General features: G+C 41.9%; 87 protein-coding genes, 1 tRNA gene and 4 pseudogenes (2 of these 92 cut by a window edge). 40 read left to right on the top strand and 52 right to left on the bottom strand.

Going from position 1 to position 115,343, the window contains the following annotated elements; genetic code table 11:
- The 5 genes from rarD to EL144_RS08805 all read left to right on the top strand — a co-directional run.
- Nucleotides 1-387 carry the 3' end of an EamA family transporter RarD gene (rarD, locus tag EL144_RS08825; protein WP_050332831.1) on the top strand. 519 nt of this gene lie to the left of the window's left edge, so the window shows 387 of its 906 coding nt (coding positions 520-906); its start codon lies off the left edge, out of view; it ends in the stop codon at nt 385-387.
- A 95-nt stretch (nt 388-482) separates the two neighbouring features.
- Nucleotides 483-1,310: a dihydropteroate synthase gene (gene folP / locus EL144_RS08820; protein ID WP_032995234.1), complete on the top strand. Its 828-nt coding sequence runs from the start codon at nt 483-485 to the stop codon at nt 1,308-1,310.
- Between the two features lie 44 nt (nt 1,311-1,354).
- A complete protein-coding gene (glmM, locus tag EL144_RS08815) occupies nt 1,355-2,692 on the top strand; it encodes a phosphoglucosamine mutase (protein WP_005704133.1) in 1,338 nt (445 codons plus the stop codon).
- A gap of 12 nt (nt 2,693-2,704) precedes the next feature.
- Nucleotides 2,705-3,172 (top strand): phosphohistidine phosphatase SixA, encoded by a 468-nt coding sequence (sixA, locus tag EL144_RS08810; protein WP_005704134.1) that lies wholly within the window; start codon nt 2,705-2,707, stop codon nt 3,170-3,172.
- Between the two features lie 230 nt (nt 3,173-3,402).
- On the top strand, nt 3,403-3,741 hold the full coding sequence (locus EL144_RS08805) for a hypothetical protein (protein WP_005704136.1): 339 nt from the start codon (nt 3,403-3,405) through the stop codon (nt 3,739-3,741).
- 19 nt (nt 3,742-3,760) lie between these two features.
- Here EL144_RS08805 and minC read toward each other — a convergent pair whose 3' ends face one another.
- Nucleotides 3,761-4,423, bottom strand: coding sequence for a septum site-determining protein MinC (gene minC, locus EL144_RS08800; RefSeq protein WP_065336499.1), 663 nt, complete (start codon nt 4,421-4,423; stop codon nt 3,761-3,763).
- An 86-nt stretch (nt 4,424-4,509) separates the two neighbouring features.
- On the opposite strand from minC, the gene EL144_RS08795 reads away from it, so the two are divergent.
- The 7 genes from EL144_RS08795 to truB all read left to right on the top strand — a co-directional run bounded on the left by EL144_RS08795 (nt 4,510) and on the right by truB (nt 11,117).
- Nucleotides 4,510-4,761 (top strand): YcgL domain-containing protein, encoded by a 252-nt coding sequence (locus EL144_RS08795; RefSeq protein ID WP_005704138.1) that lies wholly within the window; start codon nt 4,510-4,512, stop codon nt 4,759-4,761.
- A gap of 178 nt (nt 4,762-4,939) precedes the next feature.
- Nucleotides 4,940-5,016 (top strand) — tRNA-Met (locus EL144_RS08790).
- A 154-nt stretch (nt 5,017-5,170) separates the two neighbouring features.
- The gene (gene rimP, locus EL144_RS08780; RefSeq protein WP_050332833.1) at nt 5,171-5,626 is read left to right on the top strand and encodes a ribosome maturation factor RimP; all 456 of its coding nucleotides are present in this window, start codon (nt 5,171-5,173) and stop codon (nt 5,624-5,626) included.
- 24 nt (nt 5,627-5,650) lie between these two features.
- Complete coding sequence (nusA, locus tag EL144_RS08775) at nt 5,651-7,147, top strand: transcription termination factor NusA (protein WP_005704143.1); 1,497 nt, start codon at nt 5,651-5,653, stop codon at nt 7,145-7,147.
- A gap of 15 nt (nt 7,148-7,162) precedes the next feature.
- Nucleotides 7,163-9,640, top strand: coding sequence for a translation initiation factor IF-2 (gene infB, locus EL144_RS08770; RefSeq protein ID WP_050332835.1), 2,478 nt, complete (start codon nt 7,163-7,165; stop codon nt 9,638-9,640).
- A gap of 170 nt (nt 9,641-9,810) precedes the next feature.
- The gene (gene rbfA / locus EL144_RS08765; RefSeq protein WP_005704146.1) at nt 9,811-10,197 is read left to right on the top strand and encodes a 30S ribosome-binding factor RbfA; all 387 of its coding nucleotides are present in this window, start codon (nt 9,811-9,813) and stop codon (nt 10,195-10,197) included.
- Nucleotides 10,197-11,117 (top strand): tRNA pseudouridine(55) synthase TruB, encoded by a 921-nt coding sequence (gene truB / locus EL144_RS08760; protein WP_005704147.1) that lies wholly within the window; start codon nt 10,197-10,199, stop codon nt 11,115-11,117. The genes rbfA and truB overlap by 1 nt, the downstream gene beginning before the upstream one ends.
- 35 nt (nt 11,118-11,152) lie before the next feature.
- Here truB and EL144_RS08755 read toward each other — a convergent pair whose 3' ends face one another.
- From EL144_RS08755 to sfsA, 5 genes are all read right to left on the bottom strand, one after another.
- Nucleotides 11,153-11,779, bottom strand: a complete 627-nt coding sequence (locus tag EL144_RS08755; protein ID WP_005704148.1) for a fused DSP-PTPase phosphatase/NAD kinase-like protein — start codon at nt 11,777-11,779, stop codon at nt 11,153-11,155.
- Between the two features lie 12 nt (nt 11,780-11,791).
- On the bottom strand, nt 11,792-13,246 hold the full coding sequence (locus tag EL144_RS08750) for a glycoside hydrolase family 32 protein (protein WP_005704149.1): 1,455 nt from the start codon (nt 13,244-13,246) through the stop codon (nt 11,792-11,794).
- A 73-nt stretch (nt 13,247-13,319) separates the two neighbouring features.
- Nucleotides 13,320-14,246, bottom strand: a complete 927-nt coding sequence (locus EL144_RS08745) for an aminoimidazole riboside kinase (RefSeq protein WP_005704150.1) — start codon at nt 14,244-14,246, stop codon at nt 13,320-13,322.
- A 100-nt stretch (nt 14,247-14,346) separates the two neighbouring features.
- Nucleotides 14,347-15,534, bottom strand: coding sequence for a tyrosine--tRNA ligase (gene tyrS, locus EL144_RS08740; RefSeq protein WP_032995236.1), 1,188 nt, complete (start codon nt 15,532-15,534; stop codon nt 14,347-14,349).
- A gap of 305 nt (nt 15,535-15,839) precedes the next feature.
- Nucleotides 15,840-16,562, bottom strand: coding sequence for a DNA/RNA nuclease SfsA (sfsA, locus tag EL144_RS08735; protein WP_005704153.1), 723 nt, complete (start codon nt 16,560-16,562; stop codon nt 15,840-15,842).
- A 379-nt stretch (nt 16,563-16,941) separates the two neighbouring features.
- Here sfsA and pntA point away from each other — a divergent pair, with 379 nt between their 5' ends.
- From pntA to EL144_RS08700, 7 genes are all read left to right on the top strand, one after another.
- Nucleotides 16,942-18,474: a Re/Si-specific NAD(P)(+) transhydrogenase subunit alpha gene (pntA, locus tag EL144_RS08730; RefSeq protein ID WP_005704154.1), complete on the top strand. Its 1,533-nt coding sequence runs from the start codon at nt 16,942-16,944 to the stop codon at nt 18,472-18,474.
- Nucleotides 18,475-18,484: 10 nt separating this feature from the next.
- Entirely contained in the window at nt 18,485-19,909 is a 1,425-nt protein-coding gene (gene pntB, locus EL144_RS08725; protein ID WP_005704155.1) for a Re/Si-specific NAD(P)(+) transhydrogenase subunit beta, read from the top strand.
- 143 nt (nt 19,910-20,052) lie between these two features.
- Nucleotides 20,053-21,135 (top strand): selenide, water dikinase SelD, encoded by a 1,083-nt coding sequence (gene selD / locus EL144_RS08720; protein WP_080987870.1) that lies wholly within the window; start codon nt 20,053-20,055, stop codon nt 21,133-21,135.
- Nucleotides 21,136-21,342: 207 nt separating this feature from the next.
- Nucleotides 21,343-22,413: an ABC transporter ATP-binding protein gene (locus EL144_RS08715; protein WP_005704157.1), complete on the top strand. Its 1,071-nt coding sequence runs from the start codon at nt 21,343-21,345 to the stop codon at nt 22,411-22,413.
- The gene (locus EL144_RS08710; RefSeq protein ID WP_005704159.1) at nt 22,410-23,279 is read left to right on the top strand and encodes an ABC transporter permease; all 870 of its coding nucleotides are present in this window, start codon (nt 22,410-22,412) and stop codon (nt 23,277-23,279) included. The genes EL144_RS08715 and EL144_RS08710 overlap by 4 nt, the downstream gene beginning before the upstream one ends.
- Nucleotides 23,276-24,127: an ABC transporter permease gene (locus tag EL144_RS08705; protein ID WP_005704160.1), complete on the top strand. Its 852-nt coding sequence runs from the start codon at nt 23,276-23,278 to the stop codon at nt 24,125-24,127. The genes EL144_RS08710 and EL144_RS08705 overlap by 4 nt, the downstream gene beginning before the upstream one ends.
- Before the next feature lie 19 nt (nt 24,128-24,146).
- The gene (locus EL144_RS08700; protein WP_005704161.1) at nt 24,147-25,238 is read left to right on the top strand and encodes an extracellular solute-binding protein; all 1,092 of its coding nucleotides are present in this window, start codon (nt 24,147-24,149) and stop codon (nt 25,236-25,238) included.
- 239 nt (nt 25,239-25,477) lie between these two features.
- On the opposite strand, the gene EL144_RS08695 is transcribed toward EL144_RS08700, so the two are convergent.
- Nucleotides 25,478-28,516 carry a glycoside hydrolase family 2 TIM barrel-domain containing protein gene (locus EL144_RS08695; RefSeq protein WP_005704162.1) on the bottom strand — a complete coding sequence of 1,013 codons (3,039 nt, stop codon included), beginning with the start codon at nt 28,514-28,516 and terminating at the stop codon, nt 25,478-25,480.
- Nucleotides 28,517-28,534: 18 nt separating this feature from the next.
- A complete protein-coding gene (locus EL144_RS08690) occupies nt 28,535-29,791 on the bottom strand; it encodes an MFS transporter (protein ID WP_005704163.1) in 1,257 nt (418 codons plus the stop codon).
- Nucleotides 29,792-30,008: 217 nt separating this feature from the next.
- Between EL144_RS08690 and EL144_RS08685 the strand changes: the two genes are divergently transcribed.
- Entirely contained in the window at nt 30,009-31,004 is a 996-nt protein-coding gene (locus EL144_RS08685; RefSeq protein ID WP_005704164.1) for a LacI family DNA-binding transcriptional regulator, read from the top strand.
- A gap of 387 nt (nt 31,005-31,391) precedes the next feature.
- On the opposite strand, the gene EL144_RS08680 is transcribed toward EL144_RS08685, so the two are convergent.
- From EL144_RS08680 to EL144_RS08650, 7 genes are all read right to left on the bottom strand, one after another.
- Complete coding sequence (locus EL144_RS08680) at nt 31,392-32,660, bottom strand: NRAMP family divalent metal transporter (protein ID WP_005704165.1); 1,269 nt, start codon at nt 32,658-32,660, stop codon at nt 31,392-31,394.
- A gap of 425 nt (nt 32,661-33,085) precedes the next feature.
- Nucleotides 33,086-34,915, bottom strand: a complete 1,830-nt coding sequence (uvrC, locus tag EL144_RS08675; protein ID WP_044055312.1) for an excinuclease ABC subunit UvrC — start codon at nt 34,913-34,915, stop codon at nt 33,086-33,088.
- Nucleotides 34,916-35,136: 221 nt separating this feature from the next.
- Nucleotides 35,137-35,910, bottom strand: coding sequence for a 3-deoxy-manno-octulosonate cytidylyltransferase (gene kdsB, locus EL144_RS08670; RefSeq protein WP_005704168.1), 774 nt, complete (start codon nt 35,908-35,910; stop codon nt 35,137-35,139).
- Nucleotide 35,911: 1 nt separating this feature from the next.
- The gene (locus EL144_RS08665; RefSeq protein ID WP_032995260.1) at nt 35,912-36,091 is read right to left on the bottom strand and encodes a Trm112 family protein; all 180 of its coding nucleotides are present in this window, start codon (nt 36,089-36,091) and stop codon (nt 35,912-35,914) included.
- A 98-nt stretch (nt 36,092-36,189) separates the two neighbouring features.
- Nucleotides 36,190-37,167 (bottom strand): tetraacyldisaccharide 4'-kinase, encoded by a 978-nt coding sequence (gene lpxK / locus EL144_RS08660; protein WP_005704170.1) that lies wholly within the window; start codon nt 37,165-37,167, stop codon nt 36,190-36,192.
- Nucleotides 37,168-37,185: 18 nt separating this feature from the next.
- On the bottom strand, nt 37,186-38,934 hold the full coding sequence (gene msbA, locus EL144_RS08655; RefSeq protein WP_005704171.1) for a lipid A ABC transporter ATP-binding protein/permease MsbA: 1,749 nt from the start codon (nt 38,932-38,934) through the stop codon (nt 37,186-37,188).
- A gap of 44 nt (nt 38,935-38,978) precedes the next feature.
- A complete protein-coding gene (locus EL144_RS08650; protein WP_005704172.1) occupies nt 38,979-41,408 on the bottom strand; it encodes a DNA internalization-related competence protein ComEC/Rec2 in 2,430 nt (809 codons plus the stop codon).
- 293 nt (nt 41,409-41,701) lie between these two features.
- On the opposite strand from EL144_RS08650, the gene dksA reads away from it, so the two are divergent.
- The 3 genes from dksA to folK all read left to right on the top strand — a co-directional run bounded on the left by dksA (nt 41,702) and on the right by folK (nt 44,210).
- Nucleotides 41,702-42,139, top strand: coding sequence for an RNA polymerase-binding protein DksA (gene dksA, locus EL144_RS08645; RefSeq protein ID WP_005556693.1), 438 nt, complete (start codon nt 41,702-41,704; stop codon nt 42,137-42,139).
- Between the two features lie 273 nt (nt 42,140-42,412).
- Entirely contained in the window at nt 42,413-43,711 is a 1,299-nt protein-coding gene (gene pcnB / locus EL144_RS08640) for a polynucleotide adenylyltransferase PcnB (RefSeq protein WP_407923678.1), read from the top strand.
- The gene (gene folK / locus EL144_RS08635) at nt 43,704-44,210 is read left to right on the top strand and encodes a 2-amino-4-hydroxy-6-hydroxymethyldihydropteridine diphosphokinase (protein ID WP_005704177.1); all 507 of its coding nucleotides are present in this window, start codon (nt 43,704-43,706) and stop codon (nt 44,208-44,210) included. Before pcnB ends, folK begins: the two co-directional genes overlap by 8 nt.
- Nucleotides 44,211-44,667: 457 nt before the next feature.
- Here folK and EL144_RS08630 read toward each other — a convergent pair whose 3' ends face one another.
- From EL144_RS08630 to EL144_RS08615, 4 genes are all read right to left on the bottom strand, one after another.
- Nucleotides 44,668-46,026 (bottom strand): MFS transporter, encoded by a 1,359-nt coding sequence (locus EL144_RS08630; RefSeq protein ID WP_005700660.1) that lies wholly within the window; start codon nt 46,024-46,026, stop codon nt 44,668-44,670.
- 254 nt (nt 46,027-46,280) lie between these two features.
- Entirely contained in the window at nt 46,281-47,003 is a 723-nt protein-coding gene (locus EL144_RS08625) for a M15 family metallopeptidase (protein ID WP_232010617.1), read from the bottom strand.
- Between the two features lie 63 nt (nt 47,004-47,066).
- On the bottom strand, nt 47,067-49,202 hold the full coding sequence (gene pta, locus EL144_RS08620; protein ID WP_005704181.1) for a phosphate acetyltransferase: 2,136 nt from the start codon (nt 49,200-49,202) through the stop codon (nt 47,067-47,069).
- Between the two features lie 71 nt (nt 49,203-49,273).
- On the bottom strand, nt 49,274-50,476 hold the full coding sequence (locus tag EL144_RS08615) for an acetate kinase (protein WP_032995243.1): 1,203 nt from the start codon (nt 50,474-50,476) through the stop codon (nt 49,274-49,276).
- 289 nt (nt 50,477-50,765) lie between these two features.
- Here EL144_RS08615 and yfbV point away from each other — a divergent pair, with 289 nt between their 5' ends.
- The 4 genes from yfbV to EL144_RS08595 all read left to right on the top strand — a co-directional run bounded on the left by yfbV (nt 50,766) and on the right by EL144_RS08595 (nt 54,052).
- On the top strand, nt 50,766-51,209 hold the full coding sequence (yfbV, locus tag EL144_RS08610) for a terminus macrodomain insulation protein YfbV (protein ID WP_005700656.1): 444 nt from the start codon (nt 50,766-50,768) through the stop codon (nt 51,207-51,209).
- 187 nt (nt 51,210-51,396) lie between these two features.
- Nucleotides 51,397-51,954 (top strand): CvpA family protein, encoded by a 558-nt coding sequence (locus EL144_RS08605; RefSeq protein ID WP_005700655.1) that lies wholly within the window; start codon nt 51,397-51,399, stop codon nt 51,952-51,954.
- Between the two features lie 15 nt (nt 51,955-51,969).
- Nucleotides 51,970-53,481: an amidophosphoribosyltransferase gene (gene purF, locus EL144_RS08600; protein WP_005704187.1), complete on the top strand. Its 1,512-nt coding sequence runs from the start codon at nt 51,970-51,972 to the stop codon at nt 53,479-53,481.
- Complete coding sequence (locus EL144_RS08595) at nt 53,471-54,052, top strand: UbiX family flavin prenyltransferase (RefSeq protein ID WP_005704188.1); 582 nt, start codon at nt 53,471-53,473, stop codon at nt 54,050-54,052. Before purF ends, EL144_RS08595 begins: the two co-directional genes overlap by 11 nt.
- Before the next feature lie 64 nt (nt 54,053-54,116).
- On the opposite strand, the gene EL144_RS08590 is transcribed toward EL144_RS08595, so the two are convergent.
- The 3 genes from EL144_RS08590 to malP all read right to left on the bottom strand — a co-directional run bounded on the left by EL144_RS08590 (nt 54,117) and on the right by malP (nt 60,541).
- Nucleotides 54,117-55,880: a glycoside hydrolase family 13 protein gene (locus tag EL144_RS08590; RefSeq protein ID WP_005704189.1), complete on the bottom strand. Its 1,764-nt coding sequence runs from the start codon at nt 55,878-55,880 to the stop codon at nt 54,117-54,119.
- Between the two features lie 55 nt (nt 55,881-55,935).
- Entirely contained in the window at nt 55,936-58,011 is a 2,076-nt protein-coding gene (gene malQ, locus EL144_RS08585) for a 4-alpha-glucanotransferase (RefSeq protein ID WP_005704190.1), read from the bottom strand.
- Between the two features lie 139 nt (nt 58,012-58,150).
- Nucleotides 58,151-60,541, bottom strand: a complete 2,391-nt coding sequence (gene malP, locus EL144_RS08580; protein ID WP_005704191.1) for a maltodextrin phosphorylase — start codon at nt 60,539-60,541, stop codon at nt 58,151-58,153.
- 180 nt (nt 60,542-60,721) lie between these two features.
- Here malP and malT point away from each other — a divergent pair, with 180 nt between their 5' ends.
- Nucleotides 60,722-63,439, top strand: coding sequence for an HTH-type transcriptional regulator MalT (malT, locus tag EL144_RS08575; RefSeq protein ID WP_005704192.1), 2,718 nt, complete (start codon nt 60,722-60,724; stop codon nt 63,437-63,439).
- Between the two features lie 88 nt (nt 63,440-63,527).
- Here malT and EL144_RS08570 read toward each other — a convergent pair whose 3' ends face one another.
- The 13 genes from EL144_RS08570 to malE (EL144_RS08505) form a co-directional block, all read right to left on the bottom strand.
- Nucleotides 63,528-64,559: a hypothetical protein gene (locus tag EL144_RS08570; RefSeq protein WP_032995246.1), complete on the bottom strand. Its 1,032-nt coding sequence runs from the start codon at nt 64,557-64,559 to the stop codon at nt 63,528-63,530.
- A gap of 286 nt (nt 64,560-64,845) precedes the next feature.
- Nucleotides 64,846-65,829 carry an HMG-box domain-containing protein gene (locus EL144_RS08565; protein WP_005704195.1) on the bottom strand — a complete coding sequence of 328 codons (984 nt, stop codon included), beginning with the start codon at nt 65,827-65,829 and terminating at the stop codon, nt 64,846-64,848.
- A gap of 7 nt (nt 65,830-65,836) precedes the next feature.
- A complete protein-coding gene (locus tag EL144_RS11405; protein WP_005704196.1) occupies nt 65,837-68,905 on the bottom strand; it encodes a toxin VasX in 3,069 nt (1,022 codons plus the stop codon).
- 18 nt (nt 68,906-68,923) lie between these two features.
- Nucleotides 68,924-70,297 carry a DUF4123 domain-containing protein gene (locus EL144_RS08550; RefSeq protein WP_065336497.1) on the bottom strand — a complete coding sequence of 458 codons (1,374 nt, stop codon included), beginning with the start codon at nt 70,295-70,297 and terminating at the stop codon, nt 68,924-68,926.
- 150 nt (nt 70,298-70,447) lie between these two features.
- On the bottom strand, nt 70,448-71,494 hold the full coding sequence (locus EL144_RS08545; protein ID WP_032995413.1) for a hypothetical protein: 1,047 nt from the start codon (nt 71,492-71,494) through the stop codon (nt 70,448-70,450).
- Nucleotides 71,495-71,587: 93 nt separating this feature from the next.
- The gene (locus EL144_RS08540; protein ID WP_005704921.1) at nt 71,588-72,625 is read right to left on the bottom strand and encodes a hypothetical protein; all 1,038 of its coding nucleotides are present in this window, start codon (nt 72,623-72,625) and stop codon (nt 71,588-71,590) included.
- Between the two features lie 8 nt (nt 72,626-72,633).
- Complete coding sequence (locus tag EL144_RS08535; protein WP_005704920.1) at nt 72,634-75,618, bottom strand: toxin VasX; 2,985 nt, start codon at nt 75,616-75,618, stop codon at nt 72,634-72,636.
- Entirely contained in the window at nt 75,608-76,996 is a 1,389-nt protein-coding gene (locus tag EL144_RS08530; RefSeq protein WP_065336496.1) for a DUF4123 domain-containing protein, read from the bottom strand. Before EL144_RS08530 ends, EL144_RS08535 begins: the two co-directional genes overlap by 11 nt.
- Before the next feature lie 151 nt (nt 76,997-77,147).
- Nucleotides 77,148-79,199 carry an alpha-amylase gene (locus tag EL144_RS08525; RefSeq protein WP_005703313.1) on the bottom strand — a complete coding sequence of 684 codons (2,052 nt, stop codon included), beginning with the start codon at nt 79,197-79,199 and terminating at the stop codon, nt 77,148-77,150.
- A 176-nt stretch (nt 79,200-79,375) separates the two neighbouring features.
- The gene (gene malG / locus EL144_RS08520) at nt 79,376-80,266 is read right to left on the bottom strand and encodes a maltose ABC transporter permease MalG (protein ID WP_005703312.1); all 891 of its coding nucleotides are present in this window, start codon (nt 80,264-80,266) and stop codon (nt 79,376-79,378) included.
- A gap of 15 nt (nt 80,267-80,281) precedes the next feature.
- A complete protein-coding gene (malF, locus tag EL144_RS08515; protein ID WP_005703311.1) occupies nt 80,282-81,829 on the bottom strand; it encodes a maltose ABC transporter permease MalF in 1,548 nt (515 codons plus the stop codon).
- Between the two features lie 106 nt (nt 81,830-81,935).
- Nucleotides 81,936-83,126, bottom strand: a complete 1,191-nt coding sequence (gene malE, locus EL144_RS08510; RefSeq protein WP_005703309.1) for a maltose/maltodextrin ABC transporter substrate-binding protein MalE — start codon at nt 83,124-83,126, stop codon at nt 81,936-81,938.
- An 18-nt stretch (nt 83,127-83,144) separates the two neighbouring features.
- Nucleotides 83,145-84,350: a maltose/maltodextrin ABC transporter substrate-binding protein MalE gene (gene malE, locus EL144_RS08505; RefSeq protein WP_005703307.1), complete on the bottom strand. Its 1,206-nt coding sequence runs from the start codon at nt 84,348-84,350 to the stop codon at nt 83,145-83,147.
- A gap of 368 nt (nt 84,351-84,718) precedes the next feature.
- Here malE (EL144_RS08505) and malK point away from each other — a divergent pair, with 368 nt between their 5' ends.
- The 4 genes from malK (at nt 84,719) to malM (ending at nt 89,460) form a co-directional block, all read left to right on the top strand.
- Nucleotides 84,719-85,837 carry a maltose/maltodextrin ABC transporter ATP-binding protein MalK gene (gene malK, locus EL144_RS08500; RefSeq protein WP_005703306.1) on the top strand — a complete coding sequence of 373 codons (1,119 nt, stop codon included), beginning with the start codon at nt 84,719-84,721 and terminating at the stop codon, nt 85,835-85,837.
- A gap of 10 nt (nt 85,838-85,847) precedes the next feature.
- Nucleotides 85,848-87,158, top strand: coding sequence for an alpha-amylase family glycosyl hydrolase (locus EL144_RS08495; RefSeq protein WP_005703305.1), 1,311 nt, complete (start codon nt 85,848-85,850; stop codon nt 87,156-87,158).
- 34 nt (nt 87,159-87,192) lie between these two features.
- Nucleotides 87,193-88,476 (top strand): maltoporin, encoded by a 1,284-nt coding sequence (locus EL144_RS08490; protein WP_005703304.1) that lies wholly within the window; start codon nt 87,193-87,195, stop codon nt 88,474-88,476.
- Between the two features lie 90 nt (nt 88,477-88,566).
- Nucleotides 88,567-89,460: a maltose operon protein MalM gene (gene malM / locus EL144_RS08485; RefSeq protein WP_005703303.1), complete on the top strand. Its 894-nt coding sequence runs from the start codon at nt 88,567-88,569 to the stop codon at nt 89,458-89,460.
- A gap of 361 nt (nt 89,461-89,821) precedes the next feature.
- Here malM and moeB read toward each other — a convergent pair whose 3' ends face one another.
- Together moeB and moeA are read right to left on the bottom strand one after the other, a co-directional pair.
- Complete coding sequence (gene moeB / locus EL144_RS08480; protein WP_005703301.1) at nt 89,822-90,553, bottom strand: molybdopterin-synthase adenylyltransferase MoeB; 732 nt, start codon at nt 90,551-90,553, stop codon at nt 89,822-89,824.
- Between the two features lie 15 nt (nt 90,554-90,568).
- Nucleotides 90,569-91,783 carry a molybdopterin molybdotransferase MoeA gene (gene moeA / locus EL144_RS08475; protein WP_005703300.1) on the bottom strand — a complete coding sequence of 405 codons (1,215 nt, stop codon included), beginning with the start codon at nt 91,781-91,783 and terminating at the stop codon, nt 90,569-90,571.
- 143 nt (nt 91,784-91,926) lie between these two features.
- Between moeA and folE the strand changes: the two genes are divergently transcribed.
- Nucleotides 91,927-92,583, top strand: a complete 657-nt coding sequence (gene folE, locus EL144_RS08470; RefSeq protein ID WP_005703299.1) for a GTP cyclohydrolase I FolE — start codon at nt 91,927-91,929, stop codon at nt 92,581-92,583.
- A gap of 356 nt (nt 92,584-92,939) precedes the next feature.
- On the opposite strand, the gene EL144_RS08465 is transcribed toward folE, so the two are convergent.
- The 6 genes and pseudogenes from EL144_RS08465 to dacB all read right to left on the bottom strand — a co-directional run bounded on the left by EL144_RS08465 (nt 92,940) and on the right by dacB (nt 97,481).
- The gene (locus tag EL144_RS08465; RefSeq protein WP_005700770.1) at nt 92,940-93,653 is read right to left on the bottom strand and encodes an HvfC family RiPP maturation protein; all 714 of its coding nucleotides are present in this window, start codon (nt 93,651-93,653) and stop codon (nt 92,940-92,942) included.
- Nucleotides 93,643-94,563, bottom strand: coding sequence for an HvfB family MNIO-type RiPP peptide maturase (locus EL144_RS08460; RefSeq protein WP_005703298.1), 921 nt, complete (start codon nt 94,561-94,563; stop codon nt 93,643-93,645). Before EL144_RS08460 ends, EL144_RS08465 begins: the two co-directional genes overlap by 11 nt.
- Before the next feature lie 77 nt (nt 94,564-94,640).
- Nucleotides 94,641-94,928 (bottom strand): oxazolone/thioamide-modified RiPP metallophore HvfA, encoded by a 288-nt coding sequence (gene hvfA, locus EL144_RS08455; protein ID WP_005696509.1) that lies wholly within the window; start codon nt 94,926-94,928, stop codon nt 94,641-94,643.
- A gap of 34 nt (nt 94,929-94,962) precedes the next feature.
- Nucleotides 94,963-95,403 carry an HvfX family Cu-binding RiPP maturation protein gene (locus EL144_RS08450; RefSeq protein WP_005699852.1) on the bottom strand — a complete coding sequence of 147 codons (441 nt, stop codon included), beginning with the start codon at nt 95,401-95,403 and terminating at the stop codon, nt 94,963-94,965.
- A 235-nt stretch (nt 95,404-95,638) separates the two neighbouring features.
- Nucleotides 95,639-95,875, bottom strand: a pseudogene (locus EL144_RS08445) (integrase core domain-containing protein); the annotation flags it as partial.
- A 163-nt stretch (nt 95,876-96,038) separates the two neighbouring features.
- Complete coding sequence (gene dacB, locus EL144_RS08440; RefSeq protein WP_005703296.1) at nt 96,039-97,481, bottom strand: serine-type D-Ala-D-Ala carboxypeptidase; 1,443 nt, start codon at nt 97,479-97,481, stop codon at nt 96,039-96,041.
- Nucleotides 97,482-97,633: 152 nt separating this feature from the next.
- Between dacB and greA the strand changes: the two genes are divergently transcribed.
- Nucleotides 97,634-98,110 (top strand): transcription elongation factor GreA, encoded by a 477-nt coding sequence (gene greA, locus EL144_RS08435; protein ID WP_005703295.1) that lies wholly within the window; start codon nt 97,634-97,636, stop codon nt 98,108-98,110.
- 63 nt (nt 98,111-98,173) lie between these two features.
- Here the strand turns inward: greA and yhbY are convergent, their stop codons facing one another.
- On the bottom strand, nt 98,174-98,476 hold the full coding sequence (gene yhbY / locus EL144_RS08430) for a ribosome assembly RNA-binding protein YhbY (RefSeq protein WP_005703293.1): 303 nt from the start codon (nt 98,474-98,476) through the stop codon (nt 98,174-98,176).
- Between the two features lie 100 nt (nt 98,477-98,576).
- Nucleotides 98,577-99,191 (bottom strand): riboflavin synthase, encoded by a 615-nt coding sequence (locus tag EL144_RS08425; RefSeq protein ID WP_005703292.1) that lies wholly within the window; start codon nt 99,189-99,191, stop codon nt 98,577-98,579.
- A 24-nt stretch (nt 99,192-99,215) separates the two neighbouring features.
- On the opposite strand from EL144_RS08425, the gene EL144_RS08420 reads away from it, so the two are divergent.
- The 3 genes from EL144_RS08420 to EL144_RS08410 all read left to right on the top strand — a co-directional run bounded on the left by EL144_RS08420 (nt 99,216) and on the right by EL144_RS08410 (nt 104,744).
- Nucleotides 99,216-100,613, top strand: a complete 1,398-nt coding sequence (locus tag EL144_RS08420; RefSeq protein WP_005703291.1) for an MATE family efflux transporter — start codon at nt 99,216-99,218, stop codon at nt 100,611-100,613.
- A 158-nt stretch (nt 100,614-100,771) separates the two neighbouring features.
- Nucleotides 100,772-102,943, top strand: coding sequence for a TonB-dependent siderophore receptor (locus tag EL144_RS08415; protein WP_005703290.1), 2,172 nt, complete (start codon nt 100,772-100,774; stop codon nt 102,941-102,943).
- Between the two features lie 55 nt (nt 102,944-102,998).
- Nucleotides 102,999-104,744 carry an ABC transporter ATP-binding protein/permease gene (locus EL144_RS08410; protein WP_050332694.1) on the top strand — a complete coding sequence of 582 codons (1,746 nt, stop codon included), beginning with the start codon at nt 102,999-103,001 and terminating at the stop codon, nt 104,742-104,744.
- 110 nt (nt 104,745-104,854) lie between these two features.
- On the opposite strand, the gene EL144_RS08405 is transcribed toward EL144_RS08410, so the two are convergent.
- The 4 genes from EL144_RS08405 to metX all read right to left on the bottom strand — a co-directional run bounded on the left by EL144_RS08405 (nt 104,855) and on the right by metX (nt 110,630).
- Complete coding sequence (locus EL144_RS08405; protein ID WP_005703287.1) at nt 104,855-105,175, bottom strand: HI1450 family dsDNA-mimic protein; 321 nt, start codon at nt 105,173-105,175, stop codon at nt 104,855-104,857.
- Between the two features lie 102 nt (nt 105,176-105,277).
- Nucleotides 105,278-107,917 carry a phosphoenolpyruvate carboxylase gene (gene ppc, locus EL144_RS08400; RefSeq protein ID WP_005703286.1) on the bottom strand — a complete coding sequence of 880 codons (2,640 nt, stop codon included), beginning with the start codon at nt 107,915-107,917 and terminating at the stop codon, nt 105,278-105,280.
- A gap of 284 nt (nt 107,918-108,201) precedes the next feature.
- On the bottom strand, nt 108,202-109,200 hold the full coding sequence (gene purR / locus EL144_RS08395; protein ID WP_032994854.1) for an HTH-type transcriptional repressor PurR: 999 nt from the start codon (nt 109,198-109,200) through the stop codon (nt 108,202-108,204).
- Nucleotides 109,201-109,526: 326 nt separating this feature from the next.
- Complete coding sequence (gene metX, locus EL144_RS08390; protein ID WP_032994904.1) at nt 109,527-110,630, bottom strand: homoserine O-acetyltransferase MetX; 1,104 nt, start codon at nt 110,628-110,630, stop codon at nt 109,527-109,529.
- A 180-nt stretch (nt 110,631-110,810) separates the two neighbouring features.
- Here metX and EL144_RS08385 point away from each other — a divergent pair, with 180 nt between their 5' ends.
- On the top strand, nt 110,811-111,524 hold the full coding sequence (locus tag EL144_RS08385) for a SanA/YdcF family protein (protein ID WP_005703283.1): 714 nt from the start codon (nt 110,811-110,813) through the stop codon (nt 111,522-111,524).
- On the opposite strand, the gene cra is transcribed toward EL144_RS08385, so the two are convergent.
- The gene (cra, locus tag EL144_RS08380; protein ID WP_005703282.1) at nt 111,502-112,494 is read right to left on the bottom strand and encodes a catabolite repressor/activator; all 993 of its coding nucleotides are present in this window, start codon (nt 112,492-112,494) and stop codon (nt 111,502-111,504) included. The two genes, EL144_RS08385 and cra, sit on opposite strands and share 23 nt — an antisense overlap.
- 600 nt (nt 112,495-113,094) lie before the next feature.
- Here cra and EL144_RS08375 point away from each other — a divergent pair.
- Nucleotides 113,095-113,586 (top strand): hypothetical protein, encoded by a 492-nt coding sequence (locus EL144_RS08375; protein ID WP_225791887.1) that lies wholly within the window; start codon nt 113,095-113,097, stop codon nt 113,584-113,586.
- Between the two features lie 556 nt (nt 113,587-114,142).
- A pseudogene (locus tag EL144_RS08370) lies at nt 114,143-114,817 on the top strand (ATP-binding protein); the annotation flags it as partial.
- Nucleotides 114,818-114,958: 141 nt separating this feature from the next.
- On the opposite strand, the pseudogene ilvN reads toward EL144_RS08370, so the two are convergent.
- Nucleotides 114,959-115,146 (bottom strand): annotated as a pseudogene (gene ilvN / locus EL144_RS11290) (acetolactate synthase small subunit); the annotation flags it as partial.
- Between the two features lie 10 nt (nt 115,147-115,156).
- A pseudogene (locus EL144_RS11400) lies at nt 115,157-115,343 on the bottom strand (acetolactate synthase 3 large subunit); its annotated part runs 1,456 nt beyond the window's last position; the annotation flags it as partial.

Genomic DNA, 115,343 nt, shown 5'->3' with positions numbered 1-115,343 from the left:
ATGAAAACGCCTGCGTTACAAGGATTGACGCTAGATATTATTTTTATTTCGATTCCCTGCTTTATTTATTTGGCGTTTCAGCCGAATGTGACGGATATCATTGTCAGTGATTCGCGCTATTGGTTGTTGGTGCCATTATTGGGCTTGATTAGCGCCGTTTCTGTAACCGCGAATTTAAAATCGGCTTTATTATTGCCGGTAAGTTTATTTTCAATGATGAGCTATCTTGAACCGAGCCTGCTTTTTTTGTTTGCCATTTGGTTTTTGCATACGCCGGTGAACGAATCCGCCTATTTGACCTATTTTTTCATTTGGAGCGGATTACTGTTGTTAATGTTAAATAGCGCTTATGCTTGGCGTGCAAATCAGCGATTGCGTCATGCCTAGGACTAAGGGGATTTTTTGGTAAGTGCAAAAAAATTCGCTTATAATGTACCGCACTTTTGGGCCTCATTGGCTTACGGATGCGAAACAAATATCTTATGAAATTAACAGCAAAGACTAAAACTCTAGACCTTTCCTCTCCCCAAATTATGGGGATTCTTAATTTTACCCCCGATTCCTTTTCCGATAGTGGTCAATTTTTTCAGTTAGATAAGGCCTTGGTGCAAGTGGAAACCATGTTGCAACAAGGAGCATCTATTATTGATATTGGTGGAGAGTCCGCCCGCCCGATGGCGGAGGAAGTAACGCTTGAACAAGAACTTGAGCGGGTCATTCCCTTGGTAGAGGCGGTGCGTCAACGGTTTGACTGTTGGATTTCGGTGGATACTTCAAAAGCACTGGTAATGCAGGAAGCAGCAAATGCAGGCATGGATTTGATTAATGATATTCGTGCCTTGCGGGAGCCGAACGCATTGCAAACTGCAGTGCAATTAGGTTTGCCTGTGTGTATTATGCATATGCAGGGGCAACCGCGTACTATGCAACTGAATCCACATTATGATGACGTGGTGGCTAATGTTTTAAAATTTATGCAACAGAGAACGGAACAATGTTTAGCTTCTGGAATCAAAAAAGAGAATCTGATTTGGGATCCTGGCTTTGGATTTGGCAAAAGTGTACAACATAACTATCGTTTGTTGCAGCAATTGTCTGTTTTTTGTGAACAAGGCTATCCTGTTTTGGCGGGAATTTCCCGTAAATCTATGATTGGCGCGGTATTGGATAAAACGGTGGAACAACGCACGGTGGGCAGTGTTGTCGCTGCATTAATTGCCGCAATGAAGGGCGCCTGTATTCTGCGTGTACATGATGTAGGCGAAACCGCCGACGCGTTGAAAATTTGGCAGGCAACAATGAATGCATAATTGCGCATTACACAATATAAAATATTTTTTAGAAGGAATGAAACATGGCTGAACGTAAGTATTTTGGCACCGATGGGGTACGAGGCAAAGTAGGAACCAATCCGATTACACCGGATTTTGTGTTAAAACTCGGTTGGGCGGCAGGTAAAGTATTGGCTACACAAGGTTCCCGCGTAGTCTTGATCGGTAAGGATACGCGTATTTCCGGCTATATGTTGGAATCCGCCCTTGAGGCAGGGTTGGCGGCAGCCGGTTTGTCTGCAGCTTTTACCGGACCGATGCCGACGCCGGCAGTGGCTTATTTAACCCGCACTTTCCGCGCTGAAGCGGGAATCGTTATTTCCGCCTCACATAATCCGTATTATGACAACGGTATTAAATTTTTCTCCACTCAAGGTACCAAATTGCCGGATGAGGTAGAGGAAGCAATTGAAGCTATGTTGGAACAACCGATGGACTGTGTGGAATCTGCCGAGTTAGGGCGTGCAAGTCGAATTAAAGATGCAGCAGGACGTTATATTGAATTTTGTAAAAGCACCTTCCCGGCGCATTTAAGTTTAGAAAATTACAAAATCGTTGTGGATTGTGCCAACGGCGCTACTTATCACATCGCGCCTAATGTCATGCGTGAATTGGGTGCAGAAGTGATCGAAATTGGAACGCATCCGAACGGTATGAATATTAATGAAAAATGTGGTGCTACCGATATTAAAGCGTTACAGGAAAAAGTGTTGGAAGTTAAAGCCGATGTGGGCTTAGCTTATGATGGTGATGGTGACCGTTTAATTATGGTAGATCATCTCGGTAATAAAGTCGATGGTGACCAAGTCTTATTTATTATCGCTCGAGAAGCCTTGCGTGAAGGACGTTTACACGGCGGTGTTGTGGGGACGTTAATGAGTAATATGAGTTTGGAATTAGCCTTAAAACAATTAGCCATTCCATTTGTACGCGCTAATGTAGGTGATCGTTATGTGTTGGAACAAATGCAGGAGCGCGGTTGGGGCTTAGGCGGTGAAAATTCGGGTCATATTATCATTGCCGATCGTAATACCACCGGTGACGGTATTATCGCCTCATTAGCCGTGTTAACGGCCATGGCGAAACATCGTTTATCTTTAAATGAATTGGCCGATGCGGTGAAGTTATTCCCGCAAGTGTTAATCAACGTGCGTTTTGCCGGTGGAGATAATCCGTTAGAAAGCGATACCGTGAAGGCTGTGGCGGCAGATGTAGAAAAACGTTTGGCAGGCAAGGGCCGTATTTTATTACGTAAATCCGGTACAGAACCGTTAATTCGCGTGATGGTGGAATGTGAAGACGGTGTCTTGGCACAAAAATGTGCGGAAGAAATTGCCGATGCGGTGAAAGCGAACAGATAGGTTGACGTGGTTATGCGCTTATTCGTTATGCGTCATGGGGAGGCAGAATTGATGGCGAACTCCGATAAGGAGCGCCATCTGAATGCCAACGGCAAAGAACAAGCATTAATGCAAGGAACATGGCTAAAATCTACCGCACTTTCATTTGATAAAGTGCTCGTTAGCCCTTATGCCCGTGCGTTAGAGACATTCGCTCAGGTGAACTCCGTTTACGATCAAACACTTTCCGATAAGCTGGATATTTGGGATGCTATTACGCCTTATGGTGATTCGGGAGTCGTGGGGAATTATCTTTCCGTGTTGGTGGAAGACGGGCTGCAAAATGTGTTGCTTATTTCCCATTTGCCCTTAGTGGGCGATATTGTGAAAGAATTGTGCGGTCGAAATCCGGCGAATTTTTATCCTGCAACCATTGTGGAAATTCATCTGGATGATGAGTACGCAGAGGTAAAAGGAATAAAATATTTGAGTAAATTTTAACCAATATTCAATGTAATGTAAATTTTCGATGTTTTTTTATGTTTATTGTGGGCTAAAATAATTTTATTTAATTTTAATGAGTTAGGTGGTGATTGGCGCTGTTTTAGCGTCAATCTTTACAAAAATAAGCAAAAAATCATTTCCTTTTGTAAATTTTTGTTACATAGTAGGGGTGTCTTACAGAACAAATTTGTAAGGCGTTTATTTTTAATTGTTAATTAGGAGTAACGATGAAAAAATCAGTATTAGCCGCATTAGTGTTAGGCGTAACTTTATGTGTAACCGGTTGTGACGATGGTAAAACATCTCCACAAGCCGAACAGGCGAAAGCAAGTGTCTCCGATGCTAAAGATGCTGTCGTAAACGCCACAAAAGATGTGAAAGATGCTACAGTTGAAGCTACTAAAGAAGCGAAAGACTCTGCATCTGAAAAAATGGATGCCATGGTGACGAAAGCCGGCGAAATGAAAGATGCGGCGGCAGAGAAAGTCGGCCAAGCCGCTGATGCTGTATCCGAGAAAGCTGCTGAAGTGAAAGATGCTGTAAAAAGCGAAACTGAAAGCAAATAAAAGCAGATAAAACTGCTTTTTAGAACGGGGTAAAAATCAATTTATCCTTTTCCGCAAAAATCCTGACTGAGCGGTATAGAAATTCAGTCGGGATTTTTTCTTTATATAAAAAACGGCTATTTACTGCCACAAATTCGGCATCTAGATATTGTGTATAAATTGAACCTGAACTACTGTTTACGCCTGCCATTGCGCGGCCTAATAATTCGCCGTAAATATGAATGTTACCATCAGCAGCCACTTCAGCTCCATGTTCCACATCACCATGAATAATCAAATCACTGTTCTTAGCGTAAATTACCTGTTTGTCGATCACATTATGCGGCACAATTTTGGTGGGTAAATAGCGTGGCTCTGGGAGTATTTCGGAGACATTATCAATTTTGCCTAGAATCGGTAAATTGGCTGCAAGGATAAGTTCCCTTTGCAAATTATTTTGCCAATCGGCAACACCGATAAGGTGAATGTTGTGTTCTGCCAATAAATCTTTTAATGCAATCAGATTGACTTTTTCTAACATAGGATTGAACTGCAAAATCACCTCAATATTGTGAAATAACGAGGGGGTGTTTTTGGTTTTTTTTGTCAATGCTCGTTTTATCGCAGTTAAACTAGAACTGTTTATGCTGATAAAAACGGCTGAAAATTGGCCTGTGCGTAGTTCAATAATATCCTGAGCCATAAGTGAAATTCCGATGAAAATAGTTGCTTAATGATAATGAATTATTGCAAAATCGGCAACTTGAACGTTATTGAGGACGAATATTTATGCTATGTGCCATTTATAAAAGCCCAAAAGAAGCGGGCATGTATTTATATATTGAAAAACGTGATCAATTTGCTGCCGTGCCGGAGACGTTGCTTAAAGTATTTGGTAAACCGACATTTGTAATGTTGTTTAATTTAGCCAGTAATAAGTCCTTAGTGAACGCGGATAAACTGGATGTGCTACGGCAAATTCAGGAGCGGGGTTTTTATTTGCAAACACCGAAGAAAGACGATTGGTTGTTTAGTCTATAAAAGTGCGGTCAAAAAAATAAATATTTTTTTCAATGTTGGCAAAGTTAATGGTTCCGGTGAATAAATTACATAAGTGATTTATGAAGAATTTTTGATAGCGTTTTTCCCTGTGGGCTTTTGTGTAATTAAATCTTGCCATTTTGATAGCAAGCGGCTATAATGCGCCACATATTTCGGACGCGGGGTGGAGCAGCTTGGTAGCTCGTCGGGCTCATAACCCGAAGGCCGTCGGTTCAAATCCGGCCCCCGCAACCAATTACAAGTTCAGTAAAAAGAACCCCAATTTTGGGGTTTTTTTATACGATAAATTTGCTGTTTTAATATCAGATAGGGACATTGAATTATTTGATATTTATTGAAAACTGGGCTGTATGCCCTTTTTTTACGTCTATCGTTTGAGGAGGTTGTTTTGGCAACTTTGGAACAAAAATTGCAAGAATTAGTGCAAGGCTCGGTAGAAGATCTTGGCTGTGAGCTTTGGGGCATTGAATGTCAACGTGTTGGTCGTTATCTTACCGTGCGTTTGTTTATTGATAAAGAGGGCGGAATCACCGTAGAAGATTGTGCCGATGTGAGCCGTCAGGTAAGTGCGGTGTTGGATGTTGAAGATCCGATTGCCGATAAATATAACTTAGAAGTGTCTTCACCAGGGTTAGATCGTCCGTTATTTACCTTGAATCAATTTGAACGCTATCTCGGACAAGAAATTTTATTACATTTGCGCATTCCGGTGGCAGATCGTCGTAAATGGCAAGGGCAATTGGCGAAAATTGAAAATGACATGATAACGCTGATTGTGGATGGAAAAGAACAAGTGTTGGCGTTTGGAAATATTCAAAAGGCTAACGTCGTACCGAAATTTTAAATTTAGAGAAGGATTAAAGCAGACATGAGTAAAGAGATTCTATTAGCGGCCGAAGCCGTATCCAATGAAAAATTATTACCACGTGAGAAAATTTTTGAAGCCTTAGAAAGTGCTATTGCGCTTTCTACTAAGAAAAAATACGAATATGAAGTTGATGTGCGAGTAACGATTAATCCGAAAACCGGAGAGTTTGATACATTCCGTCGTTGGGCTGTGGTGGAAAATGTAATGAGCCCAACCAAAGAAATCACCTTAGAAGCCGCGCGTTTTGAAAACCCGGATATCCAGTTAGGTGATTATGTCGAAGATCAAATCGAATCGATCGCCTTTGATCGTATTGCCATGCAAACTGCACGTCAGGTCATCAGTACCAAAATTCGTGAAGCGGAACGTAGCAAAATTGTAGACCAATTCCGTGTTAAAGAAGGTCAAATCGTGACCGCGACCGTGAAGAAAAGCAACCGTGATAGCATTATTTTAGATGTAAACGGCGAAGACGGTAATAAAGCAGAAGCAGTCATGTTACGTGAAGATATGCTGCCGCGTGAAAACTTCCGTCCCGGCGACCGTGTTCGTGGGGTGTTATACAAAGTCAGTCCGGAAAGCAAAGGCACCCAACTATTCGTTACCCGTGCCAAACCTGAAATGCTGATTGAATTGTTCCGTTTGGAAGTGCCTGAAATCGGCGAAGAATTAATCGAAATTAAAAGTGCAGCCCGCGATCCGGGTTCTCGTGCAAAAATTGCCGTGAAAAGCAATGATAAACGCATTGACCCAGTGGGTGCGTGTGTCGGTATGCGTGGTGCACGCGTGCAGGCGATTACCAACGAATTGGGCGGTGAACGAGTGGACATCGTGCTTTGGGATGATAATCCGGCACAATTCGTGATTAACGCTATGGCACCGGCTGATGTGAGTTCTATTGTGGTAGATGAAGATAAACACGCTATGGATATTGCTGTGGAAGAAGCCAATTTAGCGCAAGCTATCGGGCGTAACGGTCAAAACGTACGTTTGGCAACTCAACTAACCGGTTGGACATTAAATGTGATGACCACCGAAGAGTTAAGCGAAAAGCATCAAGCGGAAGATAATAAAGTCTTAAATTTATTTATTGACGCGTTAGAAATTGATGAAGAATTCGCTCAGCTATTAATTGATGAAGGTTTCTCAACATTAGAAGAATTGGCTTATGTGCCTGTTCGTGAGTTAACAGCTATCGACGGTTTGGAAGATGAGGATTTGGTAGAAGAGTTACAAACTCGTGCGAAAAATGCCATTACAGCGAAAGCATTGGCGGAAGAAGAAGCCTTGAAAAAAGCACAGATCGAAGACCGTTTATTAAACCTTGAAGGCATGAATCGCCACATTGCATTTAAATTGGTGGAAAAACAAATTACCACATTGGAAGAATTGGCCGAGCAAGGCGTTGATGATTTAACCGATATTGAAGAACTCAGTGCAGAGCAGGCTGCAGATTTAATTATGGCGGCCAGAAATATTTGCTGGTTTACTGAGTAATAAGGGAGTGAAAAGATGACTGAAGAATTAAAAACGAATGCACCCAAGAAACTGAGTTTAAAACCACGTACGAAAACCACTGTGAGCAGTACCAGTGCTTCAGGTAAAAGCAAAGAAGTTCAGGTTGAAGTGCGTAAAAAACGTACTGTTCCAACTGAGGCAGCCCTAAAAGCGGAAGAAGCAGCAAAATTAAAGGCACAGCAAGAAGCCGTGCGAAAAGCTGCGGAAGAAAGAGCACAAAAGGAGAAGGCTGCAAAAGAAAAAGAAGCTGCCGAAAAAGCAAAACAGGCACAAAGTGCGGTCAATAATCCGGTTAAATCTGTGGATCCAGAAAAAGAGAAACGCAAAGCAGAAGAAGCGAAATTACGCCGTAAAGCGGAAGAGTTAGCTCGTCAAAAAGCGGAAGAACAAGCCCGTAAAGCAGCAGAAGAAGCCAAACGCTATGTTGAACATTCCGATGATGAATCACACAGCAATGCTGATGATTATTCCGATTACAATTTAACTTCAAGTTATGCGCTTGAAGCAGAAGATGAAGAAGAACGTCGTAACGAAAATCGTGGCCGCGGTAAAAATAAAGTCGCTAAAGCGAAAAAAGGCGGCCGTGATGATGAAAGTAATAAAAATGAGCGTGAGTCTAACCGTCGCAATCAAAAAGATGTGAAAGGCGGCAAAGGTAAACAAGCGAAGAAAGGCAGCGTATTGCAACAAGCTTTCACTAAACCGACTCAAGCAGTAAACCGTGATGTCGTGATCGGTGAAACCATCACTGTTGCCGAACTTGCCAGCAAAATGGCAGTGAAAGCGACTGAAGTGATTAAAACCATGATGAAAATGGGCGCGATGGCAACCATTAACCAAGTGATCGATCAAGAAACCGCGCAATTAGTAGCGGAAGAAATGGGACACAAGGTTATTGTGCGTAAGGAAAACGAGTTAGAAGAAGCGGTGATGAGCGATCGTGATGTGGACGCGGAATTAGTTACTCGTGCGCCGGTGGTGACCATAATGGGTCACGTTGACCATGGTAAAACCTCTTTACTTGATTATATTCGTAAAGCCAAAGTAGCCTCCGGTGAAGCTGGCGGGATTACGCAACATATTGGTGCGTACCATGTTGAAACCGAAGATGGCAAAATGATCACCTTCTTAGATACTCCGGGACACGCAGCGTTTACATCTATGCGTGCTCGTGGTGCAAAAGCGACAGACATCGTGGTGTTGGTGGTAGCAGCGGATGATGGTGTAATGCCACAAACTATCGAAGCGATCCAACACGCCAAAGCGGCAGGTGTGCCAATTGTCGTTGCGGTGAACAAAATTGATAAACCGGAAGCTAATCCGGAACACGTTGAGCAAGAATTATTGCAGTATGACGTTATCGCTGAAAAATTCGGTGGTGATGTACAATTCGTCTATGTTTCTGCGAAAAAAGGAACCGGCGTTGACGAATTGCTTGAAGCTATCTTATTGCAATCGGAAGTGCTTGAACTCACCGCTGTGAAAAACGCTATGGCGACCGGCGTGGTGATCGAGTCCTATTTGGATAAAGGTCGCGGTCCGGTAGCAACCATTTTGGTGCAATCCGGTACCTTGAATAAAGGCGATATTTTGCTTTGTGGTTTTGAATACGGTCGTGTGCGTGCAATGCGCGATGAAAACGGTAAAGAAGTCGATGAAGCCGGTCCGGCTATTCCTGTGGAAGTTTTAGGCCTTTCCGGTGTACCGGCTGCCGGTGATGAAGCTACAGTTGTGCGTGATGAGAAAAAAGCGCGTGAAGTAGCGTTATATCGCCAAGGCAAATTCCGTGAAGTAAAACTTGCTCGTCAACAAAAAGCCAAATTGGAAAATATGTTCAGTAACATGGAGGAAGGCGATGTAGCTGAACTCAATGTGATTGTGAAAGCGGACGTACAAGGTTCCGTGGAAGCCATCGTTCAATCCTTAATGGAACTTTCAACTGACGAAGTGAAAGTGAAAGTGGTGGGCTCCGGCGTAGGCGGTATTACTGAAACCGATGCAACTTTGGCTGCGGCTTCTAACGCGATTATTGTTGGCTTTAACGTGCGTGCAGACGGCTCTGCCCGCCGCATTATCGAAACCGAAAACATTGATTTACGTTACTATTCCATTATTTACGAATTGCTCAACGAAATCAAAGCGGCAATGAGCGGTATGTTACAACCTGAATTCAAACAAGAAATCATCGGTTTGGCTGAAGTACGTGATGTATTCCGTCATCCGAAATTCGGTGCTATTGCTGGTTGTATGGTGACTGAAGGTGTTGTGAAACGTAACAATCCAATCCGCGTATTACGCGACAACGTGGTGATCTTTGAAGGGGAATTAGAATCCCTTCGCCGCTTCAAAGACGACGTATCTGAAGTACGTAACGGTATGGAATGTGGTATTGGCGTGAAGAACTACAATGACGTAAAAGTCGGCGACCAGATTGAGGTATTCGAAGTGGTTGAGATTAAACGCTCGATCTAATCTTGAAATAAAGTGCGGTCAAATTTGACCGCACTTTTTGCCTAAGGTAACGTGTTACTCTAGGTTACATATAGTTTGCCCTTTAGGGCAGCATACAAACTTCCCCAAACGGGAATAATTATGCTTAACCGCGGGTATATTTACCCACGGACAAATAAAAGAGAAATAAAATGGCTCGAGAATTCAAACGTAGCGACCGTGTCGCACAAGAAATCCAAAAAGAAATCGCGGTGATTTTACAACGCGAAGTGAAAGATCCGCGTATCGGTATGGCGACGGTGTCCGACGTGGAAATGTCCAGTGATTTGGCTTATGCAAAAGTTTTCGTTACCTTCTTATTTGATCACGATGAACAGGCGATTGCGCAGGGCATGAAAGGCTTGGAAAAAGCCGCGCCTTATATTCGCACGCTGTTAGGCAAAGCCATGCGTCTGCGTATCGTGCCGGAGATTCGTTTTATTTACGATCAATCCTTAGTGGAAGGTATGCGCATGTCTAACTTGGTGACAAATGTTGTGCGCGAAGATGAGAAGAAACACGTTGAGGACAAAAACTAATGTCCAAACCGCGTAAACGTGGGCGTGATATTCACGGCGTGTTGTTGTTGGATAAGCCGCAAGGTATGTCTTCCAATGACATCATGCAAAAAGTGAAACGCATTTTTCAGGCTAACAAAGCGGGGCATACCGGTGCGTTAGATCCGCTGGCTACCGGAATGTTGCCTATTTGTTTGGGCGAAGCCACCAAGTTTTCGCAGTTTTTGTTGGATGCCGATAAGCGTTATTTAGTGACGGCAAAACTGGGAGAACGCACCGATACATCGGATGCGGAAGGACAGATTGTCGAAACCCGTGATGTGAAGGTTAAAACACCTGAAATTTTGACCGCACTTGAGCAATTCCGTGGGGATATTTTGCAAGTGCCGACGATGTTTTCGGCGTTGAAACACAATGGTAAACCGCTTTATGAATATGCTCGTCAAGGCATTACGGTGGAGCGGGAAGCGCGCCCCATTACAATCTTTGAATTGAACTTTATTGAATACAACGCGCCGTATTTAACCCTAGAAGTGCATTGTTCCAAAGGTACCTACATTCGCACTTTGGTGGATGATTTAGGTGAGACGTTAGGCTGTGGCGCTCATGTAACGATGTTACGTCGAACGGCAGTGGCGGATTATCCGACAGAAAAAATGTTGGATTGGAATGCGTTGCAAGCTTTGGCAGAATCACAAGATTTGAGTTTTTTAGATGCTTTGTTATTGCCTATAGATACTGCGGTAGAGAAGTTGCCGACGTTAACCTTAAATGAAAGCCAAGCGCAAGGCATCGGATTTGGTCAACGGGTAAAATTCGATAATCCTAACAGTCTACAAGGACAAGTGCGGTTATTTTCCCACGAGAATCGTTTTCTTGGTGTGGCGGTGATTGATGAAAATAACGTGATCCGTCCACAGCGATTAGTGGTGTATGAATAAAAAAGTGCGGTGAAATTTCACCGCACTTTTTATTTTTAGCCAGATTCTTTTGCCAGCTCATTTAATCGAGCTTTTATTTTTGCAACATTTTCTTTCGTAAAGAAATTATCAATATTTTTCCAAATCGAATGATAGCCATAAGGTGCTTGTTGCATTTCCCGTTTGGCTTCGTTTAAGTCCCAATTTTGATAAATCACACGATACATCGCCACGATTAAACCGGTACGATCGGCGCCGTGATAACAGTGCACTAATATCGGCCCATCTTTCTGATGTTGGCGAATTTGCCATAAAATATCCGCTACTTCCCGTGTATTAATTGACCACGTTAATAGCGGCGTATTAATCAAATTGATATTTTTATGTCCGAATGCCTGTTCGTCATTATTACGATCAAAAAAACGCAAATTCACAATTGTTTTAATGTTTACTTTGTCTAACAGCGGTTCCGCCTGGCGATCTAATTGTTCGCTACGATAAAAATTATCGTCAATGCGATACAAATTTTCATTTTCACTGATTACCGTTGCCCAGTGTTCTGTGTTGGTAGGTGGTTCGCCGGGAGCAGTTGTACTACAAGCAACCAAAGCGAATGCGGTTAACGCAAAAAGCGAGTTTTTACAGATTGACCTTAGGGGAAAAGCGGAAAAATTTGCTTGCATAAAGATCCTTAATTAACAAAAGTGAATAGTTGGCAAATAGCCAAGAATTAAATCTAATGAATGTTGCGTCGTGATTATATTGCTTCTATTGGCAATAAAGAATCGGGATGTCATGGCTTTTTCACCGTGATTGAAGAAAATTTCCACAATGGAACGATCAAAGAAAATTTCCACCGTTTGCAGATTCTCAATTTCACAGAAACGTTTGCTATCGAATTTTTCCATTAATTCAGTTTGCTCACTTTGGCTGCGATCTAAGCAAACCAATCCGTTTTCATAAGAAAGGCGCAATGATTGTCCTTTTTCGTTTTGGAAGAAAGTCAAATTGAAGGCCCGGTTATTTGCCTCAAATTTTACATAAGCACGATCTAAATCCGCAATCTCGGCTTTTCCATCAAGGTGAAGCGTCGAAAGTGCGGTCAGATTTTCACACGTTTTTGCGATCGGGCGTTGATAGATTTTGGTGCCTTCTAAGTGTAATTCTCTCGGCAGGGTTAAGGCCGAATGCCATTTGAATTTGTCTGTCGGATAGGTTAAGTCCGGCAAACCGATCCAGCCAAAAAGCACAGCATGGGTTTTATTATCCAAACCGCCAAAGGTTTGTGGCGCATAGAAGTCAAAGCCTTGATCCAACTCGCCGATATATTCCGCTTCAAAGGTTAAATCCGTTAATTTACCCACCGCATAAGTCGCATGGTAATTATTTTGGAATTGATGAGCTTCACGATCTTTGCCCTGAGGCGACCAAATAAACACATCTTTACCGTCCAGTTTCAACAAATCAGGGCATTCCCACATAAACACATTGGTATTATCAAACGCCGGCAAGGAAAGCTCACCCAGCAAACGCGGCGTATCTTCAAGATTGTCCATTTCAAAAATAATAGCCGTGCCGGTGAGATTTTCCCGTTGTGCACCGCAGATAAAACGGATTTTACCGTTTTCGGTGAAATAAGGTTTCGGGTCGCGAACGTGTTCCGTATAGCCTTCAGGCGCATTTTCAATTAACGGATGTTTACTGAGCAATTTTCCATCAAGATCGAAAATGGCTAAATTTTGGTAAGGGACACGCTGATTATCACTAGGACGACGGGTGTTGCCCGTGTAGAACATGGCTAATTTATCACCGACTTTTAACGCGCCACCGGAATAACAACCGTGAGATTCAAAAAGCTCACAAGGAATGAGATCGTCAGCAGATTGATAATGTTGGAAATCTTTAGTGATTAAATGCTTCCAATGTTTCATACCGTGTATGGCATCAAAAGGAAACCATTGATAAAAAAGGTGATATTTCTCGCCATCAAAGATGAGACCGTTAGGATCGTTCATCAGTCCGGTTGGTGGCGCAATATGAAAGTGCGGTCGGAAATTTGTGTCTTTTTGCACGGTTTGAGCAATTTCCGCAAGCTCACCGGATTCTGCCGCAAGGATGCTTTTGTATTTCCCGTTGTTGAAAATATGCATAAGGTTTCTCCCTCTGTGTTTGGGCAGTGAGCACGCGTCAGGAGACGCGCGCTATCAAATTGAATCAATGGGATTAGTTTACCAAAAATTCTGCTAACTGTGCTTTATTCGGCAGGGCAGACATTGCCCCTTTTGCCGTTGTCGCCAAGGCACCGCTGGCATTGGCTTGGCGGATAATTTGCTCAAGCACAGATATTTCTTTCCAATTTGAATGTTGTGAAAGACCGGAAAGGAGACCGCCTACGAAGGCATCGCCTGCACCTGTGGTATCAACCGGTTGTAAGGCTTTGCCGGTAATGACATCTTTTTTACCGGCTAAATGATAGAGCGCACCGTGTTTGCCCAAGGTCACAATAATCAATTTTTCTGGATAAAGTGCGGTGATTTTTTCAAATGCTTCAGTTAAGGTTTGCGTATCCGTGAGTAGCGTCAATTCTTCTTCCGAAAATTTCAATACGTCTGCCAATGCCACCGCCTGCATCACCGTTTCTTTCATGTCTTCAAAACTTGGCCACAGAGATTCACGTAAATTGGGATCAAAAGAGAAAAATCCGCCGACGGCTTTAATACGACGAATCGCTTCAAAAGTCGTTTTGCGGGAAGGGTTATTGATTAATGCAATGGAACAGCAATGCAACCATTCGTTAGCTTGGAAATTCGGTAAATCGGCTACCTGCAAAAACTGATCCGCACTTGGGTTGACCATAAAGGTAAAGCTTCGTTCGCCGTTGTCTAAACCGACCACGACGGTAGAAGTGCGTTGCTGTGGATCGAGAATCATATGGTTCGTTTGCACATTTTCCTGTTGTAGGGTTTGCTGCATAAATTCGCCCAACGGATCTTTGCCTACACGACCAATAAACGCACTTTCACCGCCTAAACGGGCAATACCTACCGCCACATTTGCCGGCGCACCGCCCGCACAACGCAAATAATGATTTTCTCCGTCCGGAATTAGATCCACCACGGCATCACCCAGTACCCAGATTTTTTGATTCATATTTTGCTCCTGATCTTAACGATAAAAATATGCTTATAAAACGCATCTAAAAATAACCGCACTTTATGAAACCATAAGTGCGGTCGATTTTTGTGCTGCTTTATTTCACCGTTACCTTGGCGAACTTGCGTTTACCTACTTGGTAAACCGCCGTGGAGGCGGTGATAACGAGTTTGGCGTCTTCGACTTTTTCGCCGTCAATTTTCACGCCGCCTTGCTGCACCATGCGGTTAGCCTCTGAAGTGGAAGCAACCAAACCGGCTTCTTTTAATAAGTTGGCAAGCCCGATTTCGCCTTCAAAAGTAAATTCCGGCATCTCGTCCGGCATAGCCCCTTTTTGGAAGCGGTTGATAAATTCTTGTTCGGCAGCATCGGCAGCCGCTTCATCATGGAAACGTGCGATGATTTCTTTGGCTAATAAAATCTTCACATCACGTGGGTTTTTGCCGTTCACCACATCTTCTCTCAATTGGGCGATTTCAGTTAATGGACGGAAAGAAAGTAAGTTGTACCAGTCCCACATTAAGTCATCGGAGATGGACATGATTTTGCCGAACATCTCGCCCGGTGCTTCGGTAACAGCGATATAGTTGCCAAGGGATTTAGACATTTTTTTCTCGCCATCTAAGCCCACCAATAACGGTAGAGTAATGGCTACTTGCGGTTTTTGACCGGCAGATTTTTGTAATTCACGCCCCACCAATAAATTGAATTTTTGGTCGGTGCCGCCTAACTCAACATCGGCTTCCAAAGCAACGGAATCGTAGCCTTGCAAGAGCGGGTAAATAAATTCATGAATGGCAATCGGTTGGTTGTTAGAGAAACGTTTTTTGAAATCATCACGTTCTAACATACGGGCAACAGTGTAGTTGCTCGCTAAACGAATCATGCCTTCCGTACCTAATTTACCCAACCAGTCGGAGTTGAATTCGATACGGGTTTTTTGCGGATCCAGAATTTTGTAAATTTGTTGTTTATAGGTTTCCGCGTTGCGTAACACGTCTTCGCGACTGAGTGGTGGACGGGTGGTGTTTTTACCGGACGGATCGCCGACCATGCCGGTGAAGTCACCGATTAAGAAAATCACTTCATGACCGAATTGTTGGAACTGACGTAATTTGTTTAATACAACAGTATGACCTAAATGAATATCCGGTGCGGTAGGGTCGGCGCCGAGTTTCACGCGTAATGGACGATTTTCTTTAAGTTTTTCAATTAAATCCTGCTCGGAAAGAATTTCATCTACACCGCGCTTTAGTTCCGCGAGAACAGTATTCATATCAGTCATGTATTTTCCTAATGTTATTCAATCTGTAGTAAAGGCTACATTATAGAGGTTATTCGATAAATTTGAATTATTTTTAAGGGGAGTAGCAAATTTCAGGCAAAAAAAAAACGCCTCTTTGTGGGGGAGGAGGCGTAAAATGTTGGAGTGATTATCTATAGTTTTTAGTATTGAAAATGATAATGGTTCTCAAATTTGATGTCAACACCTTTTAATAAAAATTATTCTCAAATAAATAAAATTCATTTTTTGCAGAATTGCTATCCATCAATGTTTATTTATACATATAAATACAATGAAGTTAGCCGCTATTTATACAATGGTACGACCTTCGTCAGGTTAAGTGCAGTCGGAATTTTATCTATTTTTTCAAATTCGGCAGCGTAGGCGTAAGCGTCAACCCCTTCGTTTAGCGCGTGGAGAAAGAGTTCGTTATATTTTGGGTCAATATGCTTGGCGATTTGGAAGTGGTCAAAGCCATCGTGTAAGCCGCAAAAGAAAATGACAGCGCGATGACCGGCTTTTTTCATGGCGATGAGTTCGCGCAAGTGTTTTTGACCGCGAGTGGTGACGGCATCGGGAAACATACCGAGCTTTTTGTCGTTATCTACATAAGTGATGGATTTTACTTCCACATAGCAATCTGGCAGCTCTTTGCCTTTTAAAAGGAAATCAATGCGGCTGTTTTCTTCTCCATATTTCACTTCCGGATAAATCTCGTCATACATGGCAAGTTCAAGGATTTGTTTTTTCTGTAAGGCGTCGAAGGTAAGCTGATTAGAGCGATGCGTGTTAATGCAAACCAAGTTGCCGTTTTTTAATTGAGTCAATTCCCAGGAGCTTGGATATTTACGCGTAGTGCTGTCGGAGGTGGAATACCAAACCGTGTCGTCTTCTGCACCACAGCCGATCATGGCGCCTGTGTTGGCACAGTGTAGCGTGGTGATGTCGCCGTTAGGCAGTTGCACATCAGCTAAAAAGCGTTTGTAACGACGGATTAAGGTAGCCGATTGTAGAGGAGGTAATTGCATTGTATTGCCCTTATACATCAAAGTGCGGTTGACAAAATCCGAAGGATTTTAAACGTCGACTATGCCAACTGTCCCGCAGGGAAAGTCATCGCTGAAGTGATGACGCATCATTTTTCAGTGTTTTTTAACCGGCCGAATATGAAACGGCGGTAAAAGATTCGCGCGTCAAGATAGCAAAGTGGGCGATGAATTTCTAATATTTTATGTTTTATGTGCTATCGCAAATTTCAATAGGGATCACATATCAAATAAAAAGCCGAAAAATTTTTTCAATTTTTAAGGGAACAATGGTAGAGTGACGACTAATTTGACAGCTTAAAGGCGTCATTTCGGGCGGGTAAATTTTTACCTAAGTTTTAATCAATCAAAGGGAATCATTATGTTAATTGGTGTACCTAGAGAACTACTGGATAATGAAAGTCGCGTGGCGGCAACACCGAAGACGGTTCAGCAAATTTTGAAGCTTGGCTTTGAGGTGATTGTTGAACATGATGCGGGTTTCAAAGCCAGTTTTGAAGATCAGGCCTTTGCGGCTGTCGGTGCGAAAATCGGCGATGCGACACAAGTTTGGCAGGCGGACATTATTTTTAAAGTCAACGCACCGACTGATGATGAAATCGCTTTAATTAAAGAAGGCGCAACCTTGGTCAGCTTTATTTGGCCGGCCCAAAATCCGCAATTAATGGAAAAATTATCAGCCAAGAAAATCAATGTGCTGGCGATGGATGCCGTGCCACGTATTTCTCGTGCACAAGCCTTAGATGCATTAAGTTCTATGGCGAATATTGCTGGTTATCGTGCGGTGGTGGAAGCCGCGCATGAGTTCGGTAGTTTCTTCACCGGACAAATTACCGCGGCAGGTAAAGTGCCGCCGGCGAAAGTATTGGTGATTGGTGCCGGTGTAGCAGGTCTTGCGGCGATTGGTGCGGCAAACAGCCTTGGCGCCATTGTACGAGCCTTTGACTCCCGTCCGGAAGTAAAAGAACAAGTAGAAAGTATGGGCGCCAGCTTCCTTGAAATCGATTTCAAAGAAGAAGGCGGTAGCGGTGACGGTTATGCGAAAGTGATGTCCGAGGAGTTCAACCGTCGTGCTCTCGCTCTTTATGCCGAACAAGCGAAAGAAGTGGATATTATCATCACTACTGCGTTAATTCCGGGTAAACCGGCGCCACGTTTGATTACCAAAGAAATGGTGGCATCCATGAAACCGGGTAGTGTAATTGTCGATTTAGCGGCAGCGACCGGCGGTAACTGTGAACTCAGCAAAGCAGGCGAAGTGGTGGTCACTGACAATCAAGTCAAAATCATTGGTTACACCGACTTACCAAGCCGCTTACCAACGCAATCTTCCCAACTTTACGGTACCAACCTTGTCAACTTATTGAAATTACTTTGTAAAAATAAAGATGGTCAAATCGACATCAATTTCGAAGACGTGGTATTACGCGGCGTAACCGTGATTCGTGAAGGTGAAATCACGTGGCCGGCACCGCCAATCCAGGTTTCTGCCCAACCGCAACAAACCAAAGCGGCAAGTGCGGTCAAAAAAGAAGATAAAAAACCGACAGATCCACGTAAGAAATACGGCATCATGGCTGCGGTTGGTATCCTGTTCTTGTGGCTTACATCTATTGCACCGGCAGCTTTCCTTTCTCACTTAACCGTATTCGTCTTGGCTTGTGTGGTGGGTTACTACGTAGTTTGGAACGTCAGCCACGCGTTGCACACACCACTTATGGCGGTAACTAATGCGATCTCGGGGATTATCATCGTGGGCGCATTATTGCAAATTTCACAAGGTAAGGTTTTTATCAGCGTGTTGGCATTCATTGCCATTTTAGTGGCAAGTATCAACATTTTCGGTGGCTTCCGTGTCACCCAACGTATGCTTTCTATGTTTAGAAAAGGCTAAGGAGAAAACGATGTCAGAAGGTTTTGTACAAGCTGCATATATTGTGGCAGCGTTGCTCTTTATTATGAGCTTAGCCGGTCTTTCTAAACATGAAACTGCAAAAGCGGGTTGTTGGTACGGTATTATCGGGATGGGTATCGCCCTTGTCGCCACCATTTTCGGACCGAAATCCGAGGGTACATTGTGGATTATTATCGCTATGGTGATTGGGGGTGCTATCGGTATTCAACGTGCATTAAAAGTCGAAATGACTGAAATGCCGGAATTGGTGGCAATTTTGCACAGCTTTGTAGGTTTGGCCGCCGTATTGGTAGGTTATAACAGCTACGGCTTGCACGACATTCCAACCATGCCGGGTGGTTTAAGTGATGCGGAACAGGTGAAATTTCTTGCAGAACAAGCCGCACTTGCCAGCGTGCATAACGTAGAAGTGTTCCTTGGTATCTTCATTGGTGCGGTGACATTCACCGGATCTGTAGTGGCATTCGGTAAATTAAGCGGAAAAATTAATTCTAAAGCCTTAATGTTGCCACACCGCCACAAATTAAACTTAGCGGCGCTTGTGGTTTCTGCGTTGTTAATGGTGTCGTTCTTAAATAATCCGGACAATATCTTCCCGGTATTGCTCATGACGGTAATTGCCCTTGCTTTCGGTTGGCACTTGGTCGCATCTATCGGTGGTGCGGACATGCCGGTAGTGGTTTCCATGTTGAACTCATATTCCGGTTGGGCGGCTGCGGCGGCAGGCTTCATGCTTAGCAATGACTTGTTAATCGTGACCGGTGCGCTTGTCGGTTCTTCCGGTGCGATCTTGTCTTACATCATGTGTAAAGCCATGAACCGCTCTTTCATCAGTGTTATTGCTGGTGGCTTTGGTAATGACGTTCAAGTGTCTTCTGATACGGAACAAGGCGAACACCGTGAAACCACTGCAGAAGAAGTGGCGGAATTATTGAAAAATTCCAGCTCTGTGATCATCACCCCGGGGTACGGCATGGCGGTGGCGCAAGCGCAATATCCGGTGGCGGAAATCACGCAAAAGTTACGTGAACGTGGCGTGAACGTGCGTTTCGGTATCCATCCAGTTGCCGGACGTTTGCCGGGCCACATGAACGTGTTATTGGCGGAAGCGAAAGTGCCTTACGATATCGTGTTAGAAATGGATGAAATCAACGACGATTTCGCCGACACCGACACGGTTTTGGTTATCGGTGCGAACGACACCGTGAACCCGGCCGCTATGGATGACCCGAATAGCCCAATCGCCGGCATGCCGGTATTAGAAGTGTGGAAAGCGGCTAACGTGGTGGTATTCAAACGCTCAATGAATACCGGCTACGCAGGCGTGCAAAATCCGCTCTTCTTCAAAGAAAACACCCAAATGCTGTTTGGTGACGCCAAAGAACGTGTGGATGACATCTTAAAAGCATTGTAATTTGCGTTTGAATTCACAAATTACAACAAAGTGCGGTCAATTTTGGCCGCATTTTTTATTCTTGTGATAAATTGATTTCAAATAATGAATCTCATGGGTAATGAGGCTATAATTTCCCCGTTTTTGATAAAAATGGAGTAAACATGACAGAACAGGCTTTGCACGGCGTGCAAGACGAATGCGTTGTAACGGATGACATTCGACTGACCCAATATAGTCATGGTGCAGGTTGAGGTTGCAAAATATCGCCTAAGGTTTTAGAGGAAATTTTGCATACCGAAATGGCACCGTTTATTGATCCGAATTTGTTGGTGGGTAATGACACCAAAGATGACGCGGCAGTTTATGATTTAGGCAATGGTACATCGATTATTAGTACCACAGACTTTTTCATGCCGATTGTGGACGATCCTTTTGATTTTGGGCGCATTGCGGCAACCAACGCCGTGAGCGATATTTTTGCTATGGGTGGCAAGCCGATTATGGCGATTGCGGTGTTTGGCTTCCCGATTAACAAATTGCCTGCCGGTGTGGCGCAACGTATTATCGAAGGCGGTCGATTTGCTTGTCAGGAAGCGGGTATTGCCCTTGCCGGCGGACATTCCATTGATTCTCCCGAGCCGATTTTTGGCTTAGCGGTCACCGGTATTATTGACACGGAAAAAGTGAAACGAAATGCAACGGCACAAGCAGGCTGTAACTTGTATTTAACCAAGCCATTGGGCATCGGCGTATTAACGACGGCAGAAAAACAAGGCAAATTAAAAGCAGAACATAAAGGTTTGGCGACCAAATGGATGTGCCAAATGAATTTACTCGGAAGCCAGCTTTCAAACATTGATGGCGTCACTGCGATGACGGATGTCACCGGTTTCGGCTTGTTAGGGCATTTAGCCGAAATTTGTGAAGGTTCCAACCTCAATGCCGAAGTGGATTTCGCCAATGTTAAAACCTTAGACGGCGTGTATGATTATATCGCTCAAGGTTGCATTCCGGGTGGCACTAACCGCAATTTCGACAGCTACGGACACAAAATCGCAGCGATAACCGATCTACAAAAAGCCGTGTTATGCGACCCACAAACTTCCGGTGGCTTGCTTATTGCCGTCAAACCGGAAGCGGAAAACGAAGTGTTCACCGTTGCACAAAAAGCCGGCGTGGAGCTTTCTCCGGTAGGTAAATTAATCGAAAGACAAGCAACATCGGAATTTATTGTGGTGAAATAGTGTTAATTTTCTCATAAAAGAGCGGTCAAAAAATTTGATAGATTTTATGACCGCTCTTTTATTTTTTCCTTTCTCAACATCGCCATTTTTATAATGTGATCCCTATCACGATTCCAAGATTCTCCTGCCTATTTAATTGACACCCCATTCCTGTAAGTTTTTAATACATAAATAAATTCAAATAAGCCAAGCAGGAAGGATGTCAACATGGCAAAGTTAGAAATTAAAAATATCACAAAAAAATTTGGTGATTTTTACGCGGCGAATAATATTACTTTTACTGCCGAAGAAGGCGAGTTTGTCACCTTATTGGGGCCAAGCGGCTGTGGCAAAACCTCGTTGTTGAAACTCATTGCCGGCTTTCATGTGCCGGATGAAGGTGAAATTCTGATCGGCGGAAAAAATGTCAATGATGTTCCGCCGGAAAAACGTAATACTGCCATGTGCTTCCAATCTTATGCCCTTTTCCCTCACCTCAATGTCTCTCACAATATTTGTTATGGCTTAAAGCAACGTTCAATCGATATAGAAGAACAAAAGCAGCGTTTAAACCTTGCCTTGAAACAAATGGATTTAGAGTTTCATAAACTAAAATTACCAAGCGAGCTTTCCGGGGGACAACAACAACGTGTTGCATTGGCTCGTGCTATGGTAACCCGCCCGGATGTAATTTTATTTGATGAGCCACTTTCAAATTTAGACGCTAAATTGCGCGAAAGTGTGCGTTTTGAAATTAAGCAACTTTCCAAGCAATATAATTTAACCAGTATTTATGTGACTCACGATCAGGCGGAAGCCTTAACCATGTCCGATAAAATTATCGTGCTAAATAAAGGGGCGATTGAGCAAATCGGTTCTCCGCAAGATATTTATCATCACCCGAAAAATCGCTTTGTGGCTGATTTTATCGGTATCGCGAATGTCACAGAAGCTAATGTAAAAAATATCGGTGAGAATCTGTATGCGGTCAGTTCTATTTTTGGTGATTTCACCGTGTTTTCTGAGAAAAAGCCGGAATCGGAACGAATTTATATTTGCTTCCGACCGGAAGACATTGAATTGTTACCAAGCGCCCAAACGGAAGTGGAAAATCAAATCGCCGTGGATATTGTCAACACTGCGTTTATGGGCAATATTACGGAAGTGCAAGGTGTGATTAAACGTAATGATGAAGAGAAAAAATTACGTTTGCAACTGACGAAATGCCCAAGTTTAAGCGATAAACTCACCTTTACGATTCCTCGCCACGCGATTAAATTTTTGGAGTCCGTAAAATGAAAAATCTGAAAAATGATCTGAAAGCATGGCTTTTGCTATGTAGCGGCTTGGGTACGATCTTATTTTTAATGGGATCCACATTCTATATTGTGGTTTCACAAAGCCTCGGTTTGTACAGCATGGGCGGTGAGGAAAGCCAATTTAGCCTGGAATATTGGCAGGCGGTATTAAACAGTCCCGTATTTCAAAATTCGTATATTTATTCCGTAAAAGTGTCCTTATTAGGGGCGATTTTATCCATCATCGTGGCTTATCCGATTGCCATGTGGTTGCGTAAAAAATTGCCTGCCAAGGTAACGATCATCACTATCTTGCGGGCACCTATGTTGGTACCGGGATTGGTAGCCGCCTTTTTGTTCGTCAATATGATTTCTTACCACGGCATTCTTAACGAAGTATTCGTTTATTTGGGCATTTGGGACGAACCGAAAACCCTCCAAAATGACGAATTTGGCTGGGGGGTAGTGATTTTACAAATGTGGAAAAACATTCCTTTTGCTTTAATTCTTATTGGTGGGGCGGTCAATTCGTTGAAAACCGATTTATTAGATGCCGCTGCAAATTTAGGTTCGAGCCCTTGGCAACGTTTTCGTTATGTGATCTTTCCGCTGACCTTAGGTGCGGTGCAGGTTTCTTTTATTTTGATCTTTATCGGCGCACTGGGCGATTTTGCCTTTTATAGCATCGCCGGTCCGCGTAGTACTTATTCTTTAGCGCGTTTAATGCAAATGTCCGCCTATGAATTTGAAGAGTGGAATCAAAGTGCGGTCATGGCATTAACCATTATGCTAACCTCTGCCTTTTTCACCATTTTAGTGTCATTACTGATTAAACCATTAGCCGTCAAACGTGGAGAAGTAAAATGAGTCGTTCCGCACAAATCACAACGAAAAATGGTCGATTAATCGCACGTATTTCCTTAATCTTCTTTATTCTTGCCAATTTTATTTGGTTGTTTCTGCCATTTTTAATGGCAGGCTTATGGTCATTGGTGGATCCGTCTAAACCTTGGAGTTATCCGGATATTTTCCCACAATCCTTATCTTTTGAACGTTGGAAAATCGTATGGGAAACCACGTCTTTACCGGAGGCTATGTTTAACAGTTATACCATCGCGCCCACGGTTTCTTTGATCACCATTTTGCTTTCTCTGCCAACGGCCTATGCCTTTGGTCGTATGGAATTTAGAGGCAAAAAATTAGCGGAATTATTAACGCTAATTCCCTTGGTTATTCCGGGCATGATTATCGCGTTGTTTTTCAGCCGTATGTTATTGGATTTAAATATTAATAATCCGTTTATTGGTATTGTTATTGGCCACGTCGTACTTACCTTACCTTACGCCATTCGGATTTTGTCCGCGGGTTTTTCTTCCGTGCCACAAGACCTCATTGATGCCAGTCGTGACTTGGGAGCATCTAAGTTTACTGTATTCAAAGATGTATATATGCCGATGTTAAAACCAAGTTTTTTGGCATCGATTATTTTCTGTTTGGTGAAAAGTATCGAAGAATTTGCTATCGCCTTCGTTATCGGCTCACCGGATTTCATCACCGTGCCAACGATTTTATATTCCTTCCTCGGCTATTCTTTCATTCGCCCAAATGCGGCCGTGGTGTCTATTATCTTGTTGGTGCCGAATATCATTTTAATGATGATTATCGAAAAATTACTGAAAGGGAATTATCTCTCTCAATCCACAGGAAAAGCATAATTTTAAAAAGGAGAAACTTATGCAAAAAAATATTCGTAAACTCATTTCCATTGGTCTTACCGCTGCAGCATTGACTGTAAGCACGCTTGCCTCAGCCGCGATGGATTTAAGCGGAAAATCTTGGGCTGAAATTGAAGAACTGGCGAAAAAAGAGGGAAAGGTCACGGTCAGTGTGTGGTATTTACAGCCGCAATTTCGTAATTTCGTCAAAGCATTTGAAAGCCAATACGGCATTAAAGTCAAAGTGCCGGAAGGCACGTTGGACGGCAATATTAATAAACTGATTGCCGAGAAAAACTTGGAAACCGGAAAAATGGACGTTATCGTTCTGAATGCAGATAGACTCGGTAACGTGGCGAAAAATGACATTCTCGTCAAACTCAACAATTTACCGAATTTCGATAAACTGAACCATCATTTGCAAGGGGTAGAATTAGGTGATGTGGCGGTAGGTTATTGGGGTAACCAAACGGGTTTGGCATATGACCCGTTACGGATTAAAGAAGAGGAGTTGCCACAGTCTTGGGCCGATATGGAAAATTACATTGATAAAAATCCGAAAAAATTCGCCTATTCCGACCCGAACGGAGGCAGTTCCGGTAATGCATTTATTCAGCGCGCTTTAGTGTATATCAACGGCGACTATGACTACCGCACCGATAAAATTGATGAAGCCCAAATCGCCAGTTGGAAGAAAACTTGGGATTGGTTTAGCAGTAAAAAAGATGCGTTAATCCGCACAGCCTCCAATGCTGATAGTTTAACCCGCTTAAATGACGGTGAATTGGTGATTGTTTCCGCATGGCAAGATCACTTATTCAGTTTGCAAAAACAAGGTGCGATTACTGACCGCTTGAAATTCTATGTACCAAAATTTGGTATGCCTGGTGGCGGTAATGTAGTGACTGTGGCGAAAAATGCGCCAAACCCAGCAGCATCACTTGTTTTTGTTCATTGGATTACGTCACCTGAAGTACAGCAAAAATTAAGTGAAGAATTTGGTGTACGCCCACTAGATAGTCAATCAGGCTTGAAAGATACTATTTTCTTCTCAACGCCATGGCGTAAAGCGGAGATGGAATCTTTCACAAAAGAGGTGATTTCGCGTTAAGTTGATGAAAATATGATATGAAATATTGGCTCGCGTTTTTTAGGCGAGCCTTTAATCTAAAAAGTGCGGTCAGATATTGTAACATTTATGAAGTCGTACAATGCCTTTGAAATATGATGAAATAGAAAAGCCCTGATAATACAGGGTTTTTCATTATAGCCAGACTTTGTCTCGCTCTAATGAAAAACCGCCTTCACTGAAGGCGGTTTTTGTTGTAGTTAATTTGATATATTGTCTCTTTATAACCGGATACTTATATTAAAATTAATATTATTTTCTATTAGGCGATATTTTGACTTCAAATTAGGCCCGCAAGAATTTGAACCAATACCACTCATTTTATAATCGATACACAATACATCATACCCCGCGCGAACCAATTCATAAGAATGCGTTTTCTGTGTCAATTCTTCTTGGGTATAAGGTGATAAATTGAAACTAAATGGCTGTTCCGATTCAATCTTAATCAGATCATTTTTAACGTAAAAACACCCATAATGGCTACCATTTTCCTGAGGTTTAAGATAATTAACATGGTTTTGCTCTGCTGTTGTTGAATAAATTCCAAATTGACTTGCGTGATGCTTATCAATATAACTTTCTCCTGCCCCATATCCTAAATAGGTAAAAGGCGTTTTCTGTTTATCCAAGAAGAAACGTAACCCAAAACGCGGTAAAAATGGTAAATGCTCATGGAAAATTGCATCTGTTTTGATATCTAACTTACCATTTGCAGATAACAAATACTGCGTTTCTAATGTCATGATTTTTGATTTTGCATTCGCTACTAATGCACTTTTCACTGACACCACAACGCGATTTTCTTGCAGATGCGCGCAAATATCATAGACTTTAGAATACATTTGATCATAACCGGCATTTTGCCATTGAGAACGAATTAGGCGATCATTATCTGTTGGAGCCCGCCAAATATTCCAAGCTAATGGCTTATAGATAATGTCGTTACCATTGACTTTGATTTTCTCAATTACCCCTGTGACTTTATTAAATTCATAATAGTATTGGCTATTTTGAATAATAATTTGTCTTTTTGTTTCAGTGATTTCTAGCGGTTGCTGCTGAGCTTTATCTAATGTAATAGCAGGCGTATATTCTTTACTTAGGATAATTTGATCAAAACCAAAACAGTGCTCAGCTTGTAATAAATCCGTCTGTTTAGCAGAACAATAAGATAGGTTTAACCATAACAATCCGCCTCGCTCTTTAGGAAGTTGAATTGGTAAAAATTGAGAACAATGAGGTTCACAATCAACAGCTAATGTTCCTGTTTCGGTTATCTGACCATTTTTTACCCATTCATATTTAATTTGAATACTATCTTTTAAATTAGTGAAGTCAAAATAGTTATGCACTTCAACCTGATCATTATTTAAGATTGTTCGTACAGGCCGATTGACATTTTTCACTTCTAATAAATTACTGTGCGGAATACGTTCAGGTGAAACCAAGCCATCCACACAGAAATTTCCATCATGAATTTTTTCACCAAAATCACCGCCATATCCTAATTTTGTTGGAGTAATAAATGGCGCATGATCACACCATTCCCAAATAAATCCCCCACAACTTCCTGAATATTTATTAAATGTTTGAAAATAGTCTTCCATATCACCATTTGAATTTCCCATCGCGTGAGAATATTCGCACAATAAGAATGGTTTCTTCGTTTGTGAATCATCGGAAAAATAGGCATCAATCACCTCTGTATCAGAATACATTTCACTGTATAAATCTAAATACTCAGTGTTATTTTTATGTGCTGAATGTTGGTAAATACTACTTTCATAATGCACTAAACGATCCGGATCCCGTTCTTTTACCCATTGTGCGCAATACTCAAAATTCTTGCCATACCCCGATTCATTGCCTAAAGACCAAATCAAAATCGAACTGCGATTCTTGTCGCGTTCCACATTGGCTTTAGTTCGCTCTAATAATGCTGTTTGATACAAAGGTTCTTGAGCAAAATAGCAAAAGTTATCTATCATTTGTTGGCGAATTCGTTGTTCTTCATTAGCGTTTTCTACATTCAAAAAGATACTTGGTTCCGGCTGTGAAATAGCTTGGAATGATGCGCCATGACTTTCAATATCACTTTCACTAATTACATAAAAACCATAGCGATCGCAAAGCTCACTGAACCACGGTGAATTTGGATAGTGTGCGGTACGAATGGCATTAATATTATGTTGCTTCATTAACGTTAAATCAGTCATCGCTTGAGCGACTGAAATAGCATATCCGGTTTTCGGATCACTGTCGTGGCGGTTTACACCTTTAAACTTAATAGGCTGATGATTCAGCAGCAATACGCCATTTTTAATTTCTACCTTGCGGAACCCCACTTTTTGCGTAATGGTTTCTTCTTCCGTGTGGAATACTAAGGTATAAAGCGCAGGGTTTTCCGCATTCCACAGTTGTGATTTGGTTAAAGGAATATTATCAAGGTGGATTTTTGTCCGTTGTTCATCCATTGTAATTTTGCATTCTGTCTGAACAATTTGATCCGTTGTATCAAACAATGTCACTCTAATGTCAGCCGCACATTTTGCGAATTTTAGGTCGAGATAGATTTGTCCTACGGATAAATCTTCAGAAAGCACCGTTTTAATATGTAAATCTTGCAGATAATTATGTTCCCTTTCCAATAAATAGACGTCTCGAAAAATTCCCGACATTCTGAATTTATCTTGATCTTCCAGATAACTTCCCGCACACCATTTGAGAACAAAGACGGTTAACGTATTTTCACCATGATGAAGATAATCAGTAATATCAAATTCATTGGTACTATGGCTAATCGAACCATATCCTACAAATTCGTGATTTACATACACATAAAGACAAGAATCAACCCCTTCAAAATTCAGTAAATAACGTTTCTTCGGATTTTTATTCAGTTGCACTTGCTTTTGATATACCCCGCAAGGGTTCTCTAACGGGATAAAAGGCGGATCAAACGGAAAAGGATAATTAATATTGGTATATTGATGGGTATCAAATCCGTGATTCTGCCAATTTGAAGGCACGTGGATTTGCTCTACAAACGGAATTTCGCTTATCTTTTCAGGCAAATCTTGCATACTTGAATAATAAGCAAATTGCCATTCGCCATTTAATGATGTGAAAAATGAAGAGTTTTCTCTAGAAAATTGATCTACCTTATCTTTTTTAGCAAAAGGAATAAAATAGCTATGATGCGGTAATGCATGAATTCGTGTAATTGTAGGATCTTGATAATAATTTGCTAATAACATTTTCCTGTCCTCCGAATTTTAAGCGTTGTTCACTAATTTCTTGGTATTTACTAAAGTAAATACAGAAATTGATGTAAATGTAAGAGCAATACAACCTAAGATAAAATAGGTAGATTGAAAACCATACATGTCATATAAAGTCCCTACGGCAGGCGATAAAATCATATTACCAATCTGCTTTGAAAAGTGGCAAGAGACTAAGTAAATGGTTGCAGAAAAACGGACTTCAAAAACATCAGCAATATACTTAAATACTCCAACCAAATAGAATGGCACTTCAAACATATGTAATGTTTTTAATACAATCACGTGCCATGCTTCTGTTGCAAAAGATGAGCCCATAATGCGAATACTCATAATTGATCCTGCAATCAATAACGCATTCTTCGCCCCAATACGATTAATCAATAAAGGCACGAAAAACATAATTGTTGCATTTAATAGCTCTCCTCCCGTTGTTACATAACCAAAGAATTTCATTCCTTGTTCTTTAGATTCAAAAAACGTATTGAAGAAATTACCGAATTGCTGGTCAAAAATGTCATAAACACAAGCCACTCCAACAACATAGGTCAATAGTGCCCAGAAACGAGGTAGAGAAAAGAGCTTTAAGGCTTGTTTTAGTGTAATTGGACTTTTATTTACACCTAATTTATCCACGACTTGAGCCGTATTACTACTATCCGTTTTCGCAAGGAAAATCAGAACCAATAACACAACGGCAGTGGCGGAGCCAAGCCAGAAAACCGCATTCGGTTGAGAACTATACAAATTGCCTGCAATAGAGGCACAAATTGCCCAACCTAACATACCGAATAGCCGTGTTCTGCCATATTCAAACCCATCTAAACGGCTGATACGCTCAATATAGGCTTCTGATGCTGGTGCGCCTGCTTGGAACACAAATCCCATATATGCACCTCCGGCAATAACCCCCAACCATAAATTGGTTTTCAATAACGGAGCAAAAACATAAATAAAGAATGGTGCATAAAAAAGAAGTAATATCGCAAGTAGCCAAAGCAGATGTTTTCGAATACCTAATTTATCAGATAAAAATCCTAAAATAGGCTGAAAGAGTAAAGCAAAAAGAGAAATGAACGAAAAGACGTAGCCAATTTTCTCCCCTTTTAATCCGTGAATATCACCGAGCCAAATCCCTAAAAAAGGATGACAGGTCGCCATAATGAAGAAAAAAGCAAAAAAATACGCACTAAAAATCCAATAATTACTATTGGTTAAGTATTGCGATTTAGATGAAGTTTGATTACTCATCTCACACCTCTGTGTCTATTTAACATTAAATTAGTCGAAATGTTAACGTTATCATTTGTAATGTAAACACATTTATGATAAAAATGTGAAGCAAGTCACAAATGTTAATGTTAACATTTATTTTTTGTGATCTGTGTCACAAAATAAAAGTTAACGTTAACAAAAATCGCAAAAAATTTTATGATACGCAATAAATTCACCAATTATTCGAGAAAAAATGACATCCTTAAAAGACGTGGCACAATTAGCCGGTGTTTCTTTGATGACGGTATCAAGAGCACTCAACAACCCGGAAAAGTTATCAAAAAAAACCTATGAAGTAGTCAAAAAAGCAATTGATGAATTACATTATGTACCGAGTCTTGCCGCGCAAAGTATTCGAGGAAGCTCTGCCAAAACCATCGGTGTGTTATCTTTTGGAACCGCCACAACCCCTTTTTCAGTTGAAATATTATTAGGGATTGAGCAAACGGTGCGCCAGTTTGGTTGGCATTCTTTTGTGATTAATTGCATAGAAAATGAAAAAGAATCACTAAAACACAGCGTAGAAGCTCTTATTGCGCAACGCCCAAATGCGATTATTATTGCGCGAAATGGCTTAAAAAAAGTCAAAGTACCGAAAGCACTACAACACTTCCCGATAGTGTTGGCGAACTGTGTAACGGACGATATCCATGTTGCAAGCTATATCCCCGATGATTTTCAAGGGCAGCTTGAACTTACTAAATTGATTATTGAGCAAGGTTATCAACGACCGCTCTTTTTACATATTCCACATAATTATATCGCCACAGAAAAACGTAAATCCGGGTTTGAAAAAGCATGGTTTTCACAAGAAAAAGCGAGTGAACCCGTATCTTTTTTTATGGAAACAGATGGCGAAGATTATAAAAGAGGTGCCAAGCCTTTAATGGAAATTTTAGAGAATAATGAAAAATTTCCGTTTGATGTCGTGATTTGTGGTAATGACCGAATTGCTTTCGTTGCTTATCAACTGCTATTGAGTAAAGGTTTTCGAATTCCTGAAGATGTGGCGGTTGTGGGATACGATAATACAGTCGGTATGTCGTATTTATTTATTCCATCTTTAACAACCGTTGAGCTGCCACATTATGAGATGGGTAAACAAGCCGCGTTACATCTTATTGAGCATAGAGAAAATTCTGATACGCATTTATTAAGATGCCCATTAATTATAGGGAAATCTTGTTAACCCTACATAGAGCAAAAAGACAGGGCTATCTATTTTTATAAAAATACAACATGGCTTCATTCTCTATTTTGATATTGTGTGGATGATAAAATATCTTGGTAGGGCTAGCGGCATTTATTTGTATCTTTAACAGTTTTAATAGAATTCAAGATATTAGCCATCGTTTGGGTTCCTAAAACACAAACATTCCAGCGAAAATTTTGCCACAGGTATAAATTCTTACTATTTGGTGCGATGTAGTTGTTGTGCTAAACCTAAAATTTCTTAGGCATTTTCCTCTATAATGAGAGCTACAATCGTGTGGTCGATTTTCTTGGCGTTTTTTGAAGTAAAAAACATTTTGAAAATCGACCGCACTTTGATCTGCTTTTCAAAGAGTGGTCGGTTTTAGCCTAACCAACCGGCTTGCTGGGCAATAAATAATGCGGCAAAGGCAGTTAAATAGAATAAGCCGATAAAGGATAACCACAATAATCCACCTTTCACGCTATGTTTGGCTTTCATGGTTAAGGATAAGTTTAACCATGCAAATATCGGCGCAGAAACAAAGGAAGCGATCATGGCAAATTTCAACATCGGGCCAACGGCGTTATTAAAGTAGAAAATAATCGCCAATCCGGAGGCCGCGGCAAGCACCATGGCAATGTTTAAGGTTCTTACCGCGCTTTCGTGTTTACCAAGTAATAAACGCAAGGATTCTACGTTGGTACGGGAATAGCCGTCGATAACGGTAATGGTCGTACCAAACATACACATGAAAGCGATGACGGCGATCAATAAACGCGCCCATTCACCAATGGTGCTGGCATACATGTTGATTAATTGTGCGATATATTTACCGCCCACCATTTCTACGGTTTCAGGTGAACCGAATTGTACCAACGCCCCAAGTGCTAAGAACACAACCGCTAAAATCGCGGTGCCGATGTAACCCACGTTAAAGTCAAACAAACCGTCTTGATAAGACACTTTGGTCAAGCGACGTTTTGCCACCACCCACATGGAGTTAATTGCCGAAATCTCAATCGGCGCCGGCATCCAGCCCATTAACGCCACCAAAAAGGCTAATTTACTTAATTCCCACGGGGAAGGCGCAACGAAATCTGCCGGTGCGACACCTTGCATACCATTACGCATGAATGCAATCACCACGGCGCTAACCGTTGTTACGGTTAATGCGATCATGATGATTTTCGATAAGCTGTCTAATAAGCGGTATTTCCCTAACAATAAAATGCCGGTAATCACGACAATTACCAATGAGCTCAACACCGGCATTGGCAACGGAATAGGGATGATAAAGGTTAAGATCGCGGCGGTTAATAAGCCCACTGCCGCAGTGTTAATCACCGTAGCAAAGATGTTCAGCGCAAGGAACAACCACAAATAGAATTTCCCTTTTTGACGATAACCTTCCAACAAGGTATTGCCGGTATCTAAGGTATATTGCACGCCGAAACGGAAGAAAGGGTATTTGAATAAATTAGCAAGAATCACAATGCTCACTAATTCCCAACCATAAATCGCACCGGCTTGGGTGGACGCAATAATATGCGAACCACCAACGGCAGCCGATGCCATGACGATTCCTGGACCTAAGGCGGCGAATTTACTCGCCCATGTAGATTTTTCTACTGAATTTGAAACTTCACTCATAAAATGTTCTCTTATCAATTGACTATAAAATACGAAAAAGGACTCATTTATAATAGAATTTAACAACTCAGTAAAGAAAATAAAATTCTGTACAAGAAGGAATTGTAGAGTAAAAAACTAATAATTACCAAATTTTAGATAATAACTTCGAAATAGAAAGCGATGCTAAACAATCGTACCAAAAAATTGATTTATTTCAGTGAATAAAATTTTTTATTTAAAAAGAAAGAGCGGTCAAAAATATCGGTATTATGTAGCAAATACACAAAACGGTTGCTGAGCTTGTCGAAGCATGAGTTTTGTGAGGTGGAGAAGCTGAAATTACTCACACTTCGACAAGCTCAGTGACCGTAATTCCAGCTTTGTGCAACTGCCACATAATTTTGAAAAATACCTGCATTTTTGACCGCGCTTTTCTTTCTAATCTAATGCTGCAACGTCTCAAAAATCTTTTCTGCCAGAGCTTTTGAAATGCCAGGGACGGAGGCAATTTCATCGAGAGTGGCATTTTTAACACCTTGTAAGCCGCCGAGGTATTTGAGGAGGGCTTGGCGACGTTTGGCGCCCACGCCTTCGATGCTTTCTAATCCGCTTTGGGTGAAATGTTGTTGGCGTTTCTTTCGGTGTCCGCTGATAGCGTGATTGTGGCTTTCATCGCGGATATGTTGGATTAAATGGAGCGCGAGGCTATCCGATGGCAAATGCAATTCTTTATCCCATTTGCTTAAAATTAGGGTTTCCAAGCCTGCACGACGATCGACGCCTTTGGCAACGCCAATTAAGTGCGGTCGGTTTTTATTCCATTTTACCTTGAGATTTTCAAACACTTGTAACGCACGGTTGAGTTGTCCTTTGCCGCCGTCAATAAAAATAATGTCGGGGATTTTGTCTTCTTCCAAATCTTTGTCGTAGCGTTTTAACAGTGCCTGTTCCATGGCTGCGTAGTCATCGCCTTTGGTAATGCCGCTGATGTTAAAACGACGGTAATCGGATTTTAGCGGTCCGTCTTGACTGAAGACTACGCAGGAAGCGATGGTTTGTTCACCCATCGTGTGGCTGATATCAAAACATTCCATGCGTTTGATAACATCAATGCCGAGTAACTCCTGCAGGGCGGCATAGCGATCATGTTGCAAGGTAGATTGTTTTAACTTGGTCACTAACGCGGCTTTGGCATTCATTTGTGCGAGTTGCAGGTATTTGCTTTTATCACCTTTGGCATGATCTTGAATGATAACTTTGCGCCCCGCTTGGTCGCTTAACAAGGTTTCCAAATCGGCTTTTTCTTCCAGTTTTTGATCCACGATAATGGTGTTCGGAATAGTTCTGCCTTGGTGTGCCTGTAAATAAAATTGCCCAACAAAGGTTTCAGTGAGTTCTGCCAGATTGGTATTACTTGGTACTTTCGGGAAGTAGCTACGATTTCCCAAAATCTTACCTTGACGTATAAACAACACCTGCACGCAAGCCACACCAAGTTGGTAGGCGATGGCGATAATATCAATGTCATCGTGGCGATCGTTGGCGACAAATTGTTTTTCAATTACCGCGCGTACCGCCTGAATTTGATCGCGAATCCGTGCCGCCTCTTCAAAATTCAGTTGCTGACTTGCCTGTTCCATTTGTTTTACCAAATGATCTAACACTTGTTGATCTTTACCCTGTAAGAACAAGCGGGCAAAATTCACTTGCTGCGCATAGGCTTCGTCTGTCACATAACCTTTTACGCAGGGGGCAAGACAACGCCCGATTTGATATTGCAAACAAGGGCGTGAGCGGTTGTTATACACGGAGTTTTCACATTGCCGAATAGGGAACAGCTTTTGCAACAAAGACAAGGTCTCACGTACCGCGCCGGCATTGGGATAAGGGCCGAAATATTCCCCTTGGATTTTTTTCGAGCCACGATAAGACGTAATACGAGGATGCGTTTCTTTGGTTAATAAAATATATGGATAAGATTTATCATCGCGTAACAACACGTTATAACGCGGTTGATAGGTTTTGATGTAATTGTGTTCAAGCAGGAGTGCTTCTGTTTCCGAGGTGGTAATCGTGGTTTCAATATGATGAATTGATGCCACCAACGCTTCCGTTTTTTTGCTGTTTAACTGCTTACGAAAATAACTGGATAAGCGTTTTTTCAGATCTTTCGCCTTGCCTACATAAATCACCGTGTTGCTATCGTCATACATACGATAAACGCCCGGTAAGTGCGGTACGTTAGCGAGGAATTTTTTTGCGTCGAAAGTGATATCAGGCACAGGAAAGATCTCTTTTGATCGCGCACGCTTCCTAGCGTGTGCTGGTCATTATGTTTATCGATTTTAGGCACGAGTTAGGAAACGCGCGCCAGCGGTTATTGGGGGCATAATTGTAAATTGCTTAATTGCATTGAGAAATACATTATTTTCTACGTTAATTCCGTCTGTCAAATCCCCCCATCCCTCTTTTTTAAAGAGGGTGAGAGGGCGTGTTAATGCGATTTCTTCGCCAAAATCGACCGCACTTTTTCCAGATCTTCGGCTGTATCCACGCCCACAGCCGGCACTTCTTTGGCGAGTTCTACATGAATTTTTTCGCCGTTCCAAAGCACGCGTAGCTGTTCCAGTTTTTCGATGTGTTCTAGTGCTGTCGGTTGCCATTGCACATATTGTTTAATGAAACCGGCGCGATAAGCATAAATCCCAATATGGCGTAAGTATTGTGTGTTCAGTTGCAATTTTGCTACGTCATCCATTTGCGCAAATTGATCGCGATCCCAAGGAATCACCGCGCGGGAGAAATAAAGCACATAGCCGTCTTTGTCGGTCAGTACTTTCACCACGTTGGGATTAAATAATTCCTCAGCCTCGTCGATATTGACCGCAAGGCTTGCCATGTTGACAGGGTATTTAGAGAGATTTTCTGCCACTTGTTTTACGATAACCGGTGGAATGAGGGGTTCGTCGCCTTGGATGTTAACGATGATTTCGTTGTCGGGAATCGCCAGTTTTTCAACCACCTCCGCCAAGCGTTCCGTACCGGAATTGTGGCTTTCTGCCGTCATGCACACTTCTGCACCAAAATTTTTGGCGGCGGCAGCCACCAGGTCGTTGTCGGTGGCGATAATCACGCGGGTTGAGCCTGATTGTTTGGCTTGTTCAAAAACATGTTGAATCATCGGTTTGCCGGCAATATCTGCCAACGGTTTTCCCGGCAAACGGCTTGAAGCATAGCGGGCGGGTATAATAACAGTAAATTGGGTCATGTTACTTTTCCTCTGATGGGCTTAATGTTTCCGCTTGTTCCGCCAATAATACCGGAATGCCGTTTTTAATCGGGTAAGCAAGTTTTTCAAAACGACAAATTAAACGTTGATGTTGCTCTTCGTATTCCAAACGTCCGTGGCAGGTCGGGCAAGCCACGATTTCTAATAATTTCCCATTCATCATATTGATCTCGATTTGTGTTTATTTTTATTCACAAGCTCATTCGTTAGCCTGTTCACCCCGAAAGAACCGTTAGGGTAGCCAACGTTGAAAATATTTCACATTTTTTGACCACACTTTTGTACGATTTTTTGGATAAATTGTTGTGCTTTTTCGCCTTGGATTTCTGTCGTTACCGGCACATACCACCAATGTTCTTCTGCAAACGTCATGCATTTTACAGCGTCTTTTTCCGTCATTAAGAGCGGTCGATTTTTGTCGAATTTTGCAAAAAGTTCGGGGCTAAATGATTGATGATCCTGAAAGGCCTGCGTTTCCATTAATTGAATACCATGTTGTTGTAACATCGTGAAAAAACGCGGTGGATTACCGATTCCGGCGATAGCGGTAGCTTGGCTAAATTCATTTAACGGACGCTGTGCTTTTGTGACTAAATTCACGGCATATTGCGGTTTTAAGGTCATTACGGCATCGCTGTATTGGTTTTCCGAACCGTTAGTGATGATGATGTCCACATTTTTTAAACGGCTTGGAAGCTCCCGTAATGGGCCAGCCGGTAACAAGAAACCATTGCCCAAACCACGTTTCGCATCCATGATCACCAGTTCAAAATCCCGTTGGAGTTTGTAGTGTTGTAAACCGTCATCGCTAATAATGACATCACACTTGGTGTGTTGTAATAAACATTCAATAGCTTGTTGGCGATTTGGTGAAATACAAACGGGAGCTTGTGTACGGGCGGCAATGAGGACGGGTTCATCACCGGCTTCAATTGGATCGCTAGTTGGTGTAATCAACAGAGGATAATTTTTGGCTTTGCTTCCGTAACCGCGTGAAATTACCCCTACATTCAGACCGCACTTAGTCAGTTCCTGCACCAACCAAATTACCGCCGGTGTTTTGCCATTGCCGCCTACGGATAGGTTACCAACAATCACTACGGGAATTGACGCGCGGTAAGATTTCAGTAGATTTAAACGAAACAGAGCGCGGCGAACGGTAGTAATCAACCAAAATAACAGGGAGAAAGGGCAGAGTAGCCATGCTATCCACGAACGGGAATACCAAAACTGCATTGTTTCTCCTTAATAAAGTTATTGACTGAATTGCATATTATACAATTGTTTGTAAGCACCGCCTTGTGCCAATAATTCTTTATGGTTGCCGCGTTCTTTGATTTGGCCGTGCTCAATCACCAAGATTTCATCGGCTTTTTCAATGGTAGATAAACGATGAGCGATCACTAAAACGGTACGATCTTTTTGGATTTCCTCCAATGCCGCTTGAATGGCACGTTCCGATTCCGTATCTAAGGCGGATGTGGCTTCGTCTAAAATTAATACCGGTGAATTACGCAACAAAGCACGGGCGATGGCTAAACGCTGGCGTTGACCACCCGATAAACTGGCTCCGTTTTCGCCGATAACGGTATCCAAACCGTTTTCCAAATGGTCGATAAATTCCATCGCGTGCGCTGCTTTTGCCGCGTTAATAATTTCTTCACGACTGTATTTGTCTTTTGCCGCATACGCAATATTGTTGGCAATAGTGTCGTTAAACAAGTGTACTTGTTGGGATACCACTGCGCAATTTTCGCGTAAATCGGACAAACGATAATCTTGGATATTGACGCCGTCTAATAGGATTTCACCTTGTGTCACATCATAGAAACGGGTCACTAAATTGGCGATAGTGGATTTCCCCGAGCCGGAGCGTCCCACCAAGGCAACTGTTTTGCCATGAGGAATGTGGAAAGAAATGTTATCTAATGCTAACTCTTCTTTACCTTGATAGCTAAATGTTACGTTTTTAAATTCAATTTCACCTTTCACTTTTTCTGCTTTATAGGTACCGGTGTCTTTTTCCGTTTCCATATCCAAAATGCCGAACAGCGTTTGACAGGCCGCCATACCACGTTGGAATTGGGAATTCACATTAGTTAAAGATTTTAACGGACGCATTAAAGCAAGCATGGAAGAGAAGACGACAGTGAACGTCCCGGCACTGAGGTTTTGACTCATAATAGAAGGAAATGTCGCCAAATAAAGCACTGCAGCCAAGGCGAAAGAAGCGATAATTTGCACTACCGGATCGGCGATTGCGTCGGCTGCCGTCATTTTCATGCCCTTGCGGCGCATATCGTTACTGACATGATTGAAACGTTCTTCTTCTATTAATTGACCACCAAAAGACAGCACCACTTTATGCCCTTTTAACATTTGCTCTGCTGTTGACGTAAGCTCACCCATGGAATTTTGCATATTGCGACTCAGGGTGCGAAATTTTTTCGAAACCAAGCTGATTAATATGCCGATAATCGGTCCGATAATGAATAGCACCAAAGAAAGCTGCCAGCTGGTATAGAGCATGATGCAAAGTAATGAAATTAAATAAGCCCCTTCGCGTACAATCGTGATTAAAGAACCGGAGGAGGCATTGGCTATCATTTCTGAATCGTAGGTGATACGGGAAAGTAATTTACCGGAGGAATTACTGTCGAAAAAACTCACGGGCATAAACATTAAATGCTTAAACAAGCGACGGCGCATGGTCATAACCACTTTGCCGGAAACCCATGCTAAACAATAATTAGAAATAAAACTTGAAATACCACGAAAGATAATGAGCAATACCACAAAAACCGACATCTGTTTTAAAAAGGAGGCGTCCGCCTTACCGAAACCGTCGTCTAATAAGGGTTTAAGTAAGAAAATTAAGCCGGAATCGGTTAACGCGTTTAAAACCAACGCAACACCGGAAACAATCAAACCTGTTTTGTAGGGGCTGATCGTGGGCCATAAACGTTTGAAGGTTTGCATGGTGGAAAGATCTTGATCTTGCATAATAATTTCTGTCTTCAGGTCAAAAATAATGGCGCATTGTACCTTTATTTCGTCTGTAAGCCAATTAATCTGCGATACCACGGCGAAAATTCTGTCCGCGCAGTTTGAATTTTTATCTCCTTATCCTGAAACAATAAACGGATTTGTCCGTGTTCCGCCGTGTTATAAATTTGTGTATTTTGTCGTCTTAAACGAGCAACTACGTCTTTGTGGGGAAAATGCCAAGGATTCCAACGTCCGCTGGAAATCAGCGCGATCTTAGGTTCCGTTTGTCGCACCAACGCTTCACCGGTGGAGGTTTTACTGCCATGGTGTCCCACTTGCAATACATCAATTTTTCCAAGTTTTGGCAAGATCTTATATTCCACCCCAAGATCCGCATCGCCTGTGAGTAAAATTTGATGTTGTCCATCACTTAGTAATAGTGTGCAAGAATCCTTATTTTCCGCCCTTGGCACGATATTATCGGGAGAGAGTACGGAGAAACTTAACCCCTGCCAATGCCATTTCTCACCGGTTTGGCACAAAGTGCGGTCGATTTTGCGATCGTTTTTTTCCCCATAGATTTTGTCTGACGGGCTAATGAATTTCACAGTCGGGTATGCCGCTAAAATATCTTTTGCTCCGCCGGCGTGATCGTTGTCATCATGGCTTATGATCAACCAATCAAGTTCAATACCTTCCCGTTGTAAATAAGGCAAAATTTCTAATCTTGCCATGCTGCCGCCGTTCCAACTTGGGCCGGTATCATAGAGCACGCCTTTGCCATTTTTAACGATTAACGTGGCGAGCCCTTGCCCTACATCTAAGGTTTCTAATTGCCAATGAGGGCGTGAAATTGACTGGTAAATCAATGAAGTAATGCAAAACACCACTAATCCGCCGCCGATGGCATACGCCTTGATTGGTAACCCTAAATCAAGTTTACGCGCGGGGTTCAAATGAAATCCTTTATTACGGGATTGTTTGGCTAATTCGATGGGGGATGCGATAGGTTTCGGGGTTTTATAAACAAAATGTAATGCGCTTAAAAACGCAATCGTGAGCAAAAGCGTTAGCCATAAACTTTGTTGAAGTGAAACCGTGAGCCATCCGTCTTGCCCATAAGCCAAAAGTGCGGTGATTTTTTCCGATAAATTATTGGCGGCCTGCCATGAATACAAGGCGCCTTGGGTGAATACGGCAAACAACACTAAGGGAACCAACAAAAAGCTGTATATGGGCATGGCGATTAAATTGGCTATAAAGCCATTTAAAGAGAGTCCGTTAAAAAAGAAAAGTTGAATTGGGGTAAACAACCATAACAGCCCCAATTGCAGATGAAACAGCGAAAAAATCCACCGCACTTTGTGCCATGGTGAATGGGTAAGGGATGATTGGCGCCATTGTAATAGCGATAGTGGAAAGAATTGATACCAAATCATCAAACTTGTGACGGCGCTGACGGACAGCCAGAAACTGGTAGAAAGCAACATAAGCGGATCGATCAAAATCAATAATGCCAACACCCGCCACAATAAACGCCAAGGCGTCCAGTATAGCCTTAGGCCTTGAATGGCATAGAGAATAGCGAGGGCAACCATGGCGCGCAGGGTGGGAATTGCCATGCCCGCCAACTGACTATAAAGCAAGGCAAATAGCAAACCGCATAGTATCGGCAATGTCGGCGTGAGATAGCGGGTTGGCAGAAAAAATTGCAATAGGCGTGCCAGGCCATATCCTAGCAACATGGCAAGGCCGATATGCAAGCCGGAAATGGCGATTAAATGTGCCGTATTAGTTTTTTGATAAATTTGCCAAGTTTCGTTGTCTAACCATGCACGTTCGCCAAAACCAAGGGCTAATAGTAGACCTTGTTGGGATAGATTTTCTGTTTGTTTTAGGGCGTTATTGAGAGCCGTTTGTCGCCAGGAAAAAACGTTTTTTATTTTGACCGCACTTTGCACGCTTGCCCATGCGCTAATGTGTTTGCCGAAATACCATTGTTGGCGGTCGAAGCCGTTAAAGTTTAAACGGGACGATATTGGACGCAGACGTAAATCGCCCTCATAATGTTCGCCGATTTGCACGATTTGCGGCACTTTCCATTGAGCATAAATACGTTGTTCCGGTAAGTCTTCGGCGAGTTTGGCGGCAATGACTACAGTTTGAAACTCTTGTTGGTTCAACACTTCTTGTACGGTGAATTCGGTGTGAAGGATTTTCGGCAAATTGGCAATGTTGTCCGCTTGTTTGAGCAGTGACAGGGCAGGGAAATGCACATAAACCAGCTGGGCAAGAAACAGCAATAAATAGGTGAGTAGCGTTAATAACTTGGTTAATTTTAAGCAGTAACAAAGTAACGTTATAAATAGTAACGGGAGGAAAATATACAATGCAACCTGCCACGATAAAAGCCATTTATCGGGCAAAAATAATAGTGTTAGCCCACTGAAAATCAGTGTGCCGGCAAATTTATCTAACGAAATATTCACATTTTTAACCGCACTTTTATCATCCGAAAGAGGGTTAATATGAAAGAAATAAGTATGTTAGAAAAAATATGGGAATAAATAATGCGGGCCGAATCGCAAATTTGAAAAATTTTCGGAGAAAACCGTAGAATGATGTGTAAATTCATTTGATCATTTTCGGAAGTTCTGTTATTTATTACGCCTTCAAAATTTAGGTCCGTTTTAATCGGTGTTACCTTGATAACTAGAGAAGCAACACTTATTGTGGGGTTTTAGAAGTATTAAATGGATGAATTTTTTATTAGGAGATACAAATGAGTAAAGCGTCTTTGAGTCTATTAGCTTTAGCCGGTGTTGAGCCGTACAAAGAAAAAAAAGGCGAAGAGTATATGAATGAGCACCAAGTGTTACATTTCAAAAAAATCCTCCAGGCCTGGCATGATCAAATTAGAGATGAAGCGTCTCGAACCGTTGCTCATATGCAAGACGAAGCGTCTAATTTCCCGGATCCATCCGACAGAGCAACACAAGAAGAAGAGTTTAGCTTGGAATTACGCACGCGTGATCGTGAACGTAAATTAATGAAAAAAATCGAAAGCACATTGAAAAAATTGGACACTGATGATTTCGGTTATTGTGAGTCTTGTGGGGTTGAAATCGGTATTAAGCGTTTAGAAGCGCGTCCAACCGCCGATCTTTGTATTGATTGTAAAACCTTAGCGGAGATTCGTGAAAAACAAATGGTCGGTTAAATCACGACAGAATGGATAAAAGTGCGGTCAAAAAACATAATATTTTATGACCGCACTTTTTAATTTATTTTTTGTAATTAACGGAGATGTCTTATCTTTACTTATATTAAAAATCTTTTGAGCAAAAAAATAAAGAATAAAGCTAGCGCTCAAAATGAATTTAAAGTCCCATCTAAAAAACAATCTATTATAGAAACTGAACCTGTTAAAAATAAGGCTCACAGTCTTTCCCATAACAAAAAAAAACTTCATAAAAAAGATTTTAAATACAGTATTAAAGCTTCAATTCATGGCATTACACCACGCATGATTAATCGTAATGCGTTAACCGTGGTGGAAAAACTACAACGTCAAGGCTATGAAGCCTATGTGGTCGGTGGTTGTTTGCGTGATTTGTTGCTTGGTAAGAAACCCAAAGATTTTGATGTGGCAACAAATGCGCGTCCGGAACAAATTCAAGAGATTTTCCAACGTCAATGTCGTTTGGTGGGGCGTCGTTTCCGCTTGGCACATATTATGTTTGGACGTGAAATTATTGAGGTGGCCACATTCCGCGCCAATCATGCCGAGAGCCACAATGAAAAACATGCCAAACAAAGTGAAGAGGGGATGCTACTGCGAGACAATGTGTACGGTACATTGGAACAAGATGCGGAGCGTCGGGACTTTAGCGTCAATGCCTTGTATTACAACCCACAAGATAACACTCTAAAAGATTTCTTTAATGGCATTGAGGATTTGAAAAACGGTAAATTGCGTTTAATTGGTGATCCTGTTACCCGTTATCAGGAAGATCCCGTGAGAATGCTGCGTTCTATTCGGTTTATGGCAAAATTGGAAATGTTTTTGGATAAACCAAGTGAAATGCCAATTAAAGAATTAGCGCATTTGTTGAAAAACATTCCACCGGCACGTTTATTTGAAGAAAGTTTAAAATTATTACAAGCTGGTTATGGCGTGAAAACTTATCGGTTATTGCGTCAATATGGCTTATTTGAGCAGCTTTTCCCGTTGTTAAGCAAATATTTCACCGAGTATGAAGACAGCATGGCAGAAAAAATGATTCTGCGTTCGCTAACCTCCACCGATGAGCGCGTAGTTGATAAACTGCCGCTTAATCCCGCGTTTTTGTTTGCGGCATTTTTTTGGTATCCCTTGCGTGAGCAGGTGGAAGTACTGAAAAATGAGGGCGGATTGAATAATCATGATGCCTACGCGTTAGCATCAAATGATGTGCTTGAACTATTGTGCAACAGTTTAGCCGTGCCGCGTCGCCACACTACAGTGATTCGTGATATTTGGTCATTGCAATTACAGTTCTTAAAACGCACACAAAAATCCGTGCAACGTGCCATGGAGCATACCAAGTTTCGTGCCGGTTTTGACTTGTTAGCAATGCGTGCGGAAATTGAAGGTGGTGAAACGGTAGATTTGGCTACTTGGTGGCATGAATATCAGTTTAGCAATGATACACAGCGACAAAATCTGATGAATGCATTGCCAAATCAACCAAAGCGTAAATATCATCGTCGCAAACATAGCGGTTCAAGTAAGAAGGCGATTCATGAATAAGGTTTATATTGCTTTAGGTAGCAATTTGTCCGATCCGCAGGCGCAATTAATGGCTGCGCTACGTGCCATGAATGCCCTGCCGAATACACAAGTTATCGCTGTGAGTTCGTTCTATCAAAGCCAACCTCTTGGTCCGCAAGATCAACCGGATTATGTCAATGCCGTTGCCTGTTTGGAAACGGATCTTGCGCCTCTTGTCTTATTAGATGAATTACAACGCATTGAACATGAACAAGGTCGAGTTCGTCTGCGTCGTTGGGGCGAACGTACCTTGGATTTGGATATATTGCTTTATAGCGATCAGATTCTTCAATCAGAGCGCCTTACCGTTCCTCATTATGATATGCACCATCGTGAATTCGTGGTGATTCCACTCGTTGAAATTGCACCGGATCTTGTTTTGCCCAAAGGAGAATCTGTTTCCGAATTGGCAAAACAGTTTGCTCATCACCAGATGAGTATTGTGAAAGAGAAAGGCGAAATTCACCTAGAAAAGTGACCGCACTTTTATTCAAATAAGCCGATAAAAAAGTGTATTTAGTATACTTTAGATAAATTTACTTTTGTTCATGATGGTTATCAATCGATGTAACGAAAGTCACAGTATTCTAGCATTTTCTTGAATAAAGTGCTTACCGTCAAAATTTAGCACTTGACTTATGCTGATTTAGTACTTTTCGGTATCATTGAGTAACACATCGGTTTGTGTTACTTAGTACGGTAAAGATTACATTTTCATCTTTGTGATTGTGGCATTTTAATTGTTTGCTTTTTTCAGTTCTTTTTTCCCCACCATGAAATGATCACCTTGAAAAATTTTTCAAAAACCTTCTTTCACTATAGCAATGTTCACACTAGTAGAAAGTACGATGCCTATGCCTGGTTCCACTACTGCAAAAATATGTTTTTTATAAGAAATATCGCTCGATTATAGCGGTGCTTCTTTTTTAAAGTTTTTATTTCATACTAAGAATTTTTTGTAAGCCCCGATGTGATAAATAACAGAAGATGAAACACATTATGGCTCCGCACATAATGGTATAAAAACCACTATTCCAACCAAATCTATCAACAACAAAACCAAATAAAGTCGTACCGAAAGTCGAACCTACTATATAACTCATAAACCCCCGTAAACCAACAGCCGAACCTAAGGCAAAACTTGGGATAACTTCCATTGCTTGCACTGCAACCATAGATTGAGGGATGTAAACTAAACAACCAACGATAGAAGAGAAAAGAATAATGGAAAAAATAGAGTCAGAATTCATATATCCAAATACACAGAAGAAGACAATTGTCATGCAAATCATTGGAAGATACATGATTTTGCCTCGGAAGAATTTATCAATGAGCCAACCTGCAATTAGAGTGGATGGAATTGCTGCCCACTCAAAGATCATAAAGGCTGCTCCCATATCTGCTTTGGTGAGGCCTTTTTCTTTTAACAAATATAATGGAATCCAAGTCAGCATGCCAAAACGTACCATATAGGTGAAAATATCGACACCAACTAAAAACCATGAATTTGGATTTTTCACGACAAATTTATAGAAAATTTGGAAGGCATTCATATTTTCCGGCTTTTCAACTACGTGTGTTTTTAATTTTGTATTTACGGTTTCTTCGTTATACATTTCTTCTACAGTTGGTAAGTTTTCTTCAGCGGGGCGACGTTTTACAAAACACAACACTAAAAAAACGCCAACTAGTGCAAAGAAACTTGGTACAACATAAGTGGAAAATTCCCACTGTTCTGAACCAAAATATGCCAAACTAGCACCGACAATTGGTGCAACAATACCACCACCTAGATTGTGGGATACATTCCAAGTTGTACTAGCCCGACCTCGTTGGCTACGTGGATACCAATAGCCAACGGTAATAATTGATGGACCAACTCCCATACCTTGGAATATACCTAATAAAATCACTAATCCAACAAATAAATAGAAGCTTGTTGAAAACCCCATTAGGATATTAATGATGATACACAATATCAAGCCAAGCGCCATAAAATATCGAGGGTTTGCTTTGTCTGCCAAAATACTCATTGCACCTTTGCTGCAACCATAAGTAATAAGTAGGGATGATGTGAGTAAACCGATTTGTGTTTTCGATAATTCCAATTTTTCAGCGAGATAAGGCGTTGAGAGTACAAAGTTATTACGTACAATGTAATAACACATATATCCAATGAATACCCCTATTAAGGAATGTAATTGATACTTAAGAAATTTATTTTTAATGTCAGTAGAAATAGCTGGATTCATTCCTTTCATTCGTGTTGGCTGTATGCTAATTTTACTATTCATGATCAGTCCTTTTAGATTGAAATTTGGTATTAAAAATAGAGTGAAATTATTTTACTGATAACAAAAGAGTAATTTTGTGAACTAAATCACACTTTGACGTATACTTAGTATTGAGAAGAAGTAAAACTTTTAATACCTTCAAAAAGGTTTAACTAACGAAAAAATACGGACATTTTTTATTTTCGACAATGTGGGGGAAGTAGCTCCGGACGATATTCAAAATGGACGGAATCGTAGTGATACCATTTGCCACCTCAGATAAACCCATGCTTTTCAAAAATACCGACGATTTGTTTGAGTTTCGGATCTTGAATGAATTTTTGCGGATAAGCGCAAGGGGCGTTCGCTTTGCAACCGCTCCATTGCCAATAGGTGCCAAGCCCGTTCGGCAAAGTGAAATCAATAGCGATACCGAAGGCGTGTGCACTACGACGTTTGGTGCCGCTGATGACTCGGTAATTAAAGGTACCAACAGGTTTCGTGAGATAAGCGGATAATGAAGGATGTTGCATGATCTTTTCACCAACAGCCTGTAAGGCTTGCGCGGCACCGTTTACTTGATTAAATTGCAGATTTTTCCCGCTTGGCGCCCAACGTATGGAAACCAAATGTTGGCGAACGGCGGTTTCTGTTTCGCCATACATGGCAGCAAAGAAGGCATCGTTACGAATTCTACCGGGATCAGCATTTTGTTCGGGAATTGGGAAATCTAGCGGATAAGGTTGGGCAAGTTGGTCGAGCAATTCGCCGTGAGTCAATTTGGCGTTAAAATCGCCATTAAAGGCTTTTAACGGTAGTTTTTGTCGATTAACGATTAATTCACCTGTTTGGTATTGCATGCTGTTCGGGTATGCTGATTGGTAGCAAAGCCCAGCTTGTTCAGGCGTGACGACATGTGCAAAGCTAATAATGCAAGTCAAAATAGAGGTAAAGAATAATTTTTTCATAGTCGAAGTGAATATAAGAAAGGCTTTCATTATTGAAAGCCTTTATTTTCGCATTTAAAGTGCGGTCATTTTTTCAAACGTTTTTTATGACGTTTATTGTGTTGCTTGAATTGCAGTTAAAGCAATGGTGTACACAATGTCATCTACTAATGCGCCACGGGATAAGTCGTTCACCGGTTTGCGCATACCTTGTAACATCGGACCGATAGAAACAAGGTCGGCAGAACGTTGAACCGCTTTGTAGGTGGTGTTACCGGTATTCAAATCAGGGAAGATGAATACGGTGGCTTGACCGGCAACCGGAGAATTCGGTGCTTTAGAACGTGCCACATCTTCCATTACCGCCGCATCGTATTGTAATGGACCATCAATGAGTAAATCAGGACGTTTTTCTTTCGCAATGCGGGTCGCTTCTTTCACTTTTTCTACGTCAGCACCGCTACCTGATGTACCGGTGGAGTAGGAAATCATTGCCACTTTTGGATCGATGCCGAAGGATTTGGCGGATTCGGCAGATTGAATGGCGATTTCCGCTAATTGTTCTGCTGTTGGATCCGGATTCACCGCACAGTCACCGTAAACAAGCACTTGATCCGGCAGCAACATGAAGAAGATGGAAGAAATAATGGAACTACCCGGTGCTGTTTTGATAATTTGCATTGGTGGGCGAATAGTGTTGGCAGTGGTGTGAACCGCGCCGGAAACCAAACCGTCTACTTCGTTGGCTTCCAGCATCATGGTGCCAAGTACGACATTATCTTCCAATTGCTCGCGCGCCATGGTTTCGGTCATGCCTTTGGCTTTACGCAATTCCACTAAACGGGCAACGTAGTTTTCACGCACGCTGGCTGGGTCGATCACGGTAATGCCTTTGACTAATTTTACGCCTTGTGATTCGGCAACGCGTTTAACATCATCCGGTTTTGCCAACAGCACGCATTCTGCAATGCCACGCTCGGCACAAAGAATAGCAGCTTTGATAGTACGCGGTTCGTCACCTTCCGGTAACACAATGCGTTTGTTAGCTGCACGGGCAAGTTCGGTTAATTGGAAACGGAACGCCGGTGGTGATAAACGACGTAAGCGACCGGAGGCTTCCACCAAACCGTTAACGAAAGAGGCATCTAATTTTTCACTGGTGTAGCGTTTGATATTTTCAATGCGTTCTTTATCGTCAACCGGTACTTCAAGATTGAAACTTTGTAGGTTTAATGCGGTTTGCCATGTGTTGCCTTCAATGCGGAAGACCGGTAATTTTTTGCTTTCAAAAACGTGTTGGCAAAGTTTTTTGATTTGCGGATCTAATTTATAGCCGCCGGTTAATAATAAACCGCCGATTTCAATACCGTTGGATACTGCAAGGGCTGCTGCCACGATAACATCAGGACGGTCGGCAGAAACCACTAATAAACTACCTGCACGGAAGTGTTCAACCATGTTTGGTAGGCTTCTTGCGCAGAAAGTGATACCACGAATTCGACGGTTGACATCGCCTTCATTGAGAATGGATGCGCCTAAATGTTTGATTAAATCAATCGCTCGGGTGGCGATGAGATCAGCGGACCATGGAATGCAAGCTAATAATTTAATTTGGCTTTGAGCGAATAATTTAACCAATTCGGATTCGCTGTTGTGGCTGTGTTGGAAGGAATCGAAAATTTCGCTTAAATCAGGACGGGTTCTGCCGGATTCATCAATTGGGGCGTTAAATTTATTGACGATAACACCCAGTAGGTTTTTATTGCCTTTACCGCCGAATAGAGACGCTGCAGCCTCAACACGTTCTTTTAACTGAGCTGAGGTTTCTGTGGCAGGTGCTGCAACTAACACGATTTCCGCATCAAGCGCTTGAGCAATTTCGTAGTTAATGCTGTTGGCGAAGGAATGTTTACGAGTTGGAATCAAGCCTTCCACGATAACAATTTCATTGTTTTTAGACAGTCTTTGGTGATTTTCAACAATTTTTTCGAGTAACACATCAGATTGGTTCTGACCGATCAGGGATTCTGCCACGCTTAACATAAACGGCTCGGCTGTTTCTAAGGCCGTGCTACTACGTACAATAGACGTGGTGCGATCGATAACGTCTTCACCGGTATTTGGCTGGGAAATAGGTTTCATGAAACCGACTTTTGCGCCTTTTTGTTCAAGTGCGTTGATTAAACCAAGACTTACGCTGGTTAAACCTACGCCGGTGCTAATCGGAATTAAAATGATAGTACGGGACATAATTTACCTTTGATTGGAAGATATGGTTAAAAAGAAACTGCCGAATAAATCGGCAGTTTATAGATTACGTGTTAGATGCAAAGACGTGCGGTGTCTTGTGCGATCACTAATTCTTCATTAGTTGGAATTACCATAGCGATTGGTGTGTTGTCAGCGGTAATTACGCCTTCATTACCAAAACGGGCTGCAAGGTTTTTCTCTTGATCCAACTTGTAACCGAACAATTTTAAGTGATTTAAGGTAATCTCACGAACGTGCGCAGAGTTTTCACCGATACCGCCGGTAAATACGATAGCATCTAAACGTTCACCGATAACGGCCATGTAAGAACCGATGTATTTCGCTAAACGATAGCAATAAACGCCTAATGCGCGTTTTGCCGGAATTTCTTTTTCATAGTTATCTTCTGCATAACGGCAGTCGCTGGTAACTTCGGTTAAACCAAGTAAACCGGATTTTTTGGTTAATGTATTATTAATTTCTTCTACGGACATTCCCAATGTGTCATGCATGTAGAAAACGATTGCAGGATCAATATCACCACAACGGGTACCCATGACCAAACCTTCTAGCGGAGTTAAACCCATAGAAGTATCAATACATTCACCGTGACGAATTGCAGATACGGAACCGCCGTTACCTAAGTGACAAGTAATCACGTTTATTTTATCTTCAGGTACACTTAAACGTTTTGCAGCTTCACGGCTTACATAGTAGTGGCTGGTGCCGTGTGCACCGTAACGACGAACACCGTGTTCGCGGTATAAAGAATAAGGTAATGCGTATAAGTAAGCTTCTTCCGGCATGGTTTGATGGAACGCAGTATCGAATACCACTACGTTTTTATCTTTCAAGTGCGGGAATAATTTAAAGGATTCTTTGATACCAATTAAGTGTGCAGGGTTGTGTAACGGTGCAAATTGAATTGCATCTTCGATACCTTTAACCACTTCATCGGTAACGATAACGGAAGAGGTGAATTTTTCACCACCGTGTACGATACGATGACCGATCGCCACAACGCCTTTTTGTAATTCCGGATCGAGAGAGAAAATACTATTTACGATAAAGTTCAACGCTTCGGAGTGAGCCGCGCCGGCACCTAAATCCGCCTGTCCTTTTTCACCGTGCAATTTCCATTTAATACGAGCTTCAGGTAAATAGAATGCTTCAGCTAAACCGGATAATTTTTCCTCGCCGGTAACAGGGTTAAGAATTGAGAATTTTAGAGAAGAACTCCCACAATTGAGGATTAGGACTAATTTTTCAGACATAAGCGACCTATCTTGATTTGAGTTGAACAAAATTCGCTCAAGACAACGAGCGAATAGTAAAATTAAACTGGCATAGAATACACCTTTCGGCCAATAAAATAAATTCTCAAGTTTAAAAAATGCGACATCCATCAAAATTTTTTGAAGATTTAAAGAAATTTTATAAAAAGCATAAATTTTATTGATTAAATCTAGCTTAAATTATATGTGAAATTTATACATAAAATGTAAAAAGCACTGATTTATGTTATGGTTAGCACAATTTTAACAATTTAAAAGTAGAGTAGTGATGAGTCTTTTGAAATTATTAAAAAATGGACAGCATTATTTAAAAAGCTGGCCATTAGAAATAAAACTGGGGGCAATTTTTCCGGAAAATCGGGTGATTAAAACGACAATCTTCGCCCAAAGATTTATGCCGTTTTTGGCCGTATTTTCCATTGTGTGGCAACAATTTTATGCAAGAAGTGATTATATGGCTTTGGCGGTTGCCGTACTGACGGCGTTGTTTGCCTTATGTTTACCATTACAGGGGCTATATTGGTTGGGTAAACGGGCACAGCGCAAATTGCCGTCACAAAGTGCGGTCGCTTTTTGGCATGTTTTTGAATTGCTCAAAGAGAAAAATGAATCCTTACCAAATTTCCCGCAAGATCCGACTTATCAAGATTTAGCCGCATTATTGAATATTGCGCAGAAAAAATTGGATCCGAATTTTTGGCAAGAGCTATAAAGTTCATGAATCATCTCACATTTTTCTATATTCAAATAAGTAAGAGTGATATAGTAGCGCTCTTTTTTTTGGCATTTGCTGAGGGCATTTTTTAGCATATAAATTATTACGCAAACGTTTTCGTTTTTTGCTAGAATAGCGCCCATTGCAAATGAAAATGACTTTTTCAACGCACAGAGATGATTTAATGATTGATTATATTATTGTCGGCATTATTGTTTTTTCCATTATTGTCAGTTTATTACGCGGATTTGTTCGCGAAGTGATGTCACTTGCCAGTTGGATTGTGGCATTTTTGATCGCAAGCAATTTTTATATGTATCTTGCCGGTCTTCTAACCTCCATCGAATCCTTATATATCCGTAACGGCACCGCCATCGCTATTTTATTCGTTTTATCGTTAATTGTTGGCGCGATTGTGAATTATGTGATCGGGCAATTAGTGGATCGTACCGGATTGAGCGGTACTGACCGCGTGCTTGGTGCCTGTTTTGGTTTCTTGCGCGGGGTATTAATTGTTGCCGCCATCTTATTTTTCTTGGATACGTTCACCGGTTCGAACCAAACCGATTGGTGGAAAGAATCAAAATTAATACCGCACTTTCGTTTTGTGGTGGATTGGTTCTTCCAACAGTTACAAGCCAATTCCAGTTTCTTAAATTCAACTTTTAATTCGGCATTGAATCCGGAGCAAGTTGCTGCACCGGTTTCAACGCCACCTGCTAATCCAACACCAAGCCAATAGAGAGGAACAACGCGAATGTGTGGTATTGTCGGCATTGTTAGCCAAAGCCCTGTGAATCAATCAATTTATGATGCCTTAACCGTATTGCAACATCGAGGTCAAGATGCGGCAGGGATAGTGACAATTGACGATGAAAACCGCTTTCGTTTGCGTAAGGCAAATGGTTTGGTCAGTGATGTGTTTCAACATGAGCATATGTTACGTTTGGCGGGGAATACCGGAATCGGTCACGTGCGTTACCCTACCGCAGGCAGTTCCAGCGTATCTGAAGCGCAACCCTTTTATGTGAACTCGCCTTATGGATTAACGTTGGTGCATAACGGCAACTTGACCAATTCCACCGAATTGAAAGAAAAGCTGTTTAATCTTGCCCGTCGCCACGTTAATACCAATTCCGATTCCGAGCTTTTACTTAACATTCTTGCCTACCACTTCGACCAACCACAAAAATACGTTTTAGAACCACAGGATATTTTCAACGCCGTCAAATTAACCCATCAAGATATTCGCGGGGCTTATGCTTGTATCGCGATGATTATCGATCATGGTATGGTGGCATTTCGCGATCCTCATGGTATTCGTCCGTTAGTGTTGGGCAAACGTGAAGAACAGGGCAAAACCGAGTATATGTTTGCTTCGGAAAGCGTGGCGTTAGACGTGGTGGGATTTGAGTTCGTACGTGATGTGGAACCGGGTGAAGCGATTTATATTACATTCGACGGTAAATTGTATGCTCAGCAATGCGCCGAAAATCCGGTATTGACCCCTTGTATTTTTGAATATGTCTATTTTGCCCGTCCGGATTCCTGCATTGACGGCGTTTCTGTGTATGCCGCGCGCGTTCACATGGGACAGCGTTTGGGCGAAAAAATTGCCCGTGAATGGCAAGACATGGATATTGATGTGGTCATTCCGGTGCCGGAAACTTCTAATGATATTGCGCTTCGTATCGCTAACGTATTGAATAAACCTTATCGTCAAGGGTTTGTGAAAAACCGCTATGTAGGACGCACTTTCATTATGCCGGGGCAAGCACAACGTGTCAGTTCCGTGCGTCGTAAATTAAATACAATTGCCTCTGAATTCAAAGGCAAAAATGTCTTGTTGGTGGACGATTCTATCGTGCGTGGAACCACGTCTGAACAAATCGTGGATATGGCACGTACTGCCGGGGCAAAAAAAGTGTATTTTGCTTCTGCCGCGCCGGAAATTCGTTACCCGAACGTGTACGGTATCGATATGCCGACCAGTAGCGAATTAATCGCTTTCGGTCGTGATACGGACGAAGTGGCGAAACTTATCGGTGTGGACAAATTAATCTTCCAGGATCTTGCTGATTTAACAGGCGCCGTGCAGCAAGAAAATCCATCCATTAAAGAATTTGATTGCTCCGTCTTTACCGGTTGTTATGTCACCGGCGACATCAGTGAGGATTATTTAGAACAAATCGCCGTGCAGCGCAACGATACTGCCAAGAAAAAACGTGAGAAAGATTCTTCCAATCTTGAAATGTACAATGAAAGATAAAAAACAATTAGTGATTGGCATAACCGGTGCATCAGGCGCCGTTTATGCCATTCGTTTATTAGAGCTACTGAAAGCTCATCCGCTGGTGGAAACCCACCTAATTATCAGTCAAGCGGCAAAACAAACCATCAGCGCAGAAACTAATTACAGCTTGTCGCAAGTGCGAGAATTTGCTGATCATGATTATGATGTACGTGACATCGGCGCGGCGGTTTCTTCCGGTTCTTTTCGTATTAGCGGAATGGTTGTTTTGCCTTGCTCCATCAAAACCTTATCGGGCATTGCCAACTGTTATGCCGATGATCTCATCACCCGTGCAGCTGATGTGTGCTTGAAAGAATACAAACCTCTGATCTTATGTGTACGGGAAACGCCGTTGCATTTAGGACACTTGCGATTAATGACCCAGGCCGCTGAAATCGGTGCCCGCATCGTGCCGCTCATGCCTGCGTTTTATCACCGTCCGCAAACGGTGGACGACATCATTAATCAAGGGGTAAATCGTTTGTTGGATCAGTTGGATATTTCTTTGGAACAAGATTTATTTGAGCGTTGGCAGGGAAATAAATAGTCAAAAGTGCGGTGGGTTTTTAAAATGTTTTTCAAAACCCACCGCACTTTTTCATTATGAATCCTTACGATATCAATTGAACGACAAATTTATCAGGTGCGAGGATTATATCTTTATCGACAACAGACAACATATTACCAAAAACAACCTTGCCCGTTTTCTCTAACGTCATCGGTGTATCCGTGCTGTTATAGCTTGCAACAAGCTCGGAACCATGTTGTTTTAGGTTCACTTGTAAAAGCTGATTATCCAGAACCTGAATCTGCCGTTCACCGTAAATAATGTGTTCCTGATACGCCTTCCTGAAGGCAATAAGTTCCTTCATAAATTCCAGCATATTTTGATCTTGTAGCTGTTTATCCCAAGGCATCACACGCCGACAATCGGGATCGCTACTACCAGCCATACCCACTTCCGTGCCGTAATAAATGCAAGGTGTGCCACAGTATAAATACATAAAAGCCAGCGCCGATTTCACGGCATTTTTATTGCCTTTTGCCACGGTGAGAATGCGTTCGGTATCGTGGGAGTCCAGCATATTGAACATCACTTCGTTGGTTTGTTGGCGATAAAACATCGCTTGGCTATTAAGGCGATGTTGCAAGGTTTGCGCCAAAATGGTCTTGCTTAAAAAATAGTCTTTAATGCTGTTTGCCAGTGGATAATTCATCACGCCGTGAAATTCGTCGCCGTTCAGCCAAGGACGCGCGCTGTGCCAGATTTCCCCCAGAATATAAATATCCGGTTTAATCGCTGTCACCGTTTTGTGGAATTCTTTCCAGAATTGGTGATCGATTTCGTTTGCTACGTCCAAACGCCAAGCATCAATGTCAAATTCTTTGATCCAGTAAGCGGCGATGTCCAACAGATATTGTTTTACCTGCGGATTCGCTGTGTTGAGCTTAGGCATTTTCGGGCGGAATGCAAAGGTATCGTAATTCAGTCGAAGATGAATGTCAGGTGTCCATTTGGTTTCGGTATTGACAGGAAAATGATGAATGTGGAACCAATCACGATAAACGGATTGTTCACCATTTTTAATCACATCCTGCCATTGCGGAGAATGGTTTCCGATATGATTAAACACCGCGTCCAACATCACTTTCATACCACGGTGATGAGCTTCCTGCACGAGTTTGCGGAAAACGGCTTTATCGCCGAAATGGCGGTCGATTTCAAAGTAATTGATGGTGTCATATTTATGATTACTTGGCGCTTCAAAAATCGGACAGAAGTACAGCCCGTTAATCCCTAATTCTGCCAAGTAATCCAATTTATCCAACACACCGTATAAATCGCCCCCGAAAAAATCTTCATTTGCCGGTGCTGTGTTGGCATTCCAAGGCAAACTGCCAACGGGTGAAATATTTGGATTGCCGTTGGCAAAGCGTTCCGGAAAAATCTGATACCAACAGGTTTCTTTGACCCAAGCCGGCACTTTTACCCGATCGCTGTCATGTAAATAAGGAATGCGAAAGCCGTTGAGCAACACGCTATATTGCTGTGGCAGGTTTTCCACCACGCCTAAATCACCAAACAGCACATTTTCACCGTCTTTACCGATCACTTCAAATAAGTACAGCAGCCGACGGTAATCCACCTGTACCTTTGCCAGCCAATAATCATGCAGATCATCGGCGGCGACTTTACGCATTAACACACGATACTGGTATTTCCCCGAATCTTCAAAGATCGTGCTGTCACCGTAATGTAACCACACTTGATCTACATCGTCTTTCTTGCTGCGGAATCGAATGTGAATTTCATTCGCCGTGTAAAGATAGGCGTATTCCGATTCCGCGCGATGATACAGCGCTGCTTTTTCCATGAAAGTGACCTTTAAATTTACCTGATTTTTTGACCGCACTTTTTGTCAGAACCATTTACCCTTTACGTTTCGCTTTCACTTCTTTTAACAACGTTTGAATGTCTTTATCGGCAAAAATGGCATCGATATTTTGCGTTAAACGGCGGCGCCAGTTAGCGTATTCCATGCTGGTGCCAGGAATGTTGACCGGCTCGGTCATATCCAGCCAGTCTTCCGGTTGGAAACCAAAGAGGGCGCTGCTGACATCGGCGACATAAGTTTGCAATTGATGGGTAAATTTTTTCGTAACGGCAGAAGACAAAGTTTCATCAATGCCTTTATCCACTGTAATGCCATTTTCGCTAAGGCGCGCCAAGATTTTTTCTTTGGCATCAATTCTACTATGTCGCAATATTTGCAAGATTTTCGGATTCGGATACACGCCGTATTTTTGTCCCAATTCAAAATCATAACCGCGCCAATAACCGTTAATGGTTGGCAAATCATGAGTACTTAACGTGGTCATCGCCTGATACGGGTATGCTTGCAGATGGCGGCTTTGTCCTTGTTGATCGAATTCAAAGTAGAAAATTTTATAAGACAAAATGCCTGCATTTTTGAGTTTGCTGACGATCTCTTTAGGTACTGTGCCTAAATCTTCACCGATAATCAAACAGCGGTGGCGTTGGCTTTCTAAAGCCAAAATCGCAATTAAATCGTCCACCGGATAACGCACATAAGCCCCGTTTGCCGGGCAATCGCCTTTTGGAATCCACCAGAGACGCAACAACGACATAATATGATCGATACGTAATGCGCCGCAGTGTTTCATGTTGGCGCGAATCAAATCAATGAACGGTTGGTATGCGCGCTGTTTGAGTATATGAGGATTCATCGGGGTTAAGCCCCAATTTTGACCTTGCGGACCGAGAATATCCGGTGGCGCCCCCACAGAAGCGCGCAGACAATACAGTTCTTTATCATTCCAGGTTTCCGAACCGCTACCGGTGACGCCAACCGCCAAGTCACGATACATACCAATCGTCATTTGCTGTGCTTTGCATAAGGCATTGCATTCGGCAAGTTGTCGGTCGGCACAGAATTGCAACCATGCGTAGAATTCGATTTCTTCGCCATATTGATGGCGGAATTGGGCGACCGTTTCGGAATGATAGTCGCGGAACTGCGGTGCCCAAAAATCCCAACCCCATTGTTCCGCATAGCGGCTACTTAAATGGGCGTGTAATGCATCGAAGGTGGCTTGCACCTGCAAACTTTCGCCGCCGTCGCGTACGAAATCGGCAAAGGCTTGTTGTGAAAGTGCGGTCGAATTTTGCTTAAATTCGTCAAACGCAAAACGCAATCCTTTCAGTTTTAACGGAAGCACTTTTCCATAATTCACCCATTCGGCGGCACGCAAATCACTTAATTGTTGTTGCACTTCCGCGGAAGCAAACCATTTTTGTGCACTGTCGCTTTGTTGAAATTCGGGTAATTGATTCACATCAATGTAAATCACATTCAGCCATTTGCGCGAAGAGGGACTGTATGGACTGGCACCGTCAGGATTTGCCGGGAAGAGCGCATGAATTGGATTTAAACCTAAAAAATCCGCTTGATAAGGCGCTAATTCCTGCAGAAATTGTTTGAGATCACCAAAATCACCCACGCCCCAGTTTTGCGCCGATTTCAAGGTGTAAAGCTGAATAAAGGAACCCCACAACTTTTTGCCTTGTTTTAATTCTTGTGGCTGATAACAACGTTGCGGTGCCACAATAATGCGACATTCCACGGTTTTTTTATGACCGAAAAGAGTTAAATCATGATAGCCGAGCGGTAAATCCCGTGGCAGTTCAATATGATTTTTCTTTACTCTGCCTTCAAGAATCTCTTCGGAATTTTCCAAACGCAGTTGCCATTTCCCTAACCATGGATGTTTTTTATCGGAGGTCGTTAACGGCAAAAAGTGCGGTTGATTTTGATAGAGAATTTTCACCGGCGGCAATGGGTTAGTGCGGCTGCGGAGGTGACCGTCAAAGGTTGCCAATAAGGCTTGCTTAATGTGTAACGGCGCACGTATTTTTGAACCGCGCTCATCAAAAAAATAAGGCATGATGCCTGCTTGGTCGAAGGATTTTTCTTTGATAGACATAAGGATTCCTAAAGGATTTTCTTATTTTTCGGCTGGTCGGTGGTGCGCATCTTCCGATACGTACCGCTTATTATTTAGCTGAAGGCACGCGTCAGAAGACGCGCGCCATCAATTATCATCAATGCACTAAAAAGTGCGGTTACTTTTTCAGCCAAATTCGTTGTTGATAGTCACGAATTGAGCGGTCTGAACTGAACGTGCCAAGGCGTGCGGTATTTAAAATTGCACTGCGTAACCAAGCGTCCTGATTCAAATAGGCTTCGCCGACTTTTTGTTGTGCTTTCACATAGCTGTCGAAATCTGCTAACACGAGGAACGGGTCGTGTTTTAACAAGCTATCCAACATCAGTTTGAACATGTGTTTGTCGCCGTGGCAAACTTTGCCTTTGGTTAAGAAATCCATAGCTCCTTTCAACACAGGATCACGTTTGTAGTAATCACGCGGTTTGTAGCCTTTTGCCAATAATTTACGCACGCTTTCTACGGTATGACCGAAAATAAACACGTTTTCTTCGCCCACCATCTCGGCAATTTCTACGTTAGCGCCGTCCAACGTACCTAGTGTCAAAGCACCGTTTAAGGCTAACTTCATGTTACCGGTACCGGAGGCTTCTTTCCCCGCCATGGAAATTTGCTCGGATACATCTGCCGCCGGAATGATTTTTTCTGCCAAGCTGACGCGATAATCCGGCAAGAATGCCACTTGCAGGCGATCTTTCATGGCTTTGTCGTTATTGATCACATCCGCCACGTTGTTGATGGCGTGAATGATGTTTTTCGCCAAATAATAACCTGGTGCCGCTTTGCCTGCAAAAACAAACACGCGCGGCGTGTAATCCTGATTCGGATTGGCTTTCAATGATTGGTACGTGGCGATAATGTTCAACAGGTTCAAATGTTGACGTTTATATTCGTGGAAACGTTTAATTTGAATGTCGAAAATCGCATCGGTATTGACGGTGAAGCCCAAGGTGCGTTGAATTTCATCGGCTAACACTACCTTGTTGTGATGTTTAATGGCACGATATTCTTCACGGAACGCGGCATCATCCACAAATTTTTCCACGCCTTTGAGCAATTCCAGATCTTTCGTCCAGTCTTTTTTCAGGGTTTTATCCAACAATGCGCTTAATTTCGGGTTAGCTTGTTGGATCCAGCGGCGTGGTGTAATACCGTTGGTTACGTTGCAGAATTTGGTTGGGAATAGTTTGTGGTATTCCGGGAATAAATCGCTGACCACTAAGTCCGAGTGGATTTGCGCGACGCCATTAACTTTGAAGCAAGTCACCACGCATAGATTCGCCATGCGCACACGATAATCGAATAGAATCGCCAGTTTTTCCCAAACTTTCGGATTTGCGCCGAATTCTGACCGCACTTTTTCGTGGAAGATGTTGTTAATTTTTTCCACGATTTGGAAATGGCGTGGTAATAATTGTTTAAATAGACGTTGATCCCATTGTTCTAAGGCTTCTGGCAATAAGGTGTGATTGGTATAAGCGAACGTATGGGAGCAAATTTCCCAGGCTTCCTCCCAGCTCAGATCATGTTCGTCTAACAACACGCGCATTAATTCCGGAATAGCCAGCGTTGGGTGGGTGTCGTTTAACTGAATGACTTGATATTTTGCAAAGTCTTTCAAGGCGTGACCTTCGGCAAAATGGCGTGCCAAAATGTCAGCGACGGAGCAGGCACAATGGAAATATTGCTGCATTAAGCGCAATTTTTGTCCGGCTTTGTGGTTGTCGTTCGGGTATAACACTTGGGTAAGTGCGGTGGCATTGACAATTGTTTTATCCGCGTTGAGGAATTTTCCATCGTTAAATAACGCTAAATCGAAAGATTGCTCGCTGTCCGCCTGCCATAAGCGAAGCGGTTGGATAACCTTATTTTTATAACCGACAATCGGCAAGTCAAAGGCTTTGCCTTGGATGGTCAGTTTCGGCTCCCATGCGTATTTATCGCCTTTAATTAGCTTAATTTTACCGCCAAAGCCGATATTTTGCGTTTTGGATGGGTTGTAACGATGCCACGAGTAACTGTTACGCGACCACACATCGGCACATTCTTTTTGCATGCCGTCTTCAAAGGATTGTTTAAATAAACCGTATTGATAGTGTAAGCCATACCCCGTAGCGTTTTGTCCTAGGGTTGCCATGGAGTCTAAGAAACAGGCTGCCAAACGTCCTAGGCCGCCGTTACCTAACGCCGGATCGCGCTCTTGTTCCAACACATCCACTAACGCCACATCATAATTTGCTAAATAAGCTTTGATAGCGTCGTAATAGCCTAAATTCATCAGATTATTGCCTGTGAGTCGGCCGATTAAGAATTCCATGGAAAGATAATTGACATGACGACCGTTTTTTTTCGCGGCAGGTTTGCCATAAGCCAATTCAAGCGTACCTTCGGCGATGACGCGATACCACTGTTCTAATGTGAATTGTTTAGGGGATTGTACGTCAAAATAACGGCAATATTTTTGTGCGATGTTGTCAAATGCTTTGTCATTTATGCTTTGTTGCGGCATAACGCGGCTCCTAATTGGGGTAATGTAAATTTCTGCGTTTTATTATGTTTAATCAAAGCAAAAGGAAATCCTCCTTGTTATAATCTTTGCGGTATGACAACAAGGAAGGAATCGGACATGATGGGGAGGATAGGTCATCCCCCCGGACTTCGCGTTTAGACAAGACAGTAGAAAATCGTTATGTTAATCCCATCAAAATTAATCTGTTCTTATCGTTTACAAAATAGTATTCATCGTGAACAACTCACACAACTACTTGATAAAGCTTATCTTTACCCGTTAGTTCTCGTTAATGCGCCCGCCGGTTATGGCAAAACAATGTTAGTGTCACAATGGGCTACCGAACAACAGAATGTCGGTTGGTATTCATTGGATGAAGGTGACAATAAAACCGAGCGTTTTGCCGCTTATTTCGGTGCAGCGTTGTATCAGGCTATTGGTATCAAGCCATCTTTAGCAGGTGAAGAGGCGTTTAATCAGCCGAATCTATTGTCTTCATTTAATCAGCTATTAATGAAAGCCTCTGCCTGCAAGGCGCGTTTTTATATGGTGATTGACGATTATCACTTAATTGATAACGAAGAAATTCACGAAGCACTACGTTATTGGATTCGTCATCAACCGACAAACATGACGTTGATTTTAATCTCCCGCGCCATTCCACCATTAGGCATCGCCGGCTTACGGGTGCAGGAACAATTGTTGGAAATTGATGTACAACAACTGCCGTTTAACCATCAGGAGTCATTAGCATTTTTCCGCTCTCGTTTTGGTGATGAATTGCAGGAGAATGAAATTATTGCTTTGTGTGACGAAGTGGAAGGATGGCCAACCGCACTTCAACTGATTAGTTTATCCGCCAAGCAGGCAAAACTCGGTTCAAGCGGTGTTTCGCCGTTATTAGGCATGGAAAAACGACTGGCGAAATTAAATAATTTTCATATCAACGAATATTTGAATGATGAAGTGCTAAATCATGTGGATGAAGAAACCCGCACATTCGTGTTGCAATGTTCCATTTTACGTTCCATGAATGAAAACTTAGTAAAACAGGTGACAGGGTTTGCTAATAGCCGACGTAAATTGGAAGAGTTAGAAAAGCAAGGGTTGTTCATTCAACAAATGGATTCGGAAGATAATTGGTGGCGTTTTCATCCGTTGTTTGCCTCTTTCCTTTCCCATTGCTGTGAAATTGAATTAAGCGAACAACTGGAAGAGTTGCATCGTCGTGCCGCTGAAGCATGGCTCAAACTGGGGTATCTAACAGAAGCGCTATATCACGCCATGCAATTAACAGATATGACAACGTTATTAACGATTTTGCAAGAACATGCATGGCGATTGTTCCACCAAGGCGAATTGAAATTATTGGAAGAAAGCCTAAATCGAATTGACTACCCGAATTTAATCCAAAAACCGGATTTGGTTCTATTAAAAGCATGGTTAGTGCAAAGTCAACATCGTCATACGGAAGTTGGAGGAATTTATAGTCAGTTCAAACAGGCATTGGCTGAAAACAACATTCAACTGAGCAAAGAAAACCAAGCGGAATTCGATGTATTGCGGGCGCAGGTGGCGATTAATGCAGGTGATGAAAACACCGCACTTTCCCTTGCGTTAAAAGCCTTAACAGATTTACCGGAAAATTATTCTTACGCCCGTATTGTGGCTACCTCTATTATCGGTGAGGCTTATCATTGTCATGGTAACCTCGAACAGGCCTTAGCCATGTTGCAACGCGCGGAACGCATGGCACGTCAACACCATACTTATCACAGCATCCTTTGGTCATTGTTACAACAATCAGAAATCCTGATGGCACAGGGCTTCCTACAAGCGGCTTATGATATGTTGGATAAAGCGAATTTATTCGTGAAAGAAAATCATCTGCAAAAAGTGCCGATGTATGAATTCCTGCTTCGTTTAAAAGGTCGCATTTTATGGGAATGGTATAACCTAGACAAAGCCGAAGCTATGGCAAATGCCGGTATGGAAGTTTTAACTCAGGCAGAAGACCGCTTACAGTGCATTGCGTTGTTAAGTAAAATTTCCTTGGTGCGGGGCGATTTGGATAATGCCGCGCGTTTATTGCGCGAGGCGGAACAATTGGAAACCATCCGAAGTCACCACTATGATTGGCAAGCCAATGTAGATCAAGCCAAGTTATTTTTATGGCAAATGACCAATGACGTAGAATCAGCTCGTGCTTGGTTGATTCAAAGCCAACGGCCCACAACGGATCGCAATCATTTTACCCAAGTACAATGGCGCAATATTGTTCGTGCACAAATTTTGTTGGGGCAATTTGAAGAGGCCAAACAAATTCTAGATAAACTTATTGCTACCGCAGAAGAATTTCATTTAACCGGTGATTTAAACCGCGCGCTCATTTTGCGTAACCGTTGGTATTTCTTGCAAAACCAAAAAGACTTAGCACAAAAAGATTTAATTGATGCTCTGAAACTGGCAAGACAAACCAATTTTATTAGTGCTTTTGTCATTGAAGGGGAAACCATGGCGCAACAAATCCGCCAATTATTGCAGTTAAATGTGTTAGATGAATTGGCATTACATAAAGCTCAATTTATTTTGCGCAATATCAACCAATATTACCGCCATAAATTTGCCCATTTTGATGAACAATTCGTTGTTAAATTATTGGCTAATCCACAAGTGCCGGAACTGCTCAAAATCAGCCCGCTGACGCAACGGGAATGGCAGGTGTTAGGCTTGATTTATTCCGGTTACAGCAACGAACAAATCTCCGATGAGCTCCAAGTGGCAACCACTACAATCAAAACCCACATTCGCAACTTATACCAAAAAATCGGCGTCGCAAACCGCAACGAAGCCATCGCCTATACGCGGGATTTGTTGAAGTTGATGGGGTATAGTTAGGTAAAGACAAAGTGCGGTCGAGTTTCAGTTTGTTTTTTTTTAATGTTGAAAATCGACCGCACTTTTTATTGCTATGACTAAAATTTTATTAACCACTTAATGCAGGGGATTTTTCAGTCTCTTCCCAATCCTCGTTAACTTCGTTAATTAAGCCTTCTGAAGCCAGTTGTTCATTAAGTTCTTGTTGTTCTTTGACGGCTTTGGCATAGCGTTGCATTTGTTGTTTGTAAGAAAGCGTATTCCAGAAAGCTTTTTGTTCTGCAATGGCTCGGTCGATTTTCTTCCGACTGGAAATCGGAAAACGAATAAAACTGAAACTATTACAAAAAGCAATAGCAGGACGAAACCATGGTGTGCGATAAAACCGACCAATATGTTTTAAAAACTCAGGGTTTTCTTGAGTAAAGAATTCCCGCATGGCTTTAATCAGATGCATGTTATGCAGAGGATTTTGCAAGGGATAACAACCTAAAAGTTCAGCCTCGGTATATTTCCCTTCTACTACAAGCCCGGTCATCAATAAAGCAAACTGTTTACGGCTACCGAACATATAAAAGCTAAAGCGGTTATATTTCATGCCCATCAACGGGTCGCCTTTATCGGGTACCGGCATTACAAAAATTTTATGAAATGCCTGCATATAAATGACCCGCTTTTTACGGTTAAGTCGAATTGAGCGGTGGCGAGGATAGAAAAAGAGTATAAATACTAAAAATAATGGGATTAGCTCAAAGTAAAACACATGTCTTTTCCAAAAATCTTCTGTGACGTAGGGTTTTCTAAATTCTTCGTAGGGTTGAGGTGGGTATTTTTCAGGATAACGCTGGAAATAAGTTGGATCGTCATCATGTAATCGATACATTTTGTATAGCGTAAAAATCTTTTCATCTGGATTTATAGCCCAAATATAATCATTTTTTATTTCCTTATATACTCCAGATAAGGGAAATTTCCCACTTTGATAATCTAAAAATGAAATTACTAATAAAATACCAATAATTAGAGCTCTAAAAAAGCCTCGTAAATAGCCATCAAAAGTTGAGTTTTTGATTTCTATTTCGTCCTCATTGACTTTTCGAATAGAAAAGCCAAGATCATGGAAAATTTTATTTCGATTCATCATTTTCCTTATTATTTCTGAATCTTATGTTTGTGAATTTAGTATACCTTACAGGATGCTTTCTATTCTAATATTCATAAAAAATAAAAGTGCGGTTGATTTTCCAAATGCACAAAACGCTTGCTGAGCTTGTCGAAGCATTCGTTTTGTGTATCGGAGAAGCTGAAATGACTTACACTTCGACAAGCTCAGTGACCGTCATTTCAGCTTTGTACAACTGCTACATAATTTCGCAAACATTTTAAAAAACATTGAAAAATTTTACCGCACTTTTGTCTTTAACGACTTATTTTGTCTGATTGTCCAACCCTTCCGCCGAGTGTTCTTCGTTAATCAGCTTTTGTTCTTCGGCGATGGATTTAAACCATTTTTGTTTTTGGTTGTTGGTTTTCTTGTTCCAGTCGGCCAGTGCGCTTTCAATCGCTTTATCCGCTTTAGCGCGGTTAAACGGTACGGGAAGGGCGAACGCGTTGCAAAATGGGATGGTGGCAATATAGTGCCATACGCTAAAACGGGGTTTGATGTGTTTTAAAAATTCAGGGTTATCTTCTGTGAGATAAGCCCGAATGGCGTTTAAAATATCAATGCTCTGCTTGGAAGTCACCGACGGATACACGCCTAAATAATGACGGGAGGGAAGCATATTTTTTTCTTCCCGAATGGCCATCACAAAAGAGTATAAACTTTCTCCGCCCAAAGGGTGTGGTCCATAACAGGAATAGACTACGCCGCCCAGCGGGTCACCTTCTTTCGGTACAAAGGCGATGCGGTAGGTCCCGTTTAAAATCGGTGCATAAATAATCTGTTTTTTACGGTTGACCCTGATTCCACGCGGGCGCGGCAGACAGAATAAAAATAGCAGGAATGCCATCCAGATTGGGTGGAAGAAAAATCGAATTCTGTTCCATTTGTGCTTTTCAATGTAGTAATCCATATATTCTTCATATGTTTCTATTTTTTCATTTGGATAATTATTTTTCGTTTCTGGTTTAGTAACCCATTTATAATAATCTTCATATAACGGTTTTACTTTTTCTTCTGGATAAATAGTCCAAATAATATCTTCTTTTATTGCCGCGATTTCATAGGAAAAAGGCGGTTGTTTATATTTGGCATTTTGATACCAACTCATGCAAAAAATACCAATAAATAAGAGCCGAATAAATCCTCGAGGATAGCCATCAAAAAAAGAATTACGAATCTCAATTTCGTCTTCTCCGCATTGACGGATGGAATATTTTAAGGTTTTGTATGCTTTATTTTGATTCATATTGCACTCACTTCATTGGAATGGTGGTTAAGTCGGAACTGATTTTGCCGTCGGAGCCTTGGTAATCGGCAAGATACACTTTCAGGCGAATATTTTTTACCGAACGCGGATCAATTGTCTCCATTTGGGCTTTTTCTTTACGGGTGCCGGTAATCGCCCAAGAGATGCCTTTCCAAGGGGTTGGGAAATAGATTACCGCTTTTCCATTTTCAACAAATTCGATGCGTTCCGGCTGTTGGGTGGAGAGATAAGACACATAAGTAGTTGTTACTGTAATTCGGCTATCCACTCGAATAGATTGTGCCATAGCGTTGTTATTGATTGAGGGGTGCTCAACTAATATGGCATTCGGTGTATTATCGTATTGTGAGAGTTTTATGGTTTCTTTAAAAGCAAAATAACGTTGTAGTTCAATTTCATAATAATGAAATATTTTTGTTGATTCCTGAGATAAAGTTACTGCTTGGGTTGTTTCAATATACTGAAATTTACTTTCATCAAATTGTGCACGAAATGACTTTTTACGTTCAAATTCCCACTCATACCCCCTAATTGGATTGCCCCAATAATTAGGGCTTCCTCCCCAAAAACTATTCTCCATCCAGCTGTCCATATCCTCTTTCGATAAAAGCCCCATAATCGTGCCAAGCACTACTGCCGCCAAGCCAACCCATAACACAACAGGCACGACGGCAGCGGCACCGGTCACCGCAAGGGCGTTTTCAGCCAACAAGCCCAGCACCCCATACGAAGCACCGGCAGCCAGCCCGCCAAAACCGCGCAACATCGCGCCATATTGCCCTAACGCATCATTTTTATAACGCGCTTCATACCAGTTGCCATATTCCACCAGTGAATTTAAGAAAACCAATGCCGAATTCACACTGATGAGTCGGCTTGCAATTTGTCTGATAGTGGACATTTGCGAAAGGGATTGGATTTTAAAATTCATCAATTTGAGATTTTGCCGGTGGGGTTTGCTCCCCGAATTAACGAGGTTGGCTTTCACCGTGCTTTTGCTTTCATCCACTTTCGCCTTAAATTTATCTAAAATCGGTGTGGATTTTGCGCCACCCAAGGCGAGTGCGGCAGCCAAGAACGGGTCATTAGCCAACTGTCCTTCTGCGGTTCGGTATTTTTGAGTATTAAAAAAGCCGATAATCACCTCTAACATTTGCAATTTCACTAACCCGCTTCCCACATGAAAATGGGCATATTCCGATGGTACAGAATGAGAGGTTTTTACAGCATTGAGAATTTCCCCTTTCATGCTGTTAGGCGACGCCACAAATTTATCTGTGTGAGAATACCGCCCGGTGACAGGATTGACTTCATATACCCGCTTCCAATTTACAAAGTGAGTGCCTTGTCCCACTTTTTTAACATTATTTGGATTCGCTAATGCACTGTGTTTACTGATGAGTACCTCTACAACCAAATCATAAGAGGCAATAGCGAAATCACTGCTTTTTGCCAATGTTGTCACCATTTCCAAGGATTTATTCAGCGACTTAACGAGGTTTTGTAGCATTTGAATCGATTCATTACTTGTTTGGAACCCTGCAGCCTCATAGGTCACTCCCATTTCGTTGCCCAAGGCTGCGGTTGACGCATTAAAACCATAAGACGAAATATCCAATCCCCAAAGTAGTCCGTGTGCATATAAATAAAAGGCATTTGCCGCATAAACGGCAGAAGTGTCTTTTTTATCCAGAAGAGAGGTTAATATTTCAAATCGAGCGTGATTTTCATCAATTAATTTAATATGGGTTTCTACAACAGATTTAAAATGCTCACCGTACAATCCCGGAAGATTAGCCATTTTATGAATGGCATTTTCGCCCGGAATATCTTCTAGATTGAGTTCTTGTTTTAACGATGAAAATATATCGTTGTGACTATCTTTTGCCAAATGAATCGATGCGACTTTGGTATATTCTTTATAGGATTGTGCTAAGGTAAGTACCTGCGGGACGGGAGCTTGCATCGGCTTTTTATGGAATTGCTCCCACTCTTTGGCAAAGCCAGTATACCAAGGGTTTTTATTATCAATGACACCCTTAACCGCGCCATGTATATCTTTTTGTTGATTAAAATTGTACAAGATTTTCTCTTGTGCATGGGAATGAATAAAACTTGCCGTTCTAATGGCGTATTCATATTTAGTTAATATTTTTTCCCGTTGTTCGTCTAAATAGCCGTGATAGCACGCCAGATCACGGATTGTGCCGATAGGATCTTCCAGTGCAACAATAACACCGTTGCCGTAGGTAATTCGTTCAGAAACATCTTGCCAATTTTTTAATCTACCGATTGGCGTATAGCGATAGCTATTGGAAACTTGATTTTCCATGGCGAGATCTTTCAACGAAAAATCTGCTACTACATCGGTTAATTGTTCAAGGTCGGTTGCAGCTCCCGATGGTGTCTGAAGATTAATTTCTCTCATCCACGATGCTCTACTATCCGGTGATTTTTCAATTTCTTTTAGCAAACTATAAGGCAACTCAAAATCGGAATACATGATATGGATATTTGATATTGCCGAATTCAATGAGATATATTCCGATAAAATAAATGTGCTTTTTTCGCCTTGTACTGTAACTGCCGCTAGTTCTACTTGTTCCTCGGTAATAAGCTCGTTTTTATCTTCATCAAAATCATTTTGTGAGGCGTCTTCTGGTGTAAATACTTTTTTAGTTTCATTTATCAGATCATAAAAATAAGCTTTATATTTTTGCGAGAATCCTTGATTAATCTCATTATTACGATAATCATAAATATACCAAGCTTGCCCATTTTCCGCTTCACCGGTGATGGAAAAACAATCAGACTCCGCATTCACTGCCAAGATATAGATATATCCATCACGCAAACGGCGCAGATCATAATCATCACCGCCTGTTGGTATGCCTTTTGGCAGAACAGGAGCCGTTCCTTCCGTTCTGATTTTTTCAAACGCCTTATCGGTCAATGTCAATCTTGCCGGGTAAAGTCGAATGTCTTTTTGGCAAGGGGCAACAACTTGTGCCGCCTCATCAGCTCCCGGTTTTTCTAGTTTTTTCTTCTCTGTCATAATTCGTTACTCTAAAAATTATTTTAAATTTAATAATGAATATAATTTTGCTGCCCGATCTAACGGTGCAACGTTTTCTTTTGTAACTTGTTTTTCCAGTTTAATAAAATCTATTTCATTTTTGACCGCACTTTGCTTGGCAACAGCATATTGCAATATCGCGATTTTGTAAGTATAGCCTTTATTAAAGCCTTCATCTAAATTCTTAATTAGCACATTTTTGTTTTCTTCCGAATAAAGCTGCGGATATTCCTGTAAAGCATACTCCATTAAGTATTCTCTCGTTTCCAACCATTTTTTATCTTTAAATCCATTCACCTCAAATTCCGTTAGGAGAATCGGGATGTTTCGGGTGTCTTCCGGTAAGGCTTTAAGTTGGTAATAATGAAAACTGTCGCCAATGCCTGAGGCAAAAGCATGAATAATGCGCTTTTCATAGCCGAAAAATTTATTGAGTTTTTCCGGGCTGGTAGCAATGACCTCTAAATAATTGCGTAACACTTTCGGGTCATAAAAACGGAAGAAGAACCACTTGCCGTTTTCGTCTTTCATCACAGGGAAGTGGCGAAGATGACGTAACACGGTGTCGAAATCATAACGGGAATGAATAAAGACGCCCAGTTCTTCATGCCAATTGAATCTAGTCATTGCCTCTTCATCACTAAACAAGCCCATTAATTCGCTTTCTGAGCTGTAATCAGGATAAGGAATCACTTCTACCAAATAAGGTGCGATGTCTTTGGTGATTTCAGCGAATTCCCCTTGAAACAGGCTTTCAATACGGCAATGAAAATTCTCAGGTGCTAAATATTTATGCTTATTGGCATCTAAGATGAAATAACATTTTAATTCGGGCAGCGGCTCGCCAAAAAGTGCGGTGTCTTTTTCCAACGTTTTTTCATCTAAAACCGGCATGAGAAAAGTCGGTTCCTGCCAATTTTCTGACCAACTCGGTTGAGTTATATCGGGCGGAATCGGCGTGTTAGGGAAGAGTAGTTTGAAAATCTCATCAGGTGCAAAGACTTTCGGGTGACGACCAAACTGCCTATCCAGCAATTTCACATTGTTGATTTGATGGCAAAGTAAGTAATGGGTCTCAGTAGCAAACTGTTCCTTGGGTTTCTCACCAACCAATTCGACGACTCGTACTTCACCTTCTTTTAACCCATTAGCTTGATATGCCAGCCATATTTGTCCATGCCGTTGAAAAAAGACTTCAGCCTTTAAGGGTGCCAGTTGGTAATAATAATGTGCCTTTTGCGTGCTAAAGGTCGTTTTGACAAGTTGTTCAAATGTTTCTCGGCTATCGGCAAAAGCCAATAGCGCGACGAATTGCTCAGAACTAGGGGACTGTTGTAGATAGGCAGTGGAAATCCAAAGGGAGGTGGACATAATGTTTTTTGTTAATTGGTGAAAAAAGTGAAAATATTGCGCGAAATCATAGCAATAACCAGTCAGAAGTTCAAAACAAAAGTGCGGTCATTTTTTAGGATGTTTTTTAAAAACACCTAAAATTTCCACCGCACTTTTACTCTGATTAATTTACTTCACTTCGTTATCTAATTCTTCTCGCAGATGACGTTCATTGATGAGTTTTTGTGTTGCTCGGCGTTCGTTGAACCAACCTTGTTTTTGGTTTGGGGTTTTCTTATTCCATTCGGTAAGTGCCAGTTCAATGGCTCGGTCGGCTTTTTTACGACTAAATGGTACACGCAGTGCAAAGGCATTACACAGCGCAATGTTAAATTTTAAGCCGAAGTTTTTAAAATCTCTGCCTACATAGTTTAAAAATTCCGGATTATCTTCCGTAAGATAGGCACGAATGGCGCGTAGGATTTGGGCGTTATGTTCTGAGCTTGGACTTGGATATACGCCGAACAGGGCAGTGACGCGGCGTTTGGAAAGGTAATCGTCAATCCAAACTTGCAATGAAAAACGCTCATGACTGCCAAACGCATATAAGCCGAAACGGCTGTAATTGATTCCGCCTAGCGGGTCACCTTGTTCCGGTACAAAGGCGATGGCATGGCTACCAAAGATAGTTTGCCAATAAATCACCCGTTTTTTGCGGTTGACACGGAAGCCACGTGGGCGAGGGAGGAAAAAGGCAAAGACCACTAAGATGAATAAAGCAGATAATAAAATGCAATGCTTAATAAATACTACTCTATCCTCTTTCCATCTATCTAAATAAGGTTTTCTATATTCTTCATATTCCATAAATGGAGTACTGGTAACAAATTTTCCTCCTTTTTTATATAGTTCAACATAATCTTTATAGTTTGGAATTATCATTTCATCAGGGGATTGTATCCATTTATAATCCCTTTTAAAATCATTTACTTGAGAGCTAAAAGGTTCATTTAAGCTATTTCCCCCGCCAAATCCAATAATCAAAAATCCGGCAAATAAGATAAACCGAATCAATCCTCGGGCATACCCATCAAAAATGGAATCCCGAATTTCAATTTCATCTTCGCCACGCTTACGAATGGAGTAGGCAATATCTTTGTTTGGGTTAATAAAAATCTTACTGAAAAACTCCCCGAGTTTGTCTAGCCAGTCTTTGTTTTCCTGTTGTTCTGCCATGTTTTCTTTATTCATCTCAAATAAAAGTGCGGTTGATTTTCCAAATATTTTAAAAAACATTGAAAAATTTTACCGCACTTTGTTTTAAATTGGTTATTTTACTTCGTTGTTTAATTCTTCCCGCAGATGGCGTTCATTTATGAGTTTTTGTGTTGCGCGGCGTTCGTTGAACCAGCCTTGTTTTTGGTTTGGGGTTTTCTTATTCCATTCGGCAAGCGCCAGTTCAATGGCTCGGTCGGCTTTTTTACGACTAAATGGCACACGTAATGCAAAAGCGTTACATAGCGCAATGTTAAATTTTAAGCCGAAGTTTTTAAAATCTCTGCCTACATAGTTTAAAAATTCTGGATTGTCTTCCGTAAGATAGGTGCGAATAGCGCGTAGGATTTGGGCGTTATGTTCCGAGCTTGGGCTTGGATATACGCCAAAAAGTGCAGTGACGCGACGTTTGGAAAGGTAGTCGTCAATCCAGAGTTGCAATGAAAAACGCTCATGACCACCAAACGCATACAAGCCGAAACGGCTGTAATTGATTCCGCCTAGCGGGTCGCCTTGTTCCGGTACGAAAGCAATAGCATGGCTACCGAAGATGGTTTGCCAATAAATCACCCGCTTTTTACGGTTGACACGAAAACCACGTGGGCGGGGGAGGAAAATAAAAAATAGTAAAACAATTGGCCAAATAAAATGAAAATAAGCTTTTATAGTTCTATATGGCCTTTTTTCTAAATATAATTGCTTATATTCTTCATAAGGAAGAATATTATCGTTTGGAAAGCTCTTTTTAAATTCATCAGATGTTCTTATTTTTATATGCTGTTGATATAACGGCATTATTCTTTCATCGGGATTAAATGCCCATGTGAAATCATACCTAATAGATTCTATTTGAGATGCAAATGGTTTATTTAAGCTATTTCCCCCACCAAATCCAACAATTAAAAACCCGGCAAATAGAATAAAGCGAATAAATCCACGGACATACCCATCAAAAATCGAATCTCGAATTTCAATTTCATCGTTGCCACGTTTACGAATGGAGTAGGCAATATCTTTATCTGGATTAATGAAAATCTTACTGAAAAACTCCCCGAGTTTATCTAGCCAGTCTTTGTTTTGTTGTTCTGCCATGTTTCCTCCTAATGCTTTTTCAATACCAGTTTAGTGAGTTTCGATTTCTTACGGTATTTATTGCCTTGATAATTCGGTACGCTGACTTGCACACTGAGGGCGAGTAAGTTTTCATAAGAAATAGTTCCCTCATCCACATCTTCCGAATAGGTGGTGATATTCATATAAGGCAACCGTTCATCATGAATGGTTATACCGGCTACGCCTTCCTGCTCAAATTCTGTTGTCGTATGAAGTTTTTCTTTCTCAATGCTTAATCGCCAATCTTCGTAACTCGGATAGACCTTTTTCACATTTTTGGCATAACCTTCCATTCTATCAATACGAATGGCTTTAGCATCCTGGGCAGTGTAAATACCCGGGTAACTCACCAGTATTTTGCGCGGATTGGAGCTATCCAATGATACGATCACCTCTGCGACAGATTTTAAGTAGCGTTGCATTTCAATGCGATAGAATTTTACTGAGTCAGTAATATATAACTGAGCATCTGTATAATTAAATTGACTACTGATTACTTGATCTTTAAAAGATTCAGATCGATCCTCAAGCCACTCGTAAGCTTTCTCTTGATTAGGTCCTCCCCAATACTTAGGACTCTTACCCCAAAAACCATTCTCAGCCCACAATTCAATATCTTCCAGGGCAAAATAGTTATAAATAATTGCAATGGTAATCAGCACAATCCCAATGCCTAAGGTGGCATAGGATAGGCCGGTGAGTAACGTCAGTGTGCCGGCAGACAAGGATGAACCCGCCAACATACCTAACGAGCCGATTGCGCCTTCAATGGCTAATCCGCCTCCCATGCTTAATAAGGCTGCGGTTTTGCCCACTTCATCGCTTTTATAATTGGCTTCCACCCAGTTGAAAATTTCAAACATCGCACCGACCCCGGCCAATCCCGTATTAACATTGATAATCGCATTTCGAATACGGGCCAGTGCCGAACCGGCACCTTTTTGTTCAAAATAACTTATCCATTTGCTTTGTTGCAGATTCTTGCGAGAGGTTAACTGTTCAAGTTCCGTTAATGCTTGGGAAGTGTGTTGTTCTAAACCCCCTTTCGGTGCATACATTCCGGCAATCACTTGCATAGAGGCTAAAAACGGATCACTACCCAGTTTTCCTAATTCTGTTTCCGCTTTGTTTGGTACAAAGAAGCCCAACACAACGGAAGCACTCAAGGCTTTATTTAATCCTGCCAATCCTTCCGTGATTTGAAATAAACCATATTGTCTTGGTGCATACTCTACTTTCAGCGAGCGAATGTTCTCTTGTAGCCTTTTTACATGCTTAGGTACCGCGGCTTGGCTTCGATGTGTCGGTAGGATTTTCTCAATCTCTTTGGTGCTTAATTTGGCTTGATATGTTGACCTAATGGTTTGTGGCACACTAAATAGTTTTCCAACATAACCCTTATGGCTACTACTCGCATAACGCACATAGATTTTATCAATTACCAGTTCAATGACTAAATCATAGGTTGCCATGTTGAAATAGCCTGTCTTCGCTACTTTTTCAAGCGCGCCTAAGGCTTTGGTGAAATCCGATAAATATTTTTTCAGAGACTCCACCGCCGGTGTGGCTTGCTGTGCATAAGGTGGGGCTTTATATGCGTCCGCATCTTCAATCGGTAAAGCAGCAATTAAGGCGTTACGTCCGTAAGGTGAAATATCCAATCCATGCAGAAAACCATGCATATAACAGCACCATGCATTTGCCGCCTCAACGTCTTCTGGATTACCGTCATACAAATCATATAGCGCACTGAGTTTATTGCTGTGTGTTGCAATAAAAGCGCTATGAGCATTTGCAACATTCTTAAAGAATGTACCAAAACGAGTTGGGATATAGGCCATTTTATTAATAGCATTTACTCCCGGCAGATCATCTTCCAATTGTAATTCCGCTTTTAACACATTCAGTACATCGGCGTCGCCATTAGCTTTTAAATGCTCCGAGTCAATATAATCAGAAAAGACCTTTTGATATAGTTGGGAGAATTTGATGGGGGCCGGTTCAATGGTCCGTAAACCCTGGTCGCGCAATTCTGCATTCGACATTTCAAGGCTATCCCGAGCAGACTTGACCTCTTCTTTATATTTATGTAGTGCGTGAGCATCAAGAATGCGGGCGGTCGAAATAGCATATTCATATTTCGCCAATACGTTATCTCGCTCTGCCGTTAGATATAAATGATATCCTGACAAATCTCTTGTTGTTCCTACAGGGTCTTCTAGAGCGACAATCACACCGTTTTGGCTATGCATGAGTTGATCTTTTATCTCTTCCCAGCCCGTCGGTTTACCTATCGGGGTAAAGCGATAGGCATTTGAGGTTAACGCCTGGTCAGTCATCATTTTGGTTTGTGGCGAAAAGTCTTTAACCGTTTGCTGTAAAGTGGCCATATTAATTGAGTAGCCTTGCGGATTTTTTAGCTGAACATTGCGCATCCAATGATTTCTCACTAAGGGATCGGTTTCTATTTTTCTTAGCAAATTCATGGGTAGGTCTACATCGGTAAACATCATATATGCACTTTCAATGGCTTTATTAAGCTCAATATAAGGCGTTGGTAAAATGACTTTGTTTATATAACCGGCTTCGTAATCATTAAATAGACTAAAGGAGTAGTTTATTCCGAACGCTTGGTTTCCTTGGTTAAAATCCACATCTTTTGAACGATAGCGGTAAATATACCAAGCCTGACCATTGGCCGCTTCTGCGCTAATTTCGAAACATCCTTTAACTTCGGCATTCACTGCTAAAATATACACATAACCATCACGTAAACGACGGGCATCATAATTTTCGTCGCCTGACGCGTTCTTCGGAAGTGGTGGCATTTCCCCTTTACTTTTTATGTTTTCAAATGCCTTATCGGTCAGGGCGAATCTTGTGGGATAAACTCGAATGCCTTCTTGACACGGTTTGGTTACTTCATCGGCAGGTTTTGCTTGTGGTTCATAATCTTGTTCGTTATTTGCCATTTTCTTGTTCCAAATTTAAGAGATTAAATAATTGTATTGCACGGGCTAAGGGTGCCGAGAACTTTTGTTCTAATTGTTTTTCAAGTGCTGCAAAATCTCGTCCATTTTTCACCGCACTTTGTTTTGCGACGGCATATTGTACGATTGCTGTTTCGTAAATATAGTTTTTGTTTCTTGCTTCATCCAAATTGTTAATTAATTGTTCTTGCTCCTGAGGGGAATAAACGTGCGGATAAGTTTTAAAAATATACCCAACCATTTTTTCTCTCGTTTCCAACCATTTTTTATCTTTAAATCCATTCACCTCAAATTCCGTTAGAAGAATCGGGATGTTTCGGGTGTCTTCCGGTAAGGCTTTAAGTTGGTAATAATGAAAACTATCGCCAATGCCTGAGGCAAAAGCATGAATAATGCGCTTTTCATAGCCGAAAAATTTATTGAGTTTTTCCGGGCTGGTGGCAATGACCTCTAAATAATTGCGTAACACTTTCGGGTCATAAAAACGGAAGAAGAACCACTTGCCGTTTTCGTCTTTCATCACAGGAAAGTGGCGAAGATGACGTAACACGGTGTCGAAATCATAACGGGAATGAATAAAGACGCCCAGTTCTTCATGCCAATTGAATCTAGTCATTGCACCTTCATCACTAAACAAGCCCATTAATTCGCTTTCTGAGCTGTAATCAGGATAAGGAATCACTTCTACCAAATAAGGTGCGATGTCTTTGGTGATTTCAGCGAATTCCCCTTGAAACAGGCTTTCAATACGGCAATGAAAATTCTCAGGTGCTAAATATTTATGCTTATTGGCATCTAAGATGAAATAACATTTTAATTCGGGCAGCGGCTCGCCAAAAAGTGCGGTGTCTTTTTCCAACGTTTTTTCATCTAAAACCGGCATGAGAAAAGTCGGTTCCTGCCAATTTTCTGACCAACTCGGTTGAGTTATATCGGGCGGAATCGGCGTGTTAGGGAAGAGCAGTTTGAAAATCTCATCAGGTGCAAAGACTTTCGGATGACGACCAAACTGCCTATCCAGCAATTTCACATGGTTGATTTGATGACAAAGTAAGTAATTAGTCTCAGTAGCAAAGTGTTCCTTGGGTTTCTCCCCAACCAATTCGACGACTCGTACTTCGCCTTCTTTTAATCCATTAGCCTGATATGCCAGCCATATTTGTCCATGCCGTTGAAAAAAGACTTCAGCCTTTAAGGGCGCCAGTTGGTAACAATAATGTGCCTTTTGCGTGTTAAAGGTCGTTTTGACAAGTTGTTCAAATGTTTCTCGGCTATCGGCAAAAGCCAGTAGCGCGACGAATTGGTCAGAACTAGGGGGCTGTTGTAGATAGGCGGTAGAAATCCAAAGAGAGGTGGACATAATGTTTTTTGTTAATTGGTAAAAAAGTGAAAATATTGCGCGAAATCATAGCAATAACTGCAGAGGAGTTCAAATTTTAAGATGGAAATTTAATAGAAAAGTGCGGTTAAAAAAACAAATAAATTTTTAACCGCACTTTATACCAACAACCTTATTCTCCCGCCCAAATTACCATCACCTTATCGTTATCCAATTCACGGCTAAAGGCGTAGTATTTCTCCGTTTTCGCGGTGGTTTGTTTACCTGCGCCGATGGCAGAGTGTTCTTGGCGGAAGTGGGCAAGTTTTTGCCAGTGGATGAGAAGCGCTTGTTTTTCGGCATTGTTGGTAAGTTCCTGCCAATTCATGTCAGAGCGGGTGCCTTGCATTGGGTCGGAACCTGTCGGGCCGAAGGCACGACCGCTTTCATCGCCATAGTAAATTTGCACGGCGCCCGGAGCGAGTAGCAATAAGTTAGCGGCAGTTTTTTGTTTGGCGACATTGTTTTCGCTGTCAGAGTGGAAAAACAATCGTGTGTCATGGGAGGAAAGATAACTGAGCACATTGAAATCGCTCAACTTGCTATTCATGTCTTGATACACCTCATCCATTTGGGCAAAACAGTTGAGAGCGTTCTTCGCTTGATCTTGAAAATCAAAATTGATCATGGCGTCAAAGCCATTTTGATAATAATCGCTTTTTAATACGCCGTGTCCCCATGCTTCACCGGTCATCCAAAAGTCGTCGCCCTGAGTTTCTTGCGGGTGTTTTTCTTGCCATTGGCGCAATGCAGCTTGTGCAGATTGTTTTAATTGTAGCCAAGTTGATTTTTCTACATGTTTGGCGGTGTCCACGCGGAAACCGTCCACGCCATATTTACGCACCCAATCGGATAGCCAGCCGATTAAATAATCACGCACTTTGGCATTTGGTAATGGCTTGGCGTTGGTTTGTTTGTGTTGAAAAATAGGTGGTAAATCGACCGCACTTTCGCTTTCGGTTTTTAAATCGGGTAGGGAAGCAAGGGACATTTTCAGGTCGTCAAATTTCGGACTGTCGTAATCGCCGATGTCGGAACGCACCCAATCTTTTCCCCACCATGTTGTCCAACCTGTTTTGTCACCGAAGTTAATATAATCGTTAAAACTGTGCCAGTTTTGACCTTGTTTAGGTGTCCAATTTGTCCATTTTTCACCGAGGACGGCGTTAATTTCTTCCGGTTTTAGATAAAGCGAGCCAAACCCAAATTCTTGCATGTCGGCGAGGGTGGCATAGCCCGTATGATTCATAACGACATCAAAAATCACTTTTATGCCGCGTTTATGCGCCTGATCGATTAGCGTTTTAAGATCCTCTTCCGACCCCATGTTTTGATCTATTTTCGTCCAATCTTGGTGATAGTAGCCGTGGTATCCGTAATGCGGAAAATCACCTTTTTCACCGCCACCGACCCAGCCGTGCATTTGTTCTAACGGGGAGCTTATCCACAACACGTTGATTCCTAGCTGTTGCAGATAATCCAATTTTTTCGTTAAGCCTTGCAAATCTCCGCCGTGGAATGTACCGATTTCTTGCATGCCGTCTTTGTGACGTCCATAGCTGTTATCATTTTTCGGGTTACCGTTATAAAAGCGATCGGTTAATACAAAATAGACGGTCGCATTCTTCCAGTTAAAAACGCTTGGTTTTTTAACCGCACTTTTTTCCAATAAAAGCAAACCACCGGCAAGGGGATCCGGTGTGAATGTGACTTTACCATTTTTTACCACTGCGCTTTTGCCTGAGTAGGCATCGCGCACGGTATCACCATCAGAAAAAGTTTGGCTGACGTCAATTTCCAATGGTTTTTTATCCCATTTCGGACAGGTTTTTGCCACGGCTTCCGATTCGGGTTGTTGTTCTATGCTAATGCGTAATGTCGGTGTGCCGCTGCGCGTGTCGATTTGAGCGAGATAATTGCCGTTGCGGAAAATGCGTAACTGAGGAGCGTCACCATGACAAGGTTCCAGAAAAACCGTTTGATTCAGTTTGACGGCACTTTGCGGTTGGAAACATTGATTATCCGTTTGAAATTGCAAAGGGTAAGTACCTTTATCTAATGTTGCCTGTCCTTGGAAGAGTTGCTTTTCGGTACTATCGGACAGCGTATTAAATTGCGGGTGTTGCCATGTTGCCATCGCGTGAGTGGCGCAGAATAGGGAAAGATAAAGTAGGGATTTTTGCATGGGACGTCTCCTGGTGTCGTGATGTCTGACATTGCCGAGGGTGTGATTTATTATCCTCGATTACGCAGAGTTTAGCCCCATTGGGGCTGTGCTAAGTTTTCCAAAGGGGAACAACCTTATGCTTAACCCAGGGTAACTTGTTACCCTAGGTCTGAGGATTTCCACGAGGTTATTTTTTACCCCTTCACACCACCGGCTGTTAAGCCGCCGATTAACCAACGTTGTGCCAGTAAGAATACGACGGTGATTGGGATGGCAGAAAGCACGGCAGCTGCAGCGAAGTCGCCCCATAAGTAGTTTTGTGGATAGAGATATTGTTGCATGCCGACCGCTAAGGTGTAGCTGTTCACATCGCGTAATAACAATGAGGCAACAGGCACTTCGGTAATCGCGGCGATAAAGGACAGAATGAAAACCACTGCCAAAATCGGTACGGAAAGCGGTAATAAAATCAAGCGGAAGGCTTGCCATGGGGTTGCACCGTCCAATGAGGCGGCTTCTTCCAAAGAACCGTCAATAGTTTCAAAATAACCTTTGATAGTCCAAACGTGTAATGCAATACCACCTAAATAAGCGAAAATGACGCCGCCGTGGGTGTTAAGCCCTAAGAATGGAATGTATTGTCCAAGACGATCAAATAAGGCATACAAGGCAACTAAAGAAAGTACGGCAGGGAACATTTGGAAAATTAACATGCCCTGTAACAATGTTTTTTTGCCTTTGAATTTCATCCGCGCAAAGGCGTAGGCACAGGTGGTGGAAAGCGTCACAATGCCGATGGAAGTGATGGTTGCCACTTTAATGGAGTTCCACAACCAAAGTAATACCGGGAAGGGTGGCGGTGTGACGGAGCCATCTGCATGTACTACATCAAAACCGAGAGCGGCTTGCCAGTGTTCCCAGGAAATTTGTTTTGGAATTAAATCACCTAATGCCAAGTTACCCGGACGCAGGGATATGCCGATAACCATTAACAACGGAAAAACAATCAAGCAAATGAATGCGATCAGAAGAATATGCGTTACCAATAAACGGTAGCGAACGGATTTAGATTGTACGATAGCCATAATTTATTCTCCCAATTAATCCAGTTTCATTTTGGTTGCTTTGATGTTGAGTAGTGCCAATCCGCCGACCAAGAGGAAAATGATGGTGGCAATGGCGGCGGCCAAACCAAAGTCTTGTGTGCCGCTGCCTTCAAAGGCGATACGGTAGGTATAGCTTACTAACAAGTCGGTGTAACCCGCCGGCGTAGTGGTGCCGATCATGTCCGGGCGGCCGTTGGTTAATAATTGAATCAATACGAAGTTGTTAAAGTTAAAGGCAAAGGACGCAATCATTAACGGGGTTAACGGTTTTAACAGCAACGGGAAGGTGATTTTGCTGAAGTTTTGCCATGTGGAGGCTCCATCCATTGCAGAGGCTTCGTATAAGTCTGACGGAATCGCTTTCAATAAGCCCATGCATAAAATCATCATATACGGATAGCCCAACCAAGTATTTACGATGAGAATCATGGTTTTGGCCAAGAACGGATCATTAAACCATTCCGGGCTGATGCCGAATAATTGATTCAGAATCATATTAATTTCACCAAAACTCTGGTTGAACAACCCTTTGAAAATCAAAATGGAAATAAAGGACGGTACGGCGTAAGGTAAAATGAGTAATAAACGATAAACACCTTTGCCTTTTAAGGCTTCCCATTGCACCACACAGGCTAACACCATGCCGAGGATCACGGTGAAGGCAACGGTTAAGAGGGAGAACACCACAGTCCAAATAAAGATTTGTACAAACGGTTTTTGAATACCCGCATCAGTGAAGATTTTAATGAAGTTTTGCCAACCGACAGTCACGGTGAAACCGGGTTCCAATGTTTCACTCAACCATTCACCGGTTTCATTCACCGCTTGGAAAAAGCCAATATCGTTGTTGGCTTTGTAGATTTTTCCGTTTTCATTGTTGGTTAAGAGATTAGTTTCACTGTTGAACGTGTAGCGTGGTTTTTGCTCGGAAAATTGACGCAGTGAACTCATGGTCAATTCATTGCCGCTTGGAAGCGTCACACGCATGGATTGCAGTGCGTTACGATTTTGCGTAATCACTTTAAGCGGTGCAGCTTCACCTTGTGGCTCTGGTTGCTCGGTGACGGTAATTTGCGCATCGCTTAATTTAATGTCTTCAGATAAGAAATCTTGATTGGTCGTTTTATTGTGTAACGCCAATTTATAGTTGCCATCGGCTTGCGGATAAAGTTTAAAGTCGTATTTATCGCCGGAAAAGTAACGTTGATCCGTTAATACGGAAACCGCCCGCTCAAAAGCAAGTTGGTTGGTGCCGCTGTAATTGGTGAACGCAATGGCAATGGTGGCAACCAATGGAAACAGAATGAAAATGATCATGCCGGTAATGCCGGGATAAACATAACGCCAGGCATAGGTTTTTTTATTGCTGAAGATATACACGCCGGAGGTTAGTATTACTAAGGTTAAAATAGCGAATAAATACTCTCCTTGCGAATACATTAACATTACTAAATACAGATCAATTAGCAACACGGCACCTGCCAATAGATATTTCATCCATTGCGGCGATGGTGATTTCGCTTGAGTCGGGGATGGTTGCATAAAACACCTCGAAAAATTAATAACTAACCGTCGGCGTGAAAAAACATTTTATTTTTTCACCGCACTTTTAGGGATAAAGGGTGGCCGGAGCCACCCATAAATAGGATTATTGTTGTTTTTGGATTCGAACGCGAGCGTCATCCAAGGCTTGTTTCACGGTTTGACGACCGCTTACCGCATTGCTGATAGCACTTTTTTCTGCATACCAGAAAGCGACAATTTGCGGAATATTCGGCATGATTTCACCGTTTTTCGCATTTTCCATTGTGGCGGCAATGCGTGGATCTTTCGCCAATTTATCTTGGTAAGATTTTAATGCTACCGCGCCCAATGGTTTGTCTTTATTGACTTGTTCTAAGCCATCATCGGTTAATAGGTAATTTTCAATAAACTCAACCGCTAAATCTTTATTCGGACTGGCTGAGTTGATTCCTGCACTTAACACCCCAACGAATGCTTTGGAAGGTTTGCCGTTTAAGGTTGGCAACACCGCAACGCCATAGTTGATTTTGCTTTTCTCAATATTGCCCCAAGACCACGGACCATTAATGGTTAACGCGGTTTCGCCTTTATTAAAGGAGGCTTCTGCAATGGCGTAATCCATATCGGCGTTAATCACTTTGTTTTTCACCATATCAACGACAAATTGCAGGCCTTTTTGTGACCCTTCATTATTTACGCCAATGTCGTTTGTATTGTATTTGCCGTCGGCAAATTTAAATACATAGCCGCCGTTAGAGGCAACCACCGGCCAAGTAAAGTAAGGTTCGGCGAGGTTCCACATGATGGCGTTTTTCTTTTCGGTTTTGAATTTTTTATCTAATTCAACGATTTCTTCCCAAGATTTTGGCGGAGTAGGGAGTAAGTCTTTGTTATAAATTAAAGAAAGAGATTCAATAGCCACCGGATAGCCGATGATTTTACCGTTGTAGTTTTCCGCATCCCATGCGAAATCAACGAATTTATCTTTGAATTCTTTGCTTGGAGAAAGCTCAGCTAATAAACCGGCTTGAGCATAACCGCCGAAACGGTCGTGAGCCCATAAAATAATGTCCGGACCGTCACCGGTAGATGCCACTTGAGTAAATTTTTCTTCCAGTCTGTCCGGGTGTTCGACTAACACGGAGACACCGGTTTCTTTTTCAAATTTTTTACCTACTTCGGCCAAGCCGTTATAACCTTTGTCGCCATTGATCCAAATAACGAGTTTTCCTTCGGTCATTTTTGCCATTACGGCGGAAGACATGACTAAGCCGGCAACGGCGGTTAAGGTAAATTTAACGAGTTTGTTTTTCATGTTGTAAGTCCTTATTGGTTATTTACTGATTCCGGAACGAATACGTTGAGCTGCTTCGTCCAGAGCTTGTTTTACGGTTTGGCGACCGGTTACCGCGTTTTTAATAGCAGAATTTTCTGCATACCAAAATGCCGTCATTTGCGGAATATTCGGCATGATTTCACCGTTTGCCGCATTGGTCATTGCTGCAGCAACACGAGGATCCGAGGCAAGTTTTTCTTGCAAAGCATTTAAGGGAATCGCACCCAACGTATTGGTTTTATTGATAAGCGCGAGACTTTCTTCCGTAAGCAGATAATTCTCGATAAATTCCACTGCGAGATCTTTATTTGGGCTGGCGGCATTAATGCCAATGCTGACGATGCCGACAAAAGGTTTAGATGGCTTACCATCAAATGTTGGCAACACGGACACACCGTAATTTATATTGGTCTTGTCTAAATTCGCCCAAGCCCAAGGGCCGTTAATGATCATGGCAACATCGCCTTTGGCAAATTGAGTTTCGGCAATTTGTCGATCCATGTCTGCAGCGATATGTTTATTTTTGACAAAATCAACTAAGAATTGTAAGCCTTTTTGTGACCCTTCATTATTCACGCCAATATCATTTATGTCATATTTGCCGTCTTTAAATTTAAAGGCATAACCACCCGCAGCAGCAATTAATGGCCAGTTAAAATATGGCTCTGATAAATTCCACGTAATGGCGTGTTTGCCTTTTTTCATTAATTCTTTGTCTAACGCGGGGATTTCTTCCCAGGTTTTTGGTGGTGTTTTAATTAAATCTTTGTTGTAAATCAGGGAGAGGGATTCAATGGCCATTGGGTAGCCGACGATTTTGCCTTCGTAGGTTTCGGCATCCCATGTAAATTTGGCAAATTTGTCTTTAAATGCTTGACTTGGGGTTAATTCTGCCAGTAAGCCGGCTTTAGCATAGCTGCCGAAACGATCGTGTGCATAAATGATAATGTCAGGACCAGCACCATTAGCGGCTTGTTGAGCGTAGTCTTCTTCCAATTTACCGGGATTTTCCACTTTCACCGGTACGCCTGTGTCTTTTTCAAATTTTTTACCGATTTCTGCGATGACAGGGTGTCCTTTACCTCCACCCCAGACCATCAACTTGCCTTCTTCCAGTTTCGCAAGGGCAGATGTGCTTAATAAGGCAGTCAATGCGATGCTTAGAACAAGCGGCTTAAAACAATGTTTAGCGCTAATTTGCATATATCCTCCGATGATGAATCACGAAATAACAAGTAACAGAACCCACTTTCATTTAATAACCTGAATTATGTATAAATGCATCGGTTTGTTATCATCCCCCTGACTACGCCCTCCGAATAACACTGTGATCAAGGTAACATTTTTAGTAAAAATGCGATCTGAATCACAAAAATTAAGTGCAAAAATGAGATCGAGATCACAAAAAAAACAGGTTTTTCGGGAGGAATAAAATTTTTGGTTAAAAAATGGTCTGTCAGTTCTAATCCCTAAAAAAATAATGAAAGGAGGATTTTTTCAATTAAGGGCTAGGCAATGATAGGCAGCAACATCGTCGAGCAGACGTAATGACAATTTAAGAGGTTCTTATCATGGCAAATGTATCGCTACGTAATATCTGTAAATCTTACGGCAATGTACATATCTCTAAAGACATCAATTTGGAAATTGAAGAAGGGGAGTTTGTGGTTTTTGTCGGGCCTTCCGGCTGTGGTAAATCTACCTTATTGCGCATGATAGCCGGTCTTGAAGACATTACCGCCGGCGAACTTTATATTGGCGATAAATTAATGAATGACGTACCACCGGCCAAACGCGGTATTGGCATGGTGTTCCAATCTTACGCGTTATATCCGCATTTGGATGTGGCAGAGAATATGTCTTTTGGTTTAAAACTGGCAGGCGCAAGCAAAGCTGAACGCGATCAGCGAGTAAATCAAGTCGCAGAAATTTTACAACTTGCCCATTTGTTAGAACGTAAACCAAAAGCGTTGTCAGGCGGACAGCGTCAACGTGTGGCTATTGGTCGAACTTTGGTTTCTCAACCTGAAGTGTTTTTATTAGACGAACCGCTTTCCAACCTTGATGCCGCCTTGCGTGTACAAATGCGGGTGGAGATTTCCAAATTACACAAGCGTCTCAACCGTACCATGATTTATGTTACCCATGACCAAATTGAAGCCATGACGTTGGCAGATAAGATCGTGGTGTTAAATGCCGGCGGTATTGCTCAAGTAGGGAAACCGTTAGAACTTTATCATTACCCACAAAACCGTTTTGTTGCCGGTTTTATCGGTTCACCAAAAATGAATTTCTTGCCGGTGAAAGTGACGGCGGTGGAAAAAGAACGGGTACAAATCGAATTGCCGGATGCGAATCACCATAAATTCTGGATCCCTGTAGATGGCAGTGGTGTAAAAGTCAGTGACAACCTTTCACTGGGCATTCGTCCGGAACATTTAATTCCTTCCCATCATGCGGAAGTTACCCTAAAAGGTACCGTGCAGGTAGTGGAATTGTTGGGTAATGAAACTCAGATCCATTTGGAAATTCCAGAAATCAAACAACCAACTTTAATTTATCGCCAAAATGATGTGGTATTGGTGAAAGAGGGCGATGTGATGGACATCGGCATTGTGCCGGAACGCTGTCATTTATTTAAAGAAGACGGTACCGCCTGCAGACGATTATTTAGAGAAACCGGCGTTTAGGAAGGTTCGTATGACTGCTCTCGCACAATATCAACCGCAACCTTATGTGGAATTGCAACACCCAGCGTGGGCAGAAAGTGCGGTCATTTATCAAGTTAATTTACGCCAGTTTACTCCGGAAGGAACGATCAACGCTTTTAAAGCTCACTTACCACGATTAAAAGAACTTGGCGTGGATATTTTGTGGCTTATGCCGATTCATCCTATCGGAGTGAAAAATCGTAAAGGCAGTTTAGGCAGTCCATATTCCGTACAAGATTACTATGCAGTGAACCCTGAATTCGGCAGCATGGAGGATTTTAAAGCTCTCGTGGCAGAAATCCATCATTTAGGCATGTATGTGATTTTAGATTGGGTGGCTAACCACAGTGCGTGGGACAATCCATTAACCCTCAGTCATCCAGAATGGTACACCAAGAATAAACACGGTGATTTTCAACCCACTCCTTGGTATGACTGGGATGATATTATTGAATTTGATTTTAACCAACCAGATTTACGTCAGTATATGACCAATGCCATGAAATATTGGGTAAAAACAACCGATATTGATGGTTTCCGTTGCGATGTAGCAGGCTTTGTACCGGTCGATTTTTGGAATAATGTGCGCCGTGAATTAGATGAAATTAAACCGGTTTTCATGCTTGCAGAATGGGAAAGTCGCGATTTACACCGCCATGCTTTTGATATGACTTACGATTGGTCGCTTTGGGATAAATTAATTGCCGTTGCAAACGGTAAAGGTTTCAATGCGTTAGTCGAATATATGGCGCATGATGTTAAAACGTTTCCGCGCGATGCCTATCGAATGACGTTCACTGACAACCATGATAAAAACGCATGGGAAGGTAATCCGTACTTAAATTTTGGTGCAGCGTTACCAGCAACTATTGTATTAACGGTAGTAGTAAACGGTATGCCGTTAATTTATAACGGTCAAGAAGTCGGTTTAGCTCGTTCGTTAAAATTCTACGATCGTGATCCGATCGAATGGCGTGCGCATCCTCATGCCGAGTTATATCGTGCATTGTTTGCTTTAAAACATCAGAATCTTGCTTTGCGTAACGGCAGAGATGGCGGTGTGATGGTGCGAATTAACAATAATGGCGAAAAGGTGCTGTCTTTTTATCGTGAAAGTGAAGGGCACCGCATGGTGGCAGTGATTAATTTCAGTGACAAAGCCGTGAATGTTACTCTTCAATGTGGTGACATCGCAGGGCAGTATCGGGATTGGTTTCAACGGCAGGATTACACACTAGCAGATTCTGCCGATATTAAACTAGGTGCTTGGGACTATTTAATATTATCCCAAACAAAATAACGTAATTTTCTTAACCTAAGAAGAGAGGTCTCTTATGAAAATTCAAAAAACACTTTTGACAGTTGCCATTAGTGGGGCATTATTTGCAACCAGTGCAAGTGCGGTGGATTTCCACGGTTATGCACGTTCCGGTATCGGTTGGACATCCGGCGGTGGCGAATTAACCGCATTTTCCGCTAACGGCGCACCGGCCAAATACCGTTTGGGTAACGAATCTGATACTTATGCAGAATTAGGTTTCGGTCAAGAATTGTGGAAAGAAGGTGACAAACGTTTCTATTTCGACAGCTTAATTGCCTATGGTGGTAATTTACATAAAGGCGATTGGGTTGAAACCAGCCCAGCCGTGCGTGAATTAAACGTGAAATTTGAAAACTTTGCCGACAGCTTACCGGGCGCTACATTGTGGGCAGGTAAACGTTTCTACCAACGCCATGATATCCACATGAACGACTTCTACTACTGGGATATTTCCGGTCCGGGAGCAGGGGTTGAAAACATTGATTTAGGCTTTGGTAAACTCTCTGTTGCGGCAACTCGAAATACAGAAGAGGGTGGTGCATTTGCTTATTATTATGATCACGGCAAAAAAGATTGGGTAAATGATCGAGACAAGAAGAAAGATGTCTATAACGATGTATTTGATGTTCGTTTAGCTGAAGTACAAGTCAGTAAAAACGGTAAATTGGAATTTGGTTTTGATTATGCGAATGCGCATAAAAAAGATGATTCCCGTTTTATGAATGATGACGCGACCAAAAACGGTCACATGTTCACTATTGAACATACTCAAGGCGAATTCTTCGGTGGTTTCAATAAACTTACCGTGCAATATGCTAAAGACTCTATGGCATCTAAGGGGTGGAATTCAGGTCATGCACAAGGCTCTTTAGTGAATAACCGTGGTCATATGCTTCGTGTAATTGATCAAGGTGTTGTTCAATTTAGCGACAAAGTTGAAATGATGTACGCCTTGATTTATCAAAAAACCGATTTAGATAACAAACAAGGTAACACTTGGTATTCTGCCGGTGTGCGTCCAATGTATAAATGGACAAATACCATGAGTACTTTAATGGAACTTGGCTATGACCGCGTGAAAGACCAAGCTACAGGCAAGAAAAATGACTTGACTAAAGTGACTATTGCGCAACAATGGCAAGCTGGTAACAGCATCTGGGCGCGTCCGGCAATCCGTGTATTCGGTACTTACGCTCACTGGAACGATAAATTCAACACTGAAAATCGCACAAACTTAGGTTACAAAGCGAAAGACGGCGAATTTATCGCAGGTGTTCAATTTGAGGCTTGGTGGTAATCACCAGAGTAATGTGCTATCTGCCAATAGCGGATAGCACAACTTCCTGTTTTCAATCCGTTTTATAAAATCATTTTTTCTGAGGTTAATATGAAAAAAACAATGAAATTTTTGACCGCACTTTTATTGGCGAATATGGCTGTGAGTTCTTCAAGCTGGGCTGACACGCCTATCCATATTAACCCGAACCAACTTTCTCATGTTCAATGGCAGGATGTGCCATTTTCCGAAAAAGTCAAAACAACATTATCCGAACAGCAAAAACAAGCCTTTACTGCGTCATTTGCCGGTGTGGAAAGTCCGGTTGCGGCATATCGCATTCCTGCGAACCAAGGTACGTTAGAAGTGGAAATCATTAGTCCTATCGAAAATAAAAGTGTATTTGTACCAAGTGCGGTGGTTTTGGACAGCAGTTTTAATGTAGCGGCGGTTTATCCTTCTTCCGAGTTTAAATTCCATGAAGAACGTGGAATGGCACCGAATCGTTTCTCTGCAGAGTTAAATCTCACGCCGGCAGCCAGTCAGGATTATATTTATTTGTTGATTTATACGACTCAACAAGATTTAGCCAAAACAACCATGGTGCCACACCCGGCAAAAACCTATGCTAAAGGCACTGGTCATCAGCCGCCTGCGTTAAATGATATTGAGGTTAAACACAGCTTGAACGGCGAAATTCAAATTAACGTGACAAATTCAAACGGCACGCGTTTTATCGGCATTCCAACGAAAGTCTTTACATCCGAAAAAGCCGCACAACCTGTTGGACAGGCAGCAGCTCCGGTGAAAGCTACCGCAGCACCAGCGCCTAAGGCAGTGAACACACCGGTGGATCAAGACACAGAAGCTTATTTTAATCAGGCCGTTACCAAAGCGCTAAAAGCTAATGATGTAAACAAGGCCATGAATTTAGTCAATGAAGCGGAAAAACTTGGTTTAACTTCTCCGCGTCAAACCTTCTTAAAACAGGTTTCATCTAAATAACTAACTAGTCTTTTCATAATTTGCCACCGATATTCGGTGGCTTTTTTTTGTGGTTGGAATATAGCGCTACAGAAAAAGTGCGGTGACAAAAAACGGTATTATGTAGCAAATGTACAAAACGCTTGCTGAGCTTGTCGAAGCATTAGTTTTGTGTACCGGGAAGCTGAAATTACTTACACTTCGACGAGCTCAGTGACCGTAATTTCAGCTTGTGCAACTACCACATAATTTCGGAAGAATAATTAATTTAACGCTAATGTACGTCTCCCGAGACGTGCTTCGTCATTTATTTTGAGTTGGATAATCGATTGTAAAACAGCACGCGTCAGGGGACGCGTGCGATCATTTGGCTTAGTTATGATTATACGCGGGTGTTTACAGGTAACTTCACTTCCCTTATTGACATCGTCATTCCATCAATCAACAACAATTTGCCGCATAAATTCTTGCCGATTTTTAACCGCACTTTGATGGCTTCTAAGGCTTGAATAGAGCCAACTAACCCGACAATCGGTGCCAATACACCGGCTTCTACGCAACTTAAAGCGTTGTCGCCAAATAAACGGCTGAGGGTATGATAGGTCGGCGTATTGTCTTCATAAGTGAAAACGGAAACCTGTCCTTCCATACGAATAGCCGCGCCGGAAACCAGCGGAATTTTATGGGCGGCGCAAGCCGTGTCTAATTGATTGCGTGTGCTGACGTTATCGGTACAATCCAACACCACATCAAATTTACCAACCAAGTCGTGAAGTTGCTGTTCATCCAATAATTGATGGAGAGTGTCCACCTGAATGTGCGGGTTCAGACGTTGCAGGGAGAGCTTCGCCGATTCTACTTTGGGCATACCAAGGCGGCTGTCGTCATGCAATACTTGGCGTTGCAAATTAGATAAATCCACGGTGTCGAAATCCAGTAAGGTTAAATGTCCCACACCGGCAACGGCTAAATATTGGCCGGCGGCACAACCTAATCCGCCGAGACCGACAATCAGCATTTTGCTACTTTTTAACGTTTCTTGTCCGTCAAAATCAATGTCTTTCAACACGATTTGGCGGTTGTAGCGCAATTCTTCTTGATGAGTTAATTCCATAACAAACTCAATGTATTAGCGTAATAAATCGTTGAAAGGCTCGATGGTGATGGTTTCGCCCGCGGCGACGTTGCCACGCTCTTGTTCCAGCACGATAAAGCAGTTGCTTTTCACAAAGGAACTAAACAAATGCGAGCCTTGGAAGCCCACCGGTTGCACTTCAATTTGCCCTTGCGCGTTGAGTTGATAGAAACCTCGTTGGAAATCCAAGCGTCCCGGGGCTTTTTTCAAGTTGGTTGAGGCGATGGCAGATAAACGCATCGGCGCTTGCCATTGGCTATAACCGCTCAGCTTGGCAATTGCCGGTTGCACTAATTGATAGAAAGTCACCAAGGCCGACACCGGGTTGCCCGGCAAACCACAGAACCACGCATTTTCTAATTTTCCAAAAGCAAAAGGTTTGCCCGGTTTAATGGCGATTTTCCAGAAGTTGATTTTGCCGACTTTCTCTAAAATGTGTTTGGTGAAATCCGCTTCCCCTACAGACACGCCGCCACTGGTGATGACCAAATCCGCTTGTTGTTGTGCTTCTAAAAAGGCTTTTTCAAATTGTGCTTCGTTGTCCGGCAAAATACCAAAATCCAATACGTCGCAATTGAGTTTTTCTAACAACAGTTTTACGGTAAAACGGTTCGTGTCATAAATTTGACTGGCTTGTAATGGTTGTCCTACCGGTACCAGTTCATCGCCGGTAGAAAGCACTGCTACTTTTAAACGTGGAAAAACCTTGACTTTTTCGATGCCGAGAGAGGCGAGCAATGGCAAAGAAACGGCATTGAGTAATGCACCTTGTTTTAACACCACATCGCCCAGTTTCACATCTTCACCAATGCGGCGAATGTTTTGGTTTAATTTTGGTAATGCGTGAAATGTCACCGTGCCGTCATCGTTTACTTGAACCTCTTCCTGCATCACCACCGCGTCAGCGCCTTGCGGAATCATCGCACCGGTCATAATTCTGACCGCACTTTGTACCGTCCATTCGCCGGTAAATGGCACACCGGCAAAGGCTTTGCCGGCAACGGATAGTGTCATGGATTGTTGCAAATCCGCCAACCGTACGGCATAACCATCCATAGCGGAATTGTCGAAAGAAGGAACGTTAATCGGCGAAACGAGATCTTCAGCGCAAATGCGTTGGCTGGCTTTGTTAATCGGGAGTGCTTCCGTGGAAGTTGGGGATGGGAGCTGGTTTAGCATTTGTTCAAGAGCTTGAGATAAGGGCAACATACTGGATCCTTTAAGAATAAAAAAGTGCGGTCATTATACTAAAAGTTTTCATGCTACATAGCTATTATCTTCATTTTATTATTGCCTTGGAGTTTGCTAAAATGCCGCATTATTTTGATAAATGCCCCAATTGAGAGTAGTAAATGAATCACATTTCACCTGAAGCGGAGAAAGTGCGTAACGCTCTGCGTCAGAAAGGAATCGAAACGCCAATGATTGTGTTGGACGAAAGTAAAGATGAACGTCGCACACACATTGAACAACATATGCGCGAAGTATTGCGTTTAATCGGTTTGGATTTACGTGACGACAGCATTGAAGAAACGCCTTCCCGCCTTGCCAAAATGTTCGTTGATGAAATTTTCAGCGGTTTGGATTATGCCAACTTCCCGAAAATCACCAATATCGCCAATCGTATGAAGGTGAGTGAAATGGTGTTAGTCAATGATGTTACCTTAACCAGCACCTGCGAGCACCATTTTGTCACGATCGACGGCATGGTTTCCGTGGCTTATTACCCTAAAAACTGGGTCATCGGGTTATCGAAAATTAATCGTGTAGTGGCATTCTTTGCCCAACGTCCGCAAGTGCAAGAACGCTTAACAGAGCAAATTTTATTGGCTTTTCAAACGATTTTGGAAACGGAAGATGTGGCAGTGTATGTGAAGGCCACCCATTTCTGTGTGAAATGTCGCGGCATTAAAGACACTAACAGTTATACGGTGACATCCGCCTTTGGTGGAGTATTCTTAGAAGATCGTGAAACACGCAAAGAATTTTTAAGCTTAATTAATAAATAACCAGACCATTTATTAAAAAAGTGCGGTGGATTTTCGTAGTGTTTTCGGTATTATGTAGCAGTTGCACAAAGGTTTAACCGATTAAAAACCTTAAAATTCCTATTGAAATTTTAACTCAATAGGGATGTAGTGATCAGCTAATTCAACAGTCCCCGATAGGTTGTTTTTGTTAAAACAGGTGGCAAACCTTGATTGTAACGATGTAGGCGAACAAAATTGTAATACATCACATAAACTCTCACATCGTCCATCGCTTGCCCCAAGGTTATATAGTCGCCCTCTTTGCATCCATTCATATTTAAAGCTGCGAAACCAACGCTCCATTGGGGCATTATCCCAACAGTTACCTCGGCGACTCATACTTTGGGATAAAGCACTTCAGCATTAATCCAATTCACCCAAGTGTTTTCCAATAATGGAATTAAGGGGGGGCTATCTTCAACTACAGTATTTAAGGCAGATAATACCTCTTCTAAAGACGAAGGTTGTTCTTGTATATAACTTAATAGCCAAAAGTCAAGTTCAGATAAGCGTTGTTGCAGAATATTAAAATCGCTATCCCGCCATATAACAGCCTGTATAGGGTTTTCATCAAATTGTTTAAAATCGCTTGATAAAAAATCGACTTCATAGCGTTTTAAATAAGCGGCATCAGATAACTGCATTACGCTATGCTTATTCCACTCAAATTTTTTAGGTACTTTTGCTAAAGAAACTTCTGCAAGTAATTGTGTATTTTCAAAATCCATCAATGCCAGTATATTGGTATCAAAACTCTCTTTTTCTTGACAAAATAAGAGAAATTCTCCAGCAATATCTTGAAAATAAGGCGAATGTGATTTTCCTGTTAATACAAACGCTTCTTTTGTCTGAGACCAACTCTCAGCAGAAACGTGTTTAGGTGCTTCAACAAAACAACGGTCAATAAAACCAAAGATGTTATTTCGAACTAAGCGAGCATAAACAGCAAGGCGATTCGGAGCATAACCATTTAGAGGTTGAGCATGAGCCAACCGAACTGCTGTGGCAAGTGCTTTTTGTGTTTCAATAAGCGAAGGTTTAGGCTGCATAGGATATCACCTCTTTTTGAGCATATTTTTGCTGTAGTTGTGCAATATGTTCAACTTCAGCATAAAGTTCTGCAAATGGAGGGAAATTGAAATCACGCTCTAATAATGTTGGCGGAATGACAGGTAGTCGTTGATAGGCATATTCTAATAAATCCCACACAGTACCTTTTACTGGCTCACCGTGCGTATCAATTAATAACTCTGGTAAATGGCGATATGCCCCTTTTATTTTATTAAATGATTCCCCTTCTAAATCCTCTACAACTTGTGCCGCAGAATGTTCTTCGTCGTGTCCGGCAATATGAATGTAATTGACACGTTTCACATTTACTTGTTCTAAAAAAACATAAGGATCAAGTAAACCGTGATTGACGCCATTTACATAAATATTATTTACATCTAAATGAATACCACAATCCGCTTCTTGTGCAATAGCATTTAAAAATTCTACTTCATTCATTGTGCTGGTGGGAGAGTGTAAATAATAAGAGGTGTTTTCTAATGAAATTTGTAATTCTAAAAAATCTTGCACATAGCGGATTCTCTGTGCTACGTGTTTTACAGCTTCTTCTGTAAATGGCATAGGTAATAAATCATATAAATGCCCTTCACATTCACAATAACTCAAATGTTCAGAAAAAAATGTCGAATTATATTGAGTCATTAATGCTTTAGTATTTTTTAATAACTCGCGATCAAGAGGTGCTTGCCCGCCTAATGAAAGTGATAGTCCGTGTACCGCAAGTGGATATTTTTCCGCTGCCTGATCAAATTTATAACGAGCAGCCCCCCCCATTTTTACCCAATTTTCTGGAGCAATTTCCATAAACTGAATCGCATTATTTGATGATAAATTCAAAAAATCATCTGCTAAATCTCGACGATACCCTAATCCTGCACCTTGTAACATAATTATTTACTCCTTTTAATACAACACTGGCGTAAATTTACACCAGTGTTATGTATGGCATCTAGATTTAAATACGATTATTTAGAACCGCATTTACCTTCACCACATTTACCTTCTGCAGCTTTTGGTTTGCTTGCACCGCATTTACCTTCACCACATTTACCTTCTGCGGCTTTCGTTTCGTTTGCGCCACATTTGCCTTCTCCGCATTTACCTTCTGCAGCTTTTGTTTTCACACATTTATCACCCACACAAGGTGTTGCAGCTTTATCTGTACTGCTTGATTTTGGCTCAGCGTGTGCAACAGTAGCTACTGTCATCGTTAATGCTCCTGCTAATGCGGCTAAAGTGGATAATTTTTTCATTTAAATCTCCTAGAATTTGATATTGAATATATAGTTAGAGGAATTTCAACCAGCTTTTAGTTGGATAAACCTTCTTAATAAGCGTGTCTAAAGAGAGTTTCCCTGCTCCCTGCGTAATTAAGATTAATAAAGTTACCACATAAATTAAGGGTAATTTATAACCATTATCACAAACGTTATAACCTGAATCGGCGTGAATGCTATACCACGCGACAGAGATTAAAATCGTTAAACTTAATGCACTAAAACGTGTTAGCACCCCAAATATCAGCAAGAATGGGAAAATTAATTCAGATCCCATTGCAACGTGCCAATTAATATCGGCTGGAATAAGATTAAATGGAAAAGGAAAACGATCTTGTATTTCAGTAAACCAATTTTGGCCATTCCATTTTTCTAACCCTGCCTCTAAAAATTCCCACGCAAGAAAAAAGCGTAAAATCAATAAACTCACGCCGCTGCTGATACCTTGCATCTTACAATCTTTCATTTTTTCCTCTGATTGATTACCTATTTTATGAAACTATTTAGTTCATTATGGTAGGAAATGCTTCCTAGTTATTCTATTAGTCGGAGATAAGCCTTTTTTCTTACACTTTTTTTTCAAAAAATTGAAAATATTATTTTTTGTAAAAATGCAGATAACATTAAGGGCAGAGATTCTAATAATCTTCGCCCTTTTATCTTTTACTGATTAATGTAGTGATCAGCTAATTCAACAGTCCCCGATAGGTTTTTTTTGTTAAAACAGGCGCCAAACCTTGATTGTAACGATGTGGGCGAACAAAATTGTAATACATCACATAAGCTCTCACATCGTCCATCGCTTGCCCCAAGGTTAGATAGTCGCCCTCTTGCATCCATTCATATTTAAAGCTGCGGAACCAACGCTCCATTGGAGCATTATCCCAACAGTTACCTCGGCGACTCATACTTTGGGTTACCTGAATGAAGGTTGGGAGGAATAGCTACACCTTGAGTTTGAAAAAATAGAAAATTTATGCGGTAAATTAGTCAATTTTCGGACTTTGTGCAACTGCTACATAATACCGAGTGTTTTAAAAACGTTTGAAAAATCCACCGCACTTTTGTTTTTCCAATTCGCTGAAATTAATCCTGATATAAGGCGTTATACACACCGCTTTCAAATTGTACCAATGGCGCACGCTTGGTTTTGCTTTCAAGATCGCCGGTGGAGTAGCCATTGATAAATTGTACGAATGCGACTTTTTCACCGCGCGCATTGGTGAGGTAGCCTGCTAGATTATAAACGCCTTTCAGAGCCCCTGTTTTGGCAATGACGTTTTTCACTAACGGTGGGTTAATTAAGGAACCACGTCCGCTTAACGTGCCGTCCACGCCGGCAACAGGAAAACTGTCTAATAAATGTAGCTTATCTTCGTTTTTAGCGATGTAATCCAACACCTGCAACATGGTTTGTGGCGCGACGAGATTATGACGGGATAAACCCGAACCGTCAGCAATAATGCTATTGCCGAATTTAATGCCTACTTGCGATAACACTTTTTTCATGGCTAACGTACCCAGTTGGAAGGAAGCCGGGCGTTTATATTGCTGATAGGCAATCGTGCGAAATAGGGCATCGGCGATTTGGTTGTCGGATTTTTTCATCATTTTTTTGACGAGATCAGGTAACGGTTTAGATAAGTGTTGAGCTAACACTTGACCTTGTTGTTGACGATAAGGTTGTTGAACCTTTCCATTAAATTCAATTCCTAAGCGTTTTAGTTGGCGTTGAATCACTGCAGCAGCAAAGGAATCGGGGTCTTGCACTGCAAAACTTAATCCGAACGGCTTACTTTGGCGTGCCAAGCAACCCTTTACTTGATAGCGGTTGTTGTCATGCACTAAAGCATCTAGCTGGCAATAAGGCGCTTCTTCTTTATCTGCCACATAAACTTGTCCGAATACTTGGATCGGATATTGTGATGGAACGTTAAATTTCACCGGCTCACCAGGTGGTTGGTTGGCGTCAATATCTACATAAAAGCAGTTATTATCAATGTTCACCGCCGCCGGTGGTGAATTAAAACACATAGTTAAATCGTTCCAAATCCAACCTAAGCCGCGATCATGACTAGTGAAGACGGAGGTATCCAGAATTAGATTGCCGGTGATTTTATTGATATTTTGCTTTTTCAGTTCCGACAACAAATTGAAGAGTTGACCGCTGGTTAAATCCGGGTCGCCGGTGAAACGGACGATTAAATCGCCGTTTAATTGTCCGTTTTGGACTTTGCCGTTGGTTAAAAGTGCGGTCTGAAATTGGAATGAATCGCCAAGCGCCAATTTGGCAGCTAACGCAGTAAAGACTTTCTGTGTACTGGCCGGCAACATGAAAGTTTGTCCATGATAATCGGCGACAATTTTATCCTGACTTAGGTTTTTAGCGATAAATGCGAGACTCGCTCCATCGGGCAAATTGCCGAGGTGTTGATTCAAATCGACATCGGCGAAGGTATTTGTAGAGGCAGTTAGCGCGAGGAATAATACGGTTTTTGAGAGAATTCGACGTGGTGAAAACTTATACATAATTCAGACTTGTGGTTGCTATTTTTTGTAAGACGAACAATAATAGTACGCGAACAGACGAGAGTAAAGTTTTCTCGTAACATGATTAATTTATACTGGGGGATCATCATGATCCCACAGTTTTTCTTTATCTAAATTAAGGAAAATCCTATATGCAACAAATTCCAATGACGGTTCGTGGAGCGGAACTTTTACGCAAAGAGCTAGAATATTTAAAGAACGAACGCCGCCCGGAAATTATTAAAGCTATTGCGGAAGCGCGTGAACACGGCGACTTAAAAGAAAATGCAGAATACCATGCCGCCCGTGAACAACAAGGATTCTGTGAAGGTCGTATTCAGGAAATTGAAGGTAAGTTAGCGAACTGCCAAATTATTGATGTCACCAAAATCCCAAATAACGGTAAAGTAATTTTTGGTGCGACGGTAGTTTTGGTCAATACTAATACGGATGATGAAGTCACTTATCGTATTGTGGGAGATGATGAAGCGGATATTAAAAACGGCTTGATTTCAGTGAATTCACCTATTGCACGCGGTTTAATCGGTAAAGAACAGGATGATGTCGTGAATATCACCACACCGGGTGGCGTGGTGGAATTTGAAATTATCGAAGTAGAGTATGTTTAAATCCGCTAAAACAGATAATAAAAAGGCAGTTTTAACTGCCTTTTTTCATGTTTAATTTTTAGGTTATTTACGCGGAAGTTGGATTTTGTTTTCTTCGCTTGGACGATATAACACTAACACATGACCGATGGTTTGTACTTCCGCAGCACCAGTTTCACGCACGATAGCATTGATAATTAATTGCTTGGTTTCACGATCGGAACCGGAAATTTTCACTTTAATCAATTCGTGATGGCTTAGGGATAAATCAATTTCCGCCAACACGCCTTCCGTTAACCCGTTACTGCCTAACATGACCACAGGGCTTAAATGATGAGCAAGGCCTTTTAAATATTGTTTTTGTTTGGTTGATAATGTAATAGACATAATAATCTCGTTGAAAAAATTGATGGCTGATTCTAAAGCAAAACGGGCGTTTTAGCCAATAAATTCTGATGAAAAAACGCCGCTAAAAACAACCGCACTTTTAGGCTTCTTTCTGTGCCAAATAACGTTCCACCGTATCCACAATGGCTTGCGTTTGCGGATCGATTTCAATATTGACTTTTTCGCCCACCTCTTTCTTGCCAATTAGCGTACGATGAATGGTTTCCGGAATCAGGTTGACGCAGAAGCTTTGTTCACGGACTTCACCGATGGTTAAACTAATGCCATCCACGGCAATAAAGCCTTTGGTTAATACATATTTCATCATGTCTTTATTCGGCAGTTGGAACCAAATTTGCAGGTTGTTTTCGGAAGGAATGCGTTCAACGATGTCAGCGGTGCAATACACATGGCCGGATAAAATATGCCCGCCGATTTCTGAGCCCATTTGCATGGCGCGCTCGATATTCACGAAATCACCGACCTGTAATTCGCCCAAGTTTGTGATTTTCAAGGTTTCTTGCATTAAGTCGAAACTCACCAAATTGCCTTTGATTTCCGTGACGGTTAAACACACGCCGTTGTGTGCAACGGATGCGCCGATTTGTAATCCTTTCAGCATTTCTTGTGGCATTTCCACAACGTGTGTTCTAAAATTAGCCCCTTCCGTAATGACCTTAATTTGTGCGGTGCCTTGCACAATGCCTGTAAACATAATGACCTCGAAATCTATTTATTTATGAATGTAAACTTCGTCAAAGAATATCATATTGAAGCTAAAAAATTAATTGCTATCGCCATTCCGATTTTGCTTGCGCAAATTGCGCAAAACTCCATGGGCTTGGTGGATACCATCATGGCCGGACGGGTTAGCTCGGCTGACATGGCCGCCATTTCTGTGGGGGCATCTATTTGGTTGCCGCTGGTTTTATTTGGTCATGGTCTATTGTTGGCGTTGCCGCCGACGATCTCTTATTTAAACGGTTCGGGACAACGCAAACGTATTGCTCATCAAGTACGACAAGGTATTTGGATTGTTATTTTCAGTTGTATTCCATTAGGTTTACTGATTCAGCATAGCGACTTTGTACTACAACGTATGGATATGGAGCCACGTTTGGCGGAGATCACAAGCGGCTATTTACATACCATGATTTGGGGCTTGCCGGGCTATTTATTAATGATTAATTTTCGTTGTTTAAACGATGGCATTGCCAAAACCAAGCCGGCTATGGTGATTACTTTACTCGGTTTAATGCTCAACATTCCCCTCAACTATATTTTCATTTACGGCAAACTTGGCGTACCGGCATTCGGCGCGGTAGGTTGTGGCATTGCCACGGCAATTGTGAATTGGGTGATGTGCTTTTTAATGATTACCTATTGTATGCATGAGAGGAATCAACGTGATTTACAGGTCTTTGCCAATATTATTGAACGCCCGAATATGCATACGTTGATTAAGTTGCTGAAACTCGGCTTTCCTATTGCGGTGGCGTTGTGTTGTGAAGTGGCCTTATTCGCATTGACATCATTATTCTTATCGCCTTTGGGGGCGGACGTGGTGGCCAGCCATCAAATTGCGTTAAATACTAGCGCCTTTGTATTTATGTTACCGATGTCATTGGGCATGGCGACAACCATTTTAGTGGGCCAACGTTTAGGTGAAAAATCCCCGCGCGGAGCTAAACTAGTGTCTTATTCCGCTCTGGCAGTCGGTTTAACCATCACCATAATTACTGCATTTTTAACGGTCATTTTGCGGGAACAGATTGCTGCGATCTTTGTGAAAGATACGGAAGTTATTGCGATGGCGGGATCGCTGTTATTACTGGCTGCCTTATATCAATTTTCCGATACGGTTCAAGTGATTATTGGTGGCGTGCTACGTGGTTATAAAGACACCAAAGCCATTTTATACATTACTTTGTTTTGCTATTGGGTAGTCGGTATGCCGCTCGGTTACGTGTTAGCCCGCACCGATTTTATCGTGCCGGGAGGTATTGCTGCCAAAGGTTTTTGGACTGCCTTTGTCGTGAGTTTAACCCTAGCAGCCGCCTTATTAATTTATCGTCTTCGTAAAACCCAAGGGCAGACAGACGATGTCCTGTTGGCACAGTTGGAAAAATTAAAATAAACATCAGCCTGTTACCTTTGTAACAGGCTTTTTTCATCTAAAGTGCGGTCGTTTTTCAAGATGTTTTTTATTGTTCTTAAAAAAAGAATAATTCTCTTTTTCAGCTAAAGCATTTCAGCTATACTGTCGCCGTTTTTTGACTCGAAAAGGGAATCTTTATGAAATTTAAATTAAGTGTAATTTCTACCGCACTTTTAACTGCTATATCTATGTCGGCTTATGCGGAAGAACCTGCAGAAAGTCTTGAACAAATCACTGTTGAAGATACCGGCATTAAGCAAAATGGTTATCAAACCACCGGGACGTCTGTGGTATCAAAAGCCGAAGTGCCCGTGTTGGATACACCGAACACGGTGAATATTCTTTCCACCCAATTATTAAAAGATCGCAAACCCGAATCCTTAATTGATGCGCTTTACAATGTGAGTGGTGTCAGTCAAGCCAATACTTTAGGCGGCATGTTCGATTCCATTCAAAAACGTGGTTTTGGTGGCAATCGTGATAATTCGATTATGCGTAACGGCTTGCAAGCCGGCCCAGCCAAGAACTTTAGTGCCACCACGGAAACCGTCGAAGTCTTAAAAGGCCCTGCCTCTGTGCTTTATGGCATTCAAGATCCGGGCGGTGTCGTCAATATCATTACCAAAAAACCGCAACAAACGCCGAAATATGTGGTTGGTGGCACATTGGGAAATCATAGTTTGTGGGGAACACAAGTGGATTTCACCGGTGGCTTAGGCAACGGCTTTGCTTATCGTTTTATTTATGACAAACAAGAAAAGAATTACTGGCGTAACTTTGGCAAAATTAAAAACGCCACTTACGCGCCTTCACTTTCTTGGGAAAATGACACCACCAAAGTCTTCGTGGCGTATGAACATAAAGATATTCTTGAGCCGTTTGATCGTGGGACGAATTTATTAACGGCGACAAATTCTCTGCCGAATATTCCGGTCTCCCGTCGTTTAGACGAACCAAATAATGAGACGACGGCAAAAACCGATAACATTGATTTTAAAGTTGAGCATAAACTTAACGATAACTGGAAATTAAACGCCGGTTATAACTATGCCCGTTATGAATATTTCTATAATCAAGCGCGTATTTCGAATATTAATGTTAATACACGCAAAGCCCGTCGTGCCATTGAGCAACAACAAGGTGATCAACGCGTGCATAGTGGCACATTAAATATCGTGGGTGAATTCGGTATTGGTGAGATTGGTAACCGTTTTGTCGCCGGTGTGGATGTGATGCGTAATATTCGTGATCTTGGTCCGATTTATAATCAAGGCATCATGAATTCCGATATTAATATTGATCATCCAAACTACACCAATCCTGTTGCGCAGAAGAAAAACGGTAACGGCAATGCCTACCAATATAACTATTTAAAAACTGTCGGTGTTTATGTTCAAGACACCGCTTATTTTACTGACAGCTTCATTGTCACCGGCGGTTTGCGTTATGAGTACTTTGACCAATTTGCCGGCCGCCATTGCTTAAATGCAGCAAATTGTGATGTATCAAAAGGGCAAAACTTAACGAAGACCGGTAATACGGATCAGCACGATGGCAAATTGCTTTATCAATTAGGCGCGGTATATAAATTCACGCCGAATATTGCCACCTTTGCCAATTACTCGGAATCATTCCGTCCGCAAATGAGCGTTGCAACCCCTGTAAACGGCGATTTGAAACCTGAACAAGGCAAATCCATTGAAATTGGTGCGAAGTATGAAAATGCCGGTTTTAACGCAACAGTTTCGTTATTTAACATCAATAAACGTCATGTGGCAGAAGCAGTGGGTAGCGGCGCTAATACCGAATTAAATATCGTCGGCAAACAACGTTCCCGCGGTGTTGAATTTGACTTAAACGGTCAGCTTACCGATCAGTTGAGCGTGGCGGCAAACTATACTTACACCAAAGTGAAATCCTTAGAAAATGAAAGATACCCTGACGCGGTGAATCAACAGCTTTCCGGCGTACCGAAACATCAAGTCTCTTTATTTTTAGCTCATAATGTGGGCGAATTCGATTTCGGCAATATCCGTGTTGGCGGTGGTGCGCGTTATTTGGGATCTTGGTATGCCTATACCAATAACTACGCTAAGTCGTATAAAATTCCACACGCCGTAGTGTATGACGCCTTTATCGCCTACGACACCAAAATCTCCGGCAAGAAAGTGTCATTCCAACTTAACGGTAAAAACTTAACGGATAAAACCTACTTCCCATCCACTTCAGGCAATGCAACAAACACGCTGATTCCTGTGGCGTTGGGTTATGGACGTGAGTTTATCTTTAATACCAAAGTGGAATTCTAATTAAATATGTTCATCCCTAAAGGGCGTTTAACGCCCTTTCTTTTTGGATATTCAAATGGATTGGCAAACAGAAGTTAATAATAGTTTATCTTGGATTTTGACCGCACTTTTGGGCGTGTCGGCAGTGTTGGTGGTATTGGCATTGACGCTTAAACGAACAGACTTCGGGCAACGCTTTTGGCTGATTACACAACCTTGTGTGCAAACCTCGTCGGCATACAAAATTATCGGTTTGCTTTTATTGTTGCTGACATTGATTTTGCTGGAAGTGCGAATCAGCGTGCTGAATTCTTTTTTCTATAACGGACTTTATACCTCGTTACAAGAACAAAAAGCCGACGCCTTTTGGTTTTTTGCCGGGCTTAATGCCTTGTTGGTGATGTTCAAAATCGAGCATTCCATTATCAATTATTTTGTACGCCAGCTGTTTGAAATTCGTTGGTTAGAAAAACTCAATAATGAAATGCTGGTGCGTTGGTTGCGCCATAAAAATTATTATCGTCTGAAATACGAAAAAGAATTGCCGGATAACATCGATCAACGTATCGAACAAGATGCCCGCGAATTTATTAGTGGCACGGTTACCATGTTGCAAGGCTTGATTAATTCCGTGATGTCTACTATTGAATTTACGATTATTCTGTGGGGCTTGTCAGGGATATTGGTGTTGCTCGGCGTGCCGATTCCGAAAGGCGTGGTGTTCTTTATTTATATTTTTATCATCGTCGCCACCGCACTTTCCGTTTGGATTGGGCACCCGCTAATTAAATTGAATTTTGATAAAGAACGATTGAACGGGGATTATCGTTATTCCTTAATTCGCGTGCGTGATAACGCAGAAAGTATTGCGTTTTACGGCGGTGAAACAAAAGAGCGGTCAAATTTACAAGAGAAATTTCACGCTATCATTCACAACCGTTGGGTAATTGTGCGCCGTATGTTGGGGTTGGACGGATTTAATACCGGGGTGACGCAAATTGCTATGATTCTACCGCTCATGTTGCAAGCGCCGCGTTTCTTTGCCGGACAGGTGAAATTAGGCGATATGCACCAAACGGTGCAAGCCTTCAATCGTCTTATGCGGGCGTTGTCTTTCTTTCGTTTGTTCTATGAAGAATTCACGCTGTATCAAGCGCGCTTAAACCGTTTGTATGGTTTTTTTACCAAATTAGACGAATTGGACGGTACGGACATTCATCAACCGGTGGAATGTTCCCATCGGGTGTCATTGCATCATTTCGGGATTAAAGACGGCAACGGAAAAGTCTTGTTGAAGGATCTGAACGTGGATTTGCAAAATGGCGATGCTTTGCTCATTCAAGGCCCGTCAGGTGCAGGAAAAACCTCGTTACTCAAAGCTATTGCGGGGATTTATCCGTTTGATACGGAAGGTCGGGTAGAGCGTCCATGTAGCAACAGTCTGTTTTTGCCACAACGCCCGTATATGCCGCAAGGCACGTTACGCGAAGCGATTTGTTACCCGAATATTGTGCCTAAACGTGGTGAATTGGAGTTGGCTATGGAGCAGTGCTGTTTGAGCAAATATATTCCGTCTCTTAACGAATCTAATGATTGGCAAGCTATTCTTTCGCCGGGAGAATTGCAACGGGTGGCGTTTATCCGCATTCTTCTAATGCAACCCGATGTGATTTTTTTAGACGAAACCACATCGGCACTGGACGAACCGACGGAAGCATTGCTGTATAAAATCATCCGCAGCCGCTTCCCAAACATGATTATTCTCAGTGTCGGTCATCGTTGCACATTGCAGCCATTTCATAATAAGCGGTTGGTGTTGTAGTGAAGAAGGGGAAAACATTGAAACAGCGATGGTTATCGCTTAGGTGAGATATTGGAAGCATAAAAGTGCGGTCAAAAAATTTGATGGATTTTTTGACCGCACTTGTCGTTTTATTCTTTCCAAATGATGTGATACTGGCGATCTTCTTCGCGGTGGGAAATGAGGAATTTGGCGAACACCTCGTCCATTTCATCTTGTTCGTTTACCAAGCCAATCCAGACTTCCGCATATTCTTCCGGATCGATTAACACGCCGATTTCTTCTTCCCAGTTGTTGGCGGTTTCTACAAATTCCACGGCACCGCGTTCTTCAAATTGCAGGTTGAACAACAAAATATCGGCCGGGTCGAGATTTTCCGGTGCCATTTCAAGAAAAATATCGTAAGCAATATCAATGGCCGTATCGGGATCCAGTTTGGTGAGTTCGCTCATGTGTTTATTCCGTCAGTTAAATTTGGCGCACATCATAGCATAATCGGAGAAAAGTGCGGTCGGAAAAAATAACGTTTTTTATGACAGCACTTTCTTTTCTGTCTAGCCGGTATTGCGCATTCCTGCCGCGATACCGGTGATGGTAATCATCAGCGCCTGTTCCACATCGGGATTCGGGTTGTTTGGTTGGGCGCGTAGGCGACGTAGCAGTTCCACTTGCAATAAATTCAGCGGATCGGTGTAAACGTTACGCAAAGCAATGGATTCGGCGATCCAAGGCAGGTTAGACATCAGCTGATCTTTATGGGAAAGCGACAAAATGGTTTTAATGTCGTCTTGTAGCTGCTTCCGTAAGGATTCGCCCAAATACCACAGTTCCGGTTTCACCAAATGCTGATCGTAATGTTCCGACAACCACATATCCGTTTTACTAAACACCATTTCCAGCATACCAATCCGAGTGGAGAAGAACGGCCAGTGTTGGCACATTTCTTCAATTAATGCCAGTTTGCCTTGTTTAATGGCTTCTTGTACGGAGGCACCGGCGCCGAGCCAACTTGGTAGCATAAGGCGATTTTGCATCCACGCGAAAATCCATGGAATGGCACGCAGGCTTTCAACCCCACCATGAGGATTGCGTTTTGCCGGACGGGAACCGAGAGGCAATTTTGCCAGTTCCTGTTCCGGGGTGGCTGAGCGAAAATACGGTACGAAATCTTTATCACCTCGGACGATATTTCGATAAATAGCGCAAGAAGAATCGGACAGCTCGTCCATAATCTCCCGCCATTCCGTTTTCGGTTCCGGCGGTGGCAATAAGTTGGCTTCTAATACAGCGCTGGCGTATAAATCCAAACTTTCTACGGCAACAGCCGGTAAGCCGAGTTTGAAGCGAATCATTTCCCCTTGCTCCGTTACCCGTAAACCGTTTTTCAGTGAGCGTGGCGGTTGGGAAAGCAAGGCCGCGTGTGCCGGTGCACCGCCACGTCCGGTTGTGCCACCGCGTCCATGGAATAAAGTGAGTTCAATGTGTTGTTGTTCACATAATTTCACCAAGGCTTCTTGCGCCCGATATTGCGCCCAAGAGGCAGCCATCATGCCGGCGTCTTTGGCAGAGTCGGAATAGCCAATCATCACCATTTGTTTGTTGTTAATGACACCACGATACCAACCGATATTAAATAATTCGGTCATGACCTGTTCGCTGGCATCTAAGTCATCTAGGGTTTCAAACAACGGTACTACCGGTAAATGGTAAGGCACACCGCATTCTTTTAATAACAAATGTACTGCAAGTACATCGGACGTGGTGCGTGCCATGGAAATGATGTAACAGGAAATCAAGCCTTGAGGCTGCTCTGCGATCACTTTACAAGTATCTAAAATTTCTTGTGTTTCTGCTGATGGTGTCCAATCCAACGGAATTAGCGGTCGGCGTGAACTGAGTTCTCGAATTAAAAAGGCTTGTTTATCCCCCTCACTCCATTGGGCATAATCGCCCAAGCCGATGTAACGGGTGATTTCTGCCAATGCTTCGGTGTGGCGGGTGCTTTCCTGACGAATATCAAGCCGCGAAAGGGTGACGCCAAAGCAACGAATGCGACGCAAATAATCCAATAGCAATCCGTTGGCGATTATCCGCATACCGCATGCCATAAGCGATTGGTAGCAATCATACAGCGGTTCCCACAGTTGTTCGTTTGTGGTGATAATGTCCTCTTTGGTGGCACGTGGGGGACGGTTTGCCAATAAATCATCGTAGTAGGTGAGGGTGGCGGAAAGTTTGGTGCGTAAAGTTTTGGCAACCATGCGGTAAGGCTCCGGATGATCGCCGTATTTGGCAAGGAAGGCTTCAGTACATTGTTGCATGGAAAGCTCATCCACCAACAGTTGAATATCTTTTAAGAATAAATCGGCGGCTTTCCAGCGGGCAAGTTGTAACACTTGGCGGGTGACGTTGGCGGTGACAAACGGATTACCATCGCGATCGCCGCCCATCCAAGAGGAAAACTGAACCGGTGCCAGTTCCACCGGTAATGAAATGCCTAAATATTTAACCGCACTTTCATTGAACTGACGTAAAAATTCCGGCACCGCTTGCCACAAGCTGTTTTCGATCACGGCAAAGCCCCATTTGGCTTCTTCAAACGGCGTCGGACGTTGGGTGCGAATCTCATTGGTGTGCCACGCCTCGGCGATGAGTTGCAACAAGCGACGTTCAATGGCTTTGCGTTCTTTTTCGGTTAAATCGGAATGCTCCAACTGGCTCAAACATTTGTTGATTTCCACATTTTTATGTACCAACGAACGGCGGGTTACTTCTGTTGGATGGGCGGTTAGCACCAATTCAATCAACAGTTTTTCTACGGTTTTGATGATATCTTCTGATGCTAGGTTTTGACCTTGCAGACGTTTAAATAAGGCTTCAATAGAGCGATTGGAAGACACTTCATCATGATGATGACGGGAAATGGTTTGATATTGCTCGGCAATATTGGTTAAGTTGAGGAACTGGCTGAAAGCGCGAGCGACGGGGATGATATTGTCATCGGAGATGGTCGAAAGCGTGTGTAGCAACTGTTGACGCGCTTGGTCATCACCATTACGTGAATTTTTTGATAACACCCGAATATTTTCAATGAGTTGCAAAATAGCATCGCCTTGCGCATCGCAAATGGTCTCACCTAGAAAATGCCCCAACATACTGATGTTCTGTCGCATTTGTGCGTATTGCTGAATCATAGTTACCTCACTAAATTAAAAATAAAAACACTTGAAACAGGATAGATATAAACAAAAATCAGGTTAAAGATCAACCATAATTAATTTATTGGTTTAAATAAATATAAAATTTGGTAGATTATTTTTAATAAAGCGCGGTAATTTTTGAAAAAGTTTTTGAATGTTATAGATATGTTTAAATAATATTAAAACATGGATTGGGATGATCTTAATTTCTCGATGGAGAGTGTTTATTCATCACCATGGGCAATAGACTTACCCATGGCCACAGATTTTATGTGGATTTAGCATTTTTTTACTGATTTACGAATCACTAATTCAGGATGAATTTCGATCGTTTCCCGTTGTTCAGATTTGTGATTAATTCGTTCAAATAACAAATTGACCGCTTGCACGCCCAAACGGGATTTGGACTGGTGAATAGTGGTAAGCGGTGGTGAATAGAAGCGGGAGGCGTGAATATTGTCATAGCCGATGATGGAAATATCATCCGGCACGCGCAAGCCTTTCTCGCCAATAGCGGAAATCGCCCCCAATGCCATAACGTCGTTGCAACAAAATACGGCGGTAGGTAATTCTGTTTGGCGTAAAATTTTGTTCATGCATTCATAGCCGTCTTCCGGCTCAAAAAAACCTTCCATCACCCAATCCGGATTAACGGTTAATCCGGATTCTTTCATGGCGTGTAGAAAGCCTTCATAGCGAGTTTTTGCAGGGGTTTTAGTAAGTTCGCCGGAGATAATGCCGATGTGTTTATGACCGTTTTCAATAAGATGTTTAGTGGCTAAATAACCACCATCAAAACTGTTGTCTTGAATAATGTCTGTATGGGCATTCGGGCCCCAATCCATAACCACCATTGGAATGCTTTCAAAGTTGGTTAATACGTTTAAGGAGTCCGGCAAGTATTCGGAACACATCACCAAAATACCATCCACCCGTTTTTTGGCCAACATTTCCAAATGGTTTTTGATTTTTTCCGCATTGTTTTGCGTGTTACAGAGAAAGAGCGAATAGCCTTGGCGATAGCAATGTTCTTCCACGGCATGAATAATTTCAGCAAAATAAGGTGCTTCACTGGTGGTGACAATCATACCGATGGATTTGGTGGTGTTGACTTTTAAGCTACGCGCCACTGCACTTGGGGAATAATTGAGATCTTTAATTGCTTGCAATACCAACTTTTCGGTTTCTTGTGCCACAAAGCGGGTTTTGTTAATGACGTGTGACACCGTGGTGGTGGATACACCGGCCGTTTTAGCGACGTCTTTAATGGTTGCCATGATTTTCTCCATAAAAATTTTAGCTATTATAGAGAGGGAATCTGCTTTGGTTAAGAGCGGAAAGCAGAAATTTTGGGAATTGTCACACTTTTTTAGATTTGGTTGGCGTTTTACGTAAATTTTTTGTTAAAATGCGCCACGATTAACGCAAAATTAATAACAGATGAGGTAAAAAAATGGGTACGTTCGGTTATGCAATGATGATGGTTGTGCTTTCTTTAGGCTTAATTCTTGTCCTTGCTTCATCAATTTTTTAAGTTTAAAAACGCTAAAAAAACAAACCGCACTTTGAGTTGAAATGAATAAATTTGGCATCAAAGTGCGGTTTAATTTTCTTCCGAATCTGTCGGTATGCCTGCTAACCCATCTCGAATTTTCTTTTCAAAGAAAGCATAGTCCACTAAAAATGCATCGTGCCCGTAATCTGAGGCAAATTCATGATAAGTCAATCGCACGCCGCTTTGTTCCAATAATTGCTTGCTTTTACGCAATTCCGGTACTTTAAACAGTTGATCATTTTCCACTGCCACTAACGTGTAACCGGCTTTAATGCGGGAAAGGGCGGTTTTCAAATCGGCATAACCGATACTTGGATCGTATAAATCCAAGGCGCGCAACAAATGTAAATAGCTGTTGGCATCAAAACGGGCGAGGAATTTTTGGCCTTGATAACTTAAATAAGACTCCACTTGGAAATAATCCGCCTGCAAATCACCTTCTGCCTTAGTTGCGCGTCCAAAGGCTTTGGTTAATTGTATGTCGGTGCGATAGGTGAGCATACCGAGCATTCGAGCAATAGACAGACCTTTATCGGGCCGAGGGCCATTGTAGTAATCGCCGTTGTTGAAATTCAGATCGTTAATAATGGCTTGACGCATAACATGGTTAAAACCGATAGCTTCCGCACTGAAGGAAAGCGATGAGCAAAGATTGACCACGTTAGAGACAAAATCAGGATAATTGATTGCCCACTGTGTTGCTTGCATTCCACCGAAAGAACCGCCGATAACGGCGTGTAAATGCGTGATGCCCAAGGTATCAAGCAGTGCTTTTTGTACTTTCACCAAATCTTGCACGATCACAGGCGGAAATTGACTGCCATAAGGACGGTTGGTTTTCGGGTTAATAGAGGACGGACCTGTTGTGCCTTTGCAACCGCCGAGAACATTGGAGCAAATAAAAAAATAACGGGAAGTGTCCAACGCCAAACCATCGCCCATAAAATTTTGCCACCAACCGACTTGGTTTTCTTCCTTATCAAAATAAGGCTCGGCATCGCCGGTTAACGCATGACAAATTAGTACCACATTGCTTTTATCCTCATTGAGCTCACCATAGGTTTGGTACGCCACATCAATGTGATCAAGCTGACCGCCTAAGATGAGATCTAATGGTTGATAGGTAAAAAGGGTGGTGGTTTTTATTGTCATTGCCGGCAATTTTGTTATAGATAATAAGCGCATAAACTACATCTTGAGTTATAGCTTGTCAAGAAAATTTAGACGTCTAAACATCTGGAAGTTTTGAAGTCTATAAATCAATAAATTACACTTGAATTTCAATCCTTTTTTCATTATTTTGACAGCAGTTGTTTATCATAAGAAAGATCAATGAAATTGAATTTAAAAGAAAAGTTACAAAGCGCCTTCACCCTATTGCAAATTAAACGGGCAATCCGTTATTTGGCGATATTTGTGGCTTTTTTTGCTTTTTTATTGATTATTGTGGATCAAACCATCGGTTATTATGTTCGTAAGGATATTTATTACGATATTGAAAAAATACCGAATCGCCCTTATGGCTTAGTGCTTGGCACATCAAAATATTTTGCCAATAACACGCTGAATTTATTTTATTACAATCGTCTGCTTGCTGCACAGCGCTTATTTGAAGCGAAAAAAGTGGATTATTTATTATTAAGTGGCGATAATCGCACCCTTCAATATAACGAGCCTCGCACCATGCTGAAAGATCTGAAAAAAATGGGGGTGCCGCAAGAATTTATTTATTTGGATTTTGCCGGATTTCGCACATTAGATTCGGTCATCCGCGCCGACCAAGTGTTTAAAGCACATTCTCTGACGATTATTTCACAAAAATTCCATTGCGAACGCGCGTTGTTTATTGCTAAGTTCCATAATATTGATGCCATTTGTTTTGTGGCGGATTATCCGCAAGTATATTCTTTGGTTCGGGTGAGAGAGTTTTTTGCCCGTTTGCAGGCGGTGTGGGATTTAATGGTGGAAAGAGAACCGCACTTTTTGGGGGAACCGGAGCCGCTTCCCCCACCGGTTACTATTCCTAATGTGAACAGTGATACTTAACCGTCTTACGCATTAACGGTGTCGTGTTCGCCGTGTTTTTATGTTTTTTCGACATGGCATCAAAAGCCAAATTCAACAATGATTGGGATACTTTATCGTAATCCTGCACACTACAAATCACCGGATTTGCCAATAATTCCAACATTTCAAAATGTCCGAAAGTAGCGATGATCAAATCATGCGGTACATGACCTTGGCGTTGCAATAACACTAACAACACGCCTTCCAATAAAGTGAAAGAGGTTGTAAAAATCGTGGTGGGCAGTTCGTTTTGATCCAACCAACGGGCAAAATCTGCTGCCGCATTGTCTTTATGGAATTTATCCGTATATAAATACGTCACCGGAATGTCTTTTCCTTCCAATGCCTTGCGGAAACCCTTTTCACGCTCTTGGCTGGTTGGTAATTCAGGCAATGCGCCGAAAAACAGGATGCGTTGTTGCTCAGCTTGTTTTAATAATTCGTTGCTTAAGCGATAGGCGTCTCCTTCGTCATCGGTTAATACATTCACCACATTCGGCGACATAATTCGACGATCAAACCCCACCACAGGAATCTCGATATTTTGATAAAAATCCGTATTGTAAGGCAGGGTAGAAGAGACAACCAACGCATCTATTTGACGTTGCAGTAAATGTTTTACGCAGTCTTGCTCGTTTTGGACTTTGTCGTTAGAACAGGAAATTAATAATTGGTAGCCTTTTTCTCTCAAACGATTTTCCAAATTATTCGCGATTTTGGCATAACTGATATTTTCAAAATCGGGAATAATTAAACCGATGGTTTTGCTTTTTCCTACACGTAAACTCGCTGCCATGGCATTCGGTTTAAAATCATATTGTTTAATTAAGGCCTCCACCTTCTCGATAGTGCTGTCACTAACGCGATACTGCTTGGCTTTTCCGTTCACAACATAGCTCACGGTTGTACAGGATACGCCCGCAAGTTTTGCAAGTTCATCTAATTTCACATTAACTCCTTATCAATGTCAGAAATAGATAGTTTGATTGGTTCTTAAGTTAATAATATTTTTTTATTGGGTTAAACCCGATGAAATTATAACACTTCCATTAACGACGATAATAACGATAAAAATTAAAAACATGACAAATCGCAAGAAAGGCATAGAAAAATGCTTGTGCAAGTTTGATTTTTATGTGTCAAAAATGCATTAATAATCATTTAGCATCAGGCCTTTATTTGTTGGAAAGTCTATTCCATTTTAGAATAAGCTTATTTTGTTATTATGACAGGGTAAACATAAGCAGTTTGATAAAAAAACACCTCATAAAACGAACCGAGAACTAAAAGTGCGGTAAGTTTTTAAAGGTTTTTTTATATGAATTGTCGGCATGACTAATGGCCCGAGTTTCCTAACGCGTGCTGATGGTTGCAAATTAGTTAGAAGTACATGCTGGGAAGCGTGTGCTAGTAAATGAAAATATAATTTATGTTTAAAAAGATAAAAATTTTCCCGTTCAAGGTAAACTTAAAGAGCATTTTACCTAGAATAAAGGCGACTATATGTCATATAAATTGTAAAAATAGTGCATGGGTATTAGGTATAACAGTGCTTATTGTGTTACCGCTAGGCTTAACCATTTTTCCGTATCTAATTCTGCCAATTGATAAAGATAGTTATTTTTTTAGGATGATTTCTACAATTAATCTAAATTCTATTTTAATAATTGCTCCGTTATGTTCACTCATTATTAATAACTGGAAAAAAGATAAACCTCACTTAGAAAAAGGGATAGAAAATCTAGCAAAAGTTATTTTTGCATGTGTTATTTCCACTTTTTGTGCAATTTCAATACTATATGTTTTTTCATTCTTTTTTAGGCTATTTTCAGATGGGGATTCAAATATTTTCTTTACCTCTAACAAATTAAAGATAACAATTCATTTGATTATATTTATTATATTTATTTACTCTATGCTGGCTATAGATGAAATTATGGAATACCTTTCTAAGTATCCTCATAGATTGTTTGCCATGTTATGGAGCTTGTTATTATTGGGATATATTCTTTATGAAATTGTTTTTAAATTGCTACCATAGTTTTTAAGATTCTAATGATACTGTACTGATAGCGCGCGTCTCCCGATACGTGCTGTAACAAACTAATGATCGGTTCTAGTCAGGATACGTGTGCCAGCAGAAAAAATAAAACACAAAGTTCGGTCAAAAGTTAAAACGTTTTTACAGGTTATTTAACCCATAATTGATATTTTGATTGGAATTCTTCGCGAAATTATTGGTGGAATTATTCAAGGTGTAATGGAAAGCCTGTTTCTTAAATATAAGAAGCTAACATTCGGCTTGATGATGATTATTGGGATTCTAAGCGGTTGTATTTTGGTCAAGATGTTTGCTGATGTCGAGTAGTGGAAAATTTTATTGGTTTCTGGGGCAATTGCTGTTTTTGCTACTTTTATCATTGAGCTTTTTATTTATTTAATCGATAAAGTTGTTGGGAAATTTCAATGACTGCTTGCGCTATCAGCAATATTAACCAAGAGTGCGGTTAGTTTTTTAATCGTTTTACAGTAAGAAAACAAAATAGCAAAACGTACAGACATAAACACGATTTTAATTATTGGGTTGGGCTCTAATTGATGGCACGCGTTTCCAACAAATTCTGCACGAGCTCAACTTAAAACAACCGGAAAACCGCACCGCACGTAATGTACAGGAAGCGGTGGCGTTGGCAAATGAAGTGGGCTATCCGTTGGTGGTGCGCCCGTCTTATGTATTGGGCGGTCGAGCTATGCAAATCGTGTATAACGATGAAGAACTAAACCGTTATATGCGCGAGGTGGTGTGGTGATGGGCGTGGGCAAAACCTTCTCAGAAGCCTTCTTAAAAGCCGAATTGGACGCCGGCGAACGCATTCCGAAAAAGGGTAAAGTGTTTTTGTCCGTGGACGACAGCGACAAAGCCCGCTTATTGCCGGTGGCGCGGCGTTTACAGAAAGAAGGCTACGGTTTATGCGCTACTCAACGGCATTGTGACGCAAATCGTCAACAAAGTACGCGAAGGTCGCCCGCATATTGTGGACGCCATTAAAAATGGCGAAATTGCTATTGTGATCAATACCGTAGGTAGCCAAGCGGAGAGTATCGCGGATAGCCATTCCATTCGTGCCGGCGTGTTGCAATGTAAAGTGTTCACCCAAACAACCCTTGCCGGTGCGGAAGCTTTGGTGGAGGGCGTGAAAAGCTTCGATCACTGTGAGGTGTATACCTTGCAGGGATTACATGAAGGCAGTGGTGAAAACCTAGCGGAATAAAGTGCGGTGAGAATTTTTGGGGGGAGTATAAATTATTCTGCTTCGACAGGCTAAGCAACCGTAATTTCTTCCCTGTTTAGTCATAAAAGTGCGGTCAAAATTCGTTGTAAATTTTGACCGCACTTTGTTTTTATTTATTGACTATAAATAACCCTTTTTTCCACGTGGTAAGCTCACCAAACCGGAACGGACGATTTCAATCAAAACAGCTTCTTCTTTAGCGTGTTTACAAAGGCGTCCAGTTTGTCTTTGGTGCTGGTGAGTTGGATAATGTAAGACTTCGTGGTGACATCCACAATTTGCGCACGGAAAATATCCGTCAAACGTTCGCGCTGCGCCTTGTATTGGGTAAACGTGTTCGTTGGCATCGACGTTGACGTCAACAAATACTAGTTTATTTTTAATGCTGAACGCTTGTTTGAGTTTTTCTTCCAGTTCTTCCGGTTTGGCGATTTGAATATCCACATGATCGTAGGCTTACGCTAATTTCACGAAATTCGGCAGCGAGTTCATGTAAGTTTGCGAA

The organism is Aggregatibacter aphrophilus ATCC 33389, from assembly GCF_900636915.1.
Taxonomy (GTDB): domain Bacteria; phylum Pseudomonadota; class Gammaproteobacteria; order Enterobacterales; family Pasteurellaceae; genus Aggregatibacter; species Aggregatibacter aphrophilus.
The sequence above is the reverse complement of the archived record's forward strand: the minus strand, read 5'-3'. Positions and strand labels throughout refer to the sequence as shown.

Excerpts from the sequence above, each read along its gene's own strand:
- folP (WP_032995234.1), top strand. The coding sequence starts at position 483 with ATGAAATTAACAGCAAAGACTAAAACTCTAGACCTTTCCTCTCCCCAA.
- glmM (WP_005704133.1), top strand. The coding sequence starts at position 1,355 with ATGGCTGAACGTAAGTATTTTGGCACCGATGGGGTACGAGGCAAAGTA.
- sixA (WP_005704134.1), top strand. The coding sequence starts at position 2,705 with ATGCGCTTATTCGTTATGCGTCATGGGGAGGCAGAATTGATGGCGAAC.
- EL144_RS08805 (WP_005704136.1), top strand. The coding sequence starts at position 3,403 with ATGAAAAAATCAGTATTAGCCGCATTAGTGTTAGGCGTAACTTTATGT.
- minC (WP_065336499.1), bottom strand. The coding sequence starts at position 4,423 with ATGGCTCAGGATATTATTGAACTACGCACAGGCCAATTTTCAGCCGTT.
- EL144_RS08795 (WP_005704138.1), top strand. The coding sequence starts at position 4,510 with ATGCTATGTGCCATTTATAAAAGCCCAAAAGAAGCGGGCATGTATTTA.
- nusA (WP_005704143.1), top strand. The coding sequence starts at position 5,651 with ATGAGTAAAGAGATTCTATTAGCGGCCGAAGCCGTATCCAATGAAAAA.
- infB (WP_050332835.1), top strand. The coding sequence starts at position 7,163 with ATGACTGAAGAATTAAAAACGAATGCACCCAAGAAACTGAGTTTAAAA.
- rbfA (WP_005704146.1), top strand. The coding sequence starts at position 9,811 with ATGGCTCGAGAATTCAAACGTAGCGACCGTGTCGCACAAGAAATCCAA.
- truB (WP_005704147.1), top strand. The coding sequence starts at position 10,197 with ATGTCCAAACCGCGTAAACGTGGGCGTGATATTCACGGCGTGTTGTTG.
- EL144_RS08755 (WP_005704148.1), bottom strand. The coding sequence starts at position 11,779 with ATGCAAGCAAATTTTTCCGCTTTTCCCCTAAGGTCAATCTGTAAAAAC.
- EL144_RS08750 (WP_005704149.1), bottom strand. The coding sequence starts at position 13,246 with ATGCATATTTTCAACAACGGGAAATACAAAAGCATCCTTGCGGCAGAA.
- EL144_RS08745 (WP_005704150.1), bottom strand. The coding sequence starts at position 14,246 with ATGAATCAAAAAATCTGGGTACTGGGTGATGCCGTGGTGGATCTAATT.
- tyrS (WP_032995236.1), bottom strand. The coding sequence starts at position 15,534 with ATGACTGATATGAATACTGTTCTCGCGGAACTAAAGCGCGGTGTAGAT.
- sfsA (WP_005704153.1), bottom strand. The coding sequence starts at position 16,562 with ATGCAATTACCTCCTCTACAATCGGCTACCTTAATCCGTCGTTACAAA.
- pntA (WP_005704154.1), top strand. The coding sequence starts at position 16,942 with ATGTTAATTGGTGTACCTAGAGAACTACTGGATAATGAAAGTCGCGTG.
- pntB (WP_005704155.1), top strand. The coding sequence starts at position 18,485 with ATGTCAGAAGGTTTTGTACAAGCTGCATATATTGTGGCAGCGTTGCTC.
- EL144_RS08715 (WP_005704157.1), top strand. The coding sequence starts at position 21,343 with ATGGCAAAGTTAGAAATTAAAAATATCACAAAAAAATTTGGTGATTTT.
- EL144_RS08710 (WP_005704159.1), top strand. The coding sequence starts at position 22,410 with ATGAAAAATCTGAAAAATGATCTGAAAGCATGGCTTTTGCTATGTAGC.
- EL144_RS08705 (WP_005704160.1), top strand. The coding sequence starts at position 23,276 with ATGAGTCGTTCCGCACAAATCACAACGAAAAATGGTCGATTAATCGCA.
- EL144_RS08700 (WP_005704161.1), top strand. The coding sequence starts at position 24,147 with ATGCAAAAAAATATTCGTAAACTCATTTCCATTGGTCTTACCGCTGCA.
- EL144_RS08695 (WP_005704162.1), bottom strand. The coding sequence starts at position 28,516 with ATGTTATTAGCAAATTATTATCAAGATCCTACAATTACACGAATTCAT.
- EL144_RS08690 (WP_005704163.1), bottom strand. The coding sequence starts at position 29,791 with ATGAGTAATCAAACTTCATCTAAATCGCAATACTTAACCAATAGTAAT.
- EL144_RS08685 (WP_005704164.1), top strand. The coding sequence starts at position 30,009 with ATGACATCCTTAAAAGACGTGGCACAATTAGCCGGTGTTTCTTTGATG.
- EL144_RS08680 (WP_005704165.1), bottom strand. The coding sequence starts at position 32,660 with ATGAGTGAAGTTTCAAATTCAGTAGAAAAATCTACATGGGCGAGTAAA.
- kdsB (WP_005704168.1), bottom strand. The coding sequence starts at position 35,910 with ATGACCCAATTTACTGTTATTATACCCGCCCGCTATGCTTCAAGCCGT.
- EL144_RS08665 (WP_032995260.1), bottom strand. The coding sequence starts at position 36,091 with ATGAATGGGAAATTATTAGAAATCGTGGCTTGCCCGACCTGCCACGGA.
- lpxK (WP_005704170.1), bottom strand. The coding sequence starts at position 37,167 with ATGCAGTTTTGGTATTCCCGTTCGTGGATAGCATGGCTACTCTGCCCT.
- msbA (WP_005704171.1), bottom strand. The coding sequence starts at position 38,934 with ATGCAAGATCAAGATCTTTCCACCATGCAAACCTTCAAACGTTTATGG.
- dksA (WP_005556693.1), top strand. The coding sequence starts at position 41,702 with ATGAGTAAAGCGTCTTTGAGTCTATTAGCTTTAGCCGGTGTTGAGCCG.
- folK (WP_005704177.1), top strand. The coding sequence starts at position 43,704 with ATGAATAAGGTTTATATTGCTTTAGGTAGCAATTTGTCCGATCCGCAG.
- EL144_RS08630 (WP_005700660.1), bottom strand. The coding sequence starts at position 46,026 with ATGAATAGTAAAATTAGCATACAGCCAACACGAATGAAAGGAATGAAT.
- EL144_RS08625 (WP_232010617.1), bottom strand. The coding sequence starts at position 47,003 with ATGAAAGCCTTTCTTATATTCACTTCGACTATGAAAAAATTATTCTTT.
- pta (WP_005704181.1), bottom strand. The coding sequence starts at position 49,202 with ATGTCCCGTACTATCATTTTAATTCCGATTAGCACCGGCGTAGGTTTA.
- EL144_RS08615 (WP_032995243.1), bottom strand. The coding sequence starts at position 50,476 with ATGTCTGAAAAATTAGTCCTAATCCTCAATTGTGGGAGTTCTTCTCTA.
- yfbV (WP_005700656.1), top strand. The coding sequence starts at position 50,766 with ATGAGTCTTTTGAAATTATTAAAAAATGGACAGCATTATTTAAAAAGC.
- EL144_RS08605 (WP_005700655.1), top strand. The coding sequence starts at position 51,397 with ATGATTGATTATATTATTGTCGGCATTATTGTTTTTTCCATTATTGTC.
- purF (WP_005704187.1), top strand. The coding sequence starts at position 51,970 with ATGTGTGGTATTGTCGGCATTGTTAGCCAAAGCCCTGTGAATCAATCA.
- EL144_RS08595 (WP_005704188.1), top strand. The coding sequence starts at position 53,471 with ATGAAAGATAAAAAACAATTAGTGATTGGCATAACCGGTGCATCAGGC.
- EL144_RS08590 (WP_005704189.1), bottom strand. The coding sequence starts at position 55,880 with ATGGAAAAAGCAGCGCTGTATCATCGCGCGGAATCGGAATACGCCTAT.
- malQ (WP_005704190.1), bottom strand. The coding sequence starts at position 58,011 with ATGTCTATCAAAGAAAAATCCTTCGACCAAGCAGGCATCATGCCTTAT.
- malP (WP_005704191.1), bottom strand. The coding sequence starts at position 60,541 with ATGCCGCAACAAAGCATAAATGACAAAGCATTTGACAACATCGCACAA.
- malT (WP_005704192.1), top strand. The coding sequence starts at position 60,722 with ATGTTAATCCCATCAAAATTAATCTGTTCTTATCGTTTACAAAATAGT.
- EL144_RS08570 (WP_032995246.1), bottom strand. The coding sequence starts at position 64,559 with ATGAATCGAAATAAAATTTTCCATGATCTTGGCTTTTCTATTCGAAAA.
- EL144_RS08565 (WP_005704195.1), bottom strand. The coding sequence starts at position 65,829 with ATGAATCAAAATAAAGCATACAAAACCTTAAAATATTCCATCCGTCAA.
- EL144_RS11405 (WP_005704196.1), bottom strand. The coding sequence starts at position 68,905 with ATGACAGAGAAGAAAAAACTAGAAAAACCGGGAGCTGATGAGGCGGCA.
- EL144_RS08550 (WP_065336497.1), bottom strand. The coding sequence starts at position 70,297 with ATGTCCACCTCCCTTTGGATTTCCACTGCCTATCTACAACAGTCCCCT.
- EL144_RS08545 (WP_032995413.1), bottom strand. The coding sequence starts at position 71,494 with ATGGCAGAACAACAGGAAAACAAAGACTGGCTAGACAAACTCGGGGAG.
- EL144_RS08540 (WP_005704921.1), bottom strand. The coding sequence starts at position 72,625 with ATGGCAGAACAACAAAACAAAGACTGGCTAGATAAACTCGGGGAGTTT.
- EL144_RS08535 (WP_005704920.1), bottom strand. The coding sequence starts at position 75,618 with ATGGCAAATAACGAACAAGATTATGAACCACAAGCAAAACCTGCCGAT.
- EL144_RS08530 (WP_065336496.1), bottom strand. The coding sequence starts at position 76,996 with ATGTCCACCTCTCTTTGGATTTCTACCGCCTATCTACAACAGCCCCCT.
- EL144_RS08525 (WP_005703313.1), bottom strand. The coding sequence starts at position 79,199 with ATGCAAAAATCCCTACTTTATCTTTCCCTATTCTGCGCCACTCACGCG.
- malG (WP_005703312.1), bottom strand. The coding sequence starts at position 80,266 with ATGGCTATCGTACAATCTAAATCCGTTCGCTACCGTTTATTGGTAACG.
- malF (WP_005703311.1), bottom strand. The coding sequence starts at position 81,829 with ATGCAACCATCCCCGACTCAAGCGAAATCACCATCGCCGCAATGGATG.
- malE (WP_005703309.1), bottom strand. The coding sequence starts at position 83,126 with ATGAAAAACAAACTCGTTAAATTTACCTTAACCGCCGTTGCCGGCTTA.
- malE (WP_005703307.1), bottom strand. The coding sequence starts at position 84,350 with ATGCAAATTAGCGCTAAACATTGTTTTAAGCCGCTTGTTCTAAGCATC.
- malK (WP_005703306.1), top strand. The coding sequence starts at position 84,719 with ATGGCAAATGTATCGCTACGTAATATCTGTAAATCTTACGGCAATGTA.
- EL144_RS08495 (WP_005703305.1), top strand. The coding sequence starts at position 85,848 with ATGACTGCTCTCGCACAATATCAACCGCAACCTTATGTGGAATTGCAA.
- EL144_RS08490 (WP_005703304.1), top strand. The coding sequence starts at position 87,193 with ATGAAAATTCAAAAAACACTTTTGACAGTTGCCATTAGTGGGGCATTA.
- malM (WP_005703303.1), top strand. The coding sequence starts at position 88,567 with ATGAAAAAAACAATGAAATTTTTGACCGCACTTTTATTGGCGAATATG.
- moeB (WP_005703301.1), bottom strand. The coding sequence starts at position 90,553 with ATGGAATTAACTCATCAAGAAGAATTGCGCTACAACCGCCAAATCGTG.
- moeA (WP_005703300.1), bottom strand. The coding sequence starts at position 91,783 with ATGTTGCCCTTATCTCAAGCTCTTGAACAAATGCTAAACCAGCTCCCA.
- folE (WP_005703299.1), top strand. The coding sequence starts at position 91,927 with ATGAATCACATTTCACCTGAAGCGGAGAAAGTGCGTAACGCTCTGCGT.
- EL144_RS08465 (WP_005700770.1), bottom strand. The coding sequence starts at position 93,653 with ATGCAGCCTAAACCTTCGCTTATTGAAACACAAAAAGCACTTGCCACA.
- EL144_RS08460 (WP_005703298.1), bottom strand. The coding sequence starts at position 94,563 with ATGTTACAAGGTGCAGGATTAGGGTATCGTCGAGATTTAGCAGATGAT.
- hvfA (WP_005696509.1), bottom strand. The coding sequence starts at position 94,928 with ATGAAAAAATTATCCACTTTAGCCGCATTAGCAGGAGCATTAACGATG.
- EL144_RS08450 (WP_005699852.1), bottom strand. The coding sequence starts at position 95,403 with ATGCAAGGTATCAGCAGCGGCGTGAGTTTATTGATTTTACGCTTTTTT.
- dacB (WP_005703296.1), bottom strand. The coding sequence starts at position 97,481 with ATGTATAAGTTTTCACCACGTCGAATTCTCTCAAAAACCGTATTATTC.
- greA (WP_005703295.1), top strand. The coding sequence starts at position 97,634 with ATGCAACAAATTCCAATGACGGTTCGTGGAGCGGAACTTTTACGCAAA.
- yhbY (WP_005703293.1), bottom strand. The coding sequence starts at position 98,476 with ATGTCTATTACATTATCAACCAAACAAAAACAATATTTAAAAGGCCTT.
- EL144_RS08425 (WP_005703292.1), bottom strand. The coding sequence starts at position 99,191 with ATGTTTACAGGCATTGTGCAAGGCACCGCACAAATTAAGGTCATTACG.
- EL144_RS08420 (WP_005703291.1), top strand. The coding sequence starts at position 99,216 with ATGAATGTAAACTTCGTCAAAGAATATCATATTGAAGCTAAAAAATTA.
- EL144_RS08415 (WP_005703290.1), top strand. The coding sequence starts at position 100,772 with ATGAAATTTAAATTAAGTGTAATTTCTACCGCACTTTTAACTGCTATA.
- EL144_RS08410 (WP_050332694.1), top strand. The coding sequence starts at position 102,999 with ATGGATTGGCAAACAGAAGTTAATAATAGTTTATCTTGGATTTTGACC.
- EL144_RS08405 (WP_005703287.1), bottom strand. The coding sequence starts at position 105,175 with ATGAGCGAACTCACCAAACTGGATCCCGATACGGCCATTGATATTGCT.
- ppc (WP_005703286.1), bottom strand. The coding sequence starts at position 107,917 with ATGATTCAGCAATACGCACAAATGCGACAGAACATCAGTATGTTGGGG.
- purR (WP_032994854.1), bottom strand. The coding sequence starts at position 109,200 with ATGGCAACCATTAAAGACGTCGCTAAAACGGCCGGTGTATCCACCACC.
- metX (WP_032994904.1), bottom strand. The coding sequence starts at position 110,630 with ATGACAATAAAAACCACCACCCTTTTTACCTATCAACCATTAGATCTC.
- EL144_RS08385 (WP_005703283.1), top strand. The coding sequence starts at position 110,811 with ATGAAATTGAATTTAAAAGAAAAGTTACAAAGCGCCTTCACCCTATTG.